The sequence below is a fragment of the Kitasatospora sp. NPDC034035 genome, assembly GCF_055575755.1.
Map to the genome: position 1 here is coordinate 57,121 of NZ_JBVISA010000016.1, position 115,343 is coordinate 172,463.

Genomic DNA, 115,343 nt, shown 5'->3' on the forward strand with positions numbered 1-115,343 from the left:
CTGGTTCGGGTGGACGGGGTTGGTGGTGCACCTGTGAGTCCGGCGGTCCCGGTGCGCCCACCACACTGGCGGGCCGGTCGGTCGTGGCCAACACCATCGGGACTCGGACAAACAATTACGGAAAACGATCAACTCCTGGTCGCCAAGCGAGACGGTGCGGACAATCTCGTTCGGACAATCAATCGGCGCGAAGTCGCAGCACGGGGGAGGGCGCGGGTGGGCCGCAGACAACGGAGCCTGGACCCCGACGCGGGGCCGGTCGCGGAGTTCGCCCTGCGGCTGCGCACCCTGCGCGAGCGGGCCGGCACCCCGACCTTCGCCGCCATGAGCCGACGGGTCCACCGCTCGACGACGGTCCTCTCGGAGGCCGCCGGTGGGGTCGATCTGCCGACCTGGGCCACGGTCGAGGCGTTCCTGGAAGCCTGCGGCGAGACCGACACCGGGCCGTGGCGCGAGCACTGGGAGCGCGCCCGCGACGCACTGGGGGAGCCCGTGCCCCCGTCCGACAGCCCTCCGGACGGACCGCCCGACAGCCCGGCAAGCAGCCGGCCCGACAGCCCTCCGGACGGCCCGCCCGACAGCCCGCCCGACGGTCCGGCCACCGTACGGCCGTACCGATCCGCGCGCCCTGCCCCGTTACCGTCCGCCCCGCGCTGGTGGTCCTCGCGCCCCGCCACCGCGGCCGCCGCACTCGTCGTCGGCCTCACCGCCGGTCTGCTGGCGGGCTTCCAGCTCCCGCGCGGCACCCCGTCGGCCACGGCCGACCCGCAGTCCACGCCGTCCCGGGCGCTGCCGACCGTCGTGGTCGTCCCGCCGCCGGTACCCCTGCCCTGGCCGGCCGCCGGCTCCGGCTGCGACGCCCGCACCCACTGGGTCTACCAGTACGACCACGCCTACCAGGGCCAGGTCTACGCCCTGCTCGCCCGCCCCGACGGCAAGCCCGCCGACACCGCCGTCACCCTCACCTGGGGCGCCTGGCGCTGGCAGCATCCGGTGACCGTCCAACCCGGCACCCCGGCCCAGACCACCGGCGGCACCCTCCTCCTCTACACCAAACTCGACACCAGCCTGCGCGACCCCCTCGTCACCGTCGACACCGCCGACCCCGTCTGCGCTGCCTTCGGCACCGCCGGGCCGACCTCCGTCGCCCCTCTCAGCACCGTCGACGCCAACCAGGGCTGGACCGGCGCCGAACCCACTGCCGACACCCCGGACGACCCGTCAGCCACCCCCGGGTAGGCGCGTCTCGAACTCCCGATCCGCACTCGCTCAGGCGATCGACCTCCGGGCGTCGTCCCCGTGGTGCGGGGCAGGCCCGTGGGGTGCGCGGATCGTTCTGGTGCGCCGGGGACGGTGTGCGCTGCCGTGCGCCCGGCGGCGCCGTTGACGGTGCCCGTTCAGGTGCGTCAGGCTCGGCGGACCGTCGGGGGCGGGTGGCGTGTGGGTTCTGCCGTGCGTCCTGAGGCCGCCTCCGGCTCGGATGTTCACCGTGAACGCCCTGTCTGGAGGTACCGCCATGTCCATTCGCCGCCTCGCCGTCCCCGGAGCCGCCGTCGCCGCTCTGACGCTCGGCTCGCTGCTGTTCCCGGTCGCGGGCGCCCATGCCGCTCCGGCCGCCGACTCCTGCACCCAGAACTGGAGCGTCAGCTCCGCCGAGGGCTACGCGAACGGGAAGTGGTGCAACTACAACACCAAGGTCGTCGGGACGGTGCACGACACCAAGGCGGACGGCCGCTGTCCGTTCGTGCGCGGCAACCTGTCCAACGGAGGTGTCGTGGACAGCGATTGGGCGGGCGGCAAGGGCAAGTCCCGGGCCATCACCCTCTATGCCCCCTCGGGCACGCACTTCACCAGCGTCACGATGCGCTACATCGGCTGCTGACACTGGAACTGGCGGACGCAACGGGCCGCCGCGCCGGTTCCGTTGAACACCGTCAGTTCCACCAGAACGACCAGCAGTTCTCGATGACGAGCTCCTGCGCGTAGTCGGTCGGGCTCTCGGTGCCCCGGAAGACGTTGTCGGGGTAGAACGCGACGTGCTCGGCCGCGGCCGGCAGGGCCTCGTCCAGGTCGGCCGGCTGGGCCGTGGTGCTCAATCGCAGGCCGTCGAAGCCGACTTGGACGAGGCGGGTGCCGTACCGCTGCTCAGCCACATGACCGGGGCGCTGTCGTCGCCGCAGGCCGGGCGGCAGTGGGGCGCGGTCGATCATGTGTCCGCGCTGGCGGCAGGGTCGGACAGTGCGCGCACGGAGGCATGCGGCTGTTCGGGGCAGCCGATCCGTAGCACGGCCCGCTCGATAGTCGGGAGATCCTCTTCTATGACTTACCAAATCCCTTGCAGCACACTTGTGTTGGCGATTTCGCCGTTGCTAGCTTCGCCGTGTGACCCTGCCCTACCGGTCCATTGTCGCGGAATTCCTGACGCCATCCGATCAGGCCGCCGGCTGGCGCGTACGCCACCTCGAGCCGTGGTGGACCGTGACCCCGCCGGGCCACCTGCCGCGCCGGCAGGGCTGGAAGCTCCACGTGTCGGCGACCCTCGCCTCGGCGCCGCAGGTGTTGGAGCGGGCCGGTCGGGTGCTCGTCGCGCGCGGGTGCGCCTTCAAGTTCGCGGCCGGGCCGCGGGTCACGGCCGAACTGACCGGCACCCGGGCGCCTCGCGGGCAGTCCGGCAAGTTCCTCACCGCCTACCCTGCCGATGACGACCAACTCCGACTCATCGCCGAGGAGTTGCACGAGGCGACCGTCGGCCTGCCAGGCCCCGCGATCCTGTCCGACCGCCGCTACCGGCCGGACAGCGTGGTGCATTACCGCTACGGGTGCTTCGTCCGCTCCCGGGTGCTCAACGACGAGGGGTTCTACGAGGGCCGGCTGGTGGCGCCGGACGGGAGCCTCAGCACCGACCAGCGCAACCCCTGGTTCTCGCCGCCCCCTTGGGCCGAGGACCCGTTCGCCCGGCCGGAACCGGCGCCCGCCGTGCAGCCGGTCGTGCAGCCCGCCGTGCAGCCGGCCGAGGAGTCGGCGACGGCTGCGGAGTCCGCGACGGCCGCGCGGGCGACGCGGTCGGCCGCGCCCCGCCGCCGGGGCGAGCCGGTCCTGCTGGCCGGGCGGTACCTGGTCAAGGAGGCGATCCGGCACTCCAACCGCGGCGGGGTCTACCGCGCCGAGGACACCCGCAGCGGCGAGACGGTCCTGCTCAAGGAGGCCCGGCCGCACGTCGGCGCCGACCCGGACGGCCGGGACGCCCGCGACCGGCTGCGCCACGAGGCGGCGATCCTGGACGAACTCGCGCCCCGGGGCATCACCCCCCGAGTGCGGGAGCTGTTCGAGTCCGGCGGGCACCTCTTCCTGGTCGAGGACCTGGTCCCCGGCCGGAACCTGCAGCAGTGGACCGCCGAGCACCTGGAGCGGGGCGACGGCCGGATCCCCGTCGCGGCGGCCCTCGGGCTCGCCCGCGCGCTCGTCCGGCTGATCGGGGAGGTGCACGCCGCCGGGCTGGTCCTGCGTGACTTCAAGCCCGGCAACGTCCTCGTGACCCCGGAGGAGCGGCCGGTCCTGGTCGACCTGGAGCTCGCCGTCCGGTTCGGCTCCGACACCCACCCGGCGGGCACCCGCGGCTTCACCGACCCCGCGTACCTCGACCCCGCGTACCTCGACCCCGCGCACCTCGACCCCGCGCACCTCGACCCCGCGCACCTCGGTGCCGCGGCACGACGGGGCGGTGGTCCCGCGCTCCGCCCGGCGCCCGCGCCCGGCCCCGAGGCGGACTGCTTCAGTCTCGGCGCGACCCTGCTGCACGTCACCAGCGGCATCAGCCCCGTACTCGCCGACGACGGCACACCGGCCCGGCCGCCCGGCGAACGGCTCGCCGCCCTGGTCGCTGCCGCCCTGGTCGGCGCCGCCCCGGACCTGCCCGCGCTGCACGCCCTCGCGCCCCTGGTCACCGGGCTCACGGCGGAGGCGCCACAGCGCTGGACACTGCCCCGCGCGGAGTCCTACCTGCACACCGGGCTGCACCCGGCCGGCCGCGAGCACCTCACCGAACCGCCGACCGCCACGCGGCTGATCGAGGACGGCCTCGCCCACCTCGCCGCCACCATGACCCCCTCCGCCGAGTACCTCTGGCCGGCCCCGCGCTCCCTGCCGGATGGCGACCCCTGCAACGTGCAACTCGGCGCGGCCGGGGTGCTCGCCGTGCTCGCCCGGGCCGTCCGCTGCGGATACGAGGGCGCCCGGCCCACGCTGCGCACGGCGGCCGACTGGCTGGACGGGCGGCTCACCGAGCCCGGCCGGGTCCTGCCCGGTCTCCACTTCGGCCGCTCCGGCACCGCCTGGGCCCTGCACGACGCGGCCACGGCCCTGGACGACCGGCGCCTCGCCGACCGCGCCCTCGCCTACGCCCTGCGCATCCCGCTCGACTCCGGCAGCACCGACGTGTGCCACGGCCTCGCCGGTGCCGGGCTCGCGCAACTCCACCTGTGGCGCCGCACCGGCGACCGGCGCTTCGCCGACCGGGCCCAGGAGTGCGCGGACGGGCTGCTGCACCTGCTGAAATCCCGCACCGGGGTGGACTGGCCGCTCGGCCCGGAGTTCCGCGCCGAACTGGCCGGCTCCACCCACTACGGCTTCGCCCACGGCGTCGCGGGCAACGCGGCCTTCCTGCTGGCCGCCGGCCGCGACCTGCGGCAGCCCGAGCTGACCGACATCGCGCTCGGCGGCGGCGAGGCCCTGTGCGCGCTCACCGACTGGCGCCACGGCGCCGCGTACTGGCCCAAGGGCCCCGGCCGGACCGACCGTCCGGGCCTGAACTACTGGTGCCACGGCTCCTCGGGCATCGGCACCTTCCTGCTGAGGCTGTGGCAGGAGACCGGCGACCAGCGCCACCTCGCCCACGCCCAGGGCGCCGCCCTCGCCGTGCACCGCGACCGCCACCGCCTCGGCCCCGGCACCTGCCACGGCCTGGCGGGCAACGCCGAGCTGCTTCTCGACCTGGACGCCGCCACCGGCGACGACCGCCACCGGGCCCGGGCCGACGACCTCGTCCACGGCATCGCCCTGCGCGCCGCACGTCGCGACGGCCGGTACCTGATCCCCGACGACACCCTCCGCGAGGTCACCGCCGCCTACAACGTGGGCTACGGCGGAGTGCTCGACCTCCTGCTCCGCCGCCGCCACGGCGGCCCCCGATCGTGGCTGGTCGACCGGCCGGCCGCGGACCCGCACCACCACCCGAGCCCCGGAAAGGGGGAATGACGATGGAGAGCACCGTCCTGGAACTGCAGGAACTGCCCGAGACCGAGGAGCAGCCGCTGGAGCCGATGATGTGCTGCGACACCGGCCACCGCAGCTACCTGCCCACCGAGATCTGTCTGAGCCCGGTCGACTGACGGTCGACCCCCGTGGTGCTGTGAGAACCGCCGACGGCGCCTCACAGCACCCACCACACACCGGGGGGACCGAGCACGGGGACTGAACGCAGGACCGAACGCAGGGACCGAACACAGGGGACTGAACACAGGAGGACCGAGCACAGGGGGACCGATGACCGGCGACGGCTGCGACACCCCCTGGCCCGTCCTGCTCGACGGCCCCACGGCGGACACGGCCCGGCAACTGGTCGACACCATCGCCGGCCGACCGCGCGCGACACCCCGGGCGGTCCGGCCCGACCTCGCGGCCGGCGGCGCGGGCCTCGCCCTCGCCTACCACCAGCTCGACCTCTGCCGCCCCGGCGAAGGCTGGCACGCGATGGCCGCCGGCCACCTGGAGGCGGCGGTCCGGGGCGCGGAACGGATGCGTGGACGGGCCCCGGGACTGCTCGGCGGCCTCGGCGGACTCGCCTTCGCGGCGGGTCGGCTCGGGTACCCGGACCTGTTCGGACCCGAGCGGTCGGGTGGTCCGGACACGCTCGGCGTGGACTGGCGCACCGTCGACCGGTACACCGTTGACCTGCGCACCGTCGACCTGCACACCCTTGACCGTCGTCGCGCACTCGACCTGGGCTCCGGCCTGACCGGACTCGGCGCCGTCCTCCTCGACCACCCGGAAGACCCGGCCGCCGTCGCCCGGCTGGAGACGGTCCTGACCGCGCTCGGCCGTCAGGTGGCGGCGTTCCCGGGCGAGTCACCGGGGATGGCGCACGGTCCGGCCGGTCCGCTGGCCCTGCTCGCGCTGGCGCTGTCGGCGGGCGTCGAGGTGCCGGGGCAGGTCGCGGCGGTCCACCGGGCGGTGGACCGCCTCCTGGTGCACCGCCGGGACGACGACTGGGGCCCGGACTGGGCCTTGGCCGAAGGCTCGGACCAGGCCACGCACCGGGCCTCGCAGCACGGCTCGGACCAGGCCTCGGACCACGGCTCGGACCAGGCCTGGCACCACGGCTCGGGCTCATCAGGCTCCGACCGGCGGCCTCTGCCCGCCTCCTGGTGCCACGGCGGTCCGGGCATCGCCCGAGCGCTCTGGCTGGCCGGCACCGCCCTCGACGACGCGCCCCTGCGCGACCTCGGCCGCGAGACCCTGCTGGCCGCGCTGCGCCGCCCGCCCGAGCTGCGCCGGATCGACCTGCGGCCGGGGCTCTGTCACGGCCTGGCCGGCCTGCTGCTGATCACCCTCCGCTTCGCCCGGGACACCGCGGACCCGGCCTTCCGGCCGGCGGTCCGCGAGGTGGCGGCCCGCCTGATCGACCTCTCGGCCGACCGGTACGGATCGGGCGGCTCGGCCGCCCCCGGGTTGCTCGACGGTGCCGCGGGCGTACTGCTGGCCCTGCTGGCGGCGTCGACGCCCGTGCCGCCGGGTTGGGACCGGGCCCTGCTGCTCTCCTGACCGACGAGCGGCAGGGCCCCGCCCGTCAGAGCCGCTCGGGCACCGGGTTGCCGACGGCCTCGATGGCGCGGCGGACCGGGACCTTGACGAGCACCGCGAAGCCGATCACGAAGAACACCAGCAGCGAGATGATCGCCGACCGGTAGCTGCCGGTGAGCTGGTACGCGAGGCCGAACACCAGCGGTCCCATCCAGCTGGTGCCGCGGTCGCTGACCTTGTAGACGCTGAAGTACTCGGCCTCCCGCCCGGCCGGGATGAGGTGGGAGAAGAGCGAGCGGGAGAGTGCCTGGCTGCCGCCGAGCACCAGGCCGATCATGCAGGCCAGGGCGTAGAACCAGGCGGGCTGGTGGGCGGGCATGAAGTACCCGAGGGCGAGGGTGACGACCCAGCCGACGAGGGAGCCGAGGATGGTCCGCTTGGCGCCGTACCGCTGGGCGATCCGGCCGAGCAGCAGGGCGCCGCAGATCGCCACGACCTGGACCAGGAGCACGGCGGTGACCAGCGAGGTCTGTTCCATGCCGAGTTCCTCGCTGCCGTAGAGCGAGGCCTGGGAGACGACGGTCTGGATGCCGTCGTTGTAGCAGAGGAAGGCGGCGAGGTAGAGCAGCGTGAGCGGGTGCTTGCGCATGCCCTTGAGGGTGCGGCCGAGTTCGCGCAGACTGCCCGCGGCGGGCTCGTCGGCCTTCTCGGCGGCCCTGGCCGCGGCCCGTTCGGGTGTCACCCCGGCCCGGGAGGGCAGCCGCAGCAGCGGGACGATCGTGAACAGCGCCCACCACAGCCCGGCCGAGGCCAGGCAGATCCGCACGGCGGTGCCGGAGGACAGGCCGAGCGCGTCGTGGCCCTCGAACAGCGCCAGGTTGGCGATCAGCAGCAGCCCGCCGCCCGCGTAGCCGTACGCCCAACCCCTGGAGGAGACCGCGTCGCGCTCGTTCGGGGCGGCGAGGCCGGGGAGGTAGGCGTAGGACAGTGCGACCGACACCGCGTACGCGATGTTGGCGACGACCAGCAGCGCGCCGCCGAGCAGGTAGCGGTCGCCGTCGAGGAAGAACATGCCCATGGTGGTGAGCGCGCCGACGTACGCGAAGCCGCACATCAGCTCCTTGTGCCGCCCGGTGCGGTCCGCGACCGTGCCGGTGAGCAGCATCACCGCGACCGAGAGCAGCACGGAGAAGGAGACCGTGTACGGGAAGTACGAGCCCGCGCGTATCGACAGGCCGAGCGGGTGCACGTCGCCGGACGCGTCGGCGGCGTTCTTGGCCACCGTGGTGAGGTACGGCCCGAGGAACACCGTCAGGACGGTCGCCGAGAAGGCGGCGTTGGCCCAGTCGTTGATGTACCAGCCGAACTGCATCCGCCGCAGGGCCTGTCCGGCGGTGGCGGTGGCGGTGGCGGTGGCGGTGGCGGTGGCGGCGGTGGCGGCCGTGGCGGCGGTGGCGGTTGCCGGGGAATCGGCCTGGCCGGCTGCCGGGGCACCTGCCTGGCCGGTCGCCGGGGCGGTCGGTGGATCGTCCGGCGGGTGCGTCGCGGAGTTCGTGGTGCTCATGGGGTCCCCATCACCGTGCTGGAGCCGGTACTGCCGTCCGTCCAGCAGCCGCGCTCGCCGAGGACGTCCCGCAGGACGTCGATGCGATCGGCCATGATGCCATCCACACCGAGGTCGAGGAGAGCCCTGATCCGTGTGGGATCGTCCACAGTCCAGACGTGGACCTGCAGGCCGAGGCGGTGGGCGGCCCGGACGAAGGCCCGGTCGACCACCCGCACGCCCCGGTGCCGCTCGGGCACCTGCGCGCACACTCCGGCGAACGGCGCCCCGCGCCCCCGCACCAGCGGCCCGGCGAGCGAGCGCAGCCGCAGCCGGGCCACCTCGCGCGGGCCGAGCGAGGTGGCCAGCCGGGGGCCGGCGGCGGCGCGGACGGCGGCCAGCCGGCTGTCGGAGAAGCCGCCGACGCAGACCCGGTCCCAGGCGTCGGTCCGGCGGACCGCCTCGACCAGCGGCGCGATGGCCGGCACCGCCTTGACGTCGATGTTGAAGCGGGCCTCGGGGAACGCACCGAGCAGGTCCTCCAGCAGTGGCACCGGCTCGGTCCCCCCGATCCGGGCCTGCCTGACGCTCTCCCAGGGCAGCTCCGCCACCGCCCCCGTGCGGTCGGTGACCCGGTCGAGCCGGGAGTCGTGGAACGCCACCAGGACGCCGTCCCGGGTGGCGTGCACATCCGTCTCCAGGTAGCGGTACCCGAGCGCGACGGCGGCCTCGAAGGCCGCCAGCGAGTTCTCGGGATGCCCGAGGTCGCCGCCCCGGTGTGCGAAGGCCAGCGGCCCCGGATGGTCGAGGAAGGCGTGCATGTCGTGCTCCGAGCTGCTGGAAGAGGAGGCCGCGCCGCCCGCTCCACCGCCGTCCCGGGCCGCGCGCGTTACAGTATTACGCACCCTGTCAAGCAGTAATGCCCGCCCGCTCCTGCCCGCCTCGGAGCGGCGCTCGAGGCGCTTTACGGACAGTTCGCGGCCTGACCGATCCCTTGCGGGCCCGCCAATATGGTGCTGGACATGACAGGGTGTCGGATGGGGCCGCCTTCGACGCCGGAGGTCGTGCAGGAATCAACATTTCGGGCGTATTTCAAGCCCTTCGATCGGCCGGATGTCTTTATCTTGTGACCCCTGCCACAGTTCGACGTGCAGTCATGCTTTCCGCGGCGAAGTGTTTGTGGCCGAAACAATGCGCAGTGGCTTGATCTCGCCTGACTATTCGTCAGAAGTTCGGATTTGATGGCAGTGTGTGTTTAGCCGTACCACCTTCTGACCTGGTGCACATCGATCGTGTACACGATGACGAATGGCTGAACTGTGCGCATGACCCGTTCGGATCGCAACGAAGCGACCACGCGGACCCGCCTCGCTGGCGAAAAGCTCACCATCCAGGAGTTCTCCCAGCTCGCCGGCAACGTCGGCGGCTACCCCTATGTGAAGATCGTTTTCGACCGCACCGACGAGGTGCTCCACTTCATCGACAGCGCGGACGGAACTCTCCACGTCCGCTACATCGCGTGCGAGATACTCGGCATGTCGATCGACGAACTCGCCCGCGTGCTTGATTCGTTCAATGACGATGTCTACCGGAATCCGGGCCGCCGTTTCTATCTCGGCACCCTCGCCCTGCACACCCGCAGCGGAACGCAGGAGAGCAGTACGCAGCAGAGCAGTACGCAGGAGAACAGCCGAGCAGTCGGCCCCTTCCTGTCCCTGGAGACCGTCGACGTCGACACCATGTCCCAGGACATGCTGCGCTTCTTCTACCACCGGGTGCGCGACCACATCGACCCGTCGCTGCCGCTGCTCCTCAAGCCGGCCAACCACCGGCAGGAGGGCTACGTCGCCGGGATCCCGGAGACCGAGATACCGCGCGTCCTGTCCCACGAGCTCTACTCGACGGCCGCGTTCGTGCCGCTGAACACCGGGGAGGCCCACGGGCGGCTGCGGGTGTTCCGCTCGGAGGAGGAGTACCGGGCCGACGCCGAGCCGCTGCGGTGGCACGACATCGTGGTGATGCCCCGGGTCCCGGAGGACGTCCCCCGGGTGTCCGGCATCATCCACACCGAGCACACCACCCCGCTCTCCCACATCAACGTGATGGCCACCGGGTGGCGGATCCCCAATTCGGTCGGCATCGGAGCCGCCGACCGGATCGAACGGGCCGGGCTCGCCGGTGAATGGGTCCGCTACCGGGTCGACGCCGACGGCACCGACCTCCACCTCGAACCCGCGCCACCGCGCCCCGACGGCGACCGGCCGACGCCGGCGCCGCAGGCCGAACGCGTCACCGTGGACCGGCCCGACCTCACGCCCACCCCCATCACCCCGCTGACCGAACTGCGCGCGGGCGACCACGTCCGGTTCGGCACCAAGGCCGCCAACCTCGGCGAACTCACCCACCTGCTCCAGCACGGCTCACCGCGCTGGCTCGGCTTCTACCGCGTGCCGCGCCCGCCCCGGGACAACCTGCTGCGCTACCTCGCCCGGCAACTCGGCCTCCCGGAGGACGCGGACGACACCGAACTGACCGAGTCGGCGCTACGCCTGGTCAAGGAGCACGCCCAGGTGCCGCGCGGCATCGTGCTGCCGTTCTCCCTCCAGCAGCGCTTCCTCGACTCCTCGACGGAGCTCCGGAACGCCCTCGACCGGCTCGACTCCGCGCTCCGGCACGGTACTTCGGCGGCCGACGAGCTGTGCCTCGAGGCGCAGCGGCTGATCCGCACCACCCCGCTGCCCGACCCGATCCGCACCGAGATCGACCGGGCGCTCGACCGGCACCTGTACGGCGCATCCGAGCTCGTCGTCCGCAGTTCCTCCAACGCCGAGGACCTGTCCGGCTTCTCCGCCGCCGGACTCTACGAGTCGGTCGCGCACGTCAGCGGCACGGACGCGGTCCTCGACGCGGTCCGGGAGGTGTGGGCCTCGCTGGTGTCGCCGCGCGCCGTACGGCTGCGGCACCAGGCGGGCATCCCGCTGGACCACTGCCGGATGGCGGTGGTCGTCCAGGAGCAGGTCGGCGCCACCGTCGGCGGCGTCCTCGTCACCTGCAACCCGCTGAGCCCGCGGGACTTCCGCAGCGTCTACCTCAACATCTCGCCGCGCTCGGTGACCGAGGTGGTCACCGGCGAGGGCGCCCCGCTCCAGTACCTCTGCAACACCATGGAGGGCGGCAGCCGTACGGTCTCGCTGGGCACCGCCGCCACCGACCTGGACGCCGCGACCAAGGACCTCGTGGGCCGGCTCGCCCTGATCAGCCGGCTGCTGCAGTCGCACTTCTCGCCCGACGAGAGCTACGCCGACCCGGTCGACATCGAGTGGGCGATCGAGGGCGACCAGATCAACCTGCTGCAGCTGCGCCCCTTCCACACCGCCGGCTGACACCGCCGGCTTGACACCGGCCGCGAACGACGCGGCCGCGAACGACGCCGCCGTGTGCGGCGCGGCCGTGCGCGACCACGCGCGACGCCACGGCCGCGCCGCGCGACGGCGCCGGCCGAGCGCGCCCCGGGCCGGACACCGCCCCGGGCCGAGTGAACTTCCCTCAGGAGAAAGCACGTTGAACCGGATCCTGTACGTCTACGTCAAGGGCGGAGCCCCGCTCGAGTACGCCTTCCCGCGCATCGCCGCCTGCGGGGAACTGCACGTCCTCGCGCTGGCGCCGCTGCCCACCACCGCCGAGGAGGTGTGGCGGCCCAGCTGTACCGGCATCGAAACGGTGGCCGAGGCGCCGCGCGGCGACGAACTGGTCGAACTGATCGTGGAGCACGCGAAGGCCATCGGGGCCGACGCGGTGCTCACGCTCTCGGAGTTCGCGGTGCTGGCCGTCGCGCACGCCGCCAGACGGCTCGGCCTGGCCGGCGCGGGCGAGGGGATCGTCCGCGCCCGGGACAAGCGGCTGATGCGGGAGGCGTGGGCCGCCGCCGGGGTGCCGATCCCCGGGTTCCGCCGGGTCGACAGCCTCGCGGACCTGGACGCCGCGCTCGCCGAGTTCACGCCCCCGCTGCTGCTCAAGCCGGCCTGGGGCGCCGGCTCGGTCGCCCAGATCGTGCTGGAGTCGGCCGCGGACGCCGCCCCCGCGTGGGGCGAGATCGAGCGCGGACTCCAGGCCGGCAGCCGAGTCGGCATGAACGAGCTCTACGCCCCGGACACCGACCGGGACCGGCTGGTCGAGGAGATCGCCCAGGGCTCCACCGACGGCTGGTACGAGAAGCCCGGCTACGGCGACTACGTGAGCGTGGAGGGGATCGTCGCGGACGGCGTCTACCGTCCGCTGGCCATCACCGCCAAACTGCCGACCGTCCCCTCCTTCGTCGAGGTGGCCAGCACCTCGCCCTCCGTCATGGCGGTACCGCTGCAGCGCCGGATCGAGGAGCTCTCGCGGCAGGCCGTCGACGCGCTCGGGCTGGAGAACTGCGGCACCCACACCGAGCTCAAGCTGATGAAGGACGGCGAGCTGGTGGTCATCGAGACCGCGGCCCGCTTCGGTGGACTGCTGACGACCCGGCAGGTCCACGAGGTGTTCGGGTTCGACCCGATCGGCATGCTGGTCCGGCAGCTGCTGGGCGAGCGGGTCGACTACCCCGAGGCCATGCCCACCGACGGGATCCGGGCCGCCGCCTCGGTGGCCGTCGTCCCGGCCGACGCGTCCGGAGTGCCCTGGCGCACCCGGCCGGTCTGGAACCCGCAGGCCGTGGACTGGCAGAGCCTGCTGTCCCCGGGCAGCACCATCGAAGCCGTCCCCGCCTTCGCCATGCCGGCCGGACAGCCGGTACCCGCCTTCGACCCCTTCGCGGGGTCGCGCAACTGGCTCGGGGTCTACCTGCTCAGCGCCGTCGACGCCGACACCCTGCAGCGCGACTGCAACGCGGTGCTGAACGGCATGGAAGCCGCCCTGCACCGCGCCGCCGGCTGATCCCGATCGTCACTTACCGAGGTTCTTCGATGCGTGTACTGTTCGCCGGCGCACCCGGCGTCGGCCATCTCTTCCCGCTGGTCCCGCTGGCCCGGGCGATGCGCGAACTCGGCCACGAGGTCGCAGTGGCCTCGATGGACGGCGGCGAGCCGGTCGCCGCGTCCGGGCTGCCGTACCTGCCACTCGCCCCGGGCGTGGACTGGCGCCGGGAGATCCGGGAGGCCGGCCGCACCCGGCGGCCCGACCTGATGCGGCGGGTCGTCGAGACCAACGCGGCCGACCGCGAGGCCTTCGTCCCGCTGGCCGCCCACGTCAACAGCACGGTGGCCGACGCCACCGTCGAACTCGCCGCGCAGTGGCGGCCGGACCTGGTGGTCTACGAGTACCTGTTCCCGGTGGCCCTCCTCGCGGCGACCACCCTGGGCGTGCCCGCCGTCCAACACGACCTGGGCTTCGTCCGCACCCCCAGGCTGCGCGAACTGATGCTCGCGGAGATGACGGACACCTTCACCCGGCACGGAGCCGACCCGCTGCCCCAGCCGGCCGCCACCCTCGACCTCGCCCCGCCGAGCACGGCCGGGGACGAACGGTACGGCTGCACGCTGCGGCCCGTCGCCTACAACGGCGAAGGCACCCTCCCCGAACCCCTGGCCGCACCCGCCCACCGCCCGCGGGTCGCCGTCACGCTCGGCACCGTACCGCCCAAGACCGACGGCCTGACCAGGATCGAGCGGGTGATCGCGGCTGCCGCCGACGTCGACGCCGACTTCGTCCTGGCCACCGGCGAACTCGACCTCGCCGCCCTCGGCACCCTGCCCGACAACGTCCACCCGTACGGCTGGGTGCCCTGGCGGGCCCTGCTCGACACCTGCGCCGCCGCGATCCACCACGGCGGCAGCGGCACCGCACTCGCCGCCCTCGACGCGGGCATCCCGCAACTCGCCCTGCCCGACGGCTCCGACCGCTACATCAACGCCCACGCGGTCCGCGACCGCGGCGCCGGCCTCAGCGCGGGCGCCGAGGAGATCGGCCCGGCCCTGCTGAACCGCCTCCTCACCGACACCGCCCTGGCCGGGACGGCCCGCGAGGTCAGCGCCGAAATCGCGGCGATGCCGAGCCCGGCCGCGGTGGCGCAACGGCTCGCGGGCACCGCGGGCTGAGAGCACCCGGCGGGGTCCTCCCTGCGAGGACCCCGCCACCCGCTACGTCCCGCTCAGCCCGCTGCCTGCACGGGAACTCCGCTTCCTGGGAAGTCGGGTGACGTCCCCTCGGGGCGTCACCCGAGCACGCGCACTCGAGAACGGACAGGGGCCCTCAGGACTGGTCCCAGGCCTCGATCGTCAACAGCCGGTCGGCCGGGCACGCGGCGATCCGCTCCGGATGCGTCTCCACGGTGAGGACCCGGGAGAAGGGCCCGGTACCGGCGCCGGGCACCGTGCCGGCGGTGAGCAGGGGCAGGACGTGTTCGGCGCGGGCGCTGTAGCGGTTCGGGTAGCCGCCGCGCAGCAGCTGCTCGGCCTGGCCCGCGGCCACCAGCTTCTGGACCCAGTCGAGCCCTGCCACCCCGATCTCCCACTTCGCGAGGAGGGCCGCACCGCGCTCCTCACGGGCGGCGTGGTCGTATTCCTGAGGCCCCAGTTCCGTGATGCCGATCCACCAGCCGAGCATGGTCCGTTTCCTCCCCGTCGACGGCACTGCTGCGGAAGCCTACCGGCGCAGCCGCTGGGCTCGTCAGGCGACCAGGTCGGGCAGCCGGGCCTCCCACGGGTGGTGCGGCGCTCCTTCCGGCAGGTCGCGGCCGAGGGTGAGGAGTGCCTCCGGCGGAATTCCGTAGGTCAGGACCCGGTCGGCGTCCCTGGTGTGCTGGACGGCGGCGTCCAGGACGCCGGGGAAGCGCGTCTGGGTGCAGGTGCGCCGTTGGACGGCGGTGACCCAGGCCAGGGCCATGCCGATGCCCGCGTAGGCGCGGGCGCGTCCGTCGGGCCAGGTCGGGTCGAGGGCATGGCCGTGCTCGTCGGCGCACCAGGCGTGGCGGGAGACGGTGCCGTCGTCCTCGATCACGTAGCCCTCGACGTACGCCAGGGCGGGTGATCTACCGGCGATGCGCGACGCGTTGGGGAAGCAGGCGCCGCCGTTGCCTCGGCGGGGCATGCCGGTCGGCCAGGGGGACGGGGTCTGGAGGCGCCCCTGGGCGAGGACCACGGCCTCGGCGGTCAGCGCGCCGCGCGAGGCCCTCGCCCGCAGCGCGCCGACAAGGACCTGCTCGTGGCGGGAGGTTCCGGCGTTCACGGTGGAGGACACGCTGGTCAGTCTTCTCAACACCCATGGGCGGCGCGAGAAGTACTACGCCATCCGATGCCCGGGCCGCCCTACACCTCGCCGAGGAACCCGGGGTCGCACGGTCCCAGTCGGCGCGCGAAGTCGGCCGCCACCCCGAGGACTTCGCGCATCGGAACCGCTCGCCGGGACGTGGCGGACGGGTCCGTCTGCGCCTCCTCCGACCACAGGAACGGGAACACCGCGATCCCCTGGGACAGGGCGAGTTCCTCGGCCTCCGCGCGCCAGCCGGGCCAGCGCAGGGCGTCGTAGAAGGCCTCCGGGTGGCCCGAGAGGAGCCAGGAGACCCACGCGGAGTGGCCCATGTCCAGGGCCTCCCACTCCAGCGTGTCCGGGGCGAAGTAGGTCATCTGCCCCGGCAGCCCCGGGCGGCCCGCGGCGGCCGGATCGTGGCCGTTGAGCGCGAAGACGCCGCCCACGACGTCATGACCGACGACCAGGCCGGCGGCCGGCTGCCAGGCCGGGTCGAACGCGGCGGGGAAGCGGTTGACCCGTCCCAGGCTCGGCAGGCCGCCGTCCGCGGCCGGGCCGCCGCCGAAGACACGCACCCAGCCGTGGTCCAGGAGCAGCCCGCCGGTGTTCAGTACCAGGGCGCCGAGCGTGGAGCGTGCCGTGACCTGCAACTGCAGCAGACAGCGGCGCCCCTCCTCGCGGTCGGCGGGCAGCACCCGGGCGGACACCTGGCCCGCCGCGAGCACCTCCGCCAGCTCCGGCCACGCCGGATCGTCCACTTCGGTCAGTTCGTCGATCGCGCGCATCCGAGGATGATCGCACCGCCGCCGGTCGCCCCGCCGGGCAGGGTCACGGATGGCGGGTTCGCCCCGGCGGCCGACGGTGACCTCGGGCGGGGTGGCGTGTGGGCGGGGTGCCAACTGCCCTCCCTTCAGGGGCTTCCGGCTTCCGCTGACGACGCCCTGTCAGCGCCCCGCCGGTGGCGTGCCGGTGCTGTGAGCGGGCTGTCCGTGTCCTGTGGGTGGCCCGCCACAGGCTGGTTCACGGCAGCATCACCGACCCACGGGAGGTCCACCGTGCCGAACAGCACCGTGTCGAGCGACACCGTGTCGAGCGACACCGTGTCGAGCGACACCGCTTCGAACAGCACCGTGTCGAGCGACACCGCTTCGAACAGCACCGTGTCGAGCAACAGCGCGTTGAGCAACACCGTGTCGAACAGCAGCGCGCGCCGGGCCTCGGTCCTGGTCTCCGGCGGCGGGATCGCCGGTACCGCCCTCGCCTACTGGCTGGAGCGCTACGGCTTCCGCGTCACCCTCGTCGAGCGCGCCCCGGCGCTGCGCGGCGGCGGCCAGGCGGTGGACATCCGCGGCAACGCCCTGGAGGTCGTCGAGCGGATGGGCCTGCTGAAGGAGGTCCGGGCCCGGACGACCGGTCTGCGCGGGATGTCGGTGGTCGACGGGGACGGGCGCGAGCTGAGCCGTACCACCGAGTGGACGGCCAGTGGCGGCCCGGTCGGCGGCCCCGACGTGGAGATCCTGCGGGACGAACTCGCGGAGCTGATCGCGGGAGCGGCCGGACCGGGCGTCGAGTACCGGTTCGACGACTCGATCGACACCCTCGTGCAGTACGGGGACGGCGTCCAGGTCCGGTTCCGCAGCGGCACCGAGCAGTCCTTCGACCTGGTCGTGGGCGCCGACGGCCTGCACTCGAACACCCGCCGTCTCGTCTTCGGCCCCGAAGCCGACTACCTGCACCCCATCGGCACGTACGTCGCCGGCTGGAGCGTTCCCAACCACCTCGGCCTCGACCGCTGGGAGGTCATCCAGCAGTCCGACACCGGCTGGGACTGCCTGGTGATGACCGTCCGAGACAACACCGAGCTGCGGGTCTTCGCCGGCTTCGCCTCCGACGAACCGCTCGACCGCATGCTGCCGCGCGACCGCGCCGCGCAGCGCCGGGTGGTCGCCGAGCGCTGCGCCCACCTGGGCTGGGAGATGCCGCGATTCCTCCGGGGGATGTGGGAGACGGAGGCCTTCCACTACGACGTCGTCGCCCAGATCCGGATGGACCGCTGGTCCAACGACCGTGTCGCCCTGCTCGGCGACGCAGGCTACTGCTGCTCCCCGTTCACCGGCCAGGGCACCAGCGTGGCCCTGACCGCCGCCTACGTCCTGGCCGGGGAACTGCACACGGCGGACGGCGACCACCGGACCGCCTACCCCGCCTACGAGCGGCGGCTGCGCGACCACGTGGCGGCCAACCAGGCCATCCTCGAACTGACCGCCACCCTCTACGGAGGCGACGGCGCGTCCGCCGTGGGCGGGCCGGGTTTCGACCGGCCCGGGCCGGAGATGGACGCGGCCTTCCGTGCCGCCACGGTCTTCGACCTGCCCGACTACTGAGGGACCATGAGGGGAGGAGGGCCACTGCGTGCGGAGAGGCCACGAACAGGGACGGCCAACCGAACGGGGACGGGCAACCGCTCAGCCTCCGAACGGGTCCTCCAGCACCGGGACGCACGGCGACAGCAGCGGCTCGGTGTGCTCGGTGACCCGGCCGCGGACCATCCTGAGGACACGGATGTCGTTCTCGTGAGCGCGGTCCTCGTCGTCGCGCACGTGCAGCAGGCCGTACGACCCGGGCGCGCGCTCGCCGACCTCGCGGAAGAGGTCGAGGATGTCCGGGTTCCGGTGGTTCGGTTGGCCGCCGAGGTGGAGGAAGAGCACGCCGTTCATCCACCGCAGGTCGAGGAGGTACGGGTCGGCGAGTTCGTCGATCCGGCGCTGGATGCCGTCGGCGATCTCCCGCAGGCGGGCGTCGACGAGAGTGATGTCGTCGTCCTCGGCTTCGGCCGTTTCCAGGACGTTGATCCACCCGTGGTACTCGAACATGGTGCGGCAGTCTATTCGCCGCCGACCGCCGGCAGCCCGCCGCGGTCGAGCAGCGCATGGAGGCGTTCGGCGGACAGGGCCGGGTTGGCGGACGCGCCCTCGACGAGGTCCGGGTCGGCCGACTCCGACGCCTCCGGAAGCGAATCGCCCAGGATCGATGCGTCCGGGATCGATGCGTCCAGGAACGACGCGTTCAGGATCGACTCGACCAGGTCGAGGGGCAGGAGCGGGTTCGCCGCCGCGGCCCGTCGGACGCGCGGATCCGGGTCGGCCAGGTGCCGGACGGGCGGCTGCGCGAGGCCGGTGTCGGCGGCGGCCAGGGCGCGGACCTCGGCGTCCTCGTGGTCGAGGAGGTGCGTGAGCCCGGTGCGGGGGAGCCGGGACAGGGTGAGCAGGTAGGGGCGCTGCCGGGGTGTGGCGATGAAGGCGTCGAGGACGGTCGCGGGCGGGGCCAGCGGGTGGTTGTAGGCCAGGAGGTGGCGCACGTCCGGGTCGGCGTCCTCGGCCAGACGGTGCACCAGCTCCTGCGGCAGCCGCGCGCAGGTCGCGGCGACCCGCCGGAGGACCGGTTCCGGGGAGACCGCGCACGCCTCGTACCAGCTCGTCTCCGGCTCCTGGAACATCTCGCGGACCGGGCCGACCTGCTCGGCCGGCCGGCCGATGACCCGGTCGATGGCGCGTCGCTCCGGCCAGGTGCGGGGGAGCGGGTGCAGCACGGCCCGGATCCGTACGGTGTCCTCCGGATCCTGCGCCAACTCGGCGAGCAGCGCCGGGTCCGTGTCGGCCCGGGCGGCGACACGCGCGCGCACCTCCGGATCGGGTTCGCGGGCGAGGCGGGGGAGGAACTCGACGGGCGTGTAGGGGTTCTGGGCCAGCGACTGCAGGTCACGGCCCGCCGCGAGGCACCGTTGCGCCATCGCGGGGGAGACGGCGTAGTTGAAGAGGATCATGTTCCGGCCATGGCAGTCGCGGTCCGGCAGGTCCGCTTCCATCGCCTCCGGGTCCAGATTCCGGCTGCTCAGGCGCGCGGCCTCGGCCACGGCGGGCACCGGGTCGGCCAGCAGCGCGTCGCGCTGCTCGGTGGTGAGCGACAGCCACAGGCCGACGGCCTTCGCCCGCAGCTCGGGGTTCGGGTGACGAATCAGCCCGCGCCGGAAGGACTGCGGGATCTGCTCGGAGCACACCAGCTCGGTGGCGATCTCGGCGGCGGTCAGCAGCTGGTCCGGGCGGTCGTCGTCCCGCGCGGTCATCAGGGCTTCCAACACGTCGTCGGGCAGTGCCTCGAGGGCGCCGAACCGTGGACGCGGTCCGCCTGCCAGCCTTTCGCGGACCAGCGCGTCGGGATCGTCGACGAGCCGGCCGCGCTGCGCGGGCGCCACGTACCGGTTGCGGGCGAACGCGACGCGCACCGCCCGCTGGGGGTGCACGAGCACCGCCTCGACGACCTCCGCCGGAAGGGCGCGTCCCTCGCACAGGACCGTCCACGCCGAGCGCGCCGACGGGTCCAGCAGGCGCAGCAGGACTCCGGACGGCGCACCCGGGTTGGCCGCGACGCCGCGCAGCCGGGCCTCGGCGAGAGGGGAGGCTGAAGGAGCGGGGTCCGTACGGGGGGAGGAGGGCATGGGGGGCATTCTGTCAGCGATCAGCACCGACTCACACTGGAGAGTGACCCGATGACGGACCCGATGACGCACCCGAGCCGGAACCCGGACTCGGGAGAACTCCGACTGACCTCCCGCTGACGTCTCGCCGGCCTCCGGCTGACCTCCCCCTGCGGGCGGGGTGCCCGGTCTTCCGCATCGTCGGCAGCTGACACGCCGCGCGCCCTTCCCGGGGCGGGCTCGTTACCCATGTGAGGCCCCCTCGACGACGAGCACCGGAGGTTCCCCATGACGGGCGAGCACGATCACGAGCACGAGTGCGAGTGCGGACACGACCACGAGCCGTTGCCCCCGTACCGCAGCTACAGCTGGGACGCGGAGAACGGCGCTGTCCACCTGGCCTTCTACCCGGGCGAGGAGGAGGCCGACGAGGAGCGCAAGGCCCGGTTCCGCGAAATGGGCGCCCGGATGCTGGCCGAACTGATGGCGGAGCAGGAGGCGGAGCACACACCGCCGCGGCCCGCCCTGACGCTGATCCGCGGCGAGGACCCGTCCTGAACACAGCCCGCTGCCGCCCCCTCGACACCCTCGCCCGTAACCGGCCGCTTCGGGGGTGTGAGGGAGTCAGGCCGTCGGCACCAGGTAGCGGAGCTTGCCGCCGTCCGTGCCGGTGAGGCGGCCCCCGTTGGCCTCGATCACGTGCCGGGACGCGGGGTTCGCCTCGTCGCAGGTCAGCAGCGCCTCCGTGATGCCGAGTGTGGCGGCGACCGGCAGGGCGGCGGCGAGCATCGTGGTCGCGTGCCCCTTGCGCCGGGCGCCCGGCCGCACGTCGTAGCCGATGTGGCCGCCGACCCGCGCCAGGTTCGGGGTCAGCCGGTGCCGGATCGCGATCCTGCCCAGTAGCTCGTCGGCGTCGGCCCACCACAGCGTCGTCATCGGCACACCCGCGTCCCGGCGTGCGCCGGCCTCGGTGCGTTCGGCGAGCACCCGGGCGACGTAGGTGCCGAAAGCGGTGGTGTCGGTCAACGCCGACGGGTCGACATCGGTGACGAACCACGGGAGGGGGTGGCCGCGATCCGCGCGGTACTCGGCCACCGCCGCGAGGAACGACGCCCGCAACCGGACGGTGGGATCGATCAGCTCGGGCGCTCCCCGAGCCCCTGCCACGGCCATCAGCCTTCCTTCCCGGCCCCGTCGGCCGCCGACTTCCACTCCTCGAACACCCGGAGGCGCAGCCGGGAGCCGCTGAAGTCCGCGAACCAGAGGAGCCACGTGTTCCGCGCGGTCAGGGCGGTGCGGGCCGTCCGGTACCAGTCCTCGCGGTCGAGGAGCGAGAAGTGGGCGGCGAGGATCGCGTCGCGCTCTGCCTCGGTGCAGCCGGAGTACTCGGCGGATTCGGCGGCCAGGTGCAGTGCCGGCGCGGCGACGAGGCAGTAGCGCTCGACGGTCGGCGGCAGGTCGCCGGCGTGGCGGGCTTGGGCTGCCAGGACGGTGGCGGCACGGGGGTAGCGCCGCAGGGTCATTCCCATGCCCGAGCTCCTTGAGAGGGTCCGGCCCCCGCCGGCCGCGTGGCCGCGGTCGGCGGGGGCAGTCGTCAGCCCTTGCCGCCGGCCTTCAGGACCTGGGCCGCCGCCACGCCGGCCGCGCTGTTGCCGTGGCCGCCGCCTTCGACCTCGGCGGCGACGGCGAGGTCGCCGCGGTAGGCGATGAACCAGCTGTTGGTGGCCTGGCTGCCGGCTTCGACGGTGCCGGTCTTGGCGCCGATCTGGCCGGACAGGCCGGACATCGGGGCGCGGGCGGTGCCCTGGGTGGCGGTCTTGGCCATCATCGTGCGCAGGTCGCGGGCGACGTCGGCGGGCAGCTTCCCGGGCGCCGTGGCGCGCTTGGCGTCCTCCCGCAGGACGGGCTGGCGGAACGTTCCGCTCTGCACGGTGGCGGCGACCGAGGCCATCAGCAGCGAGTTGACCTGGATCTGGCCCTGGCCGATGTACTCGGCGGCGGCCTCGTCCTTGCTGCCCGGCAGCGGGATGGTGGCGTCCCGGCTCGGGATGCCGATGTGCCATTCCAGGCCGAGGCCGAACTGGTCGCGGGCGACCTTGGTGAGCGTGCCGGGCTGCAGCTTCTCCAGGCCCTTGTCGATGAAGCCGGTGTTGCAGGAGTGGGTGAAGTCGTCGGTGAGCGTGTACGAGGGGAAGTCGCCGGGCTCGTCGTTGTGCCAGGCACGCGGGGAGTAGGTGGTGTCCTTGCACGGCGCCGGGGTGTCCGGGGACACCCCGGCCTCCAGCAGTGCGGCCGAGGTGATGACCTTCATCGTGGAGCCGGGCGGCTGGCCGCCCGCGACGGCGCGGTTGAACCCGCTCGGCGAGTAGGCCATCGCGAGGATGTGGCCGGTGCTCGGCTGGACGGCCACCAGCGAGGCCGGTTTGCCGCCCGCCGACTGCTGCTTGACGGCCTCCTCGGCGACCTGCTGGAGGTCGGCGTCGAGGGTGAGCTTGACCTGCGGCGCGCTCGGCGGGGTCAGCACGAACAGCTGCTCGGGATCCTTCCCGGAACCGCCCGAGAGCACGACGGCCCGTCCGGTGACGGCGGTCGCGCCGTCACCGGGCGCGATCTGGGGCAGCACGGCGTTCAGCGACGGGAAGCCCTCGAGCGGCTTGCCGTTGCGGTCGGTCGGCTTGGACACCGGGTCGGGCAGCGGCTTCACGGCGATCGTCCGGCCCGGGCCGAGGTGGGGGTGGATCACGGTCGGCGCCCAGTGGACGACGGCCCGGCCGTCCTGGGCGCGGACGACGCTGAGCGCGCTGTCGTACTCCCAGGCGCCCGTCGCGCCCTCGAACTCGGCCTTCACCCGGAAGCCGAGCGACGGCCCGCTCGGGGCGCCGGACGACGCCGGGCCTGCGCCGGACGGCGCCGCGCCCGTTCCGGTCAGTGCGAGTGAGCGGGCCGGCACGTTCTCGTGGAACACGGTCAGCGCGGCGCGGGCGGTGTCCGGCTGGTCGGTGAGGGCGGAGGCGGCCGTCATGTCCCCGCGGCCCCAGGCTGCCAGGAAGTCCTTCGCCACCGTCTCGGCCTGCGCGGCGGTCGGCGGCTCCTGCGGGGCCTTCGCCGCGCTGTCTGACCCCTGTTGGCCGCTTCCACCCGAGGACGCGCCGCCAGTCACGGCGTTCATCACGTTGTAGGCGCCGTACCCGCCGACCGCGAGCAGCGCGGCGAACACCCCGCCCGCCGCCACCAGCACGGCCCGCCGCGCGCCCGAGCGGCGCGGGGCTTCGTCCTCGTCCTCGTCCGCGCTCTCGAACCCGACCTGGTTCTCGTCGAGTTCGTCGTACCCGTCGTACCCGCCATACCCGTGGTACGCGGCGTGCCCGTCGTGCCGGTCGTGCCCGTCGGGCTCCTGTTCCTCGCGCATGTCTTCGTCCCCCCTGTGGACTTCGTGGTGCTTCGCGGTGCTTCGTGTCGCGCGGACCCGCCCCCTCCGGCTTCCGGTCCGCGGCCCGGCCGGTTCGTGCATCCGTTCGGGCGCGGACCAGCCTAAGCGGATCGGGGTGATCGGTCGACAGCGGGACGACCCGCCGGGCGCGGGTGCCTGGCGGGTCGTCCGGTACGGCGCTGGGGTGTCAGGCCCAGGGGTCGGTGAAGGAGCGGCCCGGGACGGGCTTGGCGATGAGGGCGATGGCGGTGAAGAAGTTGACCTGGCCGATGGCGATCATCAGGATGGCGAGGGACTTCTCGTCGTAGTGCTCGGAGGCCTCGGCGTACAGCGCGTCGGAGACGCGTTCGCCGTGCGGGTTGGGCTGGAGGGCGGCCTCGGCGAGGGCGAGCGCGGCGCGCTCGGGGGCGGTGAAGTACGGCGAGTCCTGCCAGGAGGCCACCGAGGTGATCCGCTCCTCGCTCTCGCCGGCCTTGCGGAGGAAGCCGGTGTGCAGGACGGTCAGGTAGGTGTTCCCGGCGATCTGGCCGGCGCGCAGCTGGACCAGGCTGATGGTGGCGCGGGGCACCGAGCGGTTGCCGGTGGCCTTGAACAACGCGGCCGAGACCTCGGCGAGTTCGGGGATGAGCTGGACCGGGTCCTGGGTCATGCGGGGGCGCTGCGGGATCTCGGTGGTGATCGATCGGGTGGTCGACATCGTGTTCCTCTCGGGAGCGGCGGGATCATCGTGATCGGTGCCGGCAGGGTGATCAGCGTCAGCAGGGTGATCGGCGCGATCGGGGTGATCGGTGCGATCAGCGGTGCTGTCACTGTCCCGACGGATCTCGACGCGGCGTTGTGACACCGAGGCCCGCGCACATTCCCGGGGCGGTCAGCGCAGGACCGCGGGCGTCGGCCCGGCCGGTCGTACGGTGATGCTGTAGGCGGCGCCCGTCGGTTTGGCGCGGAACTCCAACTCGCCCATCGGCAGCAGGAGTTCCAGCAGGGTGGTGGTCTCCCGGAGGGCGAACTGGGTGCCCAGGCAGGCGCGGGCGCCGAGGCCGAAGGGGAGGTAGGCGCCGAGGTGGCCGGGGCGGTCCGAGCCCGGGGCGAAGCGGGTCGGGTCGAAGCGCTCGGGGTCGGGCCACAGGGCCGGGTCGCGGTGGGTGAGGTACGGGCAGACCAGCACGTCCGTTCCGGCGGCGATGTGGTGGCCGGCGATGACGTCGTCCTCGACGGCGTGCCGGGGGAGCAGCCAGGCGGAGGGGTAGAGCCGCAGCGTCTCGCTCACCAGGGCCTGCGGGTCGGCTGTCCGGGCCTCGGGGTGGCGGTCGAGGAGCAGGAAGAGCCAGGTCAGGGTGGTGGCCGTGGTCTCGTGTCCGGCGACGAGCAGCGTGACGAGCTCGTCGCGGATCAACCGGTCGGTGTACTCGGGGAATTGCCCGCCCGCGTCCAGCAGGACCCGGAGCACGCCCGGCTCCTCCGCCGGACCGGCCGACCGCGCCGCCTCGATCGCGGCGTGCGCCACGGCGTCGACCAGCGCCAGGTCCTCGGCGACCGCGTCCCGGGCGTCCGTCGCGTCGGTCGGCAGTTTCGGCATGGCGGCCACCACCCGCTCCACCGCGCGGAGTTCGCGGTCCGTGCGATCGTCCAGCGGCAGCCCGGTGAGCGCCCGCCAGACCGTGTCCAGGGCGAAGCGGCGCATCTCCTCGCCCACGTCGAAGGTCTCCCCGCTGCGCCGGTACCCCTCCCAGCGCTCGGCGGTCCGGCGCGCCGCCGCCGCGATCCGCTGCTCGTACCTGCGCATCCCGGTGCCGGTGAACTGCGATTGCAGCAAGCGCCGTTGGCGCTTCCAGGCGTCCCCGGTGGCGGACAGCACGCCGTCCCCGACGAGCATCCGGGCGCGGTGCGAGCGCTTGACGTACCGGTCCGGGTGGCGGCCCAGGACGTGCTGCACCGCCGCCGCGTCGGTGACCAGGACGGTGGGCGTCGGGCCGAGCCGGAACGCGGCGACGCCGCCGACGCCGCGTTGCACCCGGGCCAGCAACTCGACGAGTTCGGCCTCCTCGGCCCGCCACTGCTCGACGGCCTCGGGGGCCAGCTCCGGTACCGGGCGGGTGTCCGTGCTCACGGGTGGGTTCCTTCCGGGTTGCTGCGGGCCTGCCGTCCTGCCACTCCGCTGACGGCCTGCTGACGGTTCGTCGGTTCAGACTCTATGCCAGGCCGAGGGCCGACCGGGTTGCGCCGACCGGGTGGCGGGCCGGGCCGGGGCCCGCGTGGCGGACCGCCCCGCCGTATGCGAACGGGTACCGTGCGGCGGGGCCAACCGGCCCTGCTCGCTGCGCGGATGGGAGAACGCATGCCCGGGACCCGGCACATCGGAGGCGGCAGGAGCGGTCGAGCGGCCCGGTGGCTGGCGGCCGTCCTGTTCGTACCGGCCCTGGTGGCCTGCGGCGGTGGTGGCGGCGACTCCGGCTCGGCGACCCAAGCCGGACAGAACGGCCAGACCACCGCTCAGGGGCAGCCGGACGACCAGCGGACCAGGGACACCGGGAACCAGGGCGGGTTCCGGACGGCCGGCGAGCCGTCGGCGAACGTCCAGGGCACGGACAACACCGCCCGGATCACGCTGTCCTTCACGGCGAAGACCAGCTTCCAGGCGACGGTCAGCAAGGTGGCGGACTGCGGCAGTTCGCGGTACGCCACCCATCCCGACTCGCAGCCGGTCCCGGTGACCGACGGTGTGGGCAAGGACGTCACGTTCACCCTTCCGGCCTGGCAGCCGGGCACGGAGAAGCGCACGATCTGCCTCACGGTGACGGTCGACGGCGCCAGCGAGCGGATCCAGGCCATGGGCACCGTGGCGATCATCACCCCCGACAACGGCGGCACCCCCGACAACGGCGGTACCCCGGACAACGGCGGTACCCCGGACAACGGCGGTACCCCGGACAACGGCGGTACCCCGGACAACGGCGGTGCCTCCACAGGCGCCGGGAGCAACCCCTGAGCCCTGCCGAGGAGGAGGCCCCGGCCGAGCCGAAGCAGCCGGAGGTCAAGCAGCCGGAGGTCAAGCCCTGGACCGACTGGATCGCCAAGCTCGCCACCTGGGTAGCCCCGACCACCCTCCTCACCGCGCTGCTCTTCTTCTTCGGCTACGCCTACACCAGTTCGCTCTACAGCTACTTCGGCATCGACGCCGGCACGATCGGCTTCGCCACCCAGGACCTGCTGCTGCGCAGTTCCCCCGCGCTCTACGTCCCGGCCGGGGTGGCGCTGTGCGGTGCGCTGCTCGGTGCGCTGGGCTACCACCTCGCGACCAGGGCGGTCGGCGGCGAGGGGGGCAGGGACGGGAGCGGCGTCCGAGCCCTCCGGTGGGTCTGCCTGGCCGTCACCGCGCTGGTCGTCCCGCTGCTGCTGTTCGGCCTCCTGGCCGGTTTCGAGGTGATCGACGCCGGCCCCATGGGCACCCCGCTGCTGATCGGCGGCGCGCTGCTGCTCGGGGTGCTGGCCCGGCTGATGTACGTGCGCGGCACCGGCGCGGACTACCCGCTGACCGGGGAGCGCGCGGCGCTGGGCATCAGCGTGGCGATCATCGTGCTCTGCTCGTACTGGGCGGTCGACGGCTACGCCCAGCAGAAGGGGACGGCGGACGCCGAGCAGCTCGCCCAGCACCTCTACCGGCGTCCGGCGGTCGTCCTCGACACCTCGGAGCGCCTGCACCTGGGGTGGGCGGGGGTGCGGGAGACGGTGCTGCCCGACGTGGAGCAGGGGGCGCGGTTCCGGTACCGCTACGAGGGCCTGCGGCTGCTGGCCCACTCCGGCGGCCGGATGTTCCTGATCCCGCGCGACTGGACCTGGGAGACCGGCAACGGGCTGATCCTGCCCTTCGACTCCTCCGTCCGGGTCGCCTTTCATCCCGGCTGAGGGCCCGGCCCCGCCCTCCCCGCACACGGCTGCGCCGCGGTCCGTCCCCCTCGACGGACCGCGGCGCAGCGGCTTCACAGGGCGTCAGGTGACGACGGCCTCAGGGCGCCGCCCCGGTCACACCGGCTGCCACAGGGCCGGGACGATCGGCGGCTCCCAGCCGACCTGGGCGGTGTGGCCCTGGAGGCAGACGTAGGTGACCCCGTTGTAGGTCACGGTGTCGCCCGCCTTGTACGTGGTGCCGGGCGTCCAGGTGCCGCCGGGGTTGGGGTTCCCGTTGCCCACGACCAGGGAGAAGCTGGTGCTGTGGTTGGCGGTGCCGGTCCCGGTGAGGGTGATGCTGTAGGTGCCGGCCGGGGTGGCGGTGGTGGTCGCGAGGGTGACCGTCGCGGAGCCGCCGGACTGCACCGAGGACGGGCTGAAGGCGACGGTGACGCCGGCCGGGGCGCCCGAGGCGGTCAGGTTGACGGTCTGGGCCGAACCGGAGGTGGTGGCGGTGGCGACCGTCGCCGTGGCGCTGTCACCGGGCTTGACGGTGGCGGTGGCCGGGTTCACCGCGAGGGAGAAGTCGTTGGCGGGCGTGCTGCCGCCGACCGAGGTCTTCCAGATGGTGTAGGCCACGCCGTCGGCGCTGCGGTTGAGCACCGTCGCGTCGACGTTGCTCGTGGTGTCGCAGGACTGGTGGTAGCAGGAGTCGTACGAACGGCCGCCCGTTCCGCCCCACTTGGCGGCCTGTGCCGAGGTCTTGACGGCGTCGGCGCCGGCCGCGTAGCCGGAGGTGGGGACGCCGGCCTGCTGGAAGGAGTAGTCGTCCGAGCGGCCCTGGCCCTCGACGTTCTCCTCGGGCTGGAGGTTGAGCGAGTCCCAGTAGGCCTTCATCGGCGCGGAGGCCGAGGAGGAGATGTTGTTGATGAAGTAGCCGGCGTTGGGGGAGCCGACCATGTCGAAGTTGTAGTAGGCCTTGATCGCGGAGCGCTGGCTCGAGCCGAGCTGGCCGACGTAGTACTGGGAGCCCTGGAGGCCCTGCTCCTCGCCGGTCCACCAGGCGAACCGGACGTGCCGGGTCAGCGACGGGTTCTGCTGGGCGAGCACCAGGGCGTTCTCCAGCAGGGTGGCCGAGCCGGAGCCGTTGTCGTTGATGCCGGGGCCGGCGCCGACGCTGTCCAGGTGGGCGCCGAACATGGTGACCTGGTCGGCGGGGCCGCCGGGCCAGTCGGCGATCAGGTTGTCGGACCGGTAGGTGCAGGAGGTGCACGTCTGCTCGCTGACGGTGTATCCGGCGGCCTGCAGTTTGGCCTTGAGGTAGGCCACCGACTGGCTGTGCCCGGCGGTGCCCGCCCGGCGGTTGCCGCCGTTCTGGTTGGCGATGCTGTTCAGCTGCGACAGGTGGGCCTGGACCTTGGCGACGTCGATGTCGGGTACGGGCCCGCCGGGGGTGCCTCCGCCGCCGACGGTCAGGGTGTACTGGGCGGTGTGGGTGGCCGGGCCGGCGGTGCCGGTGACGGTGATCACGTACGTCCCGGCCGGGGCGCCCGAGGAGGCCGACAGGGTCAGCGTGGCGGACGAACCGGTCTGCACGGACGAGGGGCTGACCGTCGCGGTGACCCCGGCGGGGGCGCCGGAGACGCTCAGGTTGACGGACTGCGCGGTGCCCGAGGTGAGGGCGGTGCCGACCGTCGCCGTGGTCGTGGAGCCGGGCTGGACCGAGCCGGACGCCGGGCCGAGCGACAGCGAGAAGTCGTTGGTGCCGGACGGCGTGCAGGTCGGGTCACCGCTCTGCGCGGGCACGCTGACCGCGTCCCAGGCGGCTTTGGCCCGGTTGAAGAAGGTACAGGACGGGTCCAGGTTCTTCGCCGCCGTCAGGGTGGCGGTGCGGTAGCGCTTGTAGGTCATGCCGCTGGTCTTGAGCAGCATGCCGCCGTAGAAGACCCGGCCGGCGTCCTTGATCCCGACGCCGGTGACCGTCGAGTTGTTGCAGGTCGGGCTGGTGGGCTTGCCGCCGCCCGGGTTGGAGCCCTCGGCCAGCAGGTAGAACCAGTGGTTCAGCGGACCGGCCGCCGCGTGCTCCTCGGTGTTCGGGATGGAGGAGGAGTAGCAGTTCGGGTCGTTGTTGACCTGCGAGGGGTTGGACATGTTGCGGATCGGCCCGCTGCCGACCAGGTTGATCATCTCGCCGACGGTGTAGTCCGGGCTGTCGTACGGCGCGGGCTCGTTGGCGTAGGCCTCGGTGAGGGCACCCATGATGTCGCCGGTGGCCTCGCCCAGGCCGGACTCGTTGTTGGCGCCGCCCGGGGTGTACTGGTCGATGCCGTGGCCGAACTCGTGGCCGACCACGTCGATGGAGGCGATCCACTCGTTGGCCTGGCTGTGGCCGATGGATATCGAGCTGCCGTCCCAGTAGGCGTTGACGTCGTTGAGGCCGACCTTCACCGGCCAGCTGCCGCCGTTGCCGTTGTGCCCGTTGCGACCCAGCCAGTCGCGGAGCATGTCCCATTCCTTCTGGGCCGCGAACATCGCGTCGCCGCAGCCGGTCTCCTTGGTGGACGGGCTGCCGTTGCCCCAGGAGTCGCCGGACTTGGAGAACACCTGGCCGGTGCTGTAGTCGGAGCAGGTCAGGCCGGGCCGGTTGGGGTCGCGCAGCGAGTACGAGCCGCCCGAGCCGGTGGTGCTGATGGTGACCGGGGCCGGGCCGTTCCACTTGCTGGTGACGGTGCCGGCGTGGACCTCGTCGTAGTGGTCGATGGCCTCGCCGGTCGCGGCGTCCACGAAGACGTGCAGCCGGCTCGGGGCGTTCCCCCGGTGGCCGCTCAGCACGGTCTCCCAGGCGAGCCGGCCGCCGCTGCCGTCCTTGACCCGGACGACCAGCCGGTTCGACGCCACGGCGTCCACGGCGGGCAGCTGGGTGCGGGCGGTCCTCTCCGCCTGGTCCGCGCCGATCCGCGGGGTGACGGAGCCGCCGACCGGGCCGGTGACGGCGGACTGCAGGCCGCGGACCTTGCCCTGCCCGTCGGCGAGCACCACCGCGTCGCCGCCGACCACCGGCAGGCCGCGGTAGCTGCGCTCGTACGCGACGGAGTAGAGGCCGCCGACCCAGGGGGTGACGGCCTTGCGTTCGTAGGTCTCGCCGGGGCCCTTGGCCAGGGCGTCCAGGCCGGCCGCGGCAGCGGCGTCGGCGGCGTTGACGGCGGCGGCCAGGGCGCTCGGCGGTGCCGGGGAGGGGGTGGGTGCGGCGGTGGCCGGCCCCGCGGTGGCGGCGATCAGGCCGGCCAGTACGGTCAGGGTGGTCGCCGTGGTGAGCAACCGGCCGGTGGAAACTCTGCGTTGCATCGAGGCTCCTCGCATGTGGGGGTCCTCGACCGCGGACGGCATGGGCTGGTGGTGCACCGCAGGCCGCGTCCGGGGGACGGCCGTGCGGGCCGTCCGCGCTCGGGTGCCCGAACCCTCACATGGCGTCATGCTCGGGTCAATGGATGGTGCGGGCGATGCATAGGGTTGGCAAATTCCGTCAAGCCCGCCGCTCGGCTTTGCGTCAAGCTGCGGTCTTCTTCGAGTGGTTGAGACCACGTCATGTACGGCGCGGGTGGCCATCGAGTACCGTCCTGGTCATCGGAGTCGCCGGAGTCGCCGGTGTCATCCGAGCCGTCGGAGCCGGCGGAGTCGTCGGAACCACTGGAATCGTCGGCGGGCCCCGCGATCGGCCGGGGACGGCGCCACGCCCCCGGGGAGGCAGCCGTGGAGCGGAACCGAGTGGCCCCTTCGGCGGGGATTCCGGCACCGCCGACCGGCCAGGGCCGAGGCGCCTGGCGGGAGTTCGGAGCCCGGCTGCGGCACTGGCGGCGCCGGGCCGGCCTCACCCAGGCGCAGCTCGGCGTCGGGATCGGCTACGACCACACCGCGGTCAGCAAGATCGAGCACGGGGCCCGCCGGGTCACCCCCAGGGTCGCCGACCGGATCGACGAACTCCTCGGCGCGGGCGGTGAGGTGAGCGCCGCCTGCCTGCGCGCCGAGACCTCCGAACTCTGCGCCCTCGACTCCTTCTCACCCGCCCTGCTGCGGCCCCCGCTGCCGGGCGTCGCCCTGGTCGGCCCGGCCCCCGCCGCGCCCGCCCCGGCGCGGCTGCCCGACTACGGCCTGCTCTGCCCGCTGCACGACGCAGAGGGCTGTGACGTCCCCGCGCCCGCCGAACTGGCCGCACTGCACGCCGAGTTCTGCGCCCCCGCGGCGCTCGCCGATCCGGCCGCCGCCCCGCCGCTGGACGCGGCCACCGCGCACGCCCTGACCGGACTGCTCGCCGCCCACCTGCGCTCCGGCGAGACCGGTGACCGGCCGGGCCTGGCCGGCGCCGTCGAACGCACCCTGCACGCCGTGCTCGCCCGACTCGCCGGCGCTCCCGCCGCGCAGCGCCGTCCGCTCGCCAGACTGGCCGCCGAGCACGCCCACGCGGCCGGCGCGCTGCGCATGCAGGACGGCCGCAACGCCACCGCGATGGCCTGCTACGACCGCGCGCTCATCTGGGCCGGGCTCGCCGGGGACCAGGCCACCCAGGTCGGCACGCTCAGCGACCTGAGCATCCTGGGCCGGCTGGACGGCGACCCGGAAGCCGCCCTCGGCTACGCCCGCGAGATCGACCGGGTCGCCCCCGGCCGGCCCTGGGCCGGCGCGATGGGCCGGATCAGCCGGGCCCGCGCGCACGCCCTGACCGGCGACGTCCCGGCGACCGTACGGCAGATCGGCCTGGCCCGGGCACAGCTGGACCACATCGGGGCCGAGGACGAGGTCGACGTGCCCTGGCTCTCCATCGCCTCGATGCGGATGCGGGTCGAGTCCGCCGCGGCCGCCGCGCTGCGCGACCTCGCGGCGGCGGGGGACGACCCCCGGCTGGCCCGCCGGGCGCTGAGCGCCACCGAGACCGCGCTGGGCCTGCTCGGCCCGACCCAACTCCCGGCCAGCCGACTGCTGTTCGTCGTCCGGGCGGCGGACTGCCTGGTCTGCGCGCACGATCCGCGCGCGGCCGTCGAACTCCTCGGCCCCGCCCTGGAGGCCACTGCGGCGGCCGCCCTCCCCGCGCTGGTCGCGCACGAGTTGCGCGGCCTGCGCGACCGCCTGGCGGCGTACGAACCGCGCGCCGCCAGGCGGCTGGCGGAGCTGGTACGGGCCTGAGGGCGGCGGGTGGCCGGCGCGGGCGGGCGTCACCGGCGGCTGTCACGGGCAGGGCGCTCGACGGCGCTCACCCGGCGGTGTGACGGTGCCGCACCCCGACAACTCCCGTTTCTGCCGCGCAATGCGCCCCCTTCACGCCGTCCGAGCGTCAACTTCGTGCGCGTATGGTCCGCCGATCGGGTCATTCATGGCGTTAACACGTCGAATGACTGCCCCGGCCATCGGGTCCCGCTAGAGTCTCTGACGTTTCCAGTCGTTAGTCCGCGAAGAACGGGGGGCGCGTGCTGCACGCCATTGCCCGCCGGCTCGCCCATCCGCTCCTGCTCCTGGGTGTGCTGTGCGTCGCCGTCGCGACCCTGCACTTCCACTGGGCGCCCGACCGGGTCTCCCCGCTCGTCCTGGTGGCCGTCATCGGATACCTGGCGGTGCTGGAGCGGCTGATCCCGTACCGGACCGACTGGCACCCGAACCGGCGTGAACTCGGCTGGTACAGCGTCTATTTCGTGCTGAGCATGATCGGCGGCGCACTGGCCCAGGGGTTCGTGACGGCGCTGGTCGAACTGCTCGGTCCGGCGCACCCGGCGCTGCCCTTCGCGGCGGAGATTCCACTCGCGCTGCTGGTCGGCTCGCTCGGCGACTACCTCGTGCACCGCTGGTCCCACCGCAACCGGTGGCTCTGGCGGCTGCACGGCGTGCACCACGTCCCGGAGAAGGTGAACGTCGCGAACAACGGCGTGAATCATTTCCTGGACGTCTTCGTCGCACAGTCCGTGGTCCAGATTTCGTTGGCGCTGATCGGATTCTCGGCGGATTCAGTGTTCGTGGTCGGAATATTCGTTCTGGCTCAGGGGTATTTCGTCCACGCGAACATCGACGTCCACCTCGGGTCGCTCGGCCACGTCCTGGCCGGCCCGGAACTCCACCGCCTGCACCACAGCACCGACCTCGCCGAAGCCGGCCACTACTCTTCCGACCTCTCGCTGTGGGACCACGTGTTCGGGAGCTTCACCTGGCGGCCCGGCCGAGTGCCCACCGCCGTCGGCCTCACCGACCCGACCGCGTTCCCCACGACCGGCGAGCTCGGCGCCAGCCTGTTGCACCCCTGGCGCCGGGCGAAGACCACCGAGCAGTCCGTCTGACTCCGGTCCGCGCAGCCGCCCCCTAGCCCGTGTCCCCGGCGTCACGCCATCACCCTCGGATTGGATCATGACTTCCTCGCCCTTCGCCGTGCCCCGCGAGTCCATCGCGATCACCGGTATCGGCTGCCGCCTGCCGGGACACGCCAACGACCACCGGACCTACTGGCGCAACCTGATCGAGGGTCGGGACTGTCTCACCGACACGCCCGCCGACCGGTACGACACCGGCACCCTGGGCAGCCGGGACCGGGCGAAGCCGGGGCGGCTGATCGGCGGCCGGGGCGGCTACATCGACGGCTTCGACACCTTCGACCCGGACTTCTTCGGGATCAGCCCGCGCGAGGCCGAGCACATGGACCCGCAGCAGCGCAAGCTCCTGGAGGTCAGCTGGGAGGCCCTGGAGGACGGCGGCCTGCGCCCCGGCGAGCTGGCCGGCCGGGACGTGGGCGTCTACATGGGCGCCTTCACCCTCGACTGGAAGATCCTGCAGTTCGCCGACCTCGACTTCGCCACCATCGCCGCGCACACCGCCACCGGCACCATGATGACGATGGTCTCCAACCGGATCTCGCACTGCTTCGACTTCCGCGGCCCCAGCGTCTCGATCGACACCGCCTGCAGCTCCTCGCTGGTCGCGGTCCACCTGGCCTGCCAGAGCCTGCTCCGCGGCGAAACCGAACTCGCCCTGGCCGGCGGCGCGTTGCTGCACATGGCGCCGCAGTACACGATCGCCGAGACCAAGGGCGGCTTCCTCTCCGCGGACGGCCGATCGCGCGCCTTCGACGCCTCCGCCGACGGCTACGTCCGGGCCGAGGGCGTCGGCGTGGTCGTGCTCAAGCGCCTCTCCGACGCGCAGCGCGACGGGGACCCGGTGCACGCCGTGATCCTCGGCAGCGGCGTCAACCAGGACGGCCGCACCAACGGCATCACCGTCCCCAGCGCCGACGCCCAGGTCACCCTGATCGAGCGGGTCTGCGCCGAGGCCGGGGTGCTGCCCGGCAGCCTGCAGTACGTCGAGGCGCACGGCACCTCCACCCCGGTCGGCGACCCGATCGAAGCCGCCGCGCTCGGCCGGGTGCTCGGCATCGGCCGCCGCTCCGGCGACCACTGCTACGTCGGCTCGGTCAAGACCAACATCGGGCACACCGAGGCCGCCGCCGGCGTCGCCGGGCTGATCAAGACCGCCCTCGCCCTCAAGCACCGCCGCATCCCGCCGCACCTCAACCTGGAGCGGCCCAACCCCGGCATCGACCTGGCCGCGCTGCCCTTCGAGATCCCGACCGAGCCGGTCGACTGGCCCGAGCGCCGCGGCCCGGCCCGCGCGGGCGTCAACTCCTTCGGCTTCGGCGGCACCAACGCGCACGTCCTGCTGGAGGAGCCGCCCCGCCCCGGGCCCGCCGCGGCGGTCGCGGAGCCCGTCTTCACGGTCCTGCCGCTGAGCACCAAGGACACCGCCGGACTGCCCGAACTCGCCGCCGCCGTACGGCAGGAGCTCGCCACCGGGGCCTCGCTCACCGACCTCGGCCACACCCTGGCGCACCGCCGCCAGCACCTGCCCGAGCGGCTCGCGGTCACGTACTCGTCGCGGCAGGACCTGGACGAGGCGCTGGCCGCCTGCGAGCGCGGCGAGGAGCACCCGCGGGTGGTCCAGGGCCGGGCCCGGGAGCGCAGACAGCGCCGTCTGGCCTGGGTGTTCACCGGCATGGGCCCGCAGTGGTGGGGGATGGGCCGGGGCCTGTACGAGAGCGAGCCGGTGTACCGGGAGGCCGTGCGGGCCGTCGACCGGGAGATCCGCGAGCAGGCCGGCTGGTCACTGCTGACGGAACTGGACCGGGACGAGACGGACTCCCGGATGGCCGAGACCTGGGTGGCCCAGCCCGCCAACTTCGCCGTCCAGGTGGGACTTTCGGCGCTCTGGCGGAGCCACGGCCTGCGCCCCGACGCGGTGGTGGGCCACAGCACCGGCGAGGTCGCCGCGTTTCACGAGGCCGGGGTGTACGACCTCGCCGACGCCGTCCGGGTGGTGCTGGCCCGCAGCCGGCTCCAGCAGCGGCTGGCCGGCACCGGCAGCATGCTCGCGGTCGGTCTGCCGGAGGCGGAGGCGGAGCGCCGGATCCGGCCGTACCGCACCCGGATCTCGCTCGGGGCGGTCAACAGCCCGTCCGCGGTGACCCTGGCCGGGGACACCGAAGCCCTCGGCGAGCTGGCCGAGGAACTGAAGCAGCAGGGCGTCTTCGCCCGCCTGCTGGACGTCGAAGTCCCCTACCACAGCGTGCGGATGGACCCGATCCGGGACGAGCTGATCGCCGCGCTCGCCGCGATCAAGCCACAGGAGGCGCGGCTGCCGCTCTACCTGACCGCGCGGGAAGGACTCGCCCGGGGGCCGGAGCTGGACGGCGGGTACTGGTGGGAGAACGTCCGCAACCCGGTGCGGTTCCGGGCCGCCGTCGAGCGGATGGCCGAGGACGGGCACGGACTGTTCCTGGAACTCGGCCCGCACCCCGTCCTCGGGCATGCGATCCGCGAGTGCGCCGAGCGGACGCACACCCTGCCGTCGATCCGCCGCCGCCAGGACGAGCCCGAGCGCTTCGCCCGCAGCCTGGCCGAACTGCACACCCTCGGCGTCGAATTGAGCTGGGACGCGCTGCACCCGGCCGGCCGCCCGGTGCCGCTGCCCGCCTACCCCTGGCGGCGCGACCGGTACTGGATCGAGCCCAAGCCGGTCGAGCAGGTCCGGCTCGGCCGGGTCGACCACCCGCTCCTGGGCCGCCGCACCGCGAGCGCCCAGCCCGGCTGGACCACCGCGCTCGACCCCGAGCGGCTGCCGTACCTGACCGACCACCGGATCGAGGGCCAGGTGGTGTTCCCGGCCGCCGGGTACCTGGAGATGGCCGCGCAGGCCGTCCGCGCCCTGACCGGCCGCACCGAGGTGGTGCTGGCCGAGGTCGAGCTCAACCGGGCGCTCTTCCTCTCCGAGACCGAACCCGTCCCCGTCCAGCTCGGCTACGCGCCCGAGGACGCCCGCTTCACCGTCGCCGCCACCCCGGCCGGCGGCGAGCCGACCGTGCACGCCTGCGGCCGGGTCCGCACCGGCCAGCGGCGCTCGTACGGGCCCGCGCTGGACGTCTCGGCCCCGGACGCCCACGGGCAGCACCTCGACGGGCCGGACTGCTACCGGCTGCTGGCCGAGCGCGGCTACGACTACGGGCCCGCCTTCCGCGCCATCGAGGAGGTGTGGGCGGGCCCCGGCGAGGCGCTGGCCCGGATCCGGCCGACCGCCGGACTCGGCCCCGGCGCGGCCGACCACCACCTGCACCCGGTGCTGCTGGACGCCTGCTTCCAGACCCTGCTCACCACCACGCTGCACACGCCCGAGGGCGGCAGCGTCCGGCTGCCGGTCGCCATCGAGGAGGTCCGGCTCGACGAGATCGGCGACCGGCCGCTCTGGGCGCAGGCCACCGTCACCCGGGACAGCGGCGAGGAACTCGTCGGCGACATCGCCCTGCACGCCGAGGACGGCACCCCGCTCGGCCGGATCACCGGGTTCCGGGTCGCCGACGTCGCCCAGGCCCCGGCCTCGGTCGGCCTGGCCACCATCGACGGCTGGCTCACCGAGGTCGCCTGGGTGGAGGCGCCCGCGCCGACCGCCGAGGAGACCCCCGGCGACCTGCTGCTCTTCGCCGACGAAGGCGGCCTCGCCGAGCGGCTGGCCGCGCTCGCCGCCGAGCGCGGCGCCCGCTGCCACCTCGTCCGGCCCGCCGAGCAGTACCACCACGGCGACGGACACTCGACCGTCCGGCCCGACTCCGCCGAGGACGTCCGGCGGCTGCTCGCCTCCCTGGAACCCGGCTACGACACCGTCGTCCACCTCTGGAACCTCGACCTGCCCGCCCTCGACGCCACCACGGCCGACCGGCTCGACGGGCTCGCCACCCTCGGCGCCTACTCCGTGATCGCCCTCGCCCAGGCCCTGCCCGCCGCCCTCCCGGACGGGCGGCTGCACATCGTCACCCGGGGCACCCAGCCCGCCGCCCCCGGCGACCGGGTCGAACCGCTCGGCGCCCCCGCCTGGGGCATCGGACGCGTGCTGTGGCAGCAGGAACTCGTCACTCAGCGCGGCAGCCTGATCGACCTCGACCCGGCCGTCACCGCGACCGACCAGGCCGGGGCACTGCTCGCCGAACTCGCCGCCCGGGACGAGCAGGAGATCGCGCTGCGGGCCGGCCGCCGCCTGACCAGCCGACTGCGGCAGGCCGAGGGCCTCACCCGGCCGCTGCCGCCGGTCCTGCGCCCCGACGGCAGCTACCTCGTCACCGGCGCCTTCGGCGCCCTCGGCCGACTGCTCTGCCGCACCCTGGTCAAGCGCGGCGCCCGGCGGCTGATCCTGGTCGGCCGCACCGCCCTGCCCGAGCGCTCCCAGTGGGCTTCCACCGACCCGGGCAGCCCCGCCGGGGAGCGGATCGCCTTCCTGCGCGAACTCCAGGCGCTCGGCGCCGAACCGCTGCTCGCCCCGGTCGACGTCACCGACGAAACCGCGCTCGCCGCCTGGCTCGCCGACTACCGGGAGCACCAACGCCCGCCGATCCGGGGCGTGTTCCACCTCGCCGGCCAGGTCAGGGACACCCTGCTGGCACAGATGGACCGCATGGCCTTCGACGCCGGATACGCCCCCAAGGTGGCCGGCGGCCACCTGCTGCACCGGCTGCTGCGCGACGAACCGCTCGACCACTTCGTGCTGTTCGCCTCCGTCGCCTCGCTGCTCACCACCGCCGGCCAGACCAACTACGCGGCCGGCAACGCCTTCCTGGACGCCCTCGCCCACCACCGCCGGGCCGACGGCCTGCCCGCGCTCAGCCTGGACTGGGGCCCCTGGGCCACCGGCATGATCGAGGAACTGGGCCTGGTCGCCCACTACCGCGACGCCCGCGGCATGAGCTCGCTGCCCCCGGACGCCGGAACGGCCGTCCTGGAACGCGTCCTCGGCCAGGACCGCGCCCAGCTGCTGGTCGCCACCGTGGTCGACTGGCCGACCTTCCTCGCCTGGTACCCCGCGCCGCCGCCGCTGGTCGCCGACCTGGCGGCGAGCGCCGCCGAGCAGGCCCCGGCCGAGACCGGCGGCTTCCTGGACGCCTACCGGGCGGCCGACCCGCAGACCCGGCTCGAACTGGTCACCGAACGGCTCACCGCCGCCGCCGCGGCCGTGCTGCGGATCGGCTCCGAGCGGATCGGCACCGACACCAGGCTCGGCGCGCACGGCCTCGACTCGCTGCTCGCGATGGAGCTGCGCGCCCGGGTGCACGGCGAACTGGGCGTCGCCCTGCCGGTGGTGGCCCTGCTCAGCAACGGCTCCGTCGGCGACCTGGTCGACCTGCTCACCACGGGCCTGGCCGAGCGGCTCGACACCGACGGCGGCCCGGACCGGGCCGAGATCGAACTCCACACCGACGAGTCCCGCTACCCGCTCACCCACAACCAGCAGGCGCTCTGGTTCCTGCGCCAGCTGCACCCGGACGGCTTCGCGTACAACATCGGCGGCGCCGTCGAGGTGCGCGCGGTGCTCGACCCGGAGCTGGTGTTCGCCGCGTTCCGCCACCTGGTCGCCCGCCACCCCGCACTGCGCGCCAACGTCACGGCCGAGGAGGGCCGGCCCCTCCAGCGCATCCGTGAGGAGGCCGCGGCCGACACCGGGCTGTTCGACGTCGAGGGCCGCCCGTGGGAGGAGATCCACGAGCTGATCGTCCGCGAGTACCGGCGGCCGTACGACCTCGACGCGGACCCGCTGGTACGGCTGCGGCTGTTCCGGCGCGGGCCGGACCGCTGGGTGCTGATGAAGGCCGTCCACCACATCGTCTCGGACGCGATCTCCACCTTCACCTTCATCGAGGAGCTGTTCGAGGTCTACGAGGCGCTGCGCCAGGGGCGCACCCCCGAACTGCCCCCGGTCGCCGCCCGCTACCTGGACTTCCTCAACCAGCAGAACCGCTTCCTGGCCGGGCCCGGGGCGCAGCGGATGCTCGACTACTGGCGCGGGCACCTGCCCGCCGAGATGCCGGTGCTGGCGCTGCCCACCGACAAGCCCCGGCCGGCCGTGCAGACCCACAACGGCGCCTCCGAGTTCTTCCGGCTGGACACCGAACTCACCGACCGGGTCCACGAGTTGGCCCGTGCGCACAACGTCACCCCGTTCATGGTGCTGCTCGGCGCCTACTACCTGCTGCTGCACCGCTGGTCCGGGCAGCCGGACATCGTGGTCGGCAGCCCGGTCACCGGCCGCACCCAGGAGGAGTTCGCCTCCGTCTACGGCTACTTCGTCAACCCGCTGCCGCTGCACGTGAGCCTGGCCGGGGAACCGACCGTGGCCGAGCTGCTGGCCCGGGTGCGGGAGAGCGTGCTCGGCGGACTGGACAACCAGGAGTACCCCTTCCCGCTGCTGGTCGAGCAGTTGGGGCTGCAGCACGACCCGAGCCGCTCCGCGGTGTTCCAGGCGATGTTCATCCTGCTCACCCACAAGGTCGCCGTGGAACGCTTCGGCTACCGCCTGGAGTACATCGAACTCCCGGAGGAAGAAGGGCAGTTCGACCTGACGCTGTCCGCCTACGAGGACCGCGCGGACGGCTGCTTCCACTGCGTCTTCAAGTACAACTCCGACCTCTTCGAGCCCGCCACCGTCCGGCGGCTCGCGGCGCACTACCGCAACCTGTTGGACGCCATGACCCGCGCCGCCGACGGCGAGCCGGTCGGCCGGCTGCGGATGCTGGACGCGGCCGAACGCCGGGAGATCCTCACCGGGTTCAGCGGCGCCGAACGCCGGATCGACCACGACACCCCGGTGCCGGAGCTGATCGCCAAGGCCGCCGCCGAGCACCCGGAGGCCGTCGCCGTGGTCGCGCCCGGCCGCGACGGGGTCCGGCGCCTCACCTACGGCGAACTCGACCGGCGCTCCCAGCGCACGGCCGTACGGCTGCGCGAACTGGGCGTCGGGGAGGGCTCGGTGGTGGCTGTCTGCCTGGACAAGTCACCCGAGCTGATCACCACCCTGCTGGGCATCTGGCGGGCCGGCGCCGCCTACCTCCCGCTCGACCCCGGGCACCCGGCGGACCGGCTGGCCTACCAGGTGGCCGACGCCGGGGCCGCCCTGGTCGTGGTCGACGAGCGGCGCCCGCCCGCCGCCGACCTGCCCGCCGAGCCGGTCACCCTGGAGGACCTGGACCGGCCCGCCGACGCCGCCGGGCCGCTGCCCGCCGCCGACCCGGACCGGGCCGCCTACGTGATCCACACCTCGGGCTCCACCGGCCGCCCGAAGGCGGTCCGGGTCGACCACCGCAACCTGGCCGCCGTCACCGCCGGCTGGCGCGCGGAGTACCGGCTGGACACCGAGGCCCGGGTCCACCTGCAGATGGCCGGGACCGCCTTCGACGTCTTCTCCGGCGACCTCGCCCGGGCGCTCGGCAGCGGCGGCACCCTCGTTCTGGTCGACCGCGAGCTGCTCTTCGACACCGCGCGGCTGCACCGGGTGATGCGCGAAGAAGCCGTGGACTGCGGCGAGTTCGTGCCCGCCGTGGCCCGCGCCCTGCTGACCCACTGCGAACGCGACGGCCTGCGGCTGGACTTCCTCAAACTGGTCATCGTCGGCTCCGACTCCTGGAAGGCCGCCGAGCACCGCCGGCTGCGCGCCCTGTGCGGCGAACGGACCCGGCTGGTCAACTCCTACGGCCTGACCGAGGCCACCGTCGACAGCACCTACTACGAGGGCGCGGCCGAGGAACTCGAACCCGGCCGGATGGTGCCGATCGGCCGGCCCTTCCCGAACAGCGCGCTGTACATCCTCGACCCGTACGGCGAGCCCGTCCCGGCCGGCGTGCCCGGCGAGCTGTGGATCGGCGGCGCGGGTGTCGCGGCCGGCTACCCCAACGACCCGGAGCAGAGCGCCCACCGCTTCGCCACCCTGGAGCTCGACGGCACGCCCGTACGGCTCTACCGCACCGGCGACCTCGGGCACTGGGACACCACCGGCACCGCGCACCTGCTCGGCCGGATCGACAACCAGGTCAAGGTCCGCGGCCACCGGATCGAGCCGGGCGAGATCGAGGCCCACCTCACCGCCCGCCCCGAACTCGCCCAGGCCTGCGTCGCGGTCCGCCAGGACGCCTCGGGCGAAGCCGTCCTGGCCGCCTACGTGGTCCCCGCCGAAGGCACCGTGCTGGACCGCCGTGAACTGCGCCGCCACCTGGCCGAGCACCTGCCCACCGTGATGATCCCCTCCTACCTCACCGAACTGCCCGCCCTGCCCCTCACCCCGAACGGCAAGGTCGACCTCGCCGCCCTTCCGGAGCCGAAGGCCGACACCGGCGGAGCCCAGCACGAACCCCCCGTCACCCTCTACGAGACCAGGGTCGCCGAGCACTGGCGCAACCTGCTCGGCCTGGACGAAGTCGGCCTGCAGCACGACTTCTTCGAACTCGGCGGCAGCTCGATCCGGCTCATCGAGCTGATCCACCACCTGCAGACCGAGTTCAACATCGGGATCCCGGTCGGCCTGCTGTTCAAGGTCACCACCCTGCACGGCATGGCCCGCACCGTCGAGCAGATCATCACCGGCGAGGTGTCCGGCGGCCAGCCCTACCTCTGGTTCAACGCCACGGCGACCGAAGGCCGTACGGTCTTCTGCCTCCCGCCGGCCGGCGGCCACGGACTGGTCTACCGGCAGCTCGCCGCGCACCTGCCCGAGCACCGGATCGCCGCCTTCAACTACCTGACCGGCGACGACAAGACCGCCCGGTACGCCGACCTGGTCGAGGAACTGCACCCGGCCGGACCGTACGTCCTGCTCGGCTACTCCCTCGGCGGCAACCTCGCCTTCGAGGTTGCCAAGGAGCTGGAACGCCGGGGCCGCACGGTGGGTTCGGTGCTGCTGGTCGACGCCTACCGGGTCCTGGACGCCTTCGACCTCGGCGAGGAACACGTGGCCGTCTTCGAGCGCGAACTCCACGAGCACCTGCACCGCCACACCGGCTCGCGGATCGTCGCCCGGGAAACCCTCGAACAGGCCCGGGACTACCTGGAGTTCTCCAGCCGCACCCCCAACACGGGCACCGTACGCGCCCAACTCGACGTGGTCTGCGAACGCGAGCGGCTGAGCGTGCACGTCGGCGGCGAGGAAGGCTCCTGGCACGGCGCCTCCACCACCGGCACCGCCGTGTACGCCGGCCACGGCAGCCACGCCGAGATGCTCGACGGCGAGTACGCCGCCCGCAACGCCGAACTGGCGGGCGCCATCCTGGCCGGAGGCACCGCCGATGGCCGCGGCTGACCGCGGACCGGACTGGTCCACGAGGGAGCGGGCCCCCGGCGGCCCGCCCCGGGTCATCGTGATCGGGGCCGGCCTGGCCGGCCTCGCCACCGGCTGCTACGCGCAGATGAGCGGCCTGGAGACCCGGATCTTCGAGAAACACGTGCTACCCGGCGGTTGCTGCACCGCCTGGTCCCGGCACGGCTACCTGTTCGACTACTGCATCGACTGGCTGATCGGCACCGCCGAAGGCACCGGAGCGCACCAGGTCTGGCAGGAACTCGGCGCCCTGGACGGCAAATCGGTGACCCGCTTCGACATCTTCAACCGGGTCGTCGACGAACACGGCCGCGCCGTCACCTTCTACGGCGACCCGGACCGGCTGGAACAGCACCTGCTCGCCCTCGCCCCCGACGACGCCAAGCCGATCCGGGCCTTCTGCCGGGACCTGCGCCGCTTCGTCGCCGTCGACCTGCCCTGGGACCTCACCCCGCCGCCGCTGCGCACCACGGCGGAGCGGCTGCGCACCCTGCGCGCCGTCCTGCCCGCCTTCCGGCTGTTCTGGCGCACCGCGACCACCCCGATGAGCGGCTTCGCCGAGCGCTTCCAGGACCCGCTGCTGCGCCGGGCCTTCCCCACCATGTTCCTCCAGGAGCCCGCGGGCTTCCCGCTGTTGCCGTACCTGTACACACTGGCCGCCGCGCACAACGGCAACGCCGGTTTCCCGCAGGGCGGTTCGCTGGGGCTGGCCCGCTCGGTGGAGGAGCGGTACACCTCGCTCGGCGGGGTGATCGGCTACCGCTGCCGGGTGGAGCGGATCCTGATCGAGGACGGACGCGCCATCGGCATCGAACTCCGGGACGGATCACGGCACTTCGCCGACCACGTGGTCGCCGCCTGCGACGGTCCGACGGTACTCGACCGCTTGCTGGAGGGCCGCTACTCCAGCCCCGTCACCGACCGGCTGTACGGCGAACTGATCGACAAGCCGGGCAACCTGTACCCGGCCGTGGTCTCCGCCTTCGTCGGCATCGACGGCCCGCTGCCGGAGGGCGAACCGCACAGCACCACCTATCTGTTGACGCCCGAGGACAGCGCCCGGCTGCCCGGCTCGCTGCAGCACAGCCTGGTGGTGCAACTGCGCTCGGCCTACGCGGAGGGCTTCGCGCCGCCCGGCAAGTCGGTGCTGCACTGCACCTACTTCAGCGACTACCGCTCCTGGAAGGACCTGCGGGTCCGGGACCGCCGGGCGTACCGGGCGCGCAAGCAGGAGGTCGCCGCGTTCGTCCGCGTCTTCCTGGACCGGACCTACCCCGGGCTCGGCCCGCGGATCGAACTCGTCGACGTTGCCTCGCCGGTGACCGCCGAGCGGTTCACCGGCAACACCTACGGCAGCATCCTGGCCTGGCAGGCCTTCTCCGAGGCCGAGGACGTCGCCAACCGGCTGGTCAACCGGGACCGGATGCGGCTGCCCGGCCTCAGCGGCTTCTCCATGGCCGGGCAGTGGACCGCCCTGGGCGGGCTGATCCGGGCCGCCACCAGCGGACGGTACGCCGCGCAGTACCTCTGCCGGGAACTCGGCCGGCCGTTCCGGGCCTGGCCCAGCGACAACCGGGAACCCTGGCACGCGGGCAAGTGGGGCCACCTGCCGCAACTCGACCGGGCCACCGTGGGCGTACCGGCCGTGGGAGTGCCGGACGTGGGCGTCGCGGACGTGGAAGTGGGAGTGGCGGAGTGAGCGGGACGACCACCGGCGGGACGGCCACCGGCAGCAGGCAGACCGTGGTCATCATCGGCGGCGGCCTCGGCGGCCTGTCCACCGGCTGCTACGCGCAGATGAACGGCTACCGCACCCGGATCCTGGAGATGCACGAGATCCCCGGCGGCTGCTGCACCGGCTGGGACCGCGGCGAGTTCACCTTCGACTGCTGCGTCAGCTGGCTGCTGGGCAGCGGTCCGGGCAACGAGATGCACCGGATCTGGCTGGAGCTCGGCGCCCTGCAGGGCAAGCTGATGCGCAACTTCGACGTCTTCAACGTGGTGCGCACCCGGGACGGCCGGGCGGTCTACTTCTACTCCGACCCGGACCGGCTGGAGGCCCACCTGCTGGAGCTGGCCCCGGAGGACGCCCGGCAGATCCGGCAGTTCTGCGCCGGGCTGCGCAAGTTCCGCCTGGCGCTGGCCCGTTACCCCTTCCTCAAGCCGGTCGGGCTGATGGGCCGGCGGGAGCGGTGGCGGATGCTCGCCTCCTTCCTGCCGTACTTCAACGTGATCCGCCGCTCGATCACCGTGCTGATGAGCGACTACGCGGCGCGGTTCCGCAGCCCGCTGCTGCGCGAGGCGTTCAACTTCGTCCTGTACGAGAAGCACCCCAACTTCCCGGTGCTGCCGACCTACTTCCAACTCGCCTCGCACGCCGGGCAGTCGGCCGGCGTGCCGGAGGGCGGCTCGCTCGGCCTGGCGCACTCGATCGAGGAGCGCTACCGGCGGCTCGGCGGCGAGATCACGTACAACGCCAAGGTGACCGAGATCCTGGTCGAGCAGGACCGGGCGGTCGGGGTGCGGCTGAGCGACGGCCGGGAGGTGCGGGCGGACATCGTGGTGGCCGCCTGCGACGGCCGGACGACCATGCTGGACCTGCTCAAGGGCCGCTACCTGAACGACACCTACCGCCGGCTGTACACCAGGACCATCACCGAGCCCGGCATGGTCTTCCCCGGGTACCTCACCGTCTTCCTCGGCCTGCGCCGCCCCTTCCCGGCCGGCGACCCGTGCACCACCTACCTGCTGGAGGACGAGCTCGCCGCCCGGCTCACCGGCATCCGGCACCCCAGCATCAACGTCCAGTTCCGCAGCCGGCACTACCCGGAGCTGTCCCCGGCCGGGACCACCGTGGTGTACGCCAGCTACTTCTGCGACATCGCCCCCTGGCGGGAGCTGAGCACCGGCCCCGAGCAGTCGCCCCGGCTGCGGCGCGGCGAGGAGCTGCACACCCTGCCGGTCGGCCGGGGCCGGGAGTACCAGCGCGAGAAGCGCCGGGTGCGGGACGCCGTGATCGAGTTCCTGGACGGCCACCACCCGGGCCTGAAGGACGCGGTGGCGGTCAAGGACGTCTCCACCCCGCTCACCCAGGTCCGCTACACGGGCAACTACGACGGCACGGTGCTGGGTTGGCAGCCCTTCGTGGAGAGCGGCGAGATCCTGGAGGAGGAGATCAAGCGCAACGGCCCCGGGCTGCCGGGCCTCGCGAACTTCTACCTCTCCGGTGTGTGGGCGACCACCGGCGGTCTGATCCGGGCGGCGGCGGCCGGCCGACACGTCGTCCAGTTCATCTGCCGGGACGACCGCAAGCCGTTCACCGCGGAGATCGACGACCACGCGCCGCCGCCCACCCTGCTCATCGAACCGGTCGGACCCGTCGACCGGCAGTTTGGAGTCACCTCGTGAGGATCGAGAAGTGGACCGTCCGGGAGCACGTGGACGGTGTGCCGGACATCGAGCGGATGTACCGCAAGGTCGTGGAGGAGCTGGACGTCCGGCTCGCCGCCGACGAGATGCTGCTGCGCACCCGGTACGTCTCGGTCGACCCGTACCTCCAGGGCATCGCGCTGGACACCCCGATCGGCGACCACATGGGCGCCGACTCGATCATGGAGGTGCTGGACGCCGGGCCGGCCGCGCGGTTCGCGGCCGGTGACCTGGTGCAGGGTTTCGGCGGCTGGCGCAGCCACCTGATCAGCAACGGCGCACCCAGGCTGTGGCAGACCGGCACCTTCCCGATGGTCTTCCCGGCCTTCCGCCGGCTGGACCCCGCCCACTACGACGAGGCGCTGCCGCTCTCCACCGCGCTCGGCGTCCTGGGCGGGCCGGGGATGACGGCCTGGGGCACGGTCGAGAAGTTCCTCGATGTCCGCGCCGGTGCGACCGTGCTGGTCAGCGGGGCCTCCGGGGCGGTGGGTTCGGTGGTCGGGCAGTTGGCCAAGCACCGGGGTGCACGGGTGATCGGCACCACGGCGACGCCGGAGAAGGCCGAACGGCTGTGGGAGCTGGGCTTCGACGGGGTGGTGCTGTACCGCGACGGCGACGCTCCGGAGCGACTGGAGAAGGAACTCGCCGAGCTCGCCCCGGACGGCATCGACCGCTACTTCGACAGCCTCGGCGGGGTGCTGACCGACGTGGTCTTCGGCATGCTCGCGGTGGAGAGCCGGGTGGCGGTCTGCTGGCAGTGGGGGAGCCAGGTCGGCGGCGGCTGGGCCGGCCCCCGGCTGCTGCCGATGATCATGTACCCGCGCACCACGATCCGCGGCATCTTCTCGCTGGAGTGGTTCACCGAGGAGAACTGGGCGGCGCTGCGGCGGGACGTCGGCGCGCTGGTCCGCAGCGGCGACCTGACGTACCAGCAGACCGTCCACCGGGGCTTCGACGGCATCCCCGCCGCGTACCGCAGCCTCTACCAGGACCGCTCGGCGAGCCGGGGGAAGGTGCTGGTCGAGCTCTGAGCGGCCGCGCCCGACTGCTCGGCGCTGCACGGCACTGCTCGGCACTGATCGGAAAGTGTTTCGCTGTAGTGGTTGACTGGTGTTCTACTAGACCATAACAATTCAGGGGCAGGCCTCAGGACCTCATCCACCGAGGAGACGCCCCGTGATCGAATTCCATGTGGACCGGACGGACAGCCTCCCGGCCTATGCGCAACTCGTAAAGCAAGTACGGGAAGCGCTCAGGCTGGGACTGCTCAAGCCCGGTGACCGCCTTCCGGCCGTCCGCGACGTCGTCGTCTCGTGCACGGTCAACGCCAACACCGTGCTCAAGGCCTACCGCGAGCTGGAGCACGGCGGCCTGGTCGAGGCCCGGCAGGGCTCCGGCACCTTCGTCACCGGCTCGCTCGGCGCCGTCGAACCCCACGACATGGCGCGGCTGCGCACCGGGCTCGCCCGCTGGGTCGCGGAGGCCCGCACGGCTGGGCTGGAGGACGAGGACGTCAAGGCCCTGGTCACCGCCGTGCTCGCCGAGGAGTCGGCCGCCGCCGAGCGCGACGCACGCCAGGCGGCCGCGCACCAGGGGGCGAAGGCGTGACCGCGGCCCTGGAGGTACGCGGGCTGACCAAGCGGTACCGGGGCGTGACCGCCCTGGACGACTGCAGCTTCACGCTCCCGGCCGGCGGGGTGGTCGCGCTGGTCGGCGCCAACGGCGCGGGCAAGTCCACCCTGCTGGGCATCGTCAGCGGCATGCTCGAACCCACCGCGGGCGAGTACCGGACGGACGGCCGGGTGGTGCTGCTCTCGCAGGACAAGCCGCTCTACCGCGACTTCAAGGTCACCGACATGCTGAACTTCGGCCGCCACACCAACCACGTCTGGGACCAGGCCCGCGCGCTGGGCTGGCTGGAGCGGTTCGACATCCCGCTGGACCGGCGCTGCGACAAGCTCTCCGGCGGCCAGCAGGCGCAGGTCGCGCTGGCCGTCGCGCTCGGCGCCTGCCCGTCGCTGCTCCTGCTGGACGAGCCGCTGGCCAACCTCGACCCGGTCGCCCGCAAGGCCGTCACCGGCGAACTGCTCGGCGAGGTCGCCGAGACCGGCATGACGGTGCTGCTGTCCACCCACGTCGTCGCCGAACTCGCGGGCGTGGGAGACCACTTGCTGCTCCTCTCGCACGGCCGGAACATCCTGGACGGCGACGTCGAGGACCTCCTCGCCCAGCACGTCCGGCTGAGCGGCCCGCGGGCCGAACGGCCGCCCGTCGAGGGGGAGACCGTCCACGAGAACCACACCGCCCGGCAGTCCACCTTCGTGGTGCGCACCCTGCTCGGCGCGGCGACCCCGCTCGACGCGCCCGGCTGGACCGGCCACCCCGTCACCCTGGAGGACATCGTGCTCGGCTACCTCAAGACCTCCCTCGGGGAGACCGGACGGTGAGCGCCCCCGCCACCACCCCGCCGCCCGCCGCCGCCACCCGGCCCGCGCCCGCCGCCCGGGGGAACCTGTGGCGCGGCATCCTCTGGCTCACCTGGCGCCAGCACCGCGGGCAGCTGATCGGCGCCGCCCTCCTCACGGCCGCCGTCCTCGCCTGGATGGTCGTCAACGCCGCCGACCTGCAGCACGCGCTCGACCTGTGCCACGGGCCGGACTGCGCCAAGGCCGTCGCCGACGACCGGCTCGCCAGGATCAACCACGGCGCCGACATCGCCGGCTACCAGCTCAACCTGGTCGTCTTCCTGCCCGCGATGCTCGGCATGTTCGTCGGGGTGCCGCTGCTGGCCAGGGAGTACGAGCACCGCACCGTACTGCTCGCCTGGTCCCAGGACATCAGCCCGCTGCGGTGGCTGTTCGGCAAGCTCGCCGTGCTCGGCACCGTCCTCGGCGTGCTGACCGCCGTGCTCGCCGCCGAGTGCCTGCACGTGGCGAACCTCGTCCACCTCGGTGCCCGGCGCAGCCTGTTCGAAGGGACACTGTTCCAGGCCGGCGGCTGGCTGCCGCTCACCCTCGCCCTCGCCTGGGGGATGGTCGGCGTGGCGGTGGGGGCGGCGCTGCGCCGGCTGCTGCCCGCGTTCGTGGTGGTGCTCGGGGCCTTCGGCGCACGCACGATGCTGATGGAGCAGCTGCGGCCGCACCTGATGGACCCGGCGACCCGGACGATCTCGCTCGCGGCCGAGCGGGGCGAGGGCATCGACCCGTTCGCGCCGGTGGCCAACGAACTGCTGCTGGACGGCGGCAAGCCGCCGTTCGTCGACGCGGCCGGGCACCTCCACCCGTACAACGAGGTGATGGGGCAGTGGTGCGGCAACATCCTCGACGGGCGGGCCGCGGCCTTCACCTCCTGCCTCCGGGAGCACGGGCTGACCGGCATCCAGCAGAGCCTGCAGCCGGCGAGCCGGCTGGGCACCTTCCACCTGATCGAGAACGGGCTGAACCTCGGGCTGTTCGTGGTCGCCCTGGCGGTGACCTGGTGGCTGGTGCGCCGGGCCCGGACCACGGTGTAGCGGGGGCCGGGGGAGGGGCCGGGGGAGGGGCAGGGGGCGGAGTCGGGCGGATCGGCGAGCCGATGCGGGCCGAGGCGCCCGCTCTGTTCGGTGCCTACGCGGTGGAGGACGGGGCCTGGGTGCCGTCCTGGCACAAGGTCCGAGCCTGGTCCGATGCGGGCCGGCCCCTCGCTGCGGGGCCCTCGGCATGAGGATCTTGGCGTGGCCCCTCGGTGTGGATGCCGAGGGGCCCGGGGCGGCGTCAGTTGAGCGTGAACCAGGTGCTGCGGGACTTCTTCCACTCGGGGTGGGTGAGGTCCTTGGCGTTGGTGCCGTCCTGGTAGAGGTCGGCGGAGCCGTCGTCGGTGATCAGCTGCGCGGCGGCGCCCGGGGTGTCCAGGTTCGGGACGTCCGGGACGGCCTCCCAGGCGCCGTAGTCGCCGGTCGGCAGGTCGATCAGCTTGACCGGCTGGGAGCCGGCCCGGCCGTCCCAGCGGTAGAGCGCGTACGGGGCGGAGTTGTCCTCGGCGGCCCAGGAGCCGGCCACGATCAGGTACTGGCCGAGGTCGTTGCGGCGGATGTCGCGGACCGAGAGCCCGCCGAGGTCCAGTTCGATCGGGTCGCCGAAGGCCGCGTGCGCGGCCGAACCGTTCAGCAGGGACGGGAAGTTGGTGACCGGCACCAGCAGCGCCCGGCCGCCGGTGACCGCCGGGGTGAGCGGCGCGCGGAAGCCGACGTAGGCGGTGCTGGTGCTGCCGGGGGCGAACTCCAGGCCCTCGACGTTGAACCCGTCGATCTGCTTGGGCACCTGGCCGTCGGCGGCGCCGGCCGCGAAGCCGTAGCGGTCGCCGTTGGCGGAGTCCCAGTCGATCAGGTCGTCGCGCAGGCCGTGGTACTGGCCGGCCAGCGAGAGCTGGGTGGTGGCGCCGGAGCCGGTGATCGTGGTGGCGAAGACGGTCTGCCGGTCGGGCTTGACCACGCCGTCCTTGTTGTTGCCGAGCGAGCCGGTCCAGTAGATGGTGTTGCCGACCCGGGTGGCGGCCTCGATGTCGATCTCCTTGGAGACGCCGAGGGCGGTGCTGAAGTCCCAGGTGCGCACCGGGGCACCGGAGTTGTTGCGGTCGTACAGGCGCAGGGTGTTGGACTCGTCGTCGCCGACCACGATGTAGCCGCCGCCCGCGTCCACGGCGGCCGAGGCGTCGCTGGAGCCGGTGAGGTAGCGGCTGGTGGCGGAGTACTGGACGGCGGCGGAGGCCGCGTAGTGCAGGGTGCGGGTGGCGCTCTTGCCGCCCAGGCCGGTGACCTTGATGGTCAGGTCGGTGTAGCCGACGCCCTGGGCGGCGACCGCCAGGGTGCGGGCGCCGCCGGTGCCGGTGACCGTGACGTCGCCGGTGCGGGCCACGGTGCTGCGGGTGGTGGCCGAGGCGGCGACGGCCAGCGCCGAGGCCGAGGCGCCGCTCTGCGCGACCGTCACGGTCACGGTCGGGTCGCCGGTGGCGCCGACCGCGCCGGAGAGGTAACCGGCCGAGAGGGTGATCGTCGGGGTGCCGTACGTCACCGCTGCGGCCGGGACGGCGGGCAGGGCGAGCACGGGCACCGCCGCGACGGCGACGGCCAGCGGCAGCAGGCGGCGGGGGGAACGCGACACGGTGGCAACCCTTCCACGGGTGGGGGGAGTTGGCGGAGGGTTGCCAGCCTGCGGGCGCTCGGCGAACGCCGACCCTACGTCGGCCCTACGTCGGCGGACGGCCCGGCGAACAGCAGGCCCCGGGCGGCCGCCGGTCGGGGCGCATCGTTCGTCGCGGCCTGGCGCCGGCGGTGGCCGTACGGCCTGGCGCGGGCGGCGGCCCTACGGCCTGGCGCGGGCGACGAGGAGCGGGCCGAGGACCCGGGTGCCGGGGCCGATCCGGCCGCCGGGGCCGGGCAGTTCGGTGGTGTTGGCGGCGGTGACCGGCCCGCCGCAGTGGCCGCAGGCCGTCACGGGCGTGGTGTCGTGCCCGCAGTCCAGGTGGCGGATCCGGGCCGGCGGGCCGGCCTCGCCCGCGTACCAGCGGTCGCCCCAGGCCATCAGTGCCATCAGCACGGAGTGCAGCTCGGCGCCCTTCTCGGTGGCCCGGTACTCCTCGCGCGGCGGGTGCTCCTGGTACTGCTCGCGGACCAGTACGCCCTCCTCGACGAGTCGGGCCAGCCGGGCGGCCAGGACCTTGCGGGAGATGCCCAGGTCGTGGGCGAGGTCGTCGAAGCGGTGGATGCCGGTCAGGACGTCCCGCATGATCAGCGCCGTCCAGGCGTCGCCGAACAGGTCGGTGGCGCGGGCGATGGAGCAGGCGACGTCGGCGAGCGAGGTGCGGGTCATGGCGACCAGGGTAGTTGGGTTCCCCGAGGAAACCCATCCCTGATAAGTTCCCTCAGGGAACCTGAATGTTTCGTGAGCGTCCCGAGGGAGTTCAGCCATGGGCACCACCCCGCACATCGAGCTCGACGCGGCGTCCCCGGAGGCGATCGACGGCCGGCACATCCGCGCCCTGTCCTTCCAGGCCGTCCGGATGGAGTACCTCGCCGAAGTCGCCCCCCGCGGCGAAGGCCGCCCCGCCCTGGTGATCGGCGGCGGGCGCGGACTCCCGGCGGCCGGACTGGCCCGGCTCGGCTTCCGGGTGGCCGCCGTCGACCCGTCCCCGGTGGCCACCGGACACGCCCGGGCCGCCCATCGGCGGGACGGCCTCACGATCACCGACCTGGTCGCACAGCCCGAGGAACTGCCCTTCGGTGACGGCGAGTTCGAGCTGGTCTACTGCGCCGACACCCTCGAGGTGACCGGCGACCTGGACGGGGTCCTCGGCGAGGCGGGCCGGGTGCTCGCCCCCGGCGCCACCCTGGTCTACGACACCGTCAGCCGCACCGCCCTCGCCCGGCTGGTCTACCTCGGCGCCTTCCAGGCCATCCCGATGACCCGGATCATGCCGCCCGGCCGCTACCGCGCCGACCGGCTGCGCACCCCCGCCGAGGTCGCCGCCGCGCTCGCCCGGCACGGGCTGCGCAACCAGGACGTCCGCGAGTTCAAGCCGCGGAACCCGCTCAACCTGGTCCGGGCGGTCCTGGCCCGCCGCGGCGGCCGGATCACCGACGAGGAGATCCCGCCGCTGGTCGACTTCGTGCTCTCCCCGGCCGCCCGGCCCCAGGTCACCTACCTCGGGCGCGCGGTGAAGGACTAGGTGTTCTCGCTCGTGACCCCGGCGGCCCGCAGGCGCCGGAGGACCGCCTCCCACTCCGGGGCGACCGGCTCGGTCCGCCGGGTGCCGACGCCCCGGTCCTTGAAGCCGCTGGAGGTCGACACGCACACCACCGGGCCGTCCGACAGATCCGGCTCACCGAGGCTGCGCAGCCCGGCCAGGCCGGCCGCCGCGGACAGCTCGGTCCACAGGCCGGCGCGGGCCAGCTCGCGCTGCGCGTCGGCGAGGCTGTGATCGTCCAGCGTCAGCGCCCGGCCACCGCTCTCCCGGACCGCGACCACCCCGCGGTAGCCGCTCACCGGGGAGGCGATCGAGTAGGCGTTGCTCGGACTGACCGTCACGCGGGCGGCCGGGAGACCCTGCTCGAGGGCCCGGGCCAGCGGGCCGGAGGCCGCCGCCTCACAGGAGTGGATGCGCGGCACCCGGTCGGTCAGGCCCAGGCGGCGCAGCTCGGCGAAGCCCTTCCAGACGCCGAAGAGCAGCTCGCCGTACCCGGTCGGGACGAACACGGCGCTGGGCACGCCGACGTCCTGGAAGATCTCGTACGCGACGGTCTTGTAGCCCTCGGGGCCGTACGTGTGCCCGGTGTGGGTGGTGGTCAGGTTGCTGACCGGGTGCAGGCCGAGCCGGTCGACGACCTGGCGCAGCAGCGGCCAGCGCGCCTCCCACGGCACCGGGAGGACCACCGCGCCGTAGGCGTTGAGGAAGGCGGCGACGTTCGGCGGGAGGTCGGGGCCGGTGAACACGACGCAGCGCAGCCCGGCGCGGGCGGCGTAGGCGGCGGCCGAGGCGCCGTGGTTGCCGGAGGAGGCGACCGCGATGCCGGGCGCGCCGACACCCACGGCGGCGCTGACGGTGCAGCGGTTCAGCCGGTCCTTGTGGCTCCAGGTCGGGTTGCGCGACTCGTCCTTGACGTACACCCCGGGCTCGATCTCGACCAGCGGCGTGGCGCCCTCGCCCAGGCCCGGCGCGAGCAGCGGCGGCAGCAGCGGGGCCCAGCGCTCCAGGCCGCCGCGGGTCGGGGCGGGGGCGAAGAGGCTCGCCGGGTCGGCCTTGTCGTAGGCGTAGTCGACCTCGACGGGGTAGGAGACGTCCTCGGTGCTCGTGCGCGGGCAGCCCGCGGTGAGCGGGGGCCAGAGCGGGTAGTCGAGGTCGGGGTCGCCGAGGGAGCGCTGGCCGGTTGCGAGAGAGTCTGCTGTTGCCATGTAAGCAGCCTAATGGTGTTTCAGGTGCTACCGGGTGGGGTTTGTGATTCCGGTGCGCGCGGGCACACTCACCGGGCCGGTCGAGGTCGAGAGCCGGTCGAGAGTCGGGTCGGACAGGAATCGGGGGAACGATGGACAGCGGCGTACGGGCGATGGTGGAGGCGATCGGCGAGGCGCGGCGGCAGCTGCGGGAGAACGCGCAGCCGAAGGCCCGCGAGAGCGTACGGGACAAGGTGCCGGGGCCGGAGGAGGCGGCACTGCTGGGCGCGCTCGCCGAGCTGGTGGACAGTGCCGGGGAGTTGGTCGGTGCGATGGCCGAACGGATGACCACCAACGCCACCTGTCGGACGTACGCGGTCGCGGGCCGGCGGCTGCGCGACGAGGCGAACAACCTGCGGGGCGACGCGAGGGTCGCCGCCGATCGGGTGAAGTGACGGCCGCCGGTTCCCCGTGGGGGTGCCGGCGGCCGTCGGGTGATGCGGGGCTGGTTCAGGTCCAGCAGTGGCTCAGCGGTGGCTGGGGAACTGCACCACCTGCTGGTAGGTGGGGCGGTTCTGCCAGGTGGTCTTGGTGTCCGTCACGCCGCCCAGCGGGCGCTGGATGATGGTGTCGGCGCACCACTGGTCGCCGGCCGAGCAGTCCGCGTCGCCCGGGTAGACCTGGGCCGGGGTCTGGGCGGCCGCGCGCTTGAGGGTGTCCAGCAGGACGCCCCGGCAGGCGGTCAGGTCGCCCCCGCCGCAGAAGGGGCGGGCCAGCGGGCCCTTCACCTGGTCGCCGAGGACGGCGCGCAGGTCCTTGTCCAGGTAGCTCCACCAGCCGTACTGGAAGGCCGAACCCTTGTGGGGGATGCCCTCGTTGGCGCTCACCGGGCCGCCGCCGGGACCGGTCTGCCCGCCCGAGGGCGACTCGTTGATCTGCAGGGCGCCGGTCAGCGCGGCGAACAGCTGGTCGCCGAGGCCGGGCCGCATGACGCCTTCGGACACCAGCGGCCACCAGGCGTCCAGCACCCGGATCGCGGCCGCGTCCGCGTAGGCGTGGCTGCCGGGTGAGGTCTCCTTCCGCTGCGCGCCGTCGGCGAGCCAGGTCTCCAGCTGCTGCAGGGCGGTGAGGGTGGCCGGGTCGGTGACCGGCGCGCTGCGCAGCACCCGGACCAGGTCGGGCAGCACGTCCTCGGCCCGCAGGTCGGCGAGCGCGGCGCCCTCCATGGCCTGGGTGAGCGAGACCCGGCTGACCTTGCCGCCGCTCCGCAGCAGTGTTTTCACCCGGTCGTCGAGCAGGTTGCCGCGGTGCACCGAGCCGTTGCCGAAACCGGCCGAGGTGTAGCCGTTCGCCTGCTTGTTGTTCCAGGAGACGTAGTAGTCCTGGTCGACGGACTGCGGGTGCTCGGCCGCCGGGGTGTACCGGGCGGTGTTGGTGGCGGGGTCGAAGTCCGCCCACTCGTAGCCGGGTTCGGCGCGGACCGGCAGTCCGGCGTCGACCCCCGGCGCGCGCACCGGATTGCTGCCGGAGTTGTAGTACGCGATGTCGCGGGAGTCGGCGTAGAACCAGTTGAAGGTGTAGTTGATGTCCTGCGCGGCCTGCTGGAAGCTCGCCGCGTCGTGCACCGCGCCGGGGTCGTTGAGCTCCTGGAAGCCGATGATGGAGTCGGCCTCGTGGCGGTAGGTGGAGCGCAGCGCGGTGAAGGCGACGGGTGCGCCGCCGACCGTGCCGCGGGCCGTGACCAGGCCGTACTTCGAGCGGTACATCACCAGGGTGTAGGAGCCGGCCGCGGTGGAGTCGGCGGTGGTCGGACTCCAGGCGTTCTTGCGTTCCAGCCGGTCGAAGGGCAGGCACTGGCCGTGCCAGAGGTAGGAGCCGGCGGCCGTGGTGACCGGTGAGCCGTCCGTGGTGCAGAGCGGGACGGCGTAGCTGTCGGTGATGTCCTGGCCGGCGGAGGTGGCGCTCCAGGCGTAGTCCTGGCCGCGGCCGAGCTGCACGTAGAAGCTCAGACCGGCGAAGGCGGCGCCGCGCGCGCTGATCCCGGGGCCCTGGATCTCCTCGAGCATCAGCAGCTGCGGGGCGAAGTAGCCGGTCTGCGGGCCGAACACGGCGACCGGGTGGCCGTCGTCGGTGTGCGCGCCGGAGACCAGCAGGGCGTTGGACATGCCGTGCTTGGCGGTGAGCAGATTGCCGGGGAGCACCCCGTCCGCCTTCGTCGCGGCGGTGTTCGCCGAGCCGCCGGCGTCGTAGATCATCCGCTCGGGCACCACCGAGCCGGGGTCGGGCAGCGCCTCGCCCTGCGGCTGGTCGGGCACGGTCGCGTACGGGAAGCTCTGCCCGTCGTGCAGGGTCTGGACGGCCTCGGGGTCGTCGGCCTCGCGCAGCGACTTCCAGACCGCATCCCCGGCGTCCGTGCCGTAGCGGGCCTCGGCGGCCGACTTGACCTGGGCGGAGGCGAGTTCGTTGCCGCCTCCGGAGCCGAACAGGGCGCCGACCACGGAGGCGAGGGCGACCAGGTCGGTCAGCTTGAAGGGCTCGATCGACCCGGCGTTGGTGATCGGGTCGATGTGCCCGGTCAGGTCGTACTCGCCGGGGAAGGTCCGGGAGTTGTAGGACTCCTCGGCGTACTGGTTGATGCCGTCGAGGTAGGCGTTGGCATCGGTGAGGGCCCGGGTGGCCCGGCCGCCGCGGGCGGCGATCGCGTCGATCTGCTGCTGCAGCTCCGCCTCGGTGTACGGCGCGGCCTGCCAGAAACTCTGCTCCAGCTGGCGGTTGGCGGCTGCCCCGCCCGCGAAGCCGGACAGCTGGCCGCGCCCGACGTGCCGGAAGAGGTCCATCACCCAGAGCCGGTCCTGGGCGGCGGCGTAGCCCGCGCCGAACTCGGTGCCGTAGCGGGTGGTGCCGGTGATGTGCGGGACGCCGGTGGCCTTGTCGCGCACGATCGTGACGTCCGACCGGGGGCTGGTGCTGCTCGCGACCTGGTCGGCGGGGACGCCGAAGGAGGCGTCGTTGAAGAAGTCGCGCAGCTTGGCGTCGGTGAGGCCGGGGTAGCCGGAGGCGAGCGAAGCGTACGGGCCGAGCTGGTCGTCGGTGTGGGCGGGGCGGGTGCCGAACATCCGGTTGAGCAGGATGTCGGCGAGGGTGGCGTTGCCGTTCTCACCGGGCGGCAGGATGTCGGCGCAGTGGCCGCCGCAGTAGTCGCCGGCGGCGGCGCTCGTTGTCGTGGGGGTGGTGGGGGCGGCCGCCGCGGTGGGGGCGGTGGTCAGGGCAGCGGTGACGAGCAGGGCCGACGCGAGGGCGGCGGCCGGGAATCGGAGGGGGTGGGGGCGTAGGCGCAAGGCGGACTCCTCCGTCGAAGCCACGGGGAGTCGACGGTAGGGGTGCTACTGACCGGTTGGCTAGTGGCGTGCATGCCATTTCCGTTGGAGCGGCGTGAAGTTGACGGGCCGTGGGCGGTGTGGCGGTGCACCGTCGCTCGCGCGTGCGGTGACGCCGCTGAAGGTCAGCAGGTGCCGGTCGTTGGTGACGGCGTACAGGTGGGGCTGCCCTTCACCGTTGCCTCGAGGTCCGCTGCGCAGGGCCACAGGTGGGGGCGGCGAGGACGGCCGGGCCGGTTGTCGGTGCTGTCGGCTATGGTCGGGCGCGTCGGAGGCAAGATCGTCCGTCGGAGCGCGGTTGAGGAGGGGGTGTGCCGTGGTGGAGACAAACGCGGCGGGGAGTGCGGAGGCGAGTGCGGACGTGGTGGGCCTTCGGGAGCTGCCCGCCGGGCTCACCCACGGGCCGAGCCGCGAGCGGCTGGCGGCCGGGGGCCTGCCCCGCTCCTTCGCGTACCTGGACCTGGCGGCGTCCTGGTACGAGCCCTTGCGGACGGCCGCGACCTGGTACGACGAGTTCCGGGAGGAAGGCGCCGAGACCCTGATCGTGCTGGGGGAGGCGCGGTACGAGGACCGGTACGGGGGCAACCTCGCGGATGTGCTGCTCGACGGGGCCACCGGCGAGGTGTACCTGGCCTGCCAGGACCATTCCGGTGCCCTGCGGCGAGACCTGCTCGCCAGCGGTCTGGAGTCGCTGGTCGCCCTGATGATCGAGGTCGAGGCCGTCACGGCCGGCGCCGACGAACCGTACGAGCCCGAGGACGGCGAGGAGTTCGAGCCGCGCGGCCCGGAGACGGTCGCCGAGGCCGTCCGGATCTCCCTGGAGCGGATGCGCCAGGCCGATCCGGAGCTGTTCCGGCGGACGGACGACCGGCCGGCGCACTGGGAGACGGCGACGCGGGTCCGGGCCCTCGCCTGGGGAGCGCTGCCGGGCGAGCCGGACGGCCTGCGGTACGCCATCGACGCGGCCCTGGTCGAGGACCTCGCGGTGCTCACCGACGGCACCGTCCGGCGCTTCCACGAGGACGACCTGCCGGCGGTGCTCAGCCACGCCCCGACCCGGCGGCTGCTCACCGGGCTCGGCCTGCCGGTCTCCACCCGGGGGATCTTCCGGATCGACCCGGTGGGGCCGCTGTTCACGATGGCGGAAACCTTCCCGGACTCCTTCGAACCCGATGACCCCGAGTACGGCGAGGAGTACCGCCGCGACTACCAGGGCGAGTTCCTGGCCTTCGGCGACTGGCCGTACGACTTCACCATCGCGCTCGACGGCGCCACCGGCCGCCTCGAACTCCCGGCCTGGTTCGACGACGGCGAGCCCGCCGCGTACCTGCACCGCGACGTCTCGGCCATGCTCTACGTGGTCTGGACGTACGAGCGCCTGCGCGCCGACCGGCGCCACTGGGACGGCGGGCACGCACCGGTGCCCTGGGAGGCCTTCCACCCGCGGGAACTGCTGGACTGTGCGGCCGAGGAAGCCCTGCGCGCGCTGGACCCGGAGGCGTTCGCGTCCGAGACGCACTTCTGGCCGATCCGGATCGACGACGGCCACATGGGGAGCCTGCTGGAGTAGCGGCGGGCGGGCAATCAGGGGGTTCGGCGGGCCAGGCGGCCGGCGAGGCGGGCGGCGGCGGTGGCCGCGTCGGTGCTCGGCAGGCGCGGGGCGAGGTCGGCGAGGTGGTGGAGGAGGTGCTGCCGGATCGGGCCGGGTGAGGTGGCCACCGAGCCGGTGAGGACGAGCGGTTCGGCGGGCACGGCGGTGGCGCGGACCAGCGCGGCCAGGTGGCCGGCGCAGGTGCGGGCGATCGCGAGGGCGGTGGCGTCGCCGGTGGCGGCCAGCCGGGAGACCAGCGGGGCGAGGTCGGCGAGCCGGCGCGGCGGGCCGTCGTAGGCCCACCGCAGCAGCCCGTCGGGGGAGTCGGCGGCGCAGTGGGCGCGGACGGCGGTGCCGAGCGGGCCGTCCGGGTCGGCGTGCGCGTGCCGAAGGGCCTCCCGGCCGAGCCAGAAGCCGCCGCCTTCGTCGCCGAGCAGCCAGCCGAGCCCGCCGTGGCGGGCGAGCGTGCGGGTGCCGTCCAAGCGGACGCAGATCGTGCCCGTCCCGGCGATCAGCACGGCGCCCCGGCCGTCGGTGACGCCGCCGGAGGCCAGGGCGGGGACGGTGTCCGGGACGAGCCGGACCGGGCAGTGGAGGCCGAGGGCGGCGCGGGTCCGCCGGGCGAAACCGTCCTGGTCGGCCAGCGCCCCGTACCCGGCCAGGCCGACCAGGCAGGCCGCGACCCGGGCCGGATCGCGGCGCCCGAGTGCGGCCGACACGGCGGCGGCCAGGTGTTCGACGGTGCGGGCCGGGTCCTGCCCGGCGGGGTTGGCGCCGCCGCTCTCGCCCCGGCCGAGCGGCGTGCCGACGGTGTCGAGGAGGACGGCGCGGGTGCGGCTGCCGCCCGCGTCGACGCCGAGCTGGAGGGTGGTCACGGGGGCGGCTCCGGTGGGCGGAGGGGGCCGGCCGCGCTGGGGCTGGCTGATCGGCGGTCAGTCTGCCAGGTGCAGTGCCGTGTCCGCCGGTCCCTGGGCGAAGCGGGTGAAGCGGACCTGCAGCCCGTCCCGCTCGGGCGAGGCGCAGAACGGTCCGGCCGCCGCGGCTGCTCCCGGGGGCAGCGGCGCCAGCCGGACCAGGCGCCAGGGGCCGTCTTCGCAGCGGGCGCGGACCGTCACGGCGTCCCCGCTGCGGCTGGCTCTGACGGTGACCCGTCTGCCGTGCCACTCGGGTACGGGGGCGAGCGACCAGTCGGAGACGCCGCGGGTGACGACCGCGCCCAGGTGCGGGAGGCCGTCGCTCATCTCGACCCCGGCCTTGATCCAGGTCTGCGGGTCGACCCGGACCAGCAGGCCGGCCTGGTCGTAGAGGGCGCCGAAGTCGGCGACGAAGGTGACCTCGGTCGCGCTGCCCGGCGGGAAGCCGGTGAGCAGCGCGTGCCCGTCGTCGCGGACGAAGCCGTAGCTGGTGGTGCGCCAGAAGTCGCTGCGGCCACGGGCGGTGACCAGGAGGTCGGTCCCGTCGGTCCGCGCCTGCTCGGGCTGGTTGAGCCAGCTGCCCTCGTGCCAGGCGATGTCGCGGGGCGGGTGCATGGGAGGCCTTCCTTCCGGTCTGCCAGCGGATGGCTGCAATTTTCAGAAAGGGCCATTCAACACCCGCCCGGGTGGGCTTGGGGAGGTTTGTCTGGGCTTCGGCACGTGACGGATCGGGAATCGCCGGATCGACGCCGGCCGACCGGTCGTGACACCCCCAGGTAGCGGAACTCGCGTCGAGGAACCCGGAGTCGAGGAACCGGAGTCGAGGAACCGGGGTCGACGAACCCGGAGTCTAGGAGGTCCGGGTCGAGGCACTCCGGCGTGCGGGCGGGGCGATGCGGACCCGCTCGGTGGCGGGGGCCCGCTCGATGTCGTCCAACTGGGCGAGGATGGTGGCGCGCAGGTCGTCGTCGTCCTCGAAGTGGTGGTCGTTGAAGAGGGTGTAGCCCGTCCACATCAGGTTGGCGCAGATCCGGGCCGGCACCCGGCCGGTCTGGGCGCCCAGGCCGACCAGCGCGACCGACCGGATGGAGCTCGGCTCCAGCCGGTTCTGCCGGTGGACCGCCTGGAAGGCGGCGGCGCAGGCCAGCGCCACGTTCAAGGTCTCGCTCACGTTCTGCGAGGAGGTCTGCATCGTCGGGGCCGAGATCAGGAACCGCGGGTTGACGGCTCCGGACGGGACGCACACCGCGCTGCCGACCGGCAGCGAGCCGGCGTGCCCGTCGCGGATCGCCTTCTGCACCCGCAGCTGGATGCCCGCGCCCAGGTGGCGCTTGATCGCCGCGTCCGTCCCGCCGTCCATCCGGCCGCGGGAGTTGGTGGGGCTGACCCAGGCGTCGGCCTTGGTGGCGAGGATCGAGGCGTGCCGGATCTCTATCCCGGGGGTGTCGGCGAAGGCCGCCCGCCAGGACTCGACCACCGTCGCGTTGAGGTCGGTCAACACCACCTTGAGCGGCGACTGCGCACGGTCCGTGGTCATGCTGAAGCTCCTGTCGTTCGGGGGTGGTTCCTGCTGACGTCGACGAAGCTAGCGCGCGCCACTGACAATCCGTCGGCGCCCGTCGGCGCCCGCCCGGCCGCCGCCCCGGGCGGCCCGGATTGTCACTCCCGGCTGGTAGGACTGTGGTGTCCGCCAGGAGCCTGACGGATCGTCATCTGTCGTTCGCCTGCCACCCGTCTGTCATTCGTACGGCCCCGACCAGCCGGGCCGCCTCACACCCTTAGGGCACCACCATGAGCGCTGTCGACACCCCCGCCACCCAGCCCGACCCGAACGACCCGCTCGCCCTCGCGGAGCTGTTCACGGGCGGCGGCGAGCCGTGGCTCCCGTTGCTGAAGCCGGTCATCGAGGCACAGTCCGGCGCGGCCTCGTTCATCGGCCCGGGCCGCGGTCCGGACGTCGTCCCCGTCCGCGAGCTGACCTTCCAGGCGCTGAAGCCGCACGCGCCCCACAAGTGGAAGGTGGTGGTCTTCGGTCAGAACCCGTACCCGCGGCCGGAGAGCGCCACCGGCATCGCGATGTTCGACAACACCTTCCACGACTGGAAGGACAGCAAGTTCGGCCGGGTGGTCAGCATCCGCTGCATCATCAAGGCCGCGGCGATGTGGAAGTACGGCATCCCCAAGAAGACGCCGATCGCCGACATACGGGCGCTGCTGAAGGAGCAGGAGACCGTCCAGCCGCCGGAGTGGTTCCAGGCGATGCTCACCCAGGGCGTGCTGCTGCTGAACGCCGCGCTGACCGCCAGCAGCGACGGCGCGATGGGGCCGGACCAGCACACCGCGTTCTGGCGGCCGGTCGCCGAGCGGATCGTCGAGGAGATCCTCCGGGCCAAGCAGCAGGCCGCTGAGGAGGACCGCTACGTGGTCTTCGCGTGGTGGGGCGCCCACGCGCGCAACCTGAAGAACGTCGTGCTGCGGCTGCAGAAGAAGTACCCCGAGGTCGAGGTCCGGCACATCGACCACGCCAACCCCGCCGCCCAGGGCGACATCTTCTGCGACGGCGAGCACTTCGCGACGGTCAACGCGGCCCTCGCCGCGCTCGGCGCCGAGGAGGTGGACTGGCTGCCCAGCACCGGGTGGAACGCGCACTCGGCCGACGGCGGTGGCGGGGCGGACGGCGCGGTCGCCGAGCGGATGGGCGCCTTCATCGCCTCCACCATGGAGCTGCACCAGCTCTACCTGGACCGCCTCGCGAGCGTGAAGGACGAAGGCCTCGTCCTGCCCGCCATCACCGGTGTGTTCGACACCCCGCTGATGGGCTTCCGGGAGGCGGCGGCCCCGGTCGCCGAGGTGCTGCGCGGCCTGGACCGGCATGTGGCGCTGTCGCACGACTTCGGCAAGCGGCGGGCGGACGAGGCGGCCGCCGGTCTGTCCGCCGACGAGATCGCCGCGCTGTACCTGTACACCTGCGAGTCCGCGTTCTACCGGGAGATCAACGCCGTCCTGCGCTCGCCGGACCGCGGCCGGCTGGTGCCCTACCTCCCGTACCTGCGGCTGCTGTTCGCGGCGGTGTCGCGGCTGCCCGTCCGCACCGAGCCGCTCTGGCGCGGCGTCTCGCTGGACCTGCGCCGGCAGTACCCGCTCGGCAAGACGGTGACGTGGTGGGGCGTCTCCTCCTGCACGTCCAAGCTCGGGGTGGCGCAGGCCTTCCTCGGCAGCCGCGGCAAGCGGACGCTCTTCGAGGTGCGCCCCGCCCGGGCCGCGGGCATCCAGAGGTTCTCGGCGTTCACCGGCGAGGAGGAGTTCATTCTGCTGCCGGGCACGCAGCTGGAGGTCACGGACGTCCGGGCCGAGCGCGGCGGCCTGTGCACCGTGACGCTGACCGAGCTGGCGGAGGCGCCCCTGGTGTCCTGAACCGGCCTCGCCGCCCCTCGTCCCGGAATCCGGACGCCGGACACCCGGACGGCCGGACGCCGGACACCCGAACGCCGCCGAATCCATAACTGAGTCAGTATCTTTACTGAGTTCAGTTATGCTGGATTCCGAACGAGCGGGTGCGCCCGTGGCGAGGGAAGGGACGCGAACGATGACCTCGGAAGTCCAGCAGGCGGCGCCGGAAGCCCAGGGCCTCGACGGCGAGCTGCGGCGGGAACGGGCCTACGTCGAGGACTGCCGGGCGGCGATGGCCCGGCAGGTCGAGGACGCGAGCCACCAGGTCGTCGCCGGAGAGGACGTCTCCGGCGACGGCGCCAGCGCGGAAGCGCTCGGCCGGTACCTGCGGACGCGCGCCAAGCGGATGAAGGAGCTGCCGCAGAGCCCGTCGTTCTTCGGCCGCCTCGACTTCGCGGACACCCCGGAGGCCGGGGACCACCGGCGGCAGCGCTACTACGTGGGCCGTCAGCGGATCTCCGAGGACCCGACGGTGCCGCCCCTGGTGGTCGACTGGCGGGCCCCGGTCTCCCGGGCGTTCTACCAGGCCGGCGCGCACGATCCGCTCGGGCTCGCGCGGCGCCGCCGGTTCGGCTGGGCGCCGTGGAGCGTCGGCCGGCCGGAGGAGCTCACCGGGCTGGAGGACGAACCCCTCGACGGGGCCGGGCCGCGCGGGGAGGGCAGCGGTACGGGCACGGCGGAGAGCGGTGCGAGCGCGGCCGGGGGCGGTCCGGCCGGCATCCTCGCCGCCGAGATCGAGCGGCCCCGCACCGGCCCGATGCGGGACATCGTCGCCACCATCCAGCCCGAGCAGGACGAGCTGGTGCGGGGCGGGCTGAGCGAGTCCGTCTGCGTGCAGGGCGCGCCCGGCAGCGGCAAGACCGCCGTCGGCCTGCACCGCGCCGCGTACCTGCTCTACAGCTTCCCGCAGCGGATCCGGCGCGGCGGCCTGCTGGTGATCGGCCCCAACCGGACCTTCCTGCGCTACATCGCCGAGGTCCTGCCCGCGCTCGGCGAGATCGACGTCGGCCAGTGCACGGTCGAGGACCTGGTCGCCACCCGGCCGGTCACCGCCGTGGACGACGAGCGGGCCGCCGCGGTCAAGCAGGACGCGCGGATGGCGACGGTGCTGCGCCGGGCGCTGTACGGGCGGATCCGGACGGTGGGCGCGCAGCCGCTCGTCGTCCCGGACGGCTCCTACCGGTGGCGGGTGTCGCCGGAGCGGCTCGACCGGATGGTCGCCGAGCTGCGCGAGCAGGCGCCGCCGTACGCGATCGGCCGGGAGAGCGTCCGCACCCGCGTGGTGGCGATGCTGCAGGACCAGGCGGAACGGCGGGCCGGCGTGATGTCCGGCGTGTGGCAGCGGAAGGTCGGCCGCTGCAGGCCGGTCGCGGCCTTCGTGGAGGCGGCCTGGCCCAACCTGCGCCCGGAGGCCGTGGTCGCCGGGCTGCTCGGCGACCCCGCCGTGTTGGCCGAGGCCGCCGACGGGGTGCTCAGCCCCGAGGAGCAGGCGGCGATCCTGTGGCGCCGGCCGCCGCGTTCGGAGAAGAGCGCGAAGTGGTCCGAGCACGACCTGATGCTCCTGGACGAGGTGGCCGGCCTGATCGAGCGCCCGGCCGGCTTCGGCCACGTCGTCCTGGACGAGGCCCAGGACCTCTCCCCGATGCAGTGCCGGGCGATCGCCCGCCGCAGCGCCTTCGGCTCCCTCACCGTCCTCGGCGACCTCGCCCAGGCGACCGCTCCCTGGGCCGCGCGCAGCTGGTCCGAGCAGCTCGCCCACCTCGGCAAGCCGGAGGCCGCAGTGGTGGCGCTGACCACCGGCTTCCGGGTGCCGGCCGCCGTGATGGCGCTTGCCAACCGGGTGCTGGGCGCGCTGGACGTGGACGTGCCGCAGGCGGTCTCGCTGCGGCGGGACGGCGAGTTGACGGTGCGCAGGGTCGACGGGGTGAGCCAGGACGGCGAGGCCGGCTCGGGCGGTGCGGCGAGCCCGCGGGGTGCCGCCGACTTGGGCGGCGCGGTGGTGGAGGCGGTGCGGGCCGCGTCGGAGCGCGAGGGCTCGATCGCGGTGATCGCGGCGGACGCTGCGGTGGCGCAGGCCGCTGAGGCACTCCGGGCGGCCGGGATCCCGACGGCCTCGGCCGAGCAGGTCGGCACCACCGCCCGGGTGACGGTGCTGCCCGCCTCGCTGGTCAAGGGACTCGAGTACGACCACGTGGTGGTCCTGGAGCCGGCCGCGATCGTCGAGGCCGAACCGCGCGGCCTGCACCGGCTCTACGTCGTGGTGACCCGGGCGGTCTCGCGGCTGGACATCCTGCACTCCCGGCCGCTGCCCGCGCCGCTGGGCGGGTGACCGGGCTTTCGGCCCGACAGCTGCGGCGTCGGGGCGACACGACGACAGGGCGACAGGACGATGGGGCGAACGGGGCGAACGGGGCGAACGGGGCGCCGGGCGACGGCCTCAGAGGCCGTTCAGGGCGGAGACCAGGCTGGCCACCGTGACGGTGTTGAAGACGAAGGCGATGACCGAGTTGGCGGCCACGGTGCGGCGCATCTCCCGGGAGGCCACCGTGACGTCGGTCGTGCCGAAGGTCGTCATGATCGCCAGCGCGAAGTAGATGTAGTCGCTCCAGACTTGGGCCTCCCAGCTGTCCGGGAACTCCAGGGCGCGCTCGTCCTCCACCAGGTTGTCGGCCTGGAAGGCGACCGCGAAGGACACCGCCACGCAGACCCAGGCGAGGGCGACCAGGGCGAGCGCCACCAGGGCGCGGGGGACCGGGCCGAGCCCGGACCCGAGGTGCCCGGGGAGCCACGCCACCGCGACCAGCAGCGCGGCGGTGGCGATGAAGAGCGAGACGCCCGGCCCGGGCGCCGTCCCCAGAAGGTAGCGCTGCAGTACGGTGCCCCGCTCCTCCCCGGCCCAGCCGCGCACCCGCTCGGGCGACGCGGTCGAGAAGGCGGTGGACGTGAGCACGAGGTACGGCAGGAGGTAGGCGAACAGCACCAGGACGCCCGTGTCCGCTCCCGACAGCAGGTCCCAGCTGCTGTCGACGCCGAGGAGCAGCGCTGCCGCGCCCGCCGCGACGGCCGCACTCACCGAGGACCTGCGGCGCTCGGAGAGCCAGGACGGCGGTTCGTCCCGGTCGGACGGCTCCGGGCGCGGGTCGCTCACTGGCCGGCGAGCCGCAGCGGCACGTGCACGACGGCCAGGGCCGCCGCCGCGGCCGCGAAGCCGAGGACCGCGCCGGCCGCGACATCGCCGGGGTAGTGCACGCCCGTGTGCACGCGGGAGTAGCCGACGGCGACCGCCAGCGCCCCGAGCGGGACCGCCGCCGGAGGCAGCACCACGCCGACGGCGGTGGCGAAGGCCGTCGCCGACGCCGTGTGCCCGGACGGGAAGGAGGCCGACTTCGGCATCCTCACCTGCCGTGCCACGATCACCTGGGCCCGCTCCCGGTCGGGCCGGCGCCGGTGGACCACCTGCTTGCCGAGCAGGTTCGCCGCCACGGAGGCCAGCGCGACGGCGGTGACCCCGACCACGGCCGCCTGCCGGGGCCTGCCGGGCAGGAGGGCAAGGCCGGCGGCGACGGTCAGCGAGATCTTCGAGTGGTCGGCCGCGCGGGACAGCCGCCGCAGCGCGGAGTCCAGGGCCGGGGTGGGGGTGGCGGCCACCGCCGCGTACAGGGCCCCGTCGATCGCGCGGAGGTCGGTGAGCACCCCCGCCGCAGAGGCGTTCCGGTCAGGCACGGGACCTCGCCTCGCCGTCGCGCTCCTCGGCGCCCCGTCCCACCGTGTCCCGTGCCGCCGTGTCCCGTTCTTCGGCGTCCCGTCCCACGGAGTCCGGCTCGCCGTGGCCGAAAGCGAGCGTGGCCAGCTGCCGCCAGTCCACCCGAGGCGTGACGGGGACGACGCCGGGGCGGTTGCGCGGTACCAGGACCCGCAGCGCCCCGGGACGCGTCGTGCACACCACCGGCGTGGGCAACCGCAGTGCCTCACCGTCGACGGCCACCGGGATCTCCTTCTCGTCGGAGGTCACCTCGACCCGACGCGCGGTCAGCACGGTCAGGCCGGTGGACTGCGAGCCCCGTACGGCCAGGTCGGCGGCCTGCGCCGCGCCCTCCACCCGCAGGCCCACCACGCCCAGCTCGCCGGTGTCGAGGCGGGGCCGGCGGCCGCCGCTGTCCAGGTCGTCGGGGGAGCCGTACGGGTTGTTGCTGACCAGCAGCGCCTGCTGGTCCGAGAGCGCCGTGGGCGCGGTGCCGTCCACCGGGGCGTCCGCCGGGCTGTCCGCCGGGCCGTCCGCCCGGGCGTCGACCCGCCGCACGCCCTCGCCGACCAGCAGGTCCGGCAGGAGGTTCAGCGCCGTGCCCGCCTTGGCGTCGCGGTACTCGGGGTGCTGCACGACGTCCGCGTACACCCCGAAGGAGACGGTGTTGACGAAGGGCCGGCCCGCGACCTCGCCGAGGTCGATCCGCAGCTCCTCGCCGTCGGTCAGCGCGTCGAGGCAGCGCGCCGGGTCGGACCGGTCGAGGCCGAGGTCCATGGCGAAGTGGTTGCGGGTGCCGGCGGAGATCACCAGGAACGGCAGTCCGTGCTCGGCGGCGACCGCCGCGACCAGGGCCTGGGTGCCGTCGCCGCCCGCGACGCCGAGCAGGTCGGCACCGCCGGCCACCGCCTCGCGGGCGAGCGCGGCGACGTCGGCGTGGGCGTCGGGGTCGAGCAGGACCACCCGGGCGCCGAGTTGCTCCGCCCGTTCGGCCAGCCCGAAACGGCCGACCTTCCCGCCCCCGGACTTCGGGTTCATGATGAGCACCGGCCGCTGGGGCCGGGGCGCGGCGGCCGCCCGCGCCGTCTCGGTCGGGCGCGCGCGGCGCAGCGCCACCCGGCCGAGGACCAGCGCCGTGCCCCAGCAGAAGATCAGCAGCAGCGCTGTCGGCCACAGGTCGTGGTAGACGAACAGCACCACGACGGCGATCGGCGCCGAGATCGCGAGCAGCGCGCCCACCACCCGCACCGCGCCCCGGTACGCCAGGAACCACCAGACGCCGGCCGCCCAGACCACCAGCTCCACGAACCCGGCCACCACCACCTCCAGGCCGCCGTCCCACAGGGCGAGCAGCAGCACGACCACGGCACCGACCGCGGCCAGCAGCGCGCACCGCGCGAGCACCCGCGCGGTCCCGCCCCCGTCGGAGCCCACCTGCCGTGTCCCGTCGATGTCGTCCTCCCTGAGCCGTGTCCCGGGCTTCTTCGCGTAGCCCGGTCCGTGTCAGCAGCCTGCGCACTTCCGTCACGGCGGGCATTCCGGCCAGGCTGTCCGGGTGAGCCCCGGGTGAGCCCCGGGGCGGGCCGGTCGGCAGGCCGGTCGAGGGTTCGGTTCACCCACCGCGCGGTTGACCCACCGTGCGGTTGACCCACCGTGCGGTTGACCCACGGCCCGGTTACCCGCAGTCGGGTCAGTCATGCGGGACGAGAGCGACCGGGCAGTGCACGTGGTGGATCGCCGAGTGGGCGACCGGGCCGAGGTGGGTGCCGAGCAGGGTGCGCCGGACGCGCCGCCCGACGACGAGCAGACGGGCGGTGGCGGCGGCGTCCACGAGGGCGACGCCGGCGCTGCCGCGGATCAGGTCGGTCGTCACCTCCACCTCGGGGCGGCGGGCCCGCCAGGGCTCCAGCAGCTCGGTGAAGCGGGTCCGTTCGGCGGAGGAGAGTTCCTCCTGGAGGCCGCCGATGGCGTCGAAGGCCATGTACTCGGTGCCGACCGGCGGGGACCAGACGTGCACGACGCGCAGCGGGGCCGAGCGTCGGGCGGCGGCGTCGAAGGCGAAGGCGAGCACGTCGTCCGCCGGATGGGCGAGGTCGAGGCCCACCAGCACGGGGCCGTCCGGCTCGTCCTCGCCGGCCCGGACGAGCACCACCGGGCAGGCGGCCCGGCGCAGCACCTCCTGGCTCACCGAGCCGACCAGGAAACCGCGGACGGCGCCCAGGCCGCGGGAGCCGAGCACGAGCAGGACGGCGTCGCGCGCGGCGTCCTCCAGGGCCTCGGCCGGGGCGGCGGGGACGTGCGAGGAGCTGACCGGGACTTCGACGGCGGCGCGCAACTCGGATTCTCGGGCGGCGAGTTGCTCCACCGATCGCTGGTGCGTCCGCTCGCTGCCGGCCACGTCCCGGTGCGGCCAGGGCCAGGCCTGGAGGAGGCGCAGGGGGCAGTCGCGGCGTTGCGCCTCGCGGGCGGCCCAGGCGGTGGCGGTGAGGCTCTCGGGTGAGCCGTCGAAGCCGACGACGACGGGTCCGGTCATGGTCTGCTCCCTACATCGGCGTCATGATGTGTTCCCTCAGCCGCGCAGGGTGTCGAGGGCGGCGCCCAGCCGCCGGGCCGCCTCGTCTGCGACCTCGCCCAGTCCGCCGTCGGGGCCGGCCAGCGCGACCAGCGTCTTCGGGTCGACGGCCTCCACCACGGTGGCGTCGCCGTCCGCGCGGACGACCACGTTGCAGGGCAGCAGCAGTCCGATGCGGCGGTCGGCCTCGAGCGCCCGGTGGGCGAGGGCGGGGTTGCAGGCGCCGAGGATCAGGTAGTCCTCGATCTCGGCGCCGATCTTCTCGCGCAGGGTCGCCCGGACGTCGATGGTGGTCAGGATGCCGAAGCCCTGCTCCTTGAGGGCGGCGGTGACCGCCTCGACCGTCTGTGCGTACGGCCGGTCGAGCCGTACTCCGATCCCGTAGTCCATGGTTCCTCCCGGGGGTCGCGGCCCCAGTATCGGCGGCGGGCGGGGCCACCGCCTCTCGGGTTCGGCCCGGCCGCCGCCGCTTCCTCCGGCCGGGTTCGCGGCGGGGATGGGTAGGCCGGCCGCCCGCGCGGACAGGATGCACGGTCCTCGCTCGAGGAGTCGGCCGGCCGGGTGCCGCCGAGCGGCTCCTCGATCCCGGTGGGAGGCGTTCGCCTCACAGGAAGTAGAGGCGGTTCAGCGGGACGGTGTCGGCGGGTTCGGAGTGGAGCGGGGTGCCGTCGAGGGTGACCAGGCCCGACGGCTCCGGAAGGACGGCCCGGAAGAACGGTCCCGGTCCCGCAACACCTCCGTCCTCGCCTGGTTCACCCCGGGAGCGGATTCCCCCGAACGGCGGATGCGTGCCGCGCCGGATCCTGACCTTCCTGTCAGTAGCGTGCGGAGCCGAAGCCGGCACTCAACGGAACGAGGACTCATGGCTCACCCCCGGCCGTCCCGCCGCTCGCTCCTGCAATCCGGGGCCGCGCTCGCCGCGTTGGCCCTGCTCGGCGGCTGCTCCTCCGGCGGCGGCGATGAGCAGCCCGGCCCGAGCGCCACGGCCTCGGGCGCGGCCCCGGCGGGCAGCCCGGCCGCCGCCGGGCGGACCATGCCGGCCGAGTCGCAGCCGCACACCCGCACCTTCATGGCCTGGCCCGCGCTGGAGGAGGTGTGGGGCGACCAACTGCCCGGCGTCCGGCAGGACATCGCGGGCCTGGCCCAGGCCGTCGCCGGCTTCGAACCGGTGGTCCTGCTGGCCCGCCCCGACCAGGCCGACCAGGCCCGGCAGGCCTGCGGATCCTCGGTCGAGGTGCTCGAGTTGACGGTCGACGACCTGTGGGCCCGGGACACCGGCCCGACCTTCGTCACCGGCCCGCAGGGGCTCGCCGGGGTCGACTTCGACTTCAACGGCTGGGGGAACAAGCAGACCCACGCCAACGACGGCCAGGTCGCCCGCAACCTCCTCGCCCACTACGGCATCACCCGCCTCCAGGCGCCGATCACCGGTGAGGGTGGCGGCATCGAGGTGGACGGCGAGGGCACCCTGATGGCCACCGAGAGCGCCTGGGTCAACGACAACCGCAACCCCGGCAAGTCCCGCGAGCAGATCGAGGCGAGCTTCAAGGACCTGCTCGGCGTCGAGAAGGTGATCTGGTTCAAGGGCGTCGCCGGGCAGGACATCACCGACTGCCACGTCGACGCCCTCGCCCGCTTCGCCGAGGCCGGCACCGTTGTCCTGCACCGCCCCGCCGCCGACACCCCGCCGGACGTCTGGACCGCCGCCTCCGCGCAGGCGCTCCAGGTGCTCCGGTCCGCGACCGACGCCAAGGGCCGCACGCTCAAGGTCGTCGACCTCCCCGAGCCCGACGTCGACCTGATCCAGGGCGCGGGCAAGAACTTCCTCGCCACCTACATCAACTACTACGTCTGCAACGGCGGCGTCATCGTGCCGCGCTTCGGCGACCAGGCCGCCGACGACCAGGCGGCCGGCATCATCGGCGACCTCCACCCGGGCCGCAAGGTCACCCTGGTCGGCATCAACCACATCGCCGCCGGCGGCGGGGGCATCCACTGCGCCACCCAGCAGCAGCCGGCCACCGGCGCGTGAGCGCGTCGCGGCGGCGCGGCAACCGCCTCCTCCTCGCCCTGCTGATCGTGGCGGTGCTGTGCTCGGCCGGCGTCGCGCTGTACCTGAACGAGCGCGACACCCGGCAGCAGGCCCATGAACTGGCCCTCCCGGGCGTCAGCGACTGGATCGAACTGGACGTCACCTCCCAGGACATCAACCCCGGGACGGGCGATCTCACCCTCTTCGTCGTACCCGTCCCGCACGGTGGCCTCGCGGCGGGGCCGGGCACCTCCGCCTTCAGCCGGCAGGTCGTGATCACCGTCCAGTCGGCGGTCCGCACCGAGCTGCGGGCGGCGCCGGGGGAGGCGGCGACGCCCCAGCCCGTGCCGGCCAACTTCTACGACGGCACCGTGACCGACTACCCCTTCGACCGCCACCACTTCGCGCTGTCGTTCGCGGCCGCGGACACCACCGGCGGCATCCCCGTCGGCGTGGTCTTCGTGGACGCCGACCCGTTCTTCGTCGTCCACCCGACCAGCACCCCGCACCCGTCCGGAGCGATCGTCCTGGAGGGCACGGTCACCAGGGCGCGCAGCACCTTCATCCTGGCCTGGTTCATGATCGCGGCCATGTGGGCGCTCGGCCTGGCGGTGATGGCCGGGGCCGAGGTGCTCTACCGGGGGCGGCAGGGGATGGTGTGGCCCTCGCTCGGGTGGATGGCCGCGACCCTCTTCGCGCTCATCGGCATGCGCAACGCCGCGCCCGGCTCGCCCCCGATCGGTTCGCTCATCGACTACCTGGCCTTCTTCTGGGCTGAGGGCATCATCGCGGCGTGCCTGACGTTCACCGTCGTGGCCTGCACCCGCGTCGAGCGCCGCAAGCGCGCCGAGGCCGAGGCCGAGGCGGCGGGCGCGGCCGGTTCCGGCCCGTGACGGGGGACGCTCCGGGCCGGTTCGACGGGGCAGGGTCCGGTCCGCCGACCGGACCCTGCCCCGAACGGTGGCCGGTCCCGGAGCCCGTCCGCACGCCCCCGGGCCGGCCCGTCCGGTCAGCCGAGAGCGGGGATGTCGTGGGTGGCGCAGTGGATGCCGCCGCCGCCGGCCGCGATCGCGTCGATCTTCACCGGGACGATCTCCCGGCTCGGGAAGTACTGCTTCAGGATCTGCTGCGCCCGTTCGTCGGCCCTGGCGTCGCCGAACTTCGGCAGGTAGACGCCCTTCGAGCCGATGTAGAAGTTCATGTACGAGGAGACGAAGGCGTCGCCGCGGCCGGTGATCCGGTCCGGGTCGGGCTGCTGGAGCTCCACCACCTGCAGCTTCCTGCCGGTCGCGTCGGTGGCGTCCCGGAAGACGGCGCGCGCCTGGTCGGCCGAGCGGGACCAGACGTCCGCCGGGCTGCCAGGGAAGACCTGGTCGAGCAGGACCACGCCGGGGGCGGCGAAGCGGGTCAGGCAGTCGACGTGGGCGTCGGTGATGTCCTTGCCCTTGACACCCGCCAGCCAGATCACCTTGGTCACGCCGAGGAGCCTCTTCAGCTCGGCCTCGACCTGGTCCCGGCTCATACCCGGGTTGCGGTTGTCGTTGACGACGGAGCTCTCGGTGACCATCAGGGTGCCCTGCCCGTCGGTCTCGAAGGAGCCGCCCTCGGCGACCAGCCGGGTCTCGATCCCCTCGACGCCGTACTTGGCCAGCACCGCCCGGGCGACCTTGGAGTCGTTGCCGCGCTGCTGCTTGCCGCCCCAGCCGTTGAAGTTGAAGTCGACCCCCTTGACCCTGCCGCCCTCCTCGACGAACACCGGCAGGGTGTCCCGGGCCCACAGGTCGTCGACGGCGATCGGCACCACCTCGACGGCCGAGCCGCAGGCCTTCTGCGCGGCGTCCTTCTGCTCGGGCCGGGCCATCAGGACGACCGGTTCACGGGCGGCGATGGCCTGGGCCAGGCCGGCGACGTCCCGGCGGACGTCCGGGAGCTGGTCGCCCCAGACGTTCTCGGAGGCCGGCCAGGACATCACCGTGCGCAGGTGCTTGTCCCACTCGGCGCCGAAGCGGCGCACCCCGGGGGTGCCGCCGGGGGCGCCGCCGGGCTGCTGGGGCGGCACGGTGGGGTCGACGTCCTCGACGCCGTTGGGGTCGCAGGCGGTGAGGCCGAGGGTGAGGGCACCGACGCCGACACCGGCGAGGGAGCGCATCAGGGTGCGGCGGGACAGGGCGTTGGACATACGGGAACTCCAGCTGAGGGTCTGGGCGGTGGAGGGGGCTTCGGTGGCTGTGGCTGTGGCTGTGGCTGTGGCTGTGGCTGTGGCTGTGGCTGCCGCGACGGCTACGGCAGCGGCTCGTGCATGGTCGAGCAGTGGATGCCGCCGCCCCCGGCCATCAGGCGGTCGACGTCGATCTGCACCACCTCGCGGCCGGGGAAGGCCGCGGCGAGCGCCTCCCTGGCGGCGGCGTCCTTGTACGCGTCGCCGAACTGGGCGGTGATCACGCCGCCGTTGACGACGTGGAAGTTGAGGTAGGAGTCGACGAACTTGGAGCTGCGGGAGCGGACGGTGTCCGGGCCGTGCACGGGGAGGACCTGCAGACGGCGCCCCCGGGCGTCGGTGGCGGCGGACAGGATGGCGAACTGCTCGCGGGCGTCGCGCGCCCAGGCGTCGTTGCGGTCCGCCGGCGGCAGCTGCACCATCACCACGCCGGGCCGGATGAACCGGGAGGTGACGTCCACGTGGTCGTCGGTGATGTCCTGGCCCTTGATCCCGGGCAGCCAGATCATCGTGTCCGCGCCGTAGGTCTCCAGGACGGCCTCCTCGACCCCGTCCCGGCTCATGCCGCGGTTGCGGTTCTTGTTGACCAGGCTGCTCTCGGTGGCCATCACCGTGCCGTCGCCGTCGGTCTCGATCGCGCCGCCCTCGCCGACGAAGTCCGCGTAGGAGTGGCGCAGGCCCCGGCGGGTGGCCAGGAGTTCGGCGACCTGGGCGTCGTCGTGGTGCACCTGCTTGTTGCCCCAGCCGTTGAAGTTGAGGATCACGGCGTCCAGACCGCCGTACCCGTCGCGGCGGAAGACCGGCGCGATGTCGCGCATCCACAGGTCGTCGGTCGGGATGGCGGTGATCACCTCCACCGCGGAGCCGCACCGGGACCGGGCCTTGCCCGCGGTCCAGTCGTCGGGGGCGCACATGACCACCGGCTCGAACTCGGCGATCGTGCGGGCGATCAGGGCGATGTCCTCCTGGACGCCGCCCAGGCGCAGTCCCCACACACCCCGGCGGGAGGGCCAGGACATCCAGGTCCGCGCGTGCGGGACGTCGTCCGCCGGCACCCAGTACGGCCCGGTGGAACGGTCATCGCGGTGGTGGGTCATGAGGGTCTCCAGATCGTGCGACGGTGCCGGGAGGGGTGCGCGGGGCCGCCGGCTCCACTCTTCGCGCCGCGACGCACCGGCGCACCACGGAGCGGGGCCGACGGCCGACACCCTGCCCTGCGGCTTCAGGCTCGCACTGACTGAAAAATCAGTCAAACGCGTGGGCGTGCCCTGACGCATCCTTGACGGCTGCCGTGCGGAGTGTGACGCGCCCGGGGCGCTCCGTGCCGATGGGTGCTGACCGGTGCGGATCGGGGCTGATCGGGCGGATCGGTGTGGATCCGGGCGGCTCAGGAGCCGAGCCGGGCCACCTCGGCGTCGATCGCGTCGACCATGAGCGTCCGGGCGTGTGCCAGCGGCAGGCTGCCGCTGAGCCAGCGCGTGCTCAGCCCCTCCAGCAGTGCGGTGAGCCGCTCCGCCGCTCCGGCCAGCACGACCGCCGAGGACATCGGCCGCTCCACGCCGAGCAGCTCGGCGATCTCCTGCACCCAGATCCGGGTCGCCCGCGCCAGGTCTTCGCGCAGCGTGTCGTCGAACACCGCGCTCGCCCGCAGCTCACCCCAGGCGGTGCTGTTCTCCCGCACCTCGACGGTGTCCTGGAGCTCCAGCAGCAGCGTCTGCTCCAGCTCCTCGCGCGGCGTCAGCGGCGGTGCGTCCGCGGCGCGCTCGGTCGTGTAGCGCTCCGCCCGGTCGTTGATGAACTCCAGGGTCTGACGGAGGATCCCCGTACGGTCCTTGAAGTGGTAGTAGATGAGTGCGGTCGACACGCCGGCCTCCGCCGCGAGCTCCTCCACCCGCAGCCCGCGCACCCCGCGCCGGGCGATCACCCGCGCAGCTGCTTCCAAGATCGACGTTTTACGACTGGCCACGGTCCACCACCTTACCCGTGCGTACCGACAGGATCGGACCCGTCGTCTGAGAAACAGGTCAGCCGCCGACCGTTGTGTCGGTGGGGCGGCAGGCGGGAAGATGCCGGGTGCCCCGTACGTCGGCTCCCTGTCCCGCCGTCCCCTTGCCCCGCCGTCCCCCTGTCCCGCCGTCCCGCTGTCGATCGGATGCCTGGTTTGGACTCCCTCCTGCTTTCCCGCCGCGACCTCGACTTCCTGCTGCACGACTGGCTGGACGTCACCGCCCTGACCCGCCGCCCCCGCTACGCCGACCACGACCGGGACACCTTCGACGCGGTGCTGGAGCTCAGCGAGTCCATCGCGACGAGGCACTTCGCCCCGCACAACAAGAAGAACGACGCCGAGGAGCCCCGCTTCGACGGCGAGCGGGTGCACCTCATCCCGGAGGTCGGGCAGGCCCTGCGGGTCTACGCCGAGGCCGGCCTGGTCGGCGCCTCCATGGACTACGACCTCGGCGGTCAGCAGCTGCCCGTCGTGGTCGCCAACGCCTGCCGGGCCTGGTTCCAGGCCGCCAACATCGCCACCGCCTCCTACCCGCTGCTCACCGTCGGCAACGCCAACCTCCTCCTGGCGCACGGCAGCCGGGAGCAGATCGACACATATGTGCGGCCCATGGTCGACGGCCGCTTCTTCGGCACCATGTGCCTGTCGGAGCCGCAGGCCGGGTCCTCGCTGGCCGACATCACCACCCGGGCGGTGCCGGCCGCCGACGGCACGTACCGGATCACCGGCACCAAGATGTGGATCTCCGGCGGCGACCACGAGCTCAGCGAGAACATCGTCCACCTGGTGCTGGCCAAGATCCCCGGCGGTCCGGCGGGCGTGAAGGGCATCTCGCTGTTCATCGTGCCCAAGTACCTGGTCGGGCCGGACGGCACGCTCGGGGAGCGCAACGACGTGGTGCTCGCCGGTCTCAACCACAAGATGGGCTACCGCGGCACCACCAACGCCCTGCTCAACTTCGGCGAGGGCCGGCACACCCCCGGCGGCGCCCCGGGCGCGGTCGGCCACCTGGTCGGCGAGCCCCACCACGGGCTCGCGTACATGTTCCACATGATGAACGAGGCACGCATCGGCGTCGGCCAGGGCGCCACGGCGCTCGGCTACACCGGCTACCTGCACGCCCTCGACTACGCCCGCACCCGCCCGCAGGGCCGCCCGCTCGGGGGCAGGGACCCGCACGCCCCGCAGGTGCCGATCATCGAGCACGCGGACGTACGTCGGATGCTGCTGGCGCAGAAGAGCTACGTGGAGGGCGCGCTCGCCCTCGGCCTGTACTGCAGCCGGCTGCTCGACGAGGAGGCCACCGCCGAGCAGGAGGCCGACCGGGCCCGCGCCCACCTGCTGCTGGACGTCCTGACGCCGATCGCCAAGAGCTGGCCGTCGCAGTGGTGCCTGGCCGCCAACGACCTCGCCATCCAGGTGCACGGCGGCTACGGCTACACCCGCGAGTACGACGTCGAGCAGTTCTACCGGGACAACCGGCTCAACCCCATCCACGAGGGCACCCACGGTATCCACGGACTGGACCTGCTCGGCCGCAAGGTCGTGATGGACGGCGGCGCGGGACTGCGGCTGCTCCTCGACACCCTCGCGGCGACCACCGCGCGGGCCGCGGCGGCCGGCGGCGAGGCGGCCGACCTCGCCGCCCGCCTGGACGCCGCGGCGGCCCGGATCGGACGGACCACCGCCACGCTGTGGGCCGCCGGGGACCCGGCGGCCGCGCTGGCCAATGCCACCGTCTACCTGGAAGCCGTCGGCCATGTGGTGCTGGCCTGGATCTGGCTGGAGCAGTTCCTCGCGCTCGGCGCCGGCACGGACGCCTTCCGCCAGGGCAAGAGGCAGGCAGCCCGGTACTTCTTCCGGGTCGAACTACCGCGCACCGGGCCGCAGTTCGACCTGCTCGACAGCCTCGACCGGACGGCGGGGGAGTGCCGCCCCGAGTGGTTCTGACGATCCGCTTCCCCGGGTGGGGTCAGCCGGTCGTGGCCCGCGTGCGGGTGCGGGTGCCGGTGGCGGTCGGGTGGGGCCAGGCGTGGTGGTGGCGGTCGATGACGTAGTGGTGGCCGTGCCGCCAGGCGCCGGTGGCGGTGGCGTGCGCGTCGGCGAGATGGGGGTGGCCGGTGGGCAGATCGGTGTGCAGGTGCTCCAGCACGTCGGGGTCGCGGGCCGGCCACAGGGCGGCGGCTCCCGTCGCGGCGGCCAGGGCGACGACGCCGAGGACGGCGGCGGTGACGGGCAGTCCGGCGCCGGCGGCGAGCCATCCGGCGAGGGGATAGGTGAGCAGCCAGCAGGCGTGCGAGAGGGAGAACTGGGCGGCGAACGCGGCCGGCAGGTCGGCGTCGGCGGCCGAGCGGCGGATGAGGCGTCCGCCGGGGGTGAGCACGGCGGAGCTGCCGGCGCCGACGAGGGCCCAGGCGGCGAGCAGGGCCACCCACGATCCGGTGCCGGCCCGGACGGCGGAGATCGCGGTGACGGCGGCGAGGACGGCCGGCAGGGAGAAGGCGGCGGGCAGCATGATCGCCCGGTCGCCGGTGCGGGCGAGGAGGCGGGGCAGGAGGAGCGCGGTGAGCATCGAGCCGACGCCGTAGGCGCCGAGCGCGAGCGAGACGGCCCCGGCCGGGCGGTGGAAGTGGTCGCGGACGACGTTGACCGTGTCGACGAACACGATCGCGCCGGCGGCGGCGACCGTGAGGTCGAGGGCGAGCAGGGCACGCAACCGGGGGGTGGCCCGGAACAGCCGGGTGCCGAAGGCGGCCTTGGCGTGGCCGCCGCCTGCGCGTTCGACCGGGGCGGGCTTGGGCAGGACCGCGGAGACCACCAGGGCGGCGGAGGCGAGGAAGCCGACCGCCGTCCCGGCGAACAGCCAGTCGTACGACACCGCAGACAGCAGCAGCGCGGCGAGCGCGGGGCTGAACAGCGACTCCAGGTCGTAGGCGAGCCGGGACATCGACAGGGCGTTGGTGTAGTCGCGCTCGGCGGGCAGGACGTCCGGGATGGTGGCCTGGAACGTCGGGGTGAAGGCGGCCGAGGCGGCCTGGAGCAGGAAGACCAGGACGTAGATCTGCCAGACCTGGTCGACGAACGGCAGGGCGAGCGCGACGCAGGCCCGGGTGAGGTCCATCGCGACCATCAGCGTCCGTCGGGGCAGCCGCCCGGCGAGTGCGCCGGCGATCGGCGCGATGGCGACGTAGGCGACCATCTTGATCGCCAGCGCGGTACCGAGGACCGCCGAGGCGTCGCTGCCGGCGATCCGGTACGCCAGCAGGGACAGCGCCACCGTCGCCAGGCCGGTGCCGACCAGGGCTACGGCCTGGGCGGTGAAGAGGTGGCGGTAGGCGCGGTTGCGCAGCACGGACAGCATGGGCCCCGTCCCGGTCGGCAGTGGGGTGGTCAACCCATCATAGGAACAGGTGCGTACGTGTGCACCTATTCGTCGGAAGTCGACCCGCCCCGGTTGTCCGGCGCGCCCGCTGTCCGGCCCGCCCGTGCGGGTCAGTCGTGGGGCGGCAGGTGGCCGATCTGGTGGTCGGCGACGTTCAGCGCCTCGTCGACGAGCCGGCGCAGGTGGCCGTGGCGCAGCGAGTAGACGACGCGCCGCCCCTCCTTGCGGGTGGCGACGAGACCGGCGAGCCGGAGCTTGGCCAGGTGCTGGCTGACCGACGGCCGGGCGGCGCCCGTCGCCTCGGTCAGCGTGGTGACATCCGCCTCGCCCCGACCGAGCCGCTCCAGCAGGGCGAGCCTGGTCCGGTCGGCCAACAGCGTCAGCACGGACGCGGCGACGTCCAGGCGCTGCTCGGCCCGCTGCTGCGAGCGGTGTGCATCTGCCAGGTGGGTGCCGGTGCTCATTCGCCCATCGTAGGGCGTTCCCGTGCGCAGGTGCGTACATGCGCCTACGGAGTCGCCATCGGAAGGCCGCGAGCCGGACGCGCGGATCGACGGCTGCGGGGGCGGACGTGAGCGGCGTGAGAGGCTCGCCCCATGGAACATCGCGTACTCGGCCGCACCGGTCGGCCCGTCTCGATCATCGGACTCGGCACCTGGCAGCTCGGCGCGGACTGGGGTGACGTCCGGGAGGAGGACGCCCTCGCCGTGCTGGAGGCCTCCGTGGAAGCAGGCGTCACGCTCTTCGACACCGCCGACGTCTACGGCGACGGCCGCAGCGAGCGGCTGATCGGCCGCTTCCTGAAGGACCGCCCGGACGCGGACGTGTTCGTCGCCACCAAGTTCGGGCGCCGGGTCGAGCAGCGCCCCGAGCATTACCAGCTCGCCAACTTCCGTGCCTGGGCGGACCGTTCACGGGCCAACCTGGGGGTGGAGCGACTCGACCTGGTGCAGCTGCACTGCCCGCCGACGCCCGTCTACTCCTCGGACGAGGTCTTCGACGCGCTGGACACCCTGGTCGCGGAGGAGCGGATCGCCGCGTACGGGGTGAGCGTGGAGACCTGCGCGGAGGCGTTGACCGCGATCGCGCGCCCGGGCGTCGCGAGCGTGCAGATCATCCTCAACGCGTTCCGGCTCAAGCCGCTGGAACAGGTGCTGCCCGCCGCCGAGGCCGCCGGGGTGGGGATCCTGGCCAGGGTGCCGCTGGCCTCCGGCCTGCTCTCGGGCCGGTACAGCGAACGCACCGTCTTCCCGCCGGACGACCACCGCACCTACAACCGCCACGGCGAGGCCTTCGACCAGGGCGAGACCTTCTCCGGCGTGGACTTCGCGACCGGCGTCGAGGCGGCGGCTGAGTTCGCCGCGCTCGCCCCGGAGGGCGCCACCGCGGCGCAGACGGCGCTGCGCTGGATCGTCCAGCAGCCGGGCGTGACCACGGTGATCCCCGGCGCCCGCAACGTGGCGCAGGCCCGGGCGAACGCGGCCGCTGCCGGGTCGGCGCCGCTGCCGACGGCCACCCTGGACGCCGTGCGGGAACTCTACGACCGCCGGATCCGGCCGCAGGTGCACGACCGCTGGTGACGGCGGTGCCCTGACCCGGCCGCGGGCCGCGGCGGGCCGGCGGGCGTCGGTGGCCCTCGGCGTGCCCCGGTGTCGCCCCGGTGTCAACTCCGCGTACCTGGGCCGGTGGTGAGGCCGAGGAAGTACCCGCGGTCCGGAAGGGCCGCCGGCAGCGGGTAGTCGAGCAGGACGTGCAGGTTGCACGCGGTGAGCGTGTAGGCGTGCAGGAGCAGGTCCGCGGTGGTGTCGGCGCCGAGCTTGCGCAGCACGGTCCTGGTGGTGCGGCTCCTGGTCGTCCGCTCCTCCCAGACGGCGCGCCGCCCCGGGTCGTCGCCGAGCAGGTCGAGCACCTCCTTGGCCCGGGCGGCCCGGGCGGCGAGGTCCGGGCCGTACCCGGTGCCGGCCGCGCCGTCGGTGGCCGTCCCGGTCCCGGTGGCCGTCCCGCTGCCGGAACCCGATCCGCTCCCGGCGCTCCCGCCGCTTCCGCCGCCCGTGTCGGCCGCGCCCGCGTAGGCGTCGGCCACCCGGTACGGCGACTGCGCGATGTGAACCAGCGCGCCGACCGGGCCGCCGGTCCGTCCGGCCCGGTCGGACCACTGGACCAGCTCGCTGCGCCGGTGGCTGGTGGTGACGTCGTACATCACGCTCTTGATGCGGGCCAGCGCGAGCAGTTCGCCGATCGCGGGAACCCGCGACGCGCGGAACGGCTGCCAGGTCATCCCGGCCGAGGCGTTGACCACGACGATCTCGTCGACGTCGTAGGCGGCCGGCGGGTGGTCGGGGCGCCGCGCCCGCTCGGGAAGCCCCACCAGCCACTCGTCGGCCATGTTGTCGTACACCCCGCCGTCCGTGAGCACCAGATCGGTCGCCGCCTCGGTGGGACCGGCCGGGGGCGGGAAGCGGTGGCGGGCGGTGGGGAGGCGCCGGACGGCGAACGCGCCCGGCAGACAGGCCGAGGACTGGACCGCCGTGGAGAGCGGGAGGCCGCCCGGAACGCCGGTGCCGAACCGGAATCCGTAGACGAACGCCGGCGAGAAGTAGAAGTGGTCGCCGCTCTGCAACTCGGTGGTGCAGAACACGTGGTCGACGGAGCGCCGCACGGCGGAGAGGTCCGTCGCGGCGCCGTCGCCGTCGCCGTGGAAGAACTCGCGGGCCAGCGCCCGGTCCACGACGGCGCTGCGCCGCTCGAAGACCACCACCGCACCGGCCAGGAGCAGCAGCCCTGCCCCCAGGAGCACGCCGGAGAGCAGGCGCAGACCCTCGACGGCGGTGGCGGCGACCCCGGCGAGCAGGGTCAGCACGGCCAGGCCGGCGAGGGCGAAGAGCGAGCGCACGTACCGGTTGGTGGACGGCCCCCAGAAGAACAGGCCGACGCGGGCGCAGTGGCGGATCAGCGGACGGACGCGTTCGGCGAAGTCCGCGCCCGGGTCCTGCCGGTAGTCGGTCTCGTGGGCGACTACTCCGTTGGCGACCGAGCCGCCGGACACCGAGGAGATCGCCACGACGTCCCGGTGTCGGCCGCTGTCGGCGAGGTACAGCAGGGCGCCGATGCCCCACATGGTGGCGCGGTAGCCGCCTCCGGAGAGGGCTACACCGATGCTGGCCATGATCAGACCTCCACGGTCGTGCCGGTCGCGGGCGCCGCCGGGTAGACGGCGGTGTAGTGGCGCTCGCGCTGTTGCGCGGCGTCGGCCCACGGTTCCGTCGTGCGGCTGCGGTAGTTGAAGACGAGTTCGGCCGGAGCGGCGCCGCCGTCCGCCGTGCTGCCGTCCACCGGGCCGCCGTCCGCCGCGTCGAGGTGGTCCACCGCCGCGATCATGCGGTCGATCGCGGCCGCGTCGGGGTGGTGGAACTTGTCGCCGTTGGTCGAGACGAGGAAGCGGCGGGTGTCCAGCCGGGACAGCAGGCCGTCCGTGGTGTTGGCCGCACTGCCGTGGTGCGGGACCTTGAGGGCGCCGACCGTGAGCCTGGTCCCGCCGAGTTGCTTCAGCAGCCGGTCCAGGCCGCGCCCGAGGACGTCCCCGTGGCTGTCGCCGGTGAGCAGCAGCCGGTGTCCGTCGTGCTCCAGCAGGAAGGCGATGCTCGAACCGTTCGGCACGGAGGTGTCGAGCCGTTCGCCGCCGAGGAGGTCGGTGCCGAGGCCGCGCAGGTTCTTCCGCTGGGCCAGGAGGGCGAGGGCCTGGTCGGGGTCGCCGGGGGTCATGCCGAGGCTCCTCACCGTCCGCCCCCACTCCCGCAGCAGCGCGTCCAGCTCGGGCCGGCCGGGGGAGAGCAGGGTCGCCCGGGCGCCGCCGGGCAGTTCGGCGGTCGGCAGCGCTCCCCGGTCGGCGAGGCAGAGGGCGGGCGGTGCCTTCCCCGCGCGGGGAAGCCCGAAGGCGGCGTTCCAGGAGAGCTTCTGACGGTCGATCAGTGCCTGGACCATCTCGCCCTGGGCGGCGCCGAGCAGGTCGGTCCGTTCGGAGACCTGCGGCCAGCCGTTGAACCACACGTCGTCGATCGCGAGGTTCAGCGCGGCGCGGTCCTGCAGGAGGCGGACGACGCCCTCGATGTGGTCGCCGTCCACATGGGTCACGACCAGGACGTCCAGGTGGCGGCTGCGGGCCGGCAGTGCCTTCACCCGGGCGAAGACCGCCGGGTAGACGGGGCTCGGGCCGCCGTCGACCAGCATGCGGTGGACGTCCGTTCCGCTGCCGGGCCATTCGACCCACAGTGCGTCGCCGTGTGCGGCGGGCAGCATCTCGATGGTGATCACGATCCGCCTCCCGGTGCGCCTTGCGGTGCGGCTTCCGGTGTGCCACCACCCCCACCACCATCCCCACCACCCCCACCCCCACCACCCCCACCCCCACCTCCACCCCCACCACCGACCGCTGCCGGCCCGTCGTCGGTCACTGGCGGTCGGTTGCCGACCAGCCAGCGGGCGTCGCCGAAGGCCACGACTGCCATGGCCAGCGTGCAACCCCGGAGGAGCAGCTGCCGCCGGATGTCGCGCACCAACTCGCCGATGGTCAGGTCCTCGCGGGTGTTCCCGGCGAGCATCACGCCGGCGATGCCCGCCATCACCGCCGCCTGGCGACCGAGGGTCGGTACCAGCGTCCCCACCACGACCGGGGCGCTCTTCTCCAGGAACCTCGCTGCCACGTTCTGCCAACTGACGTCCTCCTGGGCGGTGTTGCAGCCGAGCAGCATGACGACCGGGCCGACCTCGTGATCGTGCAGGTCGGAGACGATGTCCCGGCGGTCGATCAGGAGCGACGGCAGTTTGCTCGCCCGGCCGATCTCCAGGACCGGGGTCGCCCCCTGGTCGTGTCCGTGGTGGGGAACGGCCAGCAGCAGCGGGGGACCTTCGGTCTTGACCACCTGCCGCCAGCGTTTCCAGCTGTCGGCCGTGTGCAGGGCGTCGGGTCCGAACGAGTCCAGCAGGGTGCCGACCGCGTGGTCCCGGTCCGCCTTGCGGACGATCCTGCTCGCCGCGAAGAGCGCGCCGTCGACCGGGCGCAGCGTGCTGCGGGTGCCCTGCGGGGCCTGTTCGACCACGCTGCGGTCGAGCTGGGCGCGCTCCACCCGGCGCTCGATCACCATGCGCAGGCCCCAGAAGCCGAGCGGGCAGATGGTCCTGCGGCTGAGGACGCCGGAGCGGTCCGGGCGGCGGCAGGAGCAGATCCCGGTTTCGAGGGCGTGCTGCCAGCCGTCGCAGAGCTTGGCGGTGTCGGCGGGATACCCGTAGTCGTAGACGAACTCCAGCGGCCAGAGTTCGGCCGTCTCGGCCGACACCAGCTGGAGCGACGCGGCGTCCTTCAAACCGCCGCACCCCTGCTGCTCCAACTGCTGGTAGAGGGAGCTGCCCTGCTGGGCGAGGCCGCGGAGCAGGCCGACCGGTGCGGGTGAGCCGGGGCCGGGGCCGGCGCCGGTGGCGGCGGCGTCCTCGTTCACGGACTGGTTGAGCAGGCCCCGGATTCCGGCCCGGAACCGGTCGAGATCCGGGATCCGCACCGGGCCGTTCTCGCCGGTGCCGACCACCAGGACCTCGTCGCTCACGATCCGGATCGTCGCCGAGCGGGCGTCGGTTGCCGTGCTGTCGGCTGCGTCGCCCGCGCCCGCGCCCGCGTCGGTGTCGTCGTGCCGACTCGGCGGTTCGGCGAGCGAGTCGTACGCTTCGCCGTTGATCGCGATCTCCCGCCCGTCCACGGGGTCGTCGGACGCCGCGACCGGGCCGCTGATCACCAGCCGCTGCAGCTGGCGCTTGCGGTAGTAGACGCGGGCGGTGCACCGGATCTCCCGCTCCTGGGCGCCGACCGTCACCGGGAAGACGGCCTCGCTGGAGGCGCCCCGCCGGGGCAGGAAGACCTCCACGGGCTCGTGGAGGAGTGCCTGGTCCCGCTCCTCGCCGAAGGCGACCGTGAGGCGCGCCGCCCCGCCCCGGAACTCCAGGCCCTGCTCGGGGAACGCGGACGCCATCTGGTGCCACTCGGCGCTGTGCGGACCCACCCGGAGGTGGATCTCGTTCACCGCGCCGGCGTGGAAGGCGCGCAGGAGCCGGTTGCCCGTCTGCTGGTCGCTGACGAGTGCCTGGAGGTAGCGGTCGTTGGTCACGCCGGGCGCCGCTCCGGCCTGGCGGACCTCCCGGACGGCGTCGGCCACGACCCCGCCGAGTCGCATCCCGTTGAACCGGACGCCTGCGGCCGCGCGGCGGATCCGGTCGGTGAGGGCCGCGAGCGGCGGCCGCCGGTCGGAGAGACGGAGGTCGTCCGCCGCTTGCCCGCCGAGGCCACCGGCGTAAGGCTCGGCCGAGCCACCGGCCGGCAGCTCGGCCGGCTCGACCGGGGGTGGCGGCACCGCGGGGGCCGGGGGTGGCTCGACCGCGGCCGCCAGGCCCTCGGCCACCGCGTGGTGCTCGGCGAGCCCGGGGTGGGCCACCGTCAGCCAGGAGCCGGCGCGGCCGGCCGCCTCGTCCAGGGCGAGGTTCTCGGAGAGATGGCGGACGAACCGGTCGAGCCAGTCGACCGCGCCGGTCGCCGAGAGGTCCGCGACGACCCAGCCGGAGGCGTCGAGCCTGCGCGCGGCCGCGTCGAGTTGGGCCAGCTGGTGCGGGTCGGGCGGCTGTGGGGCGCACCAGGCCAGGCAGACGGCGCTGAGGCCGCCGCCGGCCGTCAGCGCGTCGAGCTCGGCGGCGCCGGAGACGGCCAGCACGTCGCAGTCCCCGTCCTGCTCGCCGAGGGTGTACACGTCGATGACCGGAGCTACCTCCGCGTCGTGGTCCAGCACGGCGAACAGGCCCTCGGCGGCCTCCGTCGTGACGGCGCAGAGGCGCAGCGGCCACTGCCAGCGGGGCTCCGGCTCCAGGGTGTCGTCCGCGATGAAGACCGCGCCGACCGCGGGACGGGCCTCGGCCAGGCGCGTCGCCAGCGCGTGCCGGCTCCGGTGGGGCACCCCGTACAGCGTGAGTCGCACCGGTCCGGCCGCGCTGCCCGCGGCCTCGAACCAGCTGTAGCCCAGTTTCACCTGCAGCCGGCTGTCCTCCGCGAGCCGCGACAGGAGGTCGGGGGACCAGTGCCACTGCCACGGTTGCGCGGAGTCCGGCAGGTCGCCTGGGTCGACGAAGTCGTCGTAGCCCCGCGATCCCGCCCCGGCCGCGACCGGCGGGTCCAGCACACCCGCGACGGCGAGGGCCTCCGGGGCGATGGAGCGGATCTCGTTCAGCTGTGTCATGGGAGACCTCTGGAGTGTCTCCGGGGGGAGGTCGGCCACCGCTCAGGCCGGAACTCCCGACTCCTCCACTCTCCCACGAATCGGGCCCACCGGGGGGCCCACCGGGGAAGGCCCGGCCGGCGGGCCGCCCGCCGCTGCCTGCGCGTGAGGGGTGGAGGTTTGACGTGCTGCCCGGGGAGTCTTGTATGGTTCTTCGCGAATCATCCAGAGGGGTGGAGGGACCGGCCCTACGAAGCCCCGGCAACTCCCCGGTCGACCCGGCGTCCGAAGTACGCGCCGTGCCGTCCGGGATCAGTGCCAACTCCGGCCTGTCGCCACTGTGGCGCGGGAAAGATGAGGAGACACGGTGCTCTCTGTGCTGTCCTTCGCCCGGGCGCTTCCCGCCCCGGCCCTTTCGCGTACCCGTCTCGTGCCCGGCGCAGGCAATCGGCCGACTTCCTCTCCGGCCTGTCCTCGCTGACCACCCCCGCTCCCCGCCCGGAGCCTCCGTGAGCAGCGCCGACCCGCCGCTCACGGGATTTGAGACGGAGTACCCATTCCATGGACAACACGAGCGGCGTCGGTGTGCTCGACAAGGTCACCTCGATCCTCGCCACCCTGGAGGCCGGTCCCGCCACCCTGGCCGGACTCGTCGCCGCCACCGGCCTGGCGCGGCCCACCGCCCACCGGATCGCGGTGGCACTCGAACACCACCGCCTGGTCACCAGGGACATGCAGGGCCGCTTCATCCTCGGCCCGCGCGTCTCCGAGCTGTCGGCGGCCGCCGGCGAGGACCGCCTGCTGGCCGCCGCCGGCTCGGTCCTGACCCACCTGCGCGACGTCACCGGCGAGAGCGCCCAGCTCTACCGCAGACAGGGCGAGGTCCGGATCTGCGTGGCCGCCGCCGAGCGGCTCTCCGGCCTGCGCGACACCGTTCCGGTGGGCATCACCCTCCCCATGAAGGTCGGCTCCGCCGCCCAGGTCCTGCTCGCCTGGGAGGAACCCGAACGCCTCCACCGCGGCCTGCAGGGCGCCCGCTTCACCGCCACCGCCCTCAGCGGCGTACGGCGCCGCGGCTGGGCCCAGTCCATCGGCGAACGTGAACTCGGGGTCGCCTCCGTGTCCGCGCCCGTCCGCGGCCCGTCCAACCGGGTCGTCGCCGCGGTCTCGGTCTCCGGCCCGATCGAACGGCTCACCCGCCACCCCGGTGCCCAGCTCTCCCAGGCCGTCACCGAGGCGGCGCACCGCCTCACCGAAGCGCTACGCCACTCCTGACCGGGTTCGTCGGCCGCTCCTCCTCGCCCCGCTCCTCCCCGTCCCTCCCGCCGCCTCTCCCGCCGTCCGGCTCACGCCCGAGGCTGCAGGACGGGGAGGGAGGGGCGGGGGATCCGGCTGATCACCGAGCCGATCAGGGTGCCGATCGACACCCCGAACACCGCCGACACGGCCGCCAGCACCGGCTGCGCGCCGTTGCCGACCTCGATCTGCGCGGTGTTCAACAGGCCGAAGGAGCCCGGCACCACGATCCAGAACGCCGGAAGGTAGAGCACCTGCCAGAGCGGACCGCCCGGCACCCAGTGCACCAGGGTGGCCGCGACCGCGGCGGAGACCGCCCCGGCCAGGCCGCCGATCGCCGCGCCGTGCACCGATCCCACCACCACCTGGACGGTGACGCTGACCGCGATCACCGCGACGATCCACGGGATCGCCGAGGGCGGCGTGTTGACGTTGACCACCACCCCGGCCACGGCGATCGCCAGACCCAGCCCGATCACCCACCAACTCGGCTTGGCCACCTGCACATTGGCCAGCGCCGTGGCCGGCATGCCGATCGCGCTCGCGGCCGCCGCCACCCCGGCGAGGAACAGCGCCAGCTGCACCGCGCCGGACACCAGCCGGGCCGTACCCGCGCTGGCCGCACCCGCGGCGATCTCCGACAACCCGGTGACCAGCAGCCCGCCCGGCAGCAGGATCGCCAGCGTGGCCACGATCGTCCGCAACGAGCCGTCCAGTAGAGAGGCCCGCGCCAGCGACAGGACCAGCAGTGCGACCAGGAACCCGGCCGTGACGGGCAGCAGCGGCCGCAGGTACGGCAACCGCCGTGCGAGCACGGTCAGCCCCGCCACGACCAACGATCCGAGCCCGGCCGCCAGCACGTTCGCCGCGACCGGTTGCAGGAAGAGGCAGACCCCCACCCCGACCGGCAGCGCACCGAGGTCCGCCACCCACGCCGGCCAGCGGGCCGGCGCCCGCCGGATCCCGTCCAGCTCGGCGAGCGCCCGGGGCCCGTCGAGCTCACCCGCGCGCAGCCGGTGCACCAGATGGAGGACGGCGGCCGTCTGCTCGAACCGCAGCGCGGCGCCGACCGGCTGGAACCGGGTGGCCTCGTCCGCGCCCAGGGCGACGAACAGTCCGTTGGTCAGGGCCGCGACCCGCGCCTGCGGAGCCCCCAGCGCCCGCCCCAGCCCGCGGAGCTCCTCCTCGACCTCATGGACGGGCAGACCGCCGCCCAACAGGGCCTCACCCAGTTCGAGCAGCAGACGCAGGAGCGGGTCGGGCGGGGCGCCGGCGCCCTGGACCGATGGAGACTTGCTAGACATGGCAGGTATCGTCCCATCCCGCCCGGTTCGGTCCGCCTGTGCCCCGGTCTGTTCGCTTCCCCGGCGATCACCGCCCGGCCGGGCGCGCGCCGACCCCGGCGGACTCCCGCGCCTCGGCCACCACGTGCACCTCGTGGACGGCGTTCCGGTCCCCGGTGAGCGGCTGGACCCGCCCGGCGGAGTCGGTGGCCCGGCAGCGGACGCGGTGCGGGCCCGGGGCGAGGTCGCACCGCAGGCGGAAGCGCTGCCAGGTGGGGTCGGGGCCGCGCCCGTCCAGGGCGGCGGGCTGCCAGTCGGCGTCGTCCACGGCGACCTCGACGGCCGTCACCTCGGTGGAACTCCAGGCGTAGCCCGCCACTTCACAGCTCCCGGCCGGAACGGACTGCCCGTCCCGCAGGGTGAGCAGCTTGCTGCTGACGTCCTTCTCGCGGACCGGCCGAGCCTCGCTCTCGCCGGGCAGCGTGCGGACGTACAGGCGGGTGGTGAAGAGGTGCTCGGGGCGGTCGGCGGCCAGCACGATCCTGGTCAGCCACTTGACCGAGTTGGTGCCGAACATCCGCGGCGCCACCGCCCGCAGCGGGTACCCGTGGTCGGGGGGCAGCGGCTCGCCGTTCATGGTGTGCGCGAGGAACACCTCGGAGCCCGCCTGGTCGAGGGGCAGGTCCTTGAGGTAGTTCACGCCGCTCTCGCCCGCGAAGGCGCCGTGGTCGGCGCCCTCCAGCCAGACGTGCCGGGCCTCCGGGCGCGGACCGGCGAGGTCCAGTACGGCGGCGAGCGGGATGCCGACCCACTCCACGTTGGTGACGGCGCGGGTCGGCACGTCGGGGCGCAGCGGGTTGCCGAAGCACTCGTGGACGGCGGTGAAGCGGGTCTGCGGCAGGCCCCGGAGCGCGTGCAGGTCGAGCCGCAGGGGCCGCTCGACCAGGCCCTCGACGGTGAGCGAGAAGGTCGCCGCCTCGAGCCGCGGGTGCGGCCCGAGGTGGTTGCGGATGAAGACGTCCTCGACCGGGGTGATGAAGAGGTCGGGCGTCTCCGGGTCTGTCCTGAACATGCGTCACACTCTCGGATCGGCAGCGTTGTCACCGGGACCGACCGTACAAGGAGGGACTGACAGTCGGGCGGGATGTGAGGCCGGGGTGAAGGTCGCGGGTGGGGCCGGTGATCGATCGTTGATCGGGCGTAGACGGCGAGCCTGGAGCATCGGGAACCGGAGGGAACCGGTTCGGAGGCCACAGCCTGACCACCGGGGCTCGTACGGCCGAACCACGGGCCGCGCGGGTGCCCAGTGCTGCTGCCGCCGCCGGCCCGACCTCAGGAGCAGTCCGGACCACGAAGGGCAGACGAGGCATGGACGGCGGGCAATCGGTGCAAGCGGTGAGAACGGCGGCGGGCTTCGGCGAGCTGCTGCGGCTACGGCGCGAGCGGATCGGGCTGACGCAGCAGTGCCTGGCCGACCACGCGACCCTCAGTGTGCGGGCGATCCGGGACATGGAGAGCGGCCGGGTGCGCCGGCCCCGCAACGAGACCGTCCGGCTGCTGGCGGACGCGCTGCGGCTGGAAGGCCGCAGCCGGACGGACTTCGAGGAGGCCGCCCGCCGGCACCCGCTCGTCGCCGAGTCGGTGGCCGAGCCGGCCGCCCCGCCGGTGCCGCGCGGGGCGATCGTCGGCCGGGAGATGGAGACCGAGGTACTGGCCGACGCCTTCGCCGTGCACGGGGACCGGCTGGTCTCGCTGGTGGGACTCGGCGGGGTGGGCAAGACCCGGCTCGCGCTGGAGGTGGCCCGCCGGCTGCACCTGTCCGCCCGCTGGTCGGTGCGGTGGGTGGACTGCGGCGGCGGCCCGCAGCCCTGGCGCGGCCTGCTGGAGGACATCGTCCGGCACATCGGCGACCGGCCCGCCCTGCTGGTGCTGGACGGCGCCGACGGCGGGGTGGACGCCGGGCACTTGGACGGGCTGTTCCACCACTGCCCCGGGCTGCGGGTGCTGATCACCGCCCGGGAGGCCCGGCCGCTGCCCGGAGGCCAGGTCATCCCGCTCGCGCCGCTGCCCGTCCCGGCCCCCGAACTCGACACCGATCCGGAGGCGTTGGCGCAGGTCGGCGCCGTCCGGCTGCTGCTCTCGCACCTGTGCCGGCTGCGCCCCGGCTACACCCTGGAGCGCTCCGAGGCGCCAGCCGTCGCCGAGCTCTGCCGCCACCTGGACGGCCTGCCGGGCGCGTTGGAGCGCGCGGCGGGGTGGGCGCTGGTGCAGTCCACGGCTCAGCTGGTGGCCCGGCTGGGGGCCGTCCCGTTCACGCTCGCGGCGCCGCCGCTGGTGTTCGGCGCGCGCGGTGACGTGCGGGACGAGGTGGAGCCGGCCATCCGGACACTGTCGGAGCGTCAGCGCGCCCTGCTGGCGGTGCTCGTGGACGAGCCCGGGGACTGGTCGGGGGAGGACGCGGCGGCGCGCAGCGGCTGGGCGCTGCAGACCTGCCTGGCGACGGTGCACGAACTGCTGTCCCGCGGGCTGATCCGCAGTGTGCCCGCCCGTGACGGCGTGCGCTTCACGGTGCTCAACCTGTGCCGGCGCCTCGTCCGGGAGGAGCCCGGACTCCGGCTTCCGACGGCCGGGGACGTCCCACTGCTGGCCGTCGCGGGCTGAACCGCCCTGGGCTGAACCGCCATGGGCCGGCGGGCTGACGATGCGGTGACTCCCCGGTCGGGCATCCGCCGGCGTCGATTCTGCCGCTTTTTGCCGCACGAGCTGCCGCTTGCCGGGCCCCGTCGTTCCTAACGTTCTCCGTGGGGCTGGGCCGTCGCCGACGACGCGCCGGAATTCCCGGGCCGCCGGCCGGGGCGTCGGCGGAATTCCATCGACGATCTCTACCGATGAGGGCTGAGTTGTGGTGCACGGAAATGCCGAACGGGGCGGACTGGACGTCGTCGTGACGACGATGGCCTCGGATTCGCACACCTGGAACCTGGTGTTCCTGCAGTTCCTGCTGGAGGAAATGGGGCACCGGGTGACGAATCTGGGCGCATGCGTCCCGGACGCGCTGCTGCTCTCCGAATGCCGCCGGATCGAGCCGGACCTGATCGTGATCAGCAGCGTCAACGGGCACGGCCACCAGGAGGGTCTGCGGGTCATCCCGGCCCTGCGCGCCTGCCCGGAACTGCGGCGCACACCGACCGTCATCGGCGGCAAGCTCGGCATCGCCGGAGCCGACGACCCCGACCGCGAGCGGACGCTGCTCGCGGCCGGCTTCGACGCCGTCTTCGAGGAGGGCTCCTCGGTGGCCGGGTTCCGTGAGTTCGTCGACGGCCTGCACTCCCGGGTCCTGCTGTGACGAGCTTCGGCGCGTTCGTGGCCCAGGCCGCGGAGGCCGGCGCCCTGGTGGTCCAGCCCCGGATGGGCATGGCGGCGGCGGCCTCGATGCGGGCGGGCCTGCTCGCCACCCGGGGGGCGTCCGCCGTCACCGTCGGCACCATCACCCTGGACAGCTACACCCGCACCGGCGACCTCGACGCCGCGCGCCGCGCCCTGGCCGTCGGGGCGGGTCTCAACGGCTACCCGATCGCCACCCACCCGGTCGCCGTCACCCGGGCGGTCCTGCGCGGGGTCGCGGACGCGGGCTTCCCGGTGCAGGTCCGGCACGGCTCGGCCTCGCCGGAACGGATCTTCGAAGCACTGCTGGCAGCCGGCCTGGACGCCACCGAGGGCGGACCGGTCTCCTACTGCCTGCCGTACGGCCGCACCCCGCTCCACGAGGCGGTGGCCTGCTGGCGGCGCAGCTGCGAACTCCTCTCCACCACCCGGGAGTTCGGCGCTGAACCGCACCTGGAGACCTTCGGCGGCTGCATGATGGGCCAGCTCTGCCCGCCTTCGCTGCTGATCGCCATCAGCGTGCTGGAGGCGCTGTTCTTCCGCCAGCACGGCCTGCGCAGCATCTCGCTCAGCTACGCCCAGCAGACCAACGCCCGCCAGGACGAGGAGGCGCTGGCCGCGCTCGGCCGGATCGCCGGCGAACTGCTCGCGGACGTCGACTGGCACCTCGTGGTGTACGCGTACATGGGCGTGTACCCGCGCTCGCCCGGTGGCGCGCGGCTGCTGCTGGAGGACGCCGCGCGGCTCGCCGTGCGCGGCGGCGCCGCCCGGCTGATCGTCAAGACCTCCGCCGAGGCGCACCGCATCCCGACCGTCGCCGAGAACGTCCGGGCGCTGGAGACCGCCGCCGCGGCCGCCGCGGCGGAGCGCGCCCGCCCGCGGCCCACCGAGCCGCCGGACACCGGGGTCGAGGCGGAGGCCAGGGCGCTGATCGGCGCGGTGCTCGACCTGGACGCCGACCTCGGGCGGGCCCTGGTGCGGGCGTTCGCGGCCGGCTACCTCGACGTGCCGTACTGCCTGCACCCCGACAACGCCGGGCGGACGCGCAGCTCGCTGGACCCGGACGGGCGGCTGCAGTGGTCCGCCGTCGGCTCGATGCCGATCGCCGGGCTCGTCGAGGGCGGGCGCCCGCCCATCCTCGGCTCGGCGGGGCTGCTGGCCGCCCTCTCCCACGTCCAGCGGCGCTACGACGGCCAGGACCCGCGGGCGGCCGAGCCACCCGTACCCCGGGGCCTTCCCGCCGTGCGCTGAACCGGCCGAGCACCGACGCTTCCCGACACCAGACCCTCCGCGAGAGAACAGGACCCCGACCATGCCCGACTCCACGCCTCTGCCCGACTCCACGCCCATGCCCCCGACCGATCCGGGCCGCCACCTGACCGCGCCGGCCACCCGCAGCGCGCTCCGCGTCCAGCAGCAACTGTTGACCGCGGCCCGCGAGTTCCTGCGCGGCCGGGGCTTCGTCGAGCTGCTGCCGCCGATCATCGGCCCGGTGACCGATCCCGGCGCGCGCGGTTCCAAGCAGGTGGACATCGACTTCTACGGCCACCGCTACAAGCTGATGACCAGCGCGATCCTGTACAAGCAGGCCTCGCTGCTCGCCTTCGACAAGATCTTCTGCATCGCCCCGAACGTCCGCCTGGAACCGCTGGAGACCGCCGGGACGAGCCGGCACCTGGCCGAGTTCCACCAGTTGGACGTGGAGGTCGCCGGCGCGAGCCGGGACGACGTCGTCCAGCTGGCCGAGGACCTGGTGGTGCACATCGTCGACAGCGCGGTGCGCGAGCTGCCCAAGGAGTTCGCCGAACTCGGCCGGGATCCGCAGGCGTTCGCCGAACTCCTGAAGGGCTCATTCGGGCGGATCCGGCACGCGGAGGCGGTCGCCGAACTGCGGGGCATCGGACACCCGCAGAGCGCCGAGGCCGAACTCGACTGGGAGGGTGAGGCGTTGCTGTCCGCCCGGCGCGACCGCCCGTTCTTCGTCACCGACTACCCGAAGGGCTCGCGGGGCTTCTACGACCGCGAGCACCCGGACGACCCGGGCCTGCTGCGCAACTTCGACCTGCTCGCACCCGAGGGCTACGGCGAGCTGTGCAGCGGCAGCCAGCGCACCAACGACTACGCCGAGATCATCACCCGGATGCGGGAGACCGGCGAGAACCCGCAGAAGTACCGCTGGTACCTGGACCTGGTGCGCGAGGGCGTGCCGGCCAGTGCGGGCTTCGGCATCGGCGTCGAGCGGCTCACCCGCTACGTTGCCGGGCTGGACGCCGTCTGGCAGGCCAGTGCGTTCCCCAAGCTCGCCGGGGTGGTGTCCCCGTGAGCGACCTGAGTGCACCCGGCTTCCCGGAGGAGGAGGTCCGGCGCCGGGCCCGCGCCGGGGCGGCCGCGGCGTTCCCGCCCGCCGAGGAGTACGGGCACGTGCTGTTCGGCGCCGGTCAACCCGACGCGACGGACCGGCCCGCCCGGCCGGACGCCCTGGACGAGCTGCGGATCGTCCCACCGCTGTTCCTGCCGCAGCGGCTCGCCAAGCTGATCGACCTCGGCCGCGAGCCCGACTACCGGGACGTCGAACTCGCCACCACCATCGGGGGGTTCGCCTCCGCACTGCCGGTGTACGTGTCCGCGACCGGGTCCACCCGGGCGGCCGGCGGCGACCTGGGGCTGGCCCTCAGCCGGCAGGCCGGGGCACTCGGGATCCCGATGGTGATCGGCGAGAACGTGGTGCCGGTCAACGGCTACGGCCGGCTCGGCGAGGCGGCCGACCGCACCCTGCTCGGCCGGCTGCGCGCCTACACCGAGGAACTCCCGGACGGGCTCGGCGGTGTGGCCGTCCAGCAGAGCACCGAGGACGCCGACGCCGAGGTGTGGAACCTCGTCCACAGCGACCCGGCCGCCCTGCCGCTGCTCGAATCCGGGCGCCTGGCCTTCGAGTTGAAGGTCGGGCAGGGCGCCAAGCCGGGCCTGGGCGGGATGACCGTGCTGGAGGCCGAGGCCGCTGCCGCGCTCGGTGACCGCTTCGGGCTGGACCCGTTGTTCGGCGACGGGCGGGTGCTGCGCGCCGCGACCCCGGGCACCTTCACCGCGGAGATCCTGCGCCAGCAGATCCGGCTGATGCGCAACAACTACCCGCGGGTGCGGATCTGGGTGAAGCTCTACCCCGGCCGGGACGTGGCCGAGGCCGCCCGGGTGGCGCACGAGGCCGGCGCGCACGCCGTCGTGGTGGACGGCGCGGAGGGCGGCACCGGCTGGGCGCCCGGGGTGTTCCTGCCGCACGTCGGGCTGCCGCTCGCGGAGTGCCTGCGCCGGCTGGCGGCCGATCCGCCGCCCTCCCTGCTGGTCTCCGGACGGATCTGGGAAGGCGCCCGGGCGGTCAAGAGCCTGGCGCTGGGCGCCCGGGCGGTGGGCCTCGGACGGGCGGCGCTGCTGGCCGTCGCGGAGGACCGGGAATCCGGGCTCCGACGTTTCACGGAATGCCTGGCATTGGAACTCCGGCTGCTGATCAGCGCGCTCGGAAAGTACGCTCCGGACGCCCTCGACCGGGAGGACGTATGGTCCCCGGAGGGCTTTGGAATCACCCCCGGCCGGTAGCTCTGGCCTGCTCGGAAAGCGGCATGATGAAACTGCCGATTTCCTTCCGCTCATTCTGCCGATAGGGCCGTCGCATTCCCCCTATCGTCGCTCTCGTCGCCGATTTCTCTCACGATCTGGGGTTGGATGATGTCCTCGCGCGGTTTCCCCACCGAATCCACGATGCCCGAATCCACGACGTCCGCACTAGCGACGTCCGAATTCGCGACGCCCGAATTCCCGGCGTCCGCATTCGCGCCGTTCGCCTCCGCCGTCCACCGCTTCCCGGAGCGGCCGGCCGTCCGGACCGGTGGCCGGACCGTCAGCTACCGGGAGCTGGACGGCCTGACCGCCGCCCTCGCGGCCAGGCTCGCCCCCGGGCGGACGGTCGCCGTCACCGGCCGCGACCGGCTGGACCACGTGGTCGCGTTGCTGGCGGTCCTGCGGGCCGACGCCACCTACCTGCCGCTGGACCGGACCGCCCCCGAGGAGCGCAACCGCTGGATCGCCGAGGACGCCGGGGCCTCCCTCGCCCTCGCCGGCGAGGAACTCACGGAGCTGACCGAGCTCACCGGCGAGACGGGCGCCGGCGCCGGCTACGTCATCTACACCTCCGGCACCACCGGCCGCCCCAAGGGCGTGCACGTTCCGCCGGCCGCGCTCACCGGCCACCTGGACGCCGTGGTGGAGGCCTTCGGCCTCACCGAGCGGGACGTGGTGCTGCAGTTCGCCCGCCCGACCGTGGACGTGGCGGTGGAGCAGGTGCTCGGCGCCCTGTCCGCCGGGGCCTGCCTGGTCCTCCCCGAGCAGCAACTGCTGTCCCCGGCCGAGCTGTTGGACCTGCTGGACGCCGAGGGCGTCACGGTCGCCAACCTGGCCGCCGGCTACTTCCAGGACGTGGTGGCGGCCCTGGGCGGCAGGGTGCCGCGCACCCTGCGGCTGATGATCTCGGGCAGCGACAAGCTGGAGCCCGCCACCGCCGCCGCCTGGTGGGCGGCGACCGGGGTGCCGCTGCTGAACGCGTACGGGCCGACCGAGACCGTCGTCACCGCCACCACCCACCGGATCTCCGGCGAGCAGGAGCAGCCGGCGGCCCGGGTGCCGATCGGCACCGCGCTCGGCGCCCGGCGGCTCTACGTCCTGGACGAGCGGCTGCGGCCGGTGGCGCCCGGCGAGTCGGGCGAACTGTACGTCGGCGGCCCGCTGTTGGCGTCCGGCTACCTGGGCCGTCCCGGCCTCACCGCGGACCGCTTCGTCGCGGACCCGTTCGCGGACCGGTCCGCGGACCCGGACGGAACCCCGGGCGCACGGATGTACCGCACCGGCGACGTGGTGCGCCGGACGGCCGAGGACGGACCGCTGGAGTTCCTCGGACGCGGCGACCACCAGGTGAAGATCCGCGGCTTCCGGGTCGAGCCCGGCGAGATCGAGCAGGTGCTGTCCGGGTATCCCGGCGTCACCGGCTGCGTCGTGGTGGCGTACGAGGGCCGGCTGGCCGGGTACGTGACCGGCGCCGCGCCGCGGTACGCCGAGGCCCGGACCTGGCTGGCCGAGCGGCTGCCGGAGCACATGGTCCCGGCGACGCTCACCGCCCTGGAGGCGTTCCCGCTGACCGCCGGCGGCAAGGTGGACCGCGGGGCGCTGCCCGAGCCGCAGGCCGCGCCGGAGGGCAAGCCGGCCGGCCGCCCGCCGCGCACCCCCGCCGAGCAGCTGATCGCGGCGGTGTGGTCGGACGTGCTCGGGGTGCCGGAGGTCGGGGCCGACGACAACTTCTTCCACCTGGGCGGCGATTCGCTGACCGCCGTACGCGTGGTGGGCCGGGTCTTCGACGTCTTCGGCATGATCTCGCCGTACACCATCTTCGACGCGCCGACGCTGGCCGAGTTCGCCGCCGCGGTGACCTCCTCGGCGGGTGGCGAGCGTCCGGAGCTGACGAGGTCGGGTGCCGTCGAGGCCCCGCTGTCCAAGTTCCAGCGCGGCCTCTGGTTCCTCGACCAGTGGAACCCGGACGCGCCGACCTATGTCGTGCCCTGGGTGTTCCGCTTCACCGGGCCGGTCGACCCCGAGCTGCTGCGGCGGGCACTGGCGGGGGTGGTCGAGCGGCACGAGAGCCTGCGGACGACCTTCGAGCTCGCCGAGGACGGACCGCGCCAGGTCGTCCACCCGGCCGTGGAGCTGCCGTTCACGCTCACCGAGACCACCGCCGACCGGGTGGACGACCTGGTCGCCGAGGCCGCGCTGGAGCCTTTCGACCTGGCGGCCGGGCCCCTGGTGCGGGCGCGGGTCTTCCGGGCCGGCGGGGCGACCACCCTGCTGCTGCTCCTCCACCACATCGTCTGGGACGAGGGCTCGCTGGCCGTACTGGAGGCCGAACTCCAGGAGCTGTACGCCGCGTTGGCCGAGGGCCGCCCGGCCGAGCTGCCGGAACTCGCCGTCCAGTACGCCGACTACGCCGCCTGGCAGTACCAGGACGACAGCGCCGATCGCCAACTCGACTACTGGCGCGAGCAGTTGCGTGACGCACCGACCGCCCCGGCGCTGGCGCCGGAGCACCCCCGGCCCGAGGAGCAGGCCTTCCGCGGCGCCTTCCACCGGTTCGCGATGCCGGCCCCGGTGGGCGAGGCCGTCCGGGCGCTCGCCCGCAGCGAGGACGCCACCCCGTTCATGGTGCTGCTCGCCGGACTGGCGCTCACGCTGCACCGCCGCTCCGGGCAGCGCGACCTGGTCCTCGGCTCGCCGGTGAACGTCCGCGGCCGGGCCGAACTCGACGGTCTGATCGGCTACTTCGTCAACCTGCTGCCGCTGCGGCTGAGGCTGGAGGAGGGCGCGTCCTTCCGCGAGCTGGTCCGGCACGTGCGCGAGGTGTCGATCGGCGGTTACCGGCACCAGGAGGTGCCCTTCGACGACATCGCGAACGCCGTGCTCGACGAACGCCCCGAGGACCGCAACCCGCTCTGCCAGGTCCTGCTGGAGCTGCACCCGCTGGACAGCCGGCCGTTCACGGTCGGCGGCCACGAGGTCACCCGCGCACTTCACTCCAACCCGGTCTCCCGCTTCGACCTCTCCGTCTCGGTGGACGACCGCGGCACCGGCTTCACCGGCCGCTTCGAGTACGACAGCGACCTCTTCGGCGCCGCCACGATGGCCGGCCTGTGCGAGGAGTGGCTGGGCACCCTGGCCGCCGCCGTCGAGGTGCCGGTGCACGCCCTGTTCGAGGCGCAGGCCGCCCGCACCCCGCGGGCCACCGCCCTGATCTCCGGCGAACGGACCGTCGGGTACGGCGAGTTGAACGCCGCCGCGAACCGGCTCGCCCGCCACCTGGCGGGCCTGGGCATCGGCCGCGGCGACACCGTCGCCGTGCTGGCCGACCGCGGGCCCGACCTGGTCACCGCACTGCTGGCGGCACTCAAGACCGGCGCCGCCTACACCCTGCTCGACCCGGACTTCCCGGCCGAGCGGCTGGCCGGCGCGGTCGCCGACACCGGCGCCGCCACGGTGATCACCCACCGGCACGCCACCGTGCCGTTCGCCGTCCGCAGTCAGGTGGACCTGGACGCCTCGGCCGCCGAACTCGCCCGCCACCCGGCGCACGACCTCGGCCTGCCGGTCGACGGCGCCGACCTCGCCTGCGTGATGTTCACCTCCGGCTCCACCGGCCGCCCCAAGGGCGTGGCCGTCCCGCACCGGGCGCTCACCACCACCTACCTCGGCCAGGACTACGCCCGCTTCGGCCCGGAGGAGGTCTGGCTGCAGTGCTCGCCGGTCTCCTGGGACGCCTTCGCGCTGGAACTGTACGGCGCCCTGTGCTTCGGCGCGGCCTGCGTCCTGCAGCCCGGCCAGCGGCCGGACCCGCAGACCATCGCCGAGCTGACCCGCCGCCACGGCGTCACCCGCCTCCAGCTCTCCGCGAGCCTGTTCAACTTCCTGCTGGAGGAGTTCCCGGAGACCTACGACGGCCTGGGGCTCGCCTTCACCGCCGGCGAGCGGGCCTCGGTCACCCACGTGGCCAAGGCCCTGGAGAACCACCCGGGCCTGGTGGTCGCCAACGGCTACGGCCCGGTCGAGAGCCTCGGCCTGACCACCTGCCACGAGGTCACCCCCGCCGACGTCACCGGCGGCTCCGTGCCGATCGGCGTCGCGCTGCGCGGCAAGGGCATCCACGTCCTGGACGAGCTGCTGCGCCCCGTCGAGCCCGGCGTCACGGGGGAGCTGTACGCCTCCGGCGGCGGCCTCGCCCACGGCTACCTCGGCCGGCCCGGCCTGACCGCCGAACGCTTCGTCGCCTCCCCGTTCGGCGCCCCCGGCGAGCGCCTCTACCGCACCGGCGACCTCGGCTACGTCAACGCCGAGGGCCTGCTGGAGGTCACCGGCCGGATCGACGACCAGATCAAGATCCGCGGCTTCCGGGTCGAGCCCGGCGAGATCGAGGACGCGCTCACCCGCCACCCGGCCGTCCAGGAAGCCGTCGTCACCGTGCACGAGCCCGCCCCGGGCGACCGCCGGCTCGCCGCCTACGTCACCGTCGGCGCCGACGCCCCCGCCCCGGACGCCCTGCTCGACCACCTGGCCGCCCTGCTGCCCGAGCACATGGTGCCCGCCACCCTCGACGTCCTGGACGCCCTGCCGCTCAACCACAACGGCAAGGCGGACCGGAAGGCGCTGCCCGCCCCCGCCGGGCGCCGGGCCGCCGCCGCCGACCCGCTGACCGAGGCCGAACGGCTGGTCGCCGAGGCGATGCGCGAGGTGCTCGAACTCGCCGAGGTCGGCCGCGAGGACAACTTCTTCCGGATCGGCGGCAACTCGCTGGCCGCCGTCCGGGTCGCGATGCGGCTGTCCCGGGAGACCGGCACCCGCGTCCCCCCGCAACTGGTCTTCCGGGCCAGGACCGTGAGCGCCATCGCCGAACGGCTGGCCGCCCGATGACGGACCGTACCGCACACGAAGGGAACGAGGCCGTGAGCCCGTCCGACCGCCCGGCGCGCACCGCGCCCGTCTCGGGGCTGCAGCGCGGCCTCTGGTTCCTCGACCGCCTCGACCCGCAGGCCGTCACCTACTGCACCCCCTGGACCGTCGACGTCACCGGCCCGCTCGACCTCGCGCTGCTCCAGCGCGCGCTGGACGCCGTGGTGGCCCGGCACGAGACGCTGCGCACCACCTTCGCGCTGCACCCCGACGGCCCCCGCCAGCAGGTGCACCACGACCTGCGGGTGCCGCTCGCGGTGACCGACCTGCGCCCGCAGGCCGGCCCCGGGCAGGCCGAACCCGGGCAGGCCGAGAGCCCCGGACAGGCCGGGCGCCTCGAGGAACTGCTCGCCGCCCGCTGCGCCGAGCCCTTCGACCTGGCCGCGGGCCCGCTGCTGCGGGCCGAGGCCTTCCGGCTCGCGGACGAGCGCACCACGGTGCTGTTCACCGTCCACCACATCGTCTGGGACGGCTGGTCCGCCGAGGTCTTCGGTCGCGAGCTCGCCGAGCTGTACGGCGCGGCGCTGGAGGGCCGCGAGGCCGTCCTGCCGGAGCTGACCGCGCAGTACGCCGACTACGCGCAGGAGGAGCTCGGCACCTCCTACGAGGAGCACCTGACCTACTGGAAAGAGCAGTTGAACGGCGCGCCCGGCCTGCTGGAGCTGCCCACCGACCGGCCCCGGCCCGCCGAGCGCGGCGCCGCCGGACGGACCGAGGAGTTCGGCCTCGCGCCCGGGACGGCGGCCCGGGTCCGCGCCCTGGCCGAGAGTGAGGGCGTCACCCCGTTCACCGTCCAACTGGCCGCTTTCGCGCTACTGCTGAACCGCTGGACCGGCGCCGACGACCTGGTGATCGGCACCCCGGTCACCACCCGCGACCGCCCCGAACTGGAGCACCTGCTCGGCTACTTCGTCAACCTGCTGCCGCTGCGGCTGCGGCTCGCGCCCGCGCTGAGCTTCCGGGACCTGCTGGAGCACGTCCAGGACGTCGCCTTCGACGCCTACGGCTACCTCGACGTGCCCTTCGACCAGCTGGTCGACCACCTCGGTGCCGCCCGCACCGCGCAGCACCCGCCGCTGGTCCAGGTGGTGTTCGGCGCCCACACCGAGGACCGCACCCCGCTCGCGCTCGGCCCGGCCACCGCCGAGAGCCGGGTGCGCTCCAACGGCACCAGCAAGTTCGACCTCACCTGGTCCGTCTTCGACAGCGGCACCGACAGCGGCACCGGAGGCGGCACCGGCGGCGGCACCGGCGGCGAACTGCGCGGCGAGGCCGAGTACCGCAGCGAGCTGTTCGACCCGGAGACCGTCCGCCGGCTGGCCGCCGAGTTCGACGCCCTGCTCACCGCGGCCCTCGACGACCCCGACGCCACCGTGCTGCGGCTGACCACCCGCACCGCCGAGGCCGTCCGGGCCACCGACACCCCCGGCCACTGCCTGCACCACCTGTTCGAGCGGGCCGTCGACGCCCACCCCGACCGGCCCGCCGTCAGCGACCCCGACCGCACCCTGAGCTACGCCGAGCTCGACCGCCGGGCCAACCGCCTCGCGCACGCCCTGCGCGCCCGCGGGGCCGGCCCCGGCGACCGGATCGGCCTGCTGCTGGACCGCACGGCCGACGTCCTGGTCACCGTCCTCGGCGTACTCAAGACCGGCGCCGCGTACGTGCCCGTCGACCTGGCCGCCCCCGCCGACCGCGCCGCGCTCGTCTTCGGCGACACCGACGTCACCCTGGTGGTCACCGACCGCCCGGACCGGGTGCCCGAAGGCCCCTGGCAGGCCTACGACCTGACCGCTTCCGCCGACCTGGCCGCCCGGCCGGACACCCGCCCGCCGGCCGCCGGCCGCCCCGGCGACGTCGCCTACATCATCTTCACCTCCGGCTCCACCGGCCGCCCCAAGGGCGTCGCGGTCGCCCACGAGCACGTCAGCCGGCTCATGGCGGACGGCGCGGAGCACTTCGGCTTCGGCCCGGAGGAGACCTGGACGCTCTTCCACAGCTACGCCTTCGACTGGACGGTCTGGGAGATGTGGGGCGCCCTGCTGCACGGCGCCCGCCTGGTCGTCGTCCCGTACGTGACCAGCCGCTCGCCGGAGGAGTTCGCCCAGCTGCTGGAGGAGGAGCGGGTCTCCATCCTCTGCCTCACCCCCTCGGCGCTGCGCCAGCTGGAGCCCGTGCTGCGCCGCCGCCCGCGTGCCCTGCCCGCGCTGAAGTGGATCATGCTCGGCGGGGAGGCGCTGGACCCGGCCGTCGTCCAGCGCTGGTTCGGACTCGAGCCGCCGCCCCCGGCCCGCCTCTGCAACCTGTACGGCATCACCGAGACGACCGTCCACGTCACCACCCACGACCTGGCCGACAGCGCCGGATTCGAACGCAGCCTGATCGGCGCGCCGATGCCGCACCTGAGCGTGCAGGTCCTGGACGACTGGCTGCGACCCTGCCCGCCCGGCGCGGCCGGCGAGCTGTACATCGGCGGCGGCAGCCTCGCCCACGGCTACTGGGGCCGCCCCGGCCTCACCGCCGGCCGCTTCGTCGCCGACCCGTACGGCCCGCCCGGGGCCCGGCTCTACCGCACCGGCGACGTCGCCCGGCGACTGCCCGGCGGCGGGCTCGAGTACATCGGACGCGCCGACCTCCAGGTCAAACTGCGCGGCTTCCGGATCGAACTCGGCGAGATCGAGAACGCGCTCGCCGCCCACCCGGACGTCGACGCCTGCATCGTCACCGTGCACGAGGACCGCCTCGCCGCGTACGTCACCGGGCGCGAGCCCGCCGACGTCCGCGCCTTCCTCGGCCGCTCGCTGCCCCCGTACATGGTCCCGGCGAGCTTCACCGGGCTGGAGTCGCTGCCGCTCACCGTCAACGGCAAGGTGGACCGCGCCGCGCTGCCCGCCCCCGGCCAGCGCAGCACGGCCACCGGCGGCCGCCACGTCGAGCCGCGCAGCCCGGAGGAGGAGGCCTTCGCCGCCGTCTGGACGGAGGTCCTCGGGGTGGACGGCATCGGCGTCCACGACGACTTCTTCCACCTCGGCGGCGACTCCATCCGGGCCGTCCAGCTCGCCGGCGCGCTGCACGAGCGCGGCTGGGGCGTGAGCCTGCGGGACGTCTTCAACGCCCCCACCGTCGCCGCCCTGCTGCCGCTCGCGCAGCCCGTCACGGAGGGCCCGCCGGCCCACGAGCCCTTCGCCCTGATCACCCCGGAGGACCGCGCCGCCCTGCCGCCCGGCCTCGTCGACGCCTACCCGATGGTGTCCATGCAGCTCTCCATGGTCTTCCACATGGAGATCGCCGGCGGCACCGACAGCTACCACAACGTCAACTCCTACCGGATCTGCGGCGACCTCGACGAACCGGCCTTCCGCCGCTCCGTCGCCGAGGCGATGGACCGCCACGCCGTGCTGCGCACCGGCCTCGACCTGTCCGGCTACGGCGAACCGCTGCAGCTCGTGCACGGCCGGCTGCCCGCACCCGTCGAGTTCGCCGACCTGCGCGGGGAACAGGACCAGGACACCGCGATCCGCGAGGTGTTCGACACCCACCGGTGGACGCCCTTCGACCTCACCGCCCCGCCGCTTTTCCGGATCACCGTGCAGCGCCTCGCCGAGGACGCCTTCCAGCTCACCGTCTCCGAACACCACGCGATCCTCGACGGCTGGAGCTTCACCTCCCTGCTCACCGAGATCCTGGAACGCCACACCGCCCTCGCCGCCGACCCGCTCGGCGCCCCCACCCCGCCGCCGCGCACCGCCTTCCGCGACTTCGTGGCCGTCGAACGGCAGGCCGCCCAGGACGAGCGGTCGCTCGCCTACTGGCGCGAGCGGCTGTCCGGCGCCAGCGGCCAGCTGTTCCCCGGCAGCGAGGACGTGCACGAGGCGCCGCGCACCGTCGAGCGGGTGCTGCCCGAGGCGCCCGAACAGCTGCGGCTGGTTGCCGACGCACTGGCCGTGCCCGTCAAGTCGGTCGCGCTCGCCGCCCACCTGCACGCCCTCGCCGCCGTCACCGGGCGACCGCGCGTCACCACCGGCCTGGCCGTCAACGGCCGGCTGGAACGGCTCGGCGGCACCGAGGTGTACGGGCTGTTCCTCAACACCGTCCCGCTGAGCTGCGAGCCCACCGACGACCTGCTCGCCCTGGCCCGCGAGGTCCACCGGGAGGAGCTCGACATGATGCCGCACCGCCGGGTGCCCTTCGCCCGCCTCGCCCGGCTGATGACCGACACCGCGCTGGACAGCCAGTTCGGCTACCTGCGCTTCCACGCCCTGGGCCGGCTCAGCTCGGCCCGCATCGTGGACGGCCGGATCGGCACCGAGCCGACCCTGCGCCACGAACCCAACAGCTTCGCCTTCGGTGCCTCGGTGATCCAGGACCCGGTCACGCAGCGGGTGCTGCTCGCCGTGGACCACCAGCGCTCCCTGGTCACCGACCGCACCGCCGAGCAGTTCATCGACACCTACACGGCCGCCCTGCACGCCATGGCCACCGCCGTCCGAAAGTCCTGAGGAGCCGTCATGACCGACCTGCTGGAGCGCCTGCGCGCCACCGTCGCCGCCCACCCCGAGCGCACCGCCGTCCTCGCCCCCGCCGGGCAGACCGGAACGGCCCGCCTGGACTACGCCGAACTCGACCGCCGCACCGCCGCCCTGGCCCGCGCCCTGCGCGCCCGCGGCGTCGGCCGCGGCGACCGGGTCGGCGTCCACCTCGCCCGCACCGCCGACCTGCCGGTCGCCCTGCTCGCCGTCTGGCGGGCCGGCGCCGCCTACGTTCCGCTCGACCCGGCCTACCCCGCCGAGCGGCTGGCCTTCATGGCCTCCGACGCCGGGCTCGCGGCCCTGATCAGCGCCGACGGCCTCCCGGCGGCCCAGGACGTGCCGGTGCTGCGCCCGGACGCCACCGCCGACGGGACCCACCTGCCGGAGCTGCCCGACCTGCCGGAGCAGGCCCACCCGCTCGACCCGGCCTACGTCATCTACACCTCCGGCTCCACCGGCCGCCCCAAGGGCGTCGAGGTGCCGCGCGGCGCCGTTGCCGCGCTGGTGGCGGCCCTGGAGGCCGACGGCGCCTACCGCGCCGAGCCCGGGGTGGTCGGCTGGAACGCCAGCGTCTCCTTCGACGCCTCCGTCCAGCAGTGGGCCCGGATCTGCCGCGGCGACACCGTCCTGGTCATCGGCGACGAGCACCGCGCCGACCCGGCCCGGCTGGCCGGCCTGCTCGCCGAGCACGCCGTCACCGACCTCGACCTGACCCCCTCGCACTGGGAGCTGCTGCGCGAGCCGCTCACCGGGGCCCGGGTACCGCGGCTGTTCATGGGCGGCGAGCCCGTCCCCGAGCGCACCTGGCGGGAACTGGCCGACACCGGCATCGACGCCCTCAACATGTACGGGCCCACCGAGTGCACCGTCGACGCCGTCACCGCGCCGATCACCGGCCCCGGGCCGCACCTGGGCGAGCCGCTGCCCGGCGTGCGCCTCCACCTGCTGGACGAGAAGCTCTCCCCGGTCGCCGCCGGCGTCGTCGGCGAGCTGTACGTGGCCGGGCCCGGGCTCGCCCACGGCTACGTCGGCCGGCCCGCACTGACCGCCGAGCGCTTCGTCGCCGACCCCTTCGGCGAGCCCGGCACCCGGATGTACCGCACCGGCGACCAGGCCCGACGCGGCGAGGGCGGGCGGCTGGAGTACGTCGGCCGGGTAGACCGCCAGGTCAAGCTGCGCGGCTACCGGATCGAGCTCGGCGAGATCGAGCACGCCCTGGCCCGGCTGGACGGCGTCCAGGCCGCCGCCGTCACGGTGTGCGAGCCCGCTCCCGGCGACCGCCGGCTCGCCGGCTACGTCACCGGCGGGCCGGCCGCCGCCGGGTCGACCACCGCCGGGCCGACCGCCGCCGAGCTGACCGAGCGGCTGCGGGCCACCCTGCCCGCCCACCTGGTGCCCTCGGTGATCACCGTGCTGGACGCCATGCCGCTCACCCCGAACGGCAAGGTCGACCTGGCGGCGCTGCCCGTCCCCGCCGCCGTCCCCGTCCCCACTGCCGTCGCGGAGGCTGCGCCGGAGGAAGCCACCGGCCTGGCGGCGCAGGTCGCCGAGGTCTGGAGCACCGTGCTCGGCGTGGCCGGCCTCGCGCCCACCGACGACTTCTTCTCGCTCGGCGGCCACTCGCTCGCCGCGCTGCGCGTCGTCCACCTGCTGCGCCGCCGGCTCGGCATCGAGCTCCAGCTGCGCCACCTGCTCGACTCGGCCGACCTGGCCGCCTTCACCGCCACCGTCGAGCGGGCCGTCGACGCCGGCACCGCCGCCCCCCGGCCCGCCCTGACCGCCCGCGCCCGGGTGAGCGGCGCATGACCACCGCCACGCGGGTGCGACCCCGCGCCGAGGGGGACTGGCTGCTGGTCCCCGTACCCCAACCGCACCGCCCGTTCCGGCTGTTCTGCTTCCCGCACGCCGGCGGCGACGCCACCGCCTACACCCCCCTGGCCCGCGCCCTCGCCCCGGACGTCGAGGTCTGGGCCCTGCGCCCGCCCGCGCGCGGCGGCCGCCTCGGCCACCCGATGCCCGCGAGCTTCGACCTGCTGGTCGACGCCGTCGTGGAGGCCCTCACCCCGCACCTGACCGGGCGGTTCGGCTTCTACGGGCAGAGCTTCGGCGCCCTGCTCGGCTACGAGGTCGCCCGGGCACTGCCCGCCGAGCGGCGACCCGAACTGGTCGTCGCCGCCTCCGCCTCGCCGCCGGCCGCCTGGGCCGGACAGGACCGCCCGCGGTACGACGCCGACGACCTGCTCCGCCTCGCCGGCATGGGCGAACTCGTCGAGGGCGAAGCCGATCTGAAGGAACACGCGCTGCGCGGCATCCGTACCGACCTGGCCGTGGTCGCCACCTACCGGCCCCGCCCGCACCCGCCGATCGGCTCCGACCTGCACACCGTCGTCGGCGTCGAGGACCCGCTCCTCGCCGCCGGCGGCCTCGAAGGCTGGGCCGCCCACACCCGCGGCCGATCCGGCCACCACGTCGTCCCCGGCGGCCACCTGCTCGCCACCGTCGACGGGCCCGGCCCGGTCGACCTGCTGACCTCCCTCATCACGCGGCCCGGCGCCGCCCCCCAGCCCACGACGGAGTACTCATGCTGACCACCACCGCCGTCGACCTCACCGACCCGGACCTGTGGGCCCGCCCCGACACCCCCGGCCTGGTCGCCGAGCTGCGCCGGGAGGCCGCCGTCCACCGCACCGACACCGTCGACGACGGGCCGGTCTGGTCGGTGCTCTCCTACCGCCACTCCGCGGAGGTGCTGCGCGACGCCGCCCTCTACAGCTCCGAGCAGGGCTCGCTGCTCGGCGCCGGCGAGGGCAACGTCCCGGTCGGATCCGGCCGGATGATGGCCCTCACCGACCCGCCCCGGCACCGCGAACTCCGCGCCCCGGCCAACCCGTTCTTCGCCCCCGGTCCGGTGCGCGGCGCCGCCCGCGGCATCGGCGAACTCGCCGCCTCGATCGTCGACCAGGCCGTCGAACGGGGCGAGGTGGACCTCGTCGACGCCGTCTCCGCCCTCCCGCTGTCCGTCATGTGCGACCTCCTGGACGTCCCGGAGAAGGACCGCGAGATGGTCGAGCGGGTCTGCGACGTCGCCTTCCTCGGCAACACCCCCGAGGAGCGCCGGGCCGGCCACCAGCAGCTCATCCCGTACCTGCTGCACCAGGTGATGCTGCGCCGCACCGACCCGCGCGACGACCTGATCAGCAAGATGGCGACCTACCGGGTCGGCGGCAAGCTGCTGCCGGTCGAGGACGTCGTCCTCAACCTGGACAACATCGTGGTCGGCGGCGTCCAGACCGTCCGCCACACCGCCGCCATGGGCCTCCACACCCTCGTCCAACACCCCGAACTGTGGCGGAAGTTGCAGCAGGGCGAGGTCGGCATGGACTCGGCGCTGGACGAACTCCTGCGCTGGACCTCCGTCGGGCTGCACACCCTGCGCACCGCGAGCCGGGACACCGAACTCGACGGCCGCACCATCCGGCGCGGCGACCGGGTCGCCGTCTGGGTGTGGTCCGCCAACCGCGACCCGGAGGCCTTCGACCGGCCCGAGGAGATCCTGCTGGACCGCGCCCCCAACAAGCACCTCGCCCTCGGCCTCGGCGCCCACTACTGCATCGGCGCACCGCTGGCCAAGGCCGAACTCGGCGCCCTGTTCACGGCGATGCTGGAGCGCGTCGCCGTGATCGAACCGACCGGCCCGGTCACCCACAACCGCTCGATCATCAACTTCGGCCTGGACCACTTCCCGGTCCGCCTCATCCCGCGCTGACCACCGGCGGTGCCCAACTGCCGCGTTCCTGCCGGGACTCCTGCCCTTCCCGCCCCCGGCCCGCCCCTACCTTCGAATCAACCCAAGGAGGACACCATGAGCAACCCGTTCGAGGACGACAACGCCGGCTACCTGGTGCTGGTCAACGACGAGAACCAGCACTCGCTGTGGCCGGTCTGGATCGACGTGCCCGGCGGCTGGACCACCGTCCACGGCGAGGACACCCGCCAGGGCTGCCTCGACTACATCGAGGCGAACTGGACCGACATCAGGCCCGCCGGCCTGGTCGCCTCCCTCGCCCGCCGGTGAGCGCCACCATGCCGACCTGGGAACTGAACCCCGGCCGCCCGGCCCTCGCCCACGCCCCGCGCACCGCCGACCTCGGCGAGGCCTGCGCGTGGCTGCGAGAGAACGAGACCGAGCTCACCGCCGCCCTGCACCGCCACGGCACGATCTTCCTGCGCGGCCTGCCGGTCGCGAGCACCGAGGACGTCGCGGCCGTGCGCGACATCCTCATCCCCGAGCGCACCCCCTACCGCGAGAAGGCCACCCCGCGCAGCGACTACGGCAACGGCGTCTTCTCCTCCACCGACCTCCCGCCGGCCCAGCCGATCCGGATGCACAACGAGAACAGCTACACCCTCACCTTCCCGGGCCGGCTGCTCTTCGCCTGCCTCATCGCCCCCGAGGAGGGCGGCGCCACCCCGACCGCCGACTGCCGCCGGGTGCTGGACCACCTGCCGGCCCGACTGGTCGAGCGGATGCGGACCACCGGCTGGACGCTCACCCGCAACTACTCGGACTACGTCTCCCTCGGCTGGCGCACCGCCTTCGCCACCGAGGACCGGGCCGAGGTCGAGGCCTACTGCCGGGAGAACGGCATCACCTGCGAGTGGCGGCCCGACGGCAACCTGCGCACCGGCCAGCTGCGCCCCGGCACCATCCACCATCCGGCGACCGGCGAAGAGGTCTGGTTCAACCACCTCGCGTTCTGGAACGAGTGGTCGCTCGACCCGGACATCCGTGAGGCCATGATCGACGAGTTCGGCGCGGACGGCCTGCCGTTCAACACCGGGTTCGGCGAGGCCGAACCGCTCGGGCGCGCCGATGTCGACGCCCTCAACGAGGCGTACCACGCCGCGACCGTGCGCGAGCGCTGGCAGGCCGGCGACGTGATGCTGGTCGACAACGTGCTCTGCGCGCACGGCCGGGACCCGTACCGCGGCGACCGCAGGATCGCCGTCGCGATGGGGCAGCCCGTCGACGTCCTGGACTGCCGGCCCAGCGTCCGGCCGACCCTGGCCGCCGTCTGACCGCCCCGTTCCTGGCCGCCCGTCCCCCCAGGGCCCCGAACACCCCGTGCCGAGACGTGAGTAGAGGAAGCACCGTGATCCCGGTTTCGTACGCCCAACAGCGTCTCTGGCTGATCGACCAGATCGAGGGGCCCACCGCGCTGTACAACCTGCCGTTCGCCCTGCGCCTGCGCGGCGAGCTCGACACCGCCGCGCTGCACGCCGCGACGGCGGACGTGGTCGCCCGGCACGAGGCCCTGCGCACGGTGTTCCCGGTGGCCGGGGGAGTCCCGGTGCAGCGGATCCTGCCGGTCGAGGAGGCGCAGCCGCGCTTCCTGGTGGTGGACTGCGCACCGGCCGACTACCCCGCCCACCGGGACGCGGCGGCCGCCGAAACCTTCGACCTGAGCCGCGAACTGCCCATCCGAGTCACGGTGTTCACCCTCTCGCCGACCGAGCACGTGCTGCTCCTGGTCCTGCACCACATCGCCGGCGACGGCTGGTCCCTCGGCCCGCTGCTGCGCGACCTCGCCACCGCCTACCGGGCCCGGCTCACCGGCCACGCCCCCGACTGGGAGCCCCTGCCCATCCAGTACGCCGACTACGCGCTCTGGCAGCGCGACCTGCTCGGCGACGAGACCGACCCCGAGAGCCTGCTCGCCCGTCAACTCGCCCACTGGCGCACCGCCCTGGCCGGCCTGCCGGAGGAACTGGAGCTGCCGACCGACCGACCCCGACCGCCCGCCCCCACCGGCGCCGCCGACTCCGTGGACCTCGCCTGGGGCGCCGACCTGCACACCGCCCTGCTCGACCTCGCCCGCACCCACCGCACCACCCTGTTCACCGTCCTGCAGGCCGGCCTCGCCGCCCTGTTCACCCGGCTCGGCGCCGGCACCGACATCCCGCTCGGCACCGGCCTGGCCGGGCGCTCCGACGAGGCCCTCGACGAGCTGGTCGGCTTCTTCGTCAACTCCCTCGTGCTGCGCGCCGACACGTCCGGCGACCCGAGCTTCACCGAACTGCTCGGCCGCGTCCGGGAGGCCCAGCTCGACGCCTTCGCCCACCAGGACATCCCCTTCGAACGCCTCGTCGAGGAGCTCAACCCGCCCCGCGCGCTCGGCCGCCACCCGCTGTTCCAGACCCTGCTCGTCCTGCAGAACCACGGGCAGGACGCCGAACTCGCCCTGCCCGGGCTGGAGTCCGCCACCGAGCCGATCGGCCTGCGGGTCGCCAAGTTCGACCTCAACATCGGCATCGCCGAACACCACGGCCCCGACGGCGCCCCCGCCGGGCTCACCGGCTCGATCGAGTACGCCGCCGACCTCTACGACCACGGCACCGTCACCGCCCTGGCCGACCGGCTCGGCCGACTCCTGGCCGGCGCCGCCGCCGACCCGCACGCCCCCCTCGCCACCCTCGACGTCCTCGCCCCCGACGAGCGGACCCGCCTCCTCGTCGACTGGAACGCCACCGAGGCCCCCCGGTGGACCGGCACCCTCGCCGAGTCCTTCGAACGCCAGGCCGACCGCACCCCGCACGCCGTCGCCCTCGCCCACGACGGCGGCACCCTCGACTACGCCGAACTCGACGCCCGCGCCAACCGCCTCGCCCACCACCTCACCACCCTCGGCGTCGGCACCGAGACCCCCGTCGCGATGCTGATGGAACGCTCCGTCGACGTCATCGTCGCCACCCTGGCGGTCCTCAAGGCCGGCGGCTGCTACGTGCCCATGCACCCCGGCCTGCCGCCCGAGCGGATGACCGACGTGCTCGCCGACACCGGCGCCCCCGTGCTGCTCACCGACCGCGCCGACCCCGGCTTCCCGCACCGGGCCCTGGTCGTCCGCCCCGGCGACGAGGCCGACGCCCCCGCCCACCGCCCCGGCGTGCCCGTCCACCCCGACCAGCTCGCCTACGCGATGTACACCTCCGGCTCCACCGGCCGCCCCAAGGGCGTCGCCGTACGCCACCGCGACGTCCTCGACCTCGCCGCCGACCGGCGCTGGCAGGACGGCCGCCACCAGCGGGTCCTGCTGCACTCCCCGCACGCCTTCGACGCCGCGACCTACGAGATCTGGACGCCCCTGCTGGCCGGCGGCACCGTCGTGGTCGCCCCGCCCGGCGCCCTCGACGCCGCCGCCCTGCACGCCGTCGCCACCCGCCACGACGTCACCGCGGTCTTCCTCACCAAGGCCCTGTTCGACCTCGTCGCCGAACAGGCCCCGGAGACCTTCGCCGCCCTGCGCGTCGTCTGCACCGGCGGCGAGGCCGCCTCCGGCGTGCTGCTGCGGCGCGTCCTGGACGCCTGCCCCGACCTGCTGCTCGCCCACGTCTACGGCCCCACCGAGACCACCACCTTCGCCACCCACCACCCGCTCACCGCCGCCGACCTCGACGGCCCCCGGGTGCCGATCGGCGGCCCGCTCGACAACATGCGCAGCTACGTCCTCGACGACCGGCTGCGCCCCGTCCCGCCCGGCGTGCCCGGCGAGCTGTACATCGCCGGCGCCGGCCTGGCCCGCGGCTACCTCAACCGGCCCGGCCTGACCGCCGAACGCTTCGTCGCCTGCCCGTACGCGGACGGCGAGCGGATGTACCGCACCGGCGACCTCGTGCGGCTGCGCGCCGACGGCGCCGTGGAGTTCCTCGGCCGGATCGACGGCCAGATCAAGCTGCGCGGCTTCCGGATCGAGCTCGGCGAGATCGAGGCGGCGCTCTCCCGCCACCCCGCCGTCCGTCAGGTCATCGTGATCGCCCGCGAGGACCGCCCCGGCGACCTCCGGCTGGTCGCCTACTGCACCGCCGACCCCGCGCTCACCCCCGACGAGCTGCGCACCTTCGCCGGCACCACGCTGCCCGGCTACATGGTCCCCGCCGCCGTCGTCCTCCTCGACGCCCTGCCGCTCAACAGCAACGGCAAGGTCGACCGCCGGGCCCTGCCCGCCCCCGACCTCGCCACCGACGGCAGCGGCCGAGCCCCCCGCGACGAGCGCGAACGGGCCCTGTGCGAACTCTTCGGCGAACTGCTCGGCATCGACGACATCACCATCGACGACGACTTCTTCGCGCTCGGCGGCCACTCCCTGCTCGCCACCCGCCTCACCGGACGGGCCCGCACCGACCTCGGCATCGAACTCTCCATCGGCGACCTCTTCCAGGCCCCGACCGTCGCCGGGCTCGTCGAGCGGCTCGCCGGCCGCACCCCCGAGGCCCCCGCCCCGGCCCGCCCGGCCCTGCGGCCCGCCGCCCGGCCCGACCGGGTGCCGCTCTCCTTCGCCCAGCGCCGGCTCTGGTTCCTCGCCCAGGCCGAGGGCCCCTCGGCCACCTACAACGTCACCCTCGCCCTGCGCCTGCGCGGCCCGCTCGACGCCACCGCCCTCGAAGCCGCCCTCGGCGACGTCGTCCACCGGCACGAGGCGCTGCGCACCGTCTTCGGCGAGCAGGACGGCACCCCGTACCAGCGCGTCCTCGACGCCCCCACCGGTGGCCTGCTCACCGTCACCGACCGCCCGACGGACGAACTCGCCCGCCACACCTTCGACCTCGCCGCGGACCTCCCGATCCACGCCTACCTGCGGCCCGACGGCGCCGAGGAGCACGTGCTCGTCCTCGTCGTCCACCACATCGCCGGCGACGGTGCCTCGCTGGGCCCGCTCTACCGCGACCTCGCCGACGCCTACGCGGCCCGCCTCGACGGCGCGGCCCCGCAGTGGGAGCCGCTGCCCGTCCAGTACGCCGACTACGCGCTCTGGCAGCACGAGCTGCTCGGCGCGGAGGACGACCCCGACAGCCTGCTCGCCCGTCAACTCGCCCACTGGCGCCAGGCGCTGGCCGGTGCGCCCGAGGAGCTGCCGCTGCCGCTGGACCGCCCCCGCCCGCCCGTCGCGAGCCACCGCGGCGCGGTCGTCCCGCTGGAGTTCGACACCGCCCTGCACACCCGGCTCGGCGCGCTCGCCGCCGAGCACGGCGTGACCCTCTTCATGGTCCTGCGGGCCGCGTACGCCACCCTGCTACACCGCTTCGGCGCGGGCCCCGACCTCACCATCGGCACCCCGTTGGCCGGCCGCCTCGACGAGGCCACGCAGGAGCTGGTCGGCTTCTTCGCCAACACCCTGGTGCTGCGCACCGACCTGTCCGGCCGCCCGAGCTTCGGCGAGCTGCTGGCCCGGGTCCGGGAGACCGACCTGGCCGCCCACGCCCACCAGGACGTGCCCTTCGAGCGCCTGGTGGAGGAGCTGAACCCGACCCGGTCGACCGCCTGCCACCCGCTCTTCCAGGTGATGCTCGCCTTCGCGGGCGCCGCCGCGGACGGGCCCGCCCTCCCCGGGGTGACGGTGGCGGAGGAACCGGTCGACTTCGGCACCGCCACCTTCGACCTCACCCTCCGGCT

81 protein-coding genes and 1 riboswitch (1 of these 82 running past the window's edge) are annotated in these 115,343 nt (G+C 73.9%); of the genes, 44 read left to right on the forward strand and 37 right to left on the reverse strand.

Annotated elements, in window-relative coordinates; all coding sequences use genetic code 11:
• Positions 1 to 216 precede the first annotated feature (216 nt).
• Complete coding sequence (locus ACZ52J_RS23020; protein ID WP_465621272.1) at positions 217 to 1,239, forward strand: helix-turn-helix domain-containing protein; 1,023 nt, start codon at positions 217 to 219, stop codon at positions 1,237 to 1,239.
• Positions 1,240 to 1,516: 277 nt separating this feature from the next.
• Positions 1,517 to 1,882, forward strand: coding sequence for a hypothetical protein (locus tag ACZ52J_RS23025; protein ID WP_360498867.1), 366 nt, complete (start codon positions 1,517 to 1,519; stop codon positions 1,880 to 1,882).
• A gap of 52 nt (positions 1,883 to 1,934) precedes the next feature.
• Here the strand turns inward: ACZ52J_RS23025 and ACZ52J_RS23030 are convergent, their stop codons facing one another.
• Positions 1,935 to 2,210: a DUF4253 domain-containing protein gene (locus ACZ52J_RS23030; protein WP_465621274.1), complete on the reverse strand. Its 276-nt coding sequence runs from the start codon at positions 2,208 to 2,210 to the stop codon at positions 1,935 to 1,937.
• A gap of 172 nt (positions 2,211 to 2,382) precedes the next feature.
• On the opposite strand from ACZ52J_RS23030, the gene lanL reads away from it, so the two are divergent.
• The 3 genes from lanL to ACZ52J_RS23045 all read left to right on the forward strand — a co-directional run bounded on the left by lanL (position 2,383) and on the right by ACZ52J_RS23045 (position 6,819).
• A complete protein-coding gene (lanL, locus tag ACZ52J_RS23035; RefSeq protein WP_465621276.1) occupies positions 2,383 to 5,253 on the forward strand; it encodes a class IV lanthionine synthetase LanL in 2,871 nt (956 codons plus the stop codon).
• A gap of 2 nt (positions 5,254 to 5,255) precedes the next feature.
• Positions 5,256 to 5,387, forward strand: a complete 132-nt coding sequence (locus tag ACZ52J_RS23040) for a hypothetical protein (RefSeq protein WP_360498877.1) — start codon at positions 5,256 to 5,258, stop codon at positions 5,385 to 5,387.
• A gap of 154 nt (positions 5,388 to 5,541) precedes the next feature.
• Positions 5,542 to 6,819 (forward strand): lanthionine synthetase LanC family protein, encoded by a 1,278-nt coding sequence (locus ACZ52J_RS23045; protein ID WP_465621278.1) that lies wholly within the window; start codon positions 5,542 to 5,544, stop codon positions 6,817 to 6,819.
• A gap of 25 nt (positions 6,820 to 6,844) precedes the next feature.
• On the opposite strand, the gene ACZ52J_RS23050 is transcribed toward ACZ52J_RS23045, so the two are convergent.
• Together ACZ52J_RS23050 and ACZ52J_RS23055 are read right to left on the reverse strand one after the other, a co-directional pair.
• Positions 6,845 to 8,170: an MFS transporter gene (locus ACZ52J_RS23050; protein ID WP_465621409.1), complete on the reverse strand. Its 1,326-nt coding sequence runs from the start codon at positions 8,168 to 8,170 to the stop codon at positions 6,845 to 6,847.
• Positions 8,171 to 8,358: 188 nt separating this feature from the next.
• Positions 8,359 to 9,162, reverse strand: a complete 804-nt coding sequence (locus ACZ52J_RS23055; protein ID WP_465621280.1) for a glycerophosphodiester phosphodiesterase — start codon at positions 9,160 to 9,162, stop codon at positions 8,359 to 8,361.
• Positions 9,163 to 9,666: 504 nt separating this feature from the next.
• On the opposite strand from ACZ52J_RS23055, the gene ACZ52J_RS23060 reads away from it, so the two are divergent.
• The 3 genes from ACZ52J_RS23060 (at position 9,667) to ACZ52J_RS23070 (ending at position 14,418) form a co-directional block, all read left to right on the forward strand.
• Positions 9,667 to 11,724: a PEP/pyruvate-binding domain-containing protein gene (locus ACZ52J_RS23060; RefSeq protein ID WP_465621281.1), complete on the forward strand. Its 2,058-nt coding sequence runs from the start codon at positions 9,667 to 9,669 to the stop codon at positions 11,722 to 11,724.
• A gap of 178 nt (positions 11,725 to 11,902) precedes the next feature.
• A complete protein-coding gene (locus ACZ52J_RS23065; RefSeq protein WP_465621283.1) occupies positions 11,903 to 13,258 on the forward strand; it encodes an ATP-grasp domain-containing protein in 1,356 nt (451 codons plus the stop codon).
• A gap of 29 nt (positions 13,259 to 13,287) precedes the next feature.
• Positions 13,288 to 14,418: a nucleotide disphospho-sugar-binding domain-containing protein gene (locus tag ACZ52J_RS23070; RefSeq protein ID WP_465621285.1), complete on the forward strand. Its 1,131-nt coding sequence runs from the start codon at positions 13,288 to 13,290 to the stop codon at positions 14,416 to 14,418.
• Positions 14,419 to 14,572: 154 nt separating this feature from the next.
• Here the strand turns inward: ACZ52J_RS23070 and ACZ52J_RS23075 are convergent, their stop codons facing one another.
• The 4 genes from ACZ52J_RS23075 to ACZ52J_RS23090 form a co-directional block, all read right to left on the reverse strand.
• Entirely contained in the window at positions 14,573 to 14,926 is a 354-nt protein-coding gene (locus ACZ52J_RS23075; RefSeq protein ID WP_465621286.1) for a hypothetical protein, read from the reverse strand.
• Between the two features lie 63 nt (positions 14,927 to 14,989).
• Entirely contained in the window at positions 14,990 to 15,559 is a 570-nt protein-coding gene (locus tag ACZ52J_RS23080) for a hypothetical protein (protein ID WP_360498890.1), read from the reverse strand.
• A 68-nt stretch (positions 15,560 to 15,627) separates the two neighbouring features.
• Positions 15,628 to 16,353, reverse strand: a complete 726-nt coding sequence (locus ACZ52J_RS23085) for a DUF2625 family protein (RefSeq protein ID WP_465621288.1) — start codon at positions 16,351 to 16,353, stop codon at positions 15,628 to 15,630.
• A 125-nt stretch (positions 16,354 to 16,478) separates the two neighbouring features.
• A complete protein-coding gene (locus tag ACZ52J_RS23090) occupies positions 16,479 to 16,757 on the reverse strand; it encodes a hypothetical protein (RefSeq protein ID WP_465621290.1) in 279 nt (92 codons plus the stop codon).
• Between ACZ52J_RS23090 and ACZ52J_RS23095 the strand changes: the two genes are divergently transcribed.
• Entirely contained in the window at positions 16,747 to 17,952 is a 1,206-nt protein-coding gene (locus ACZ52J_RS23095) for an FAD-dependent monooxygenase (protein ID WP_465621292.1), read from the forward strand. The genes ACZ52J_RS23090 and ACZ52J_RS23095 overlap by 11 nt on opposite strands.
• 81 nt (positions 17,953 to 18,033) lie before the next feature.
• Here ACZ52J_RS23095 and ACZ52J_RS23100 read toward each other — a convergent pair whose 3' ends face one another.
• Positions 18,034 to 18,441: an Imm7 family immunity protein gene (locus ACZ52J_RS23100; RefSeq protein ID WP_465621294.1), complete on the reverse strand. Its 408-nt coding sequence runs from the start codon at positions 18,439 to 18,441 to the stop codon at positions 18,034 to 18,036.
• A gap of 11 nt (positions 18,442 to 18,452) precedes the next feature.
• Positions 18,453 to 20,063 (reverse strand): hypothetical protein, encoded by a 1,611-nt coding sequence (locus tag ACZ52J_RS23105; RefSeq protein ID WP_465621296.1) that lies wholly within the window; start codon positions 20,061 to 20,063, stop codon positions 18,453 to 18,455.
• Between the two features lie 267 nt (positions 20,064 to 20,330).
• Between ACZ52J_RS23105 and ACZ52J_RS23110 the strand changes: the two genes are divergently transcribed.
• Entirely contained in the window at positions 20,331 to 20,600 is a 270-nt protein-coding gene (locus ACZ52J_RS23110; protein ID WP_465621298.1) for a hypothetical protein, read from the forward strand.
• Positions 20,601 to 20,666: 66 nt separating this feature from the next.
• Here ACZ52J_RS23110 and ACZ52J_RS23115 read toward each other — a convergent pair whose 3' ends face one another.
• The 5 genes from ACZ52J_RS23115 to ACZ52J_RS23135 all read right to left on the reverse strand — a co-directional run bounded on the left by ACZ52J_RS23115 (position 20,667) and on the right by ACZ52J_RS23135 (position 25,582).
• Positions 20,667 to 21,215 carry a GNAT family N-acetyltransferase gene (locus tag ACZ52J_RS23115; RefSeq protein WP_465621300.1) on the reverse strand — a complete coding sequence of 183 codons (549 nt, stop codon included), beginning with the start codon at positions 21,213 to 21,215 and terminating at the stop codon, positions 20,667 to 20,669.
• Positions 21,215 to 21,571, reverse strand: coding sequence for a hypothetical protein (locus tag ACZ52J_RS23120; protein ID WP_465621302.1), 357 nt, complete (start codon positions 21,569 to 21,571; stop codon positions 21,215 to 21,217). The genes ACZ52J_RS23115 and ACZ52J_RS23120 overlap by 1 nt, the downstream gene beginning before the upstream one ends.
• A 65-nt stretch (positions 21,572 to 21,636) precedes the next feature.
• Complete coding sequence (locus ACZ52J_RS23125; protein ID WP_465621303.1) at positions 21,637 to 23,451, reverse strand: penicillin-binding transpeptidase domain-containing protein; 1,815 nt, start codon at positions 23,449 to 23,451, stop codon at positions 21,637 to 21,639.
• 208 nt (positions 23,452 to 23,659) lie between these two features.
• Positions 23,660 to 24,169: a carboxymuconolactone decarboxylase family protein gene (locus ACZ52J_RS23130; protein ID WP_465621305.1), complete on the reverse strand. Its 510-nt coding sequence runs from the start codon at positions 24,167 to 24,169 to the stop codon at positions 23,660 to 23,662.
• A gap of 174 nt (positions 24,170 to 24,343) precedes the next feature.
• Positions 24,344 to 25,582: a cytochrome P450 gene (locus ACZ52J_RS23135; protein ID WP_465621307.1), complete on the reverse strand. Its 1,239-nt coding sequence runs from the start codon at positions 25,580 to 25,582 to the stop codon at positions 24,344 to 24,346.
• Between the two features lie 228 nt (positions 25,583 to 25,810).
• Between ACZ52J_RS23135 and ACZ52J_RS23140 the strand changes: the two genes are divergently transcribed.
• Entirely contained in the window at positions 25,811 to 26,461 is a 651-nt protein-coding gene (locus ACZ52J_RS23140; RefSeq protein WP_465621309.1) for a hypothetical protein, read from the forward strand.
• 260 nt (positions 26,462 to 26,721) lie between these two features.
• The gene (locus ACZ52J_RS23145) at positions 26,722 to 27,378 is read left to right on the forward strand and encodes a hypothetical protein (RefSeq protein ID WP_465621310.1); all 657 of its coding nucleotides are present in this window, start codon (positions 26,722 to 26,724) and stop codon (positions 27,376 to 27,378) included.
• A 117-nt stretch (positions 27,379 to 27,495) separates the two neighbouring features.
• On the opposite strand, the gene ACZ52J_RS23150 is transcribed toward ACZ52J_RS23145, so the two are convergent.
• Positions 27,496 to 30,705: a M28 family peptidase gene (locus ACZ52J_RS23150; protein WP_465621312.1), complete on the reverse strand. Its 3,210-nt coding sequence runs from the start codon at positions 30,703 to 30,705 to the stop codon at positions 27,496 to 27,498.
• 405 nt (positions 30,706 to 31,110) lie between these two features.
• Between ACZ52J_RS23150 and ACZ52J_RS23155 the strand changes: the two genes are divergently transcribed.
• The 9 genes from ACZ52J_RS23155 to ACZ52J_RS23195 all read left to right on the forward strand — a co-directional run bounded on the left by ACZ52J_RS23155 (position 31,111) and on the right by ACZ52J_RS23195 (position 49,945).
• Positions 31,111 to 32,538: a helix-turn-helix domain-containing protein gene (locus tag ACZ52J_RS23155; protein WP_465621314.1), complete on the forward strand. Its 1,428-nt coding sequence runs from the start codon at positions 31,111 to 31,113 to the stop codon at positions 32,536 to 32,538.
• Positions 32,539 to 32,819: 281 nt separating this feature from the next.
• Positions 32,820 to 33,677, forward strand: coding sequence for a sterol desaturase family protein (locus ACZ52J_RS23160; protein ID WP_465621316.1), 858 nt, complete (start codon positions 32,820 to 32,822; stop codon positions 33,675 to 33,677).
• 67 nt (positions 33,678 to 33,744) lie between these two features.
• Complete coding sequence (locus tag ACZ52J_RS23165; protein WP_465621318.1) at positions 33,745 to 42,987, forward strand: non-ribosomal peptide synthetase/type I polyketide synthase; 9,243 nt, start codon at positions 33,745 to 33,747, stop codon at positions 42,985 to 42,987.
• The gene (locus tag ACZ52J_RS23170; RefSeq protein WP_465621320.1) at positions 42,974 to 44,704 is read left to right on the forward strand and encodes a phytoene desaturase family protein; all 1,731 of its coding nucleotides are present in this window, start codon (positions 42,974 to 42,976) and stop codon (positions 44,702 to 44,704) included. Before ACZ52J_RS23165 ends, ACZ52J_RS23170 begins: the two co-directional genes overlap by 14 nt.
• 44 nt (positions 44,705 to 44,748) lie before the next feature.
• A complete protein-coding gene (locus tag ACZ52J_RS23175; RefSeq protein ID WP_465621410.1) occupies positions 44,749 to 46,413 on the forward strand; it encodes a phytoene desaturase family protein in 1,665 nt (554 codons plus the stop codon).
• Entirely contained in the window at positions 46,410 to 47,465 is a 1,056-nt protein-coding gene (locus tag ACZ52J_RS23180) for an MDR family NADP-dependent oxidoreductase (protein WP_465621322.1), read from the forward strand. Before ACZ52J_RS23175 ends, ACZ52J_RS23180 begins: the two co-directional genes overlap by 4 nt.
• Before the next feature lie 145 nt (positions 47,466 to 47,610).
• On the forward strand, positions 47,611 to 48,042 hold the full coding sequence (locus ACZ52J_RS23185) for a GntR family transcriptional regulator (protein WP_465621323.1): 432 nt from the start codon (positions 47,611 to 47,613) through the stop codon (positions 48,040 to 48,042).
• On the forward strand, positions 48,039 to 48,881 hold the full coding sequence (locus ACZ52J_RS23190; RefSeq protein ID WP_360498929.1) for an ABC transporter ATP-binding protein: 843 nt from the start codon (positions 48,039 to 48,041) through the stop codon (positions 48,879 to 48,881). The genes ACZ52J_RS23185 and ACZ52J_RS23190 overlap by 4 nt, the downstream gene beginning before the upstream one ends.
• Positions 48,878 to 49,945 (forward strand): hypothetical protein, encoded by a 1,068-nt coding sequence (locus tag ACZ52J_RS23195; protein WP_465621325.1) that lies wholly within the window; start codon positions 48,878 to 48,880, stop codon positions 49,943 to 49,945. Before ACZ52J_RS23190 ends, ACZ52J_RS23195 begins: the two co-directional genes overlap by 4 nt.
• A 241-nt stretch (positions 49,946 to 50,186) precedes the next feature.
• On the opposite strand, the gene ACZ52J_RS23200 is transcribed toward ACZ52J_RS23195, so the two are convergent.
• Together ACZ52J_RS23200 and ACZ52J_RS23205 are read right to left on the reverse strand one after the other, a co-directional pair.
• Positions 50,187 to 51,521 carry a hypothetical protein gene (locus ACZ52J_RS23200; RefSeq protein ID WP_465621412.1) on the reverse strand — a complete coding sequence of 445 codons (1,335 nt, stop codon included), beginning with the start codon at positions 51,519 to 51,521 and terminating at the stop codon, positions 50,187 to 50,189.
• 252 nt (positions 51,522 to 51,773) lie between these two features.
• A complete protein-coding gene (locus ACZ52J_RS23205; protein ID WP_360498933.1) occupies positions 51,774 to 52,280 on the reverse strand; it encodes a winged helix-turn-helix transcriptional regulator in 507 nt (168 codons plus the stop codon).
• 97 nt (positions 52,281 to 52,377) lie between these two features.
• Between ACZ52J_RS23205 and ACZ52J_RS23210 the strand changes: the two genes are divergently transcribed.
• Entirely contained in the window at positions 52,378 to 53,136 is a 759-nt protein-coding gene (locus tag ACZ52J_RS23210) for a class I SAM-dependent methyltransferase (protein ID WP_465621327.1), read from the forward strand.
• Here the strand turns inward: ACZ52J_RS23210 and ACZ52J_RS23215 are convergent.
• On the reverse strand, positions 53,133 to 54,359 hold the full coding sequence (locus ACZ52J_RS23215) for a threonine synthase (RefSeq protein ID WP_465621328.1): 1,227 nt from the start codon (positions 54,357 to 54,359) through the stop codon (positions 53,133 to 53,135). The genes ACZ52J_RS23210 and ACZ52J_RS23215 overlap by 4 nt on opposite strands.
• Positions 54,360 to 54,490: 131 nt before the next feature.
• Here ACZ52J_RS23215 and ACZ52J_RS23220 point away from each other — a divergent pair, with 131 nt between their 5' ends.
• Entirely contained in the window at positions 54,491 to 54,793 is a 303-nt protein-coding gene (locus ACZ52J_RS23220; RefSeq protein ID WP_465621330.1) for a hypothetical protein, read from the forward strand.
• A 72-nt stretch (positions 54,794 to 54,865) separates the two neighbouring features.
• Here ACZ52J_RS23220 and ACZ52J_RS23225 read toward each other — a convergent pair whose 3' ends face one another.
• The gene (locus ACZ52J_RS23225) at positions 54,866 to 57,676 is read right to left on the reverse strand and encodes a penicillin acylase family protein (protein WP_465621331.1); all 2,811 of its coding nucleotides are present in this window, start codon (positions 57,674 to 57,676) and stop codon (positions 54,866 to 54,868) included.
• A gap of 355 nt (positions 57,677 to 58,031) precedes the next feature.
• On the opposite strand from ACZ52J_RS23225, the gene ACZ52J_RS23230 reads away from it, so the two are divergent.
• A complete protein-coding gene (locus ACZ52J_RS23230) occupies positions 58,032 to 59,285 on the forward strand; it encodes an SUKH-4 family immunity protein (RefSeq protein WP_465621333.1) in 1,254 nt (417 codons plus the stop codon).
• Positions 59,286 to 59,299: 14 nt separating this feature from the next.
• Here the strand turns inward: ACZ52J_RS23230 and ACZ52J_RS23235 are convergent, their stop codons facing one another.
• The 3 genes from ACZ52J_RS23235 to ACZ52J_RS23245 form a co-directional block, all read right to left on the reverse strand.
• Entirely contained in the window at positions 59,300 to 60,181 is an 882-nt protein-coding gene (locus ACZ52J_RS23235; RefSeq protein WP_465621335.1) for an N-acetylglucosamine kinase, read from the reverse strand.
• Between the two features lie 57 nt (positions 60,182 to 60,238).
• Positions 60,239 to 60,835, reverse strand: a complete 597-nt coding sequence (locus ACZ52J_RS23240) for a DUF1349 domain-containing protein (protein WP_360498944.1) — start codon at positions 60,833 to 60,835, stop codon at positions 60,239 to 60,241.
• Positions 60,836 to 61,070: 235 nt separating this feature from the next.
• Positions 61,071 to 61,757 (reverse strand): macro domain-containing protein, encoded by a 687-nt coding sequence (locus ACZ52J_RS23245; protein WP_465621337.1) that lies wholly within the window; start codon positions 61,755 to 61,757, stop codon positions 61,071 to 61,073.
• A 254-nt stretch (positions 61,758 to 62,011) separates the two neighbouring features.
• Here ACZ52J_RS23245 and ACZ52J_RS23250 point away from each other — a divergent pair, with 254 nt between their 5' ends.
• Positions 62,012 to 63,634, forward strand: coding sequence for an ADP-ribosyltransferase domain-containing protein (locus ACZ52J_RS23250; protein WP_465621339.1), 1,623 nt, complete (start codon positions 62,012 to 62,014; stop codon positions 63,632 to 63,634).
• Between the two features lie 172 nt (positions 63,635 to 63,806).
• Positions 63,807 to 65,999, forward strand: coding sequence for a HelD family protein (locus ACZ52J_RS23255; RefSeq protein ID WP_465621340.1), 2,193 nt, complete (start codon positions 63,807 to 63,809; stop codon positions 65,997 to 65,999).
• Positions 66,000 to 66,107: 108 nt separating this feature from the next.
• Here ACZ52J_RS23255 and ACZ52J_RS23260 read toward each other — a convergent pair whose 3' ends face one another.
• From ACZ52J_RS23260 to ACZ52J_RS23280, 5 genes are all read right to left on the reverse strand, one after another.
• Positions 66,108 to 66,818, reverse strand: coding sequence for a DUF1345 domain-containing protein (locus tag ACZ52J_RS23260; RefSeq protein WP_465621342.1), 711 nt, complete (start codon positions 66,816 to 66,818; stop codon positions 66,108 to 66,110).
• Positions 66,815 to 67,393: a phosphatase PAP2 family protein gene (locus ACZ52J_RS23265; protein WP_465621344.1), complete on the reverse strand. Its 579-nt coding sequence runs from the start codon at positions 67,391 to 67,393 to the stop codon at positions 66,815 to 66,817. The genes ACZ52J_RS23260 and ACZ52J_RS23265 overlap by 4 nt, the downstream gene beginning before the upstream one ends.
• Positions 67,386 to 68,846, reverse strand: coding sequence for a diacylglycerol/lipid kinase family protein (locus ACZ52J_RS23270; protein ID WP_465621346.1), 1,461 nt, complete (start codon positions 68,844 to 68,846; stop codon positions 67,386 to 67,388). Before ACZ52J_RS23270 ends, ACZ52J_RS23265 begins: the two co-directional genes overlap by 8 nt.
• A gap of 256 nt (positions 68,847 to 69,102) precedes the next feature.
• Entirely contained in the window at positions 69,103 to 69,945 is an 843-nt protein-coding gene (locus tag ACZ52J_RS23275) for a universal stress protein (protein ID WP_465621348.1), read from the reverse strand.
• A gap of 36 nt (positions 69,946 to 69,981) precedes the next feature.
• Positions 69,982 to 70,374 (reverse strand): DUF302 domain-containing protein, encoded by a 393-nt coding sequence (locus ACZ52J_RS23280; protein WP_465621350.1) that lies wholly within the window; start codon positions 70,372 to 70,374, stop codon positions 69,982 to 69,984.
• 472 nt (positions 70,375 to 70,846) lie between these two features.
• Between ACZ52J_RS23280 and ACZ52J_RS23285 the strand changes: the two genes are divergently transcribed.
• Together ACZ52J_RS23285 and ACZ52J_RS23290 are read left to right on the forward strand one after the other, a co-directional pair.
• The gene (locus tag ACZ52J_RS23285; protein ID WP_465621352.1) at positions 70,847 to 72,016 is read left to right on the forward strand and encodes an agmatine deiminase family protein; all 1,170 of its coding nucleotides are present in this window, start codon (positions 70,847 to 70,849) and stop codon (positions 72,014 to 72,016) included.
• Complete coding sequence (locus ACZ52J_RS23290) at positions 72,013 to 72,909, forward strand: DUF4436 family protein (RefSeq protein ID WP_465621354.1); 897 nt, start codon at positions 72,013 to 72,015, stop codon at positions 72,907 to 72,909. Before ACZ52J_RS23285 ends, ACZ52J_RS23290 begins: the two co-directional genes overlap by 4 nt.
• Positions 72,910 to 73,025: 116 nt before the next feature.
• On the opposite strand, the gene ACZ52J_RS23295 is transcribed toward ACZ52J_RS23290, so the two are convergent.
• From ACZ52J_RS23295 to ACZ52J_RS23305, 3 genes are all read right to left on the reverse strand, one after another.
• Positions 73,026 to 74,195, reverse strand: coding sequence for an agmatine deiminase family protein (locus ACZ52J_RS23295; protein WP_465621355.1), 1,170 nt, complete (start codon positions 74,193 to 74,195; stop codon positions 73,026 to 73,028).
• Between the two features lie 101 nt (positions 74,196 to 74,296).
• Positions 74,297 to 75,331, reverse strand: a complete 1,035-nt coding sequence (locus ACZ52J_RS23300) for an agmatine deiminase family protein (RefSeq protein WP_465621357.1) — start codon at positions 75,329 to 75,331, stop codon at positions 74,297 to 74,299.
• A 290-nt stretch (positions 75,332 to 75,621) separates the two neighbouring features.
• Positions 75,622 to 76,200 (reverse strand): TetR/AcrR family transcriptional regulator, encoded by a 579-nt coding sequence (locus tag ACZ52J_RS23305; protein ID WP_465621358.1) that lies wholly within the window; start codon positions 76,198 to 76,200, stop codon positions 75,622 to 75,624.
• Between the two features lie 186 nt (positions 76,201 to 76,386).
• Between ACZ52J_RS23305 and ACZ52J_RS23310 the strand changes: the two genes are divergently transcribed.
• A complete protein-coding gene (locus tag ACZ52J_RS23310) occupies positions 76,387 to 78,192 on the forward strand; it encodes an acyl-CoA dehydrogenase (protein WP_465621360.1) in 1,806 nt (601 codons plus the stop codon).
• Positions 78,193 to 78,214: 22 nt separating this feature from the next.
• Here the strand turns inward: ACZ52J_RS23310 and ACZ52J_RS23315 are convergent, their stop codons facing one another.
• The gene (locus tag ACZ52J_RS23315) at positions 78,215 to 79,603 is read right to left on the reverse strand and encodes an MFS transporter (protein ID WP_465621414.1); all 1,389 of its coding nucleotides are present in this window, start codon (positions 79,601 to 79,603) and stop codon (positions 78,215 to 78,217) included.
• Positions 79,604 to 79,734: 131 nt separating this feature from the next.
• A complete protein-coding gene (locus tag ACZ52J_RS23320; protein ID WP_360498971.1) occupies positions 79,735 to 80,088 on the reverse strand; it encodes an ArsR/SmtB family transcription factor in 354 nt (117 codons plus the stop codon).
• Between the two features lie 132 nt (positions 80,089 to 80,220).
• Between ACZ52J_RS23320 and ACZ52J_RS23325 the strand changes: the two genes are divergently transcribed.
• On the forward strand, positions 80,221 to 81,204 hold the full coding sequence (locus tag ACZ52J_RS23325) for an aldo/keto reductase (protein ID WP_465621362.1): 984 nt from the start codon (positions 80,221 to 80,223) through the stop codon (positions 81,202 to 81,204).
• Positions 81,205 to 81,287: 83 nt separating this feature from the next.
• Here ACZ52J_RS23325 and ACZ52J_RS23330 read toward each other — a convergent pair whose 3' ends face one another.
• Genes ACZ52J_RS23330 through ACZ52J_RS23340 form a run of 3 tightly spaced genes read right to left on the reverse strand, consistent with a single transcriptional unit; the run spans position 81,288 to position 86,892 of the window.
• On the reverse strand, positions 81,288 to 82,790 hold the full coding sequence (locus tag ACZ52J_RS23330; protein WP_465621364.1) for a patatin-like phospholipase family protein: 1,503 nt from the start codon (positions 82,788 to 82,790) through the stop codon (positions 81,288 to 81,290).
• A 2-nt stretch (positions 82,791 to 82,792) separates the two neighbouring features.
• Complete coding sequence (locus ACZ52J_RS23335) at positions 82,793 to 83,935, reverse strand: ComEC/Rec2 family competence protein (RefSeq protein ID WP_465621365.1); 1,143 nt, start codon at positions 83,933 to 83,935, stop codon at positions 82,793 to 82,795.
• Positions 83,932 to 86,892, reverse strand: coding sequence for a hypothetical protein (locus tag ACZ52J_RS23340; RefSeq protein WP_465621367.1), 2,961 nt, complete (start codon positions 86,890 to 86,892; stop codon positions 83,932 to 83,934). Before ACZ52J_RS23340 ends, ACZ52J_RS23335 begins: the two co-directional genes overlap by 4 nt.
• Before the next feature lie 197 nt (positions 86,893 to 87,089).
• A riboswitch (SAM riboswitch) is annotated at positions 87,090 to 87,232 on the forward strand.
• Between the two features lie 200 nt (positions 87,233 to 87,432).
• Between ACZ52J_RS23340 and ACZ52J_RS23345 the strand changes: the two genes are divergently transcribed.
• On the forward strand, positions 87,433 to 88,146 hold the full coding sequence (locus ACZ52J_RS23345) for an IclR family transcriptional regulator (protein WP_360498981.1): 714 nt from the start codon (positions 87,433 to 87,435) through the stop codon (positions 88,144 to 88,146).
• 71 nt (positions 88,147 to 88,217) lie between these two features.
• Here ACZ52J_RS23345 and ACZ52J_RS23350 read toward each other — a convergent pair whose 3' ends face one another.
• A complete protein-coding gene (locus ACZ52J_RS23350; protein ID WP_465621369.1) occupies positions 88,218 to 89,471 on the reverse strand; it encodes a threonine/serine exporter family protein in 1,254 nt (417 codons plus the stop codon).
• Positions 89,472 to 89,538: 67 nt separating this feature from the next.
• Positions 89,539 to 90,522: a molybdopterin-dependent oxidoreductase gene (locus ACZ52J_RS23355; RefSeq protein ID WP_465621371.1), complete on the reverse strand. Its 984-nt coding sequence runs from the start codon at positions 90,520 to 90,522 to the stop codon at positions 89,539 to 89,541.
• 314 nt (positions 90,523 to 90,836) lie between these two features.
• Here ACZ52J_RS23355 and ACZ52J_RS23360 point away from each other — a divergent pair, with 314 nt between their 5' ends.
• The 13 genes from ACZ52J_RS23360 to ACZ52J_RS23420 form a co-directional block, all read left to right on the forward strand.
• Positions 90,837 to 92,111 carry a helix-turn-helix domain-containing protein gene (locus ACZ52J_RS23360; protein WP_465621372.1) on the forward strand — a complete coding sequence of 425 codons (1,275 nt, stop codon included), beginning with the start codon at positions 90,837 to 90,839 and terminating at the stop codon, positions 92,109 to 92,111.
• A 292-nt stretch (positions 92,112 to 92,403) separates the two neighbouring features.
• Positions 92,404 to 92,796 carry a cobalamin B12-binding domain-containing protein gene (locus ACZ52J_RS23365; RefSeq protein ID WP_465621416.1) on the forward strand — a complete coding sequence of 131 codons (393 nt, stop codon included), beginning with the start codon at positions 92,404 to 92,406 and terminating at the stop codon, positions 92,794 to 92,796.
• The gene (locus ACZ52J_RS23370; RefSeq protein ID WP_465621373.1) at positions 92,793 to 94,085 is read left to right on the forward strand and encodes a methylaspartate mutase; all 1,293 of its coding nucleotides are present in this window, start codon (positions 92,793 to 92,795) and stop codon (positions 94,083 to 94,085) included. Before ACZ52J_RS23365 ends, ACZ52J_RS23370 begins: the two co-directional genes overlap by 4 nt.
• A 61-nt stretch (positions 94,086 to 94,146) precedes the next feature.
• A complete protein-coding gene (locus tag ACZ52J_RS23375; protein WP_465621375.1) occupies positions 94,147 to 95,157 on the forward strand; it encodes an asparagine synthetase A in 1,011 nt (336 codons plus the stop codon).
• Entirely contained in the window at positions 95,154 to 96,425 is a 1,272-nt protein-coding gene (locus tag ACZ52J_RS23380; RefSeq protein ID WP_465621377.1) for a glutamate synthase-related protein, read from the forward strand. The genes ACZ52J_RS23375 and ACZ52J_RS23380 overlap by 4 nt, the downstream gene beginning before the upstream one ends.
• A gap of 162 nt (positions 96,426 to 96,587) precedes the next feature.
• Positions 96,588 to 101,327 (forward strand): amino acid adenylation domain-containing protein, encoded by a 4,740-nt coding sequence (locus tag ACZ52J_RS23385; protein WP_465621379.1) that lies wholly within the window; start codon positions 96,588 to 96,590, stop codon positions 101,325 to 101,327.
• A 32-nt stretch (positions 101,328 to 101,359) separates the two neighbouring features.
• A complete protein-coding gene (locus ACZ52J_RS23390; protein WP_465621381.1) occupies positions 101,360 to 105,865 on the forward strand; it encodes an amino acid adenylation domain-containing protein in 4,506 nt (1,501 codons plus the stop codon).
• A gap of 9 nt (positions 105,866 to 105,874) precedes the next feature.
• Entirely contained in the window at positions 105,875 to 107,701 is a 1,827-nt protein-coding gene (locus ACZ52J_RS23395; RefSeq protein WP_465621383.1) for a non-ribosomal peptide synthetase, read from the forward strand.
• A complete protein-coding gene (locus tag ACZ52J_RS23400; RefSeq protein ID WP_465621385.1) occupies positions 107,698 to 108,483 on the forward strand; it encodes a thioesterase II family protein in 786 nt (261 codons plus the stop codon). Before ACZ52J_RS23395 ends, ACZ52J_RS23400 begins: the two co-directional genes overlap by 4 nt.
• The gene (locus ACZ52J_RS23405; protein WP_465621387.1) at positions 108,477 to 109,661 is read left to right on the forward strand and encodes a cytochrome P450; all 1,185 of its coding nucleotides are present in this window, start codon (positions 108,477 to 108,479) and stop codon (positions 109,659 to 109,661) included. Before ACZ52J_RS23400 ends, ACZ52J_RS23405 begins: the two co-directional genes overlap by 7 nt.
• A 96-nt stretch (positions 109,662 to 109,757) precedes the next feature.
• The gene (locus ACZ52J_RS23410) at positions 109,758 to 109,970 is read left to right on the forward strand and encodes an MbtH family protein (RefSeq protein WP_465621388.1); all 213 of its coding nucleotides are present in this window, start codon (positions 109,758 to 109,760) and stop codon (positions 109,968 to 109,970) included.
• A gap of 8 nt (positions 109,971 to 109,978) precedes the next feature.
• A complete protein-coding gene (locus ACZ52J_RS23415; RefSeq protein WP_465621389.1) occupies positions 109,979 to 110,974 on the forward strand; it encodes a TauD/TfdA family dioxygenase in 996 nt (331 codons plus the stop codon).
• A gap of 74 nt (positions 110,975 to 111,048) precedes the next feature.
• A protein-coding gene (locus tag ACZ52J_RS23420; protein ID WP_465621391.1) for a non-ribosomal peptide synthetase crosses the window boundary here: on the forward strand, positions 111,049 to 115,343 show its beginning. 9,052 nt of this gene lie beyond the right edge of the window; the window shows 4,295 of its 13,347 coding nt (coding positions 1-4,295); its start codon is at positions 111,049 to 111,051; its stop codon lies beyond the right edge, outside the window.

What these genes read in the sequence shown, in the direction of transcription:
- ACZ52J_RS23385 (WP_465621379.1), top strand. Translation starts at nt 96,588, where the DNA reads ATGCCCGAATCCACGACGTCCGCACTAGCGACGTCCGAATTCGCGACG.
- ACZ52J_RS23070 (WP_465621285.1), top strand. Translation starts at nt 13,288, where the DNA reads ATGCGTGTACTGTTCGCCGGCGCACCCGGCGTCGGCCATCTCTTCCCG.
- ACZ52J_RS23355 (WP_465621371.1), bottom strand. Translation starts at nt 90,522, where the DNA reads ATGTTCAGGACAGACCCGGAGACGCCCGACCTCTTCATCACCCCGGTC.
- ACZ52J_RS23395 (WP_465621383.1), top strand. Translation starts at nt 105,875, where the DNA reads ATGACCGACCTGCTGGAGCGCCTGCGCGCCACCGTCGCCGCCCACCCC.
- ACZ52J_RS23205 (WP_360498933.1), bottom strand. Translation starts at nt 52,280, where the DNA reads ATGACCCGCACCTCGCTCGCCGACGTCGCCTGCTCCATCGCCCGCGCC.
- ACZ52J_RS23400 (WP_465621385.1), top strand. Translation starts at nt 107,698, where the DNA reads ATGACCACCGCCACGCGGGTGCGACCCCGCGCCGAGGGGGACTGGCTG.
- ACZ52J_RS23115 (WP_465621300.1), bottom strand. Translation starts at nt 21,215, where the DNA reads ATGGCCGTGGCAGGGGCTCGGGGAGCGCCCGAGCTGATCGATCCCACC.
- ACZ52J_RS23050 (WP_465621409.1), bottom strand. Translation starts at nt 8,170, where the DNA reads ATGCAGTTCGGCTGGTACATCAACGACTGGGCCAACGCCGCCTTCTCG.
- ACZ52J_RS23125 (WP_465621303.1), bottom strand. Translation starts at nt 23,451, where the DNA reads ATGCGCGAGGAACAGGAGCCCGACGGGCACGACCGGCACGACGGGCAC.
- ACZ52J_RS23210 (WP_465621327.1), top strand. Translation starts at nt 52,378, where the DNA reads ATGGGCACCACCCCGCACATCGAGCTCGACGCGGCGTCCCCGGAGGCG.
- ACZ52J_RS23350 (WP_465621369.1), bottom strand. Translation starts at nt 89,471, where the DNA reads ATGTCTAGCAAGTCTCCATCGGTCCAGGGCGCCGGCGCCCCGCCCGAC.
- ACZ52J_RS23075 (WP_465621286.1), bottom strand. Translation starts at nt 14,926, where the DNA reads ATGCTCGGCTGGTGGATCGGCATCACGGAACTGGGGCCTCAGGAATAC.
- ACZ52J_RS23060 (WP_465621281.1), top strand. Translation starts at nt 9,667, where the DNA reads ATGACCCGTTCGGATCGCAACGAAGCGACCACGCGGACCCGCCTCGCT.
- ACZ52J_RS23240 (WP_360498944.1), bottom strand. Translation starts at nt 60,835, where the DNA reads ATGCACCCGCCCCGCGACATCGCCTGGCACGAGGGCAGCTGGCTCAAC.
- ACZ52J_RS23320 (WP_360498971.1), bottom strand. Translation starts at nt 80,088, where the DNA reads ATGAGCACCGGCACCCACCTGGCAGATGCACACCGCTCGCAGCAGCGG.
- ACZ52J_RS23140 (WP_465621309.1), top strand. Translation starts at nt 25,811, where the DNA reads ATGCCCGGGACCCGGCACATCGGAGGCGGCAGGAGCGGTCGAGCGGCC.
- ACZ52J_RS23275 (WP_465621348.1), bottom strand. Translation starts at nt 69,945, where the DNA reads ATGACCGGACCCGTCGTCGTCGGCTTCGACGGCTCACCCGAGAGCCTC.
- ACZ52J_RS23215 (WP_465621328.1), bottom strand. Translation starts at nt 54,359, where the DNA reads ATGGCAACAGCAGACTCTCTCGCAACCGGCCAGCGCTCCCTCGGCGAC.
- ACZ52J_RS23295 (WP_465621355.1), bottom strand. Translation starts at nt 74,195, where the DNA reads ATGTCCAACGCCCTGTCCCGCCGCACCCTGATGCGCTCCCTCGCCGGT.
- ACZ52J_RS23405 (WP_465621387.1), top strand. Translation starts at nt 108,477, where the DNA reads ATGCTGACCACCACCGCCGTCGACCTCACCGACCCGGACCTGTGGGCC.
- ACZ52J_RS23100 (WP_465621294.1), bottom strand. Translation starts at nt 18,441, where the DNA reads ATGTTCGAGTACCACGGGTGGATCAACGTCCTGGAAACGGCCGAAGCC.
- ACZ52J_RS23345 (WP_360498981.1), top strand. Translation starts at nt 87,433, where the DNA reads ATGGACAACACGAGCGGCGTCGGTGTGCTCGACAAGGTCACCTCGATC.
- ACZ52J_RS23045 (WP_465621278.1), top strand. Translation starts at nt 5,542, where the DNA reads ATGACCGGCGACGGCTGCGACACCCCCTGGCCCGTCCTGCTCGACGGC.
- ACZ52J_RS23170 (WP_465621320.1), top strand. Translation starts at nt 42,974, where the DNA reads ATGGCCGCGGCTGACCGCGGACCGGACTGGTCCACGAGGGAGCGGGCC.
- ACZ52J_RS23105 (WP_465621296.1), bottom strand. Translation starts at nt 20,063, where the DNA reads ATGCCCTCCTCCCCCCGTACGGACCCCGCTCCTTCAGCCTCCCCTCTC.
- ACZ52J_RS23150 (WP_465621312.1), bottom strand. Translation starts at nt 30,705, where the DNA reads ATGCAACGCAGAGTTTCCACCGGCCGGTTGCTCACCACGGCGACCACC.
- ACZ52J_RS23255 (WP_465621340.1), top strand. Translation starts at nt 63,807, where the DNA reads ATGACCTCGGAAGTCCAGCAGGCGGCGCCGGAAGCCCAGGGCCTCGAC.
- ACZ52J_RS23055 (WP_465621280.1), bottom strand. Translation starts at nt 9,162, where the DNA reads ATGCACGCCTTCCTCGACCATCCGGGGCCGCTGGCCTTCGCACACCGG.
- ACZ52J_RS23040 (WP_360498877.1), top strand. Translation starts at nt 5,256, where the DNA reads ATGGAGAGCACCGTCCTGGAACTGCAGGAACTGCCCGAGACCGAGGAG.
- ACZ52J_RS23245 (WP_465621337.1), bottom strand. Translation starts at nt 61,757, where the DNA reads ATGACCACGGACCGTGCGCAGTCGCCGCTCAAGGTGGTGTTGACCGAC.
- ACZ52J_RS23130 (WP_465621305.1), bottom strand. Translation starts at nt 24,169, where the DNA reads ATGTCGACCACCCGATCGATCACCACCGAGATCCCGCAGCGCCCCCGC.
- ACZ52J_RS23315 (WP_465621414.1), bottom strand. Translation starts at nt 79,603, where the DNA reads ATGCTGTCCGTGCTGCGCAACCGCGCCTACCGCCACCTCTTCACCGCC.
- ACZ52J_RS23365 (WP_465621416.1), top strand. Translation starts at nt 92,404, where the DNA reads ATGGCCTCGGATTCGCACACCTGGAACCTGGTGTTCCTGCAGTTCCTG.
- ACZ52J_RS23310 (WP_465621360.1), top strand. Translation starts at nt 76,387, where the DNA reads ATGCCTGGTTTGGACTCCCTCCTGCTTTCCCGCCGCGACCTCGACTTC.
- ACZ52J_RS23220 (WP_465621330.1), top strand. Translation starts at nt 54,491, where the DNA reads ATGGACAGCGGCGTACGGGCGATGGTGGAGGCGATCGGCGAGGCGCGG.
- ACZ52J_RS23110 (WP_465621298.1), top strand. Translation starts at nt 20,331, where the DNA reads ATGACGGGCGAGCACGATCACGAGCACGAGTGCGAGTGCGGACACGAC.
- ACZ52J_RS23120 (WP_465621302.1), bottom strand. Translation starts at nt 21,571, where the DNA reads ATGGGAATGACCCTGCGGCGCTACCCCCGTGCCGCCACCGTCCTGGCA.
- ACZ52J_RS23330 (WP_465621364.1), bottom strand. Translation starts at nt 82,790, where the DNA reads ATGGCCAGCATCGGTGTAGCCCTCTCCGGAGGCGGCTACCGCGCCACC.
- ACZ52J_RS23415 (WP_465621389.1), top strand. Translation starts at nt 109,979, where the DNA reads ATGCCGACCTGGGAACTGAACCCCGGCCGCCCGGCCCTCGCCCACGCC.
- ACZ52J_RS23025 (WP_360498867.1), top strand. Translation starts at nt 1,517, where the DNA reads ATGTCCATTCGCCGCCTCGCCGTCCCCGGAGCCGCCGTCGCCGCTCTG.
- ACZ52J_RS23375 (WP_465621375.1), top strand. Translation starts at nt 94,147, where the DNA reads ATGCCCGACTCCACGCCTCTGCCCGACTCCACGCCCATGCCCCCGACC.
- ACZ52J_RS23085 (WP_465621288.1), bottom strand. Translation starts at nt 16,353, where the DNA reads ATGCGCGCGATCGACGAACTGACCGAAGTGGACGATCCGGCGTGGCCG.
- ACZ52J_RS23325 (WP_465621362.1), top strand. Translation starts at nt 80,221, where the DNA reads ATGGAACATCGCGTACTCGGCCGCACCGGTCGGCCCGTCTCGATCATC.
- ACZ52J_RS23250 (WP_465621339.1), top strand. Translation starts at nt 62,012, where the DNA reads ATGAGCGCTGTCGACACCCCCGCCACCCAGCCCGACCCGAACGACCCG.
- ACZ52J_RS23340 (WP_465621367.1), bottom strand. Translation starts at nt 86,892, where the DNA reads ATGACACAGCTGAACGAGATCCGCTCCATCGCCCCGGAGGCCCTCGCC.
- ACZ52J_RS23410 (WP_465621388.1), top strand. Translation starts at nt 109,758, where the DNA reads ATGAGCAACCCGTTCGAGGACGACAACGCCGGCTACCTGGTGCTGGTC.
- ACZ52J_RS23300 (WP_465621357.1), bottom strand. Translation starts at nt 75,331, where the DNA reads ATGACCCACCACCGCGATGACCGTTCCACCGGGCCGTACTGGGTGCCG.
- ACZ52J_RS23285 (WP_465621352.1), top strand. Translation starts at nt 70,847, where the DNA reads ATGGCTCACCCCCGGCCGTCCCGCCGCTCGCTCCTGCAATCCGGGGCC.
- ACZ52J_RS23280 (WP_465621350.1), bottom strand. Translation starts at nt 70,374, where the DNA reads ATGGACTACGGGATCGGAGTACGGCTCGACCGGCCGTACGCACAGACG.
- ACZ52J_RS23165 (WP_465621318.1), top strand. Translation starts at nt 33,745, where the DNA reads ATGACTTCCTCGCCCTTCGCCGTGCCCCGCGAGTCCATCGCGATCACC.
- ACZ52J_RS23030 (WP_465621274.1), bottom strand. Translation starts at nt 2,210, where the DNA reads ATGATCGACCGCGCCCCACTGCCGCCCGGCCTGCGGCGACGACAGCGC.